The following is a 115,343-nucleotide window of genomic DNA, read 5'->3' as shown; positions in this document are numbered from 1 at the left end:
CCATGAAAGAAACCGCTATTAGGAACGACAGAAAAATCCTAATAGCGAAAGAATATTATCAAAAAAAAAAAAAAACAAAAATAGGGTTATCTTTTTTTTGACAAAACATAACCCTTAAAATCGTTTTAGCGTTTTGCTAAAGTTTGATCATCAAATAAGAAAAGGATAAGCATGGGCATCAAAGAAAAAGAGATCGAGCTTGAAACCTTAAAACGAGAGATCGCGCAAGCGGAAGCGAGTTTGGAACAGGATTTCATTAAGCACATGGTGGATAAGACAAACGAGAAAGTGGAAGACTTGTTTTTTAGCAACAAGCCCGAGTTTTACCGGTTTGTTTTCACGGAGCAAAACAACTACTTAAAAGAGAAACTTACGGACAAAGTGGGCAGAGCGATGGATTTAAGCGATGAAATCCAAAGAGATAAGGACGCTGAAGAAATTGAAAAAGACAAAGAAGCGTTTTTGAAAAAATACCCTGAAGTGGATTTTAACGAGCTTTTAGATTTTTACGATGAAGAGATTCCTAACCGCATTAAAAAGCAGATTGACAAGTTAGAGGGCGTGGCTTTTTTTGAAGCGATCTTAGACTATTTCAACGCTTTAAACGCTAAAGAAGAGCCTAAAAACGAACAAGAAGAAGAGAGAGAATTGCCTAAAGAAGCCTTAGGTAACGGCGTGAGTGGTGTAGGAAACGCCAATAATGAAAACATCATGACAAGATACTAAGGAGCGATCACATGTTAGAAAAACTCAATAACATCAATTTCAACAACATTTCCAATAACTCTAATTTAGGGATAGAAGTCGGTAGAGAAATTCAAAATGCAAGCTGGATTAAGAGCCCGTTTTTTAGCATCACAGGCACAGGCGCGGATCGTGGCGTTAGGCTTTTTAGCGTGGCTAGTCAACAACCATTCCGCCCAAGGATTAAAGCGCAGTTAACCGGAAGCGGTGTGAGCGGGAATACGGATTTTGAAGCGAATTATGATAATTTAGAAATCCTAAGCCAAACGATCTATCCGGAAGCCTTTGGCAATTCCTTAAGATCTAAAATCAAAGCTTACAGTGAATTAGAACGCATTGATTTCATTAAGGAAAGCGTGGATAGCTTGACCACATGGATGAATGAAGAAAGGGATAAAAGGATCGTTGCAGGCTTGACTAACGATTTTACGAATTACCTTTACAGCGAAAAAATGAATGTAGCGACCATTAGAAAAGCGATTTTTCACGCTAGAAACGGCTTAAAAAGCGATAATAGCAAAGCGTTCCCGATTAAACCCATTAGAGCGACCATGCAAAGCGTTGGAAATGTAGTTGTGCAAAACACAAGCTACATTATCCTTTTAGACAGCTACCAAGCTAACCAATTAAAAGCCGATAACGAATTTAAAGAATTACGCAAGCTTTATGCGTTCGCTGGAGAAGATAAAGGCATGCTTTATAGCGGGCTTTTAGGCGTGATTGACAATTGCCCGGTGATTGATGCGGGCGTGTGGAATAAGTTGAATGTTGGTATGCCAAACTCTACCATAAGTGAAAGCGAGTTCAAGCGTTATATTAATAAAGCGAATGTTAATAACATTGTAAGCCCGGGAGAGCTTAATGAGAAAATTAAAAATAAAATCAAAAAAGAAAAAGAAATCTCTATCGGTTGCCTGATCGGCGCTAGCGCGGTGTTATTAGCGGGTTCTAAAGAAACGATGTTCTACATTGATGAAACCGTGGATGCAGGCAGGAAGTCTTTAGTGGGCGTGGATTGTCTTTTAGGCGTATCAAAGGCTAGGTATCAAAGCACGGACGGAGTTACAACGCCTTATGATAACCAGGATTTTGCGGTTATCGGTTTAGTGTCTAACATGGAATAAGAAAGGAAAAAAGAAAATGAAACAAAAAGTCCACAGCGTGAGCTATCTAGCAAAAGCGGAATTTGAATTTAAGAACGGCGTTTATGATTTGGTGGCTCTGCCAACGGGTGCGGAAGTGGTTAAGGTGAGTTTGGAAGTGGTAGGAACTCTTACGAGTGGAAGTGTGAGCGTGGGATTCAAAGATGAAACCGCAAAAAACTATTTTTTGATTTTAGATCCCGTTAAAACCGATAAGAACGTCACGAGTGCTAAAGACTACACGGCTACGAGTAATAAGGTAGTAGTGGCGGAAGTCAAAAGCGCTAGTGGGGACGAGGTTAAAGGCGTTTTGAGAGTGTTATACTTTTTACCTAGCGTGATTGAAGTAAAGTATTAAATAATTTAAGCATTTTTGAAATGTTTAAAAATGTTTTGAAATGTTTAAAAATGTTTTGAAATTTAAGAACGCTTGAAAACTTTAAGAAAGGTTAAAAAATGTTTTTTAAGAACCCTTTAAACGATCCGAACTACTTCAAACCTAAAGACGCTAAAAACACGCAAGATCTAGCACGAGCGAACATGCCCAAAAACTTTGGCTTGTTGAATTATTCTAAAATGAGTTTTAGCGATTTTGTGAATAGTTATAAGCCCGTAGAAACGCCCAAAGCCTCTAAATTTTCTAACTTCATGGAGAGCGTGGGAGGGTATGGAGGTTTAGGGATGCTAGGAGGAGCGATCGGGGGTTTAGGGAGCTTGATCGTGGGGGCGATCAATTTTAGCGAGCAGAACAAAAGCGCTAAAGAAAGCACCAAAATGGCAAGAGAGCAGTTTGAACTAGAAAAACAACGCTATAACGCACGAGAAGCGGAACGCTTACAAAATAGGGGAGCGATTGATGCGATCGCTAAAAATAACGCTGATATAATGACAAGGTTTTGAGCGAAAATAACCCTTAAAACCACGCCTTGATTTTGCTTAAATAATTAAAAAGAACAAGGCTTAAAATGGACTTCACAACCTTACAAAACGATTTTAATAGCGACTATCAAAAGGCTTTAATCGCTAACGCTGAATTTTTAGAAGCTAAGAAATACTACAACGGCAATCAACTCCCGCAAGACGTGCTAAACATTATTTTAGATCGTGGTCAAACGCCGATCGTTGAAAACATGTTTAAAGTGATTGTGAATAAAATTTTAGGTTACAAAATAGAGAGCATTAGTGAAATACGGCTAAGCCCTAAACAAGAAGAAGACAGAGCCTTAAGCGATTTACTGAATTCATTGTTGCAGGTATTCATACAAAGCGAAAATTACGATAAAGCCATGATTGAAAGAGATAAGAACCTTTTGATCGGTGGATTAGGGGTGATCCAATTGTGGGTAATTGAAGACAAAGACAAAAACATAGAGATTGACATTAAAGCCTTAAAACCTGAAAGCTTTGTAATTGATTACTTTTCTACCGATAAGAACGCATTAGATGCGAGGCGTTTTCATAAGATGCTAGAAATCACGGAGCAAGAAGCTTTATTATTGTTTGGTGATAGCATAACCGTGAATTATTCAAGCGTGAATCACGAAAGAATAGCGAGCGTGATTGAAAGTTGGTGTAAGGAATACAATGAAGAAACTAAAAGCTATCAATGGAATAGATACTTATGGAGTCGCAGCGCAGGGATTTACAAAAGCGAGCTAAAGCCTTTTAAGAACGGCGCATGCCCTTTTATTGTATCTAAGCTATACACGGACGAACTGAACAATTACTACGGCTTGTTTAGATATATTAAGCCCATGCAAGATTTCATTAACTACGCCGAAAACCGCATGGGCAATATGATGGGAAGCTTTAAAGCGATGTTTGAAGAGGACGCTGTAGTGGATGTAGCGGAATTTGTAGAAACCATGAGCTTAGACAATGCGATCGCCAAAGTGCGGCCGAACGCTTTGAAAGATCATAAGATCCAATTCATGAACAATCAAGCGGATTTAAGCGCTTTAAGCCAAAAAGCCGAACAAAAACGCCAATTATTAAGGCTTTTAGCAGGGCTAAACGATGAAAGCTTAGGAATGGCAGTGAACAGGCAGAGCGGGGTAGCGATCGCGCAAAGGAAAGAAAGCGGTTTGATGGGCTTACAAACCTTTCTAAAAGCGACGGATGATATGGATCGATTAGTGTTTAGGTTAGCTATTAGCTTTATTTGCGAGTATTTCACTAAAGAACAGGTTTTTAAGATCGTTGATCGGAAGTTAGGAGATCGTTATTTTAAAATCAATTCTAGCGATGAAAACAAAATACGACCGCTTAAATTTGATTTGATTCTAAAATCCCAACTAAAGACGGAAAGCCGAGACGAAAAATGGTATAACTGGAACGAATTGTTAAAGATTTTAGCGCCTATAAGACCGGATCTAGTGCCTAATTTAGTGCCACTGATGCTAAACGACATGGACAGCCCGATAACTAACGATGTTTTAGAAGCGATACAAAACGCTAACGCCTTACAACAAGAAAACGCCAAAGCGAACGCGCCTTATAATCAACAAATCCAAGCCTTACAAATCCAAAAAATACAAGCTGAGATTTTGGAATTACAAGCCAAAGCGCACAAATACACCGAACAAGGAGCGTTATCACAAACCACGAACGAAAGCGAAAAAATTAACCAAGCGGTAGCGATTAGCGAAATGCAACAAGAAAACGCTAACAACGCTAATAACACCGAAACGAATGCGAATAAGCCAAAAAAGAAACTCAAAACGAGCGATAAAACGACATGGCGAAAATACCCGAGCGCGCAGAATTTAGACTATTGAAAGGCTAGAAAATGCTAAATAGGATTTTAGAAATGTTAGGAATAAGCGTTTTAGTTTTAGCGTTAGGTTTTAGCTTTATAGTAGCGGTTTGTTTTTCTGTAGGAGCGTTAATTAATGGATAAGCAAAGAGCTTTAAAAGAATTAGCGTTAAGAGAGTTAGCCAGGCGTGATTTTTACCAATTCTTGCGCTTGAAGTGGGAAAGATACGAAAATAAGCCGTTTTTAGACAACTGGCATATTAATTATCTATGTAAGGTTTTAGAATGCACGCAACCTAACACATGCCAAAGCGATGAATTAATCAGGCGTTTAATTTTGAACATGCCTCCAAGCTATGGAAAAACCGAAATTATAGCGCGATGCTTCATAGCGTGGAGTTTAGGAAAAGATCGGACTAAAAAAATCTTTTACATTTCCTATAGTGATGAATTATGCAGAAAGATCGCTAACCAGGTGAGGGATTTGATGAGCAGTTTTTTTTATCAAAGTATCTTTTTTGATGAGCCTTTAGAATTTTTGCAAAACAACTCAAGGGAGTTTATTTTACGAGAGGGTGGAGGCTTGTTTGTTACCACGCTAAAAAGCGCGCTTACCGGATTTCACGCTAACCAGATACTCATAGATGATCCGATCAAAGTGAGCGACATGGGATCAAAAAAAGAAGTCAATAACGTTAATATGAACTTCAAAGAAAGCGTTATTTCACGCTTGCAAGACACTAACTCTAATATAACGATTTTGATGCAGCGCTTAGGCAGTAATGATTTATGCGGGTTTTTGCAGAGCGAAAGAGAGTTTGACACTGAAACGATCAAACAATGGAAAATCATACAGCTTAAAGCCTTGAACGAAAACAAGGAATTTTACAAGATTAAAGATTTTGAACACACAAGAGAAAAAGACACGCCGTTATTTGAATATAAACACAATAAGCAACAATTAGAAGCCTTAAGGTTGCAAATGGGTAACGATGAATTTAGCGCTCAATACCAACAAGATCCAGTCGTTAGCAGTGGTGGGTATTTTGATCCGCAGTATCTAAAGAAAGTTTTCACGCACGAATTAGGCGAAATGAATACCTTTATTTTTGTAGATAACGCTTTAAGCTTGAGCCAGAACGCCGATAATAGGGCTATTGTCGTCGTTGGCGTGGAAAATTACAAAGAAAGCGTTAGGTATATCGTTTTAGATTGTTTCTATGGGGTATGGAGCGAAGAAGAAACCATTAAGCACATTCTAGCCGCTAAAGAAAAATACAAGGACGCAAAAACCTTTATAGAGAGTGATGGCGGAGGTTTGGTATTGTATCGTTTGCTTTTAGTCGCACTAGCCAGACACAACCAACAAAACAAGGAAAACCATAAGGAATTACTTAACGATGAAATCGTTTGCTACACGCCCAGCCGAAAAATCTCCAAAGTGGATAAAATTAAAGCGATCAGGCCTTTTTATAATACCGGGTTTTTAGTGTTTAGCTATTCTAGCAATAACACCGAACAGATAGAAAAAGAGCTTTTTAGCTTTAACCCGGACAAGCCATTTAAAAAAGACGATTGTATAGATGCACTAGCGAGCGCATTAACGCATGAGAGCGTGAAAGCGCCAATAAAGCGAGAGGTTAAAGAAAGCTATAAAGCCAGATTTAAAGCCAAACCGACATGGAGGATTTAGCAAAATATAACCCTTTAAAATCACGCTTGATTATTGTTAAATAAGAGAAAAAGAAAGTGTTACTATGAAAAATATAAATCTTATTAAACATTTTAAAAATGTTGAAAACATTAAAAAAATGCGTTTAGCGTGTAAAAAGGCTAAAAAAAGAGCGGTAGCGGTTTTAAAGGATAAAGGCTATAGGGATTTTATCGCTAAAGTCAAAAGCAAGAAACAAAGCGATGATGAAGTTTTAGAAAATTTAGAGTTAAGCTATCTTAACGCTGGCATTTGAAGGAAGCGCGCATGTGGAATGAAAGATTTTTAAAAGTGATCCCCGCAGTGGTGTTTTTGTTTTGTTTGTTGGATATTTTTGAAATGGTTTTAATCATTAACGACATGAACAAAACCGCAAAATTAGAAACCGCAATTATGAATAATTTAAAAGTGTTAGAAGACATTACCATTTCACTAAATAGGTATTCAGAATGCATGCAGTTAGAACATTTTAAATTTGAAAAAAATGAAATCAAATAACATGCAGCATTCTTTAGTTTTAGGGTTTGAAATCTCTAAACTCATTCCGTATTTTTTAGTTATGATGATTGGTTTATTTGTGGGGTTTTTGTATGTTTTACGAAGCATAAGGATCGAAAATTTTAAAAACAAAACCGAAAAATTAATTTACATCATTCAAGGCGTGGGATCGAGCATGCTCATTACTTGGATTAGTTTTGAAATCATGGGTTATTTTTTTAATTTGCCTTTGAGTTTGTGTGTAGCGATAAGTGGAGGCGTGGGGTATTTAGGAGCGGAGAGCGTGAGCGCTTTAGCGTTAGATAGTCTTAAAAAAAGGTTGTAACATGGATTTGAAAGGTTTAGAAAACGCTTTAAATAACGGGGATTTTAAAGAGCAGGTTTATTCTAGTTTAGAGGGGGTTTATCAAATTTCAAAGGTTTTGAACCAGTTAGAGATTTTAGATAACTTCAACGAACACGATGTGAAAATCGTAGAAATGGTACAAGTAATTAAAAGCAAGTTAGCAGGCTATGAAAACGCCGAACAGGAATTAAAGGCTAAAATTGACGCTTTAGTGAGCGCAATAGAAGCTAAAAAGCAAGAATTAGAAGCACGCTTGAATTTAGAATTACAAAGCGAAACACAAAGGCTAAACGAAGCAGGAAGCGAATTAAAAAGCAATCTTGTAGCTGAACTCACAGAAGCTAAAAATAATCTAGCGAAAGAATTAGAAAAACTGAAAGATAGCACGCAAAACCTACTAAACACGCCACGACTACAAGGCGTTAATATGAAATTTGTAGGGATTTATGTTTATGGGCGTCAAAGTTTTTTCAAAAACGACAGCGATGAATTTAGGGAATTGTTTGAATTTGCTAGCATCCATTTAAGCGCAAATAAAAGCTATATCGTTCAATTTAGCATGCCTTATGAATTATCCACTAACGGGATTTATAGCGAAAGCATGGGCGAGATGGTTTTGTGTTTGAAAGCGAATGATAAGGCGTATCCGATCATCAATAGCTTTTATCAAAATAAAACCGCTAATTTGACTCCTGGTAATAAAGTCATAGACACTTATAGGGTGAATAGCATTTTTTTAACGCCAAGCGATGAAGCGGGTTACAAAATAGCGGTATTCACCAGGAAGCATAAAGACTTGTGGGTGAATGTGAATTACACGAGCAACATGGACGGTTTTGAAACGAGCTTTTTGAATAGCGCCAGATTTGCTAACCAAACCACGCAAAGCATTCCCACAGAATACAATAACGACTGGGTGTTTTACAAGCATTCTCAAGCGTTAGTTTATGAAATTGTTCAATAAGTTTTTATTTTGAAGCTTTTATTTTTAGCGTGTGTTTGTAGCGTGTGTTTTAATGCATGCGCTAAAAAGATAATCTATCACGAGGTGAAAGTGCCGATTAAATGCGATATTGAAATGCCATCGCGACCAAGCGCGCATTTAGAAGCGTTAGAATATTTACGCGCGTTATTGATTTACACCGAAACGCTAGAAAACGATTTGAAGTTTTGCACAAAACATAACCCTTAAAAATCACGCTTAATTAGTGTTAAATATCAAGAAACGAAAGGAAATTAATGTTTTTAGTCTTACTAGAAAGAAAACACGATTTAAAGCCACTTGTAAGGAAAGACAAGAAAGAAAGCGGCATGTTAGGGAGTTTTAGAGTGTTTGAAAGCACGCACGATCAAGGAGCAAGCGATAAAGCGATCCTAAAACACTATGAAAAAAAAGATGCTCTATTTAGTTGCTTTTCTTTAGAAAACAGCGGAGAGCCAACGGATACGCCGAACTTAGATAAACCGATCGTAGCGAGAGATTACGAACTAGCATGGAGTGATACGAGTTGCACGGTGCCTAAAGAATACCAAAATAAAAAATGCGATAATAAACGCCATGAAGTGTTGCAACTTGTAGATCCCAATAATAAGGATTTCACAAACCGAAAAATTTTAATTCATGTAGGAAACAGCGCGCATGATACTTTAGGGTGTGTTTTGTTAGGGATGCAACACGATGAAGAGATGATTTATAAAAGCAACGAAGCGGTAAAAAAGTTTTTTGATTTAGTCAAAGACAAGGGCGTTAATAACTTTTTATTTAAAATTATTGATAAGACTTAAAAATGGATACAACACGATTTATACGAAATTTTGTTTTATTTAAAGAAGCCTTACAAAAGCAAAATTTCAGTAACAAAGATTTGAACACGACGAGCATGCAAGCAGCCTTACAAAGCGAGCAGTTAGCTTTAAATGAAGAAGCGCAAGGCTTACAAAGCGAGCAAGTGAGAGCTAAAATGCAGATGGATTTTTTAGGTATGCAAGCGAATTTACAAAACGCCAAAGCCGAAACCTTAAACAAACTCATCCAATGCCAAGCGATGCTAAAAAGCCTAAAAGATAACGCTATGATTAACCGAGCGAACGCATTTGTAAGCTTATTGCAAGTGCAGGCCAACGCCGCTAATGGGATCACACCCAATAATTTTGAAACAGCGTTTAAGATTATCGCGGAAATTGGCAGTGAATACGATCAGATCAATTTGAATGGCAATAAGATTACGAGCGTGAAAACAGCAAAAGAACAAACAAACGAACTTAAAACAATATTAAACGGATTGAGTAAGGAATTAGAGAAGTTGAACGAACAAAGCGAAGTTAATTCTATACAGGTTTTTAGCGATAAGTTAGAAGTTTTGAAAGATGCGCCGACGAGGTTATGGGGGTTTAGCACTTTGTCTAACGCAACCGAAGGCTTTTACAATGAAGCTAACGAACTATTAGCGAGCGGTAGCGTGTTTTTGTTTAGGAGCGATAAGGTAGGAAAACACACGATCACCTTTAAAGCGAATAACGCTAAAATAAATTTAGCTAAAAACATCACCATAAGCGTGATCGCTAACAAACTCAAAGAAAGGACGAGCTAATGACTTATTTTGAAAGCATCACAGCGGGCAGAGGCGGGCTTGATAGTTTTAATCAAGCGTTGAATAACCAACGATACGCTAATTTGTTGCTTAATGAAAGCATGGGCAATTTCGCAAACATGATCGCGAACGCAGGAAGCCTTTTTGATAACGCTAAGATAAGAGAGGAAGCGTTGAAGTATCAAAGAATGCGAGATTTAGAAAATAATAAGAAACAAGCCGAAGCGTTTGACTTGCAAAAAAGACAAGCCGAACAAAGCATGGATTTTGCTAAAAGACAGCAAGCCATGAACGAAGAAAAGCACAGGCAAGACAAACGACTAAACGATATCAGAGCGAAAGCCTTAGAACTTGAAAATGAACTAAATCAAAAACAGCAAGACTGGCTAAAGAAAGCCATACCAAGCGCTAAATCGAGCGTAAGCGTGGATAATAATAACGCTATGAAAACACCAACGCCAACCACACCAAGCGCAAAAACCGCATTAAACACGCAAGGAACGCCAAAGCCTAAAACCATCACTAAAGAGGAATTTAAAGCGATTTACTCTAAACCTATGTTTAAATTTTAGCTAATGCCTTACGGTCTGATTTTTAGGGTTTTTAAAGGCGTTATGCCTTATCTTATCATCGTTTTTTTGTTAGGTTTGAGCGCTAATCTAAAAACTAAATTAGCGTTAGCGAACGAAAGGCTAAACACCAATCAAGCGCATCTGATCAAACAGAACGAAGTTATCCAAAAAATGGAATTAGAAAGCCAACAATACAAGACTAACAAGCTTTTAGAAGCAACCAAAATCAAAGACAAATACCACAAAATCATCTTAAAAGACAACACATGCGAAGCCAAGATACAAGGCTATGAATCTTTAATTAACACCTTTAAAAAACATAACCCTTAAAATAATTAACGCTATTTTGTAAAATGTTTGTTAAAGATAGCAAGGAGTGGATAATGAAACTCTACAATAAGATACAAGAACTCATTAACGAAATCGAAACGCTTAAACAAAAAAATAATGAAGTGTTAAACTTAGCAAGGAATGAATTAAGCGAGTTAGTCAATACTAAAGCTAACGAGAATTTAGAAAGCTTAAAAAACGAATTTCAAGGCTACTTAAACGGCAAATTAGTAGAGATGCCTTTAATCGTAAAAAAAAAGTTAAGGAACTTGTGGATAATCAAACGCTAATCGCAGAAGTTAGAAACGAACTTTTAAGCCAATTTGACAAGCAAGCGATTACTAACGCTGTGAAGCAAAAACTAAAAAGCGAGATTAAAAGCGAATTAAATAACCTTTTAAGCGATAGAGAGTTACAAAGCAAACTACAAGAAGCTAAAAAAGAAATTGTGAGCGAAACCACAAACGAAACCACAAACGCATTAACGGGCAAGATTTTAGGGATTTTAAAAAGCCAATTGAACGCTATCACGGAAAGCGTGATTAAGAATTTAGATTTTAGTTTTTTAGCATCACAACCGAAAGCCTTTTATAGCGTGATTAATGAAAATTTAAAAGAAATGTTTTTAAAAGAGCTTGAAAGCGAATTTTTAAAAAAATATATTAAAGAAAGCGTCGATAACTTTTTAAACGAAGCTGAGAAACTTAAAGCGTTAAAAATAGCAGAATTAAAAGCGTTATGCTATTTGCAGGTAACGCTAGAAAGCCAAAAGGTGCAATTAATGCAAAACGCTTTAATGTTGGAAGCCGAAAATTTAAACAATAAGATGAAAATAGAAAATGAGATCGCTTATAATTTGAAGCGTAAAGAACTCATAGCAGAAGGCAAGCTAGACAAAGAAGCGTTTAAAAAAAACATTTTCAAAATAATCTAAAAGAAAGGACAAAAGAATGGCCAACGAAAAAACCGAAAGCGAAATTTTTGAAGAGCAATTAAACAGCCTTTATAAACCGCTAAAGCAAGAAGAAAAAAGCGAAGCAGTAGCAAATAATGAAAATCTAGCTAATAGTCAAGCTTTAGTTAATCATCAAGCTTTAGCTAAAGAAAGCGTTAAGGATTTAGAAGCTGAGCCGTCTTATCTATCTACCGGGATCGCTTATTTGGATAACAAGATCAAAAATAGAAGCATCACGGCTTTTGACTACTACATGGCTAAAAAGTTTTTAGGTTTGGATTTGAATGTGAATTTAAACGGGAATTTGAATATAACAAGCGAAAATCAAACAAGAGTGAAGAATTTAACGAGCGCAACAAGTAAAATTTACGATGGTATTAAGGCTTTAAATTTGGGCGACAGGCTGATAGAAAAAGCGCAAGATAACAGCGGGATTTTTAGCGCGCTTAAAAGGTTTGCTAATGAAAAAACTAACGGATTTTACGGCTTAAATAGCGATGAAGCAGAGACCGTGAACGCCTTAAAAAATTACTCTTACTCTACGGCGAGGCAGATTGGCGGACAGCTCACTAATCAAAAAATCAAAGACGCGCAAGAGATGACGAAGTTTGGTTTTAGAAGCAAAGAAGAGAACACCGCAAGATTAGGAGAAAATCAAGGACGACTGATTCAAATTTTAGAACAAGACATAAATAATTTAGAGAGTTTAGGAGGCAAAGTGCCTGAAAGCGTGATTTTAGAGCTATTGAAGCATAAAAAACGCCTTGAACACATTCAAAAGAATCAAGGCAAAATTAAATTAAAAGAATACCAACAAATCAATCCCTACAGCGAACCTGAATAAGATGATAGAAAATAAAAAAGTAAATAAAGCTTACCCAAACGACTTTAAACTTAAAGTGAAAAGATACTATGAAAGGAGCTTAGAATCTAAACAAAAGATCGCTTCAAAATTCGGCATTAGTAACAGGACCTTATCGTTATGGGTGATGGATGGGGAGTGGGAAAATAAGGTTATTTTAAAAGAGATACGGGCCATGTATGAAACGCATGGGATGAGCATCAACGCATTAAGTAGAAAGTATGGCGTGAGCGTCAATTTAATAAGAAAGTTTAAGATACGGGACAAATGGGAAAAGAAAAAGATCATTAACGAAGCCGCCGCAGTTTTAGAAGACAAGCTGACAACGGACAAAATGGGTTTATTTTTAGACACTAAAAAAGAAGAAGTAAAAGAAGTTTTAAAACAAAGTTTAGAAAACTTAGACCTTGACCCAGTGGTAGTGGAAGCGATAGCTGAAACCAGTAGCGACGAATTGATTTTGAAAGCGATGAACACCGCCTACATTAAAAAACAGATTTTATTTTGTGCCATTGTAGCAAGAGGTGAGCTGATCAAGATGATAAAAAGAGCAGGCGATAAAGTGAAAGACAATGTGAACATTATTGTAGCGGCTGAAAAAGTTTCAAAACTATTCATTGACGCTGGGGTTTCATTGTTTGGAAAAGAGCAAATCCAAGCGATAGAATGCAAGGAGAATAGCGACTATAGGCAAATGAATATATCCGAACTTATAGCACTAGCGAACGCTGATGATAATGTAGATTAGCTTGTGTGTGTAAAACGCTATGTGAATGCACTTATAGCACAAGGTTTTAAGCGTTGCCACCAAATGCCGTAAAATCCCCCCTAGCTTTAGCGGTTGGGTAATTCACCGACCCGCTCTTTTTTTAGAATATAGAGAAAATTTTTAAAACTTTTCACTTTGTATTATAAAGTCTATTTATTTTATTTAAAGCGGCATTAAAAAGAAAATGTTTTTGAGGTTTTATTTTTTTCTTGCGCTTATTTGTTGTTTAATATAGCTAGGATATTTTTATTTTTTGTGAAAAAATTTTAGCAGTAGTGTTCTTTTTTTGCTATCTAATCTAATATTAATTAACCTCATAGTAACGCTATTTGTAGTGATTTAGGGGTGTTTTGTTTTTTTTTAAATCACTTGACAAGTTGTGAAAAAAATAGTTATTATTTGGCAGTTATTTTTAAAATTCGTTGTAACTGTGCCACAAACAAAGATTAAAGCGGACTTGATAGTAACGCTATTTAGGGTTTTGTTAGGAGTTTTTGGTTTTGGTGAAGATATTATTTTTATATATTCTAAGAATAAAAAATTCCTAGGGTCTTTCAGCCCTAAATTTTTCCCTTTATTAGAAAAGCCTTGACATGGAGGCCCGCCAATGATCATGTTGATTTCTAATGTTTGGGCAACGCTATGATATTTTTGCCTTTTATATTTATCGCCATTTTTAGAAACATTTAAGACAATCTTACTGCCAACAATTCTATGAGGCTTTTTGTTTAATTCTGTATTCTCAAACGCGCTTTGTCCTTCTTTTAAATCCTTAATCCATTCTTGCATATGCTTTGGATAAGTTCTAAAACTATGATAAAAATCTGCGCTATCATACTCGCCCCAAGTAAGTGGTTTTAACGAGCCTATCACTTCTTTTAAGGTTTTTTCTTGTTTGAAATCAGGGAAAAATTCTAACGCGCTTGTAAAATCTTTAAACTCTTTACAAACCCCTATCACTAAAGTTCTTGTTCGGCTTGAATTAGCTCCAAAATTTTTAAAATTGATCACCTCATCATAGAGCATATATTCACCACTCAAATTTTGCTCTATCATAGATCCTATTTCTAGTAAATTGTCATTTTTGTCTATACAACCTGTTTTATAAAAACTAGGGACATTTTCTAAAATAAAAAATCTGGGTTTGATTTGCTTGATCAAATCAATGCTCTCAACCACCAAAGAATTCCGTTTGATTTCATCGTTTTTCTTTTTATGATTGGCCACGCTCATGCCTTGACAAGGTGGGGTTGCTACCACTAAATCAACCCTATCATTACCAAATTTTTTAGAATAAAATCCAATTTGTTTTAAAATTTTTTCTTTTGTTTCTGGTTTTTTAATGTCCCCACTAATGTAGCTTTCATCTAGTTTGCATTTGCGATTGATCCTTTGGATATTCAAGCGTTTTTCTAAAATTTCATTGGTAGCAACGCATTCAAACCCCTCTTCTAAAAGCCCATAGCACCCCACTCCTGCCCCAGAAAATAAAGAAATATAGGTTAAGGTTTGATTAAAGAGCATAGGGGGATTTAAGGATTAAACCAAACTCATTTGAAGCGTTTTAATGCCTCAAGCTCTCAATTTCTTTAAGCATGGTTTCAAAGGCCTCTTTAGTGCCTGCTCGCACGCTAGAAAACAAACTAAACACCACAATAGCTACGCTCGCCACAATAAAGCCCGGAACGATTTCATAAATATCCAAAAAGCTTTTGCCAAATTTATCGTATAAAATCACCGTGCTAGCCCCAGAGAGCATGCCAGCAATCGCGCCAATGCGCGTCATTCTTGACCAAAAAAGCGAGAACAAAATCACAGAGCCAAAACTCGCGCCAAAGCCAGCCCATGCGTAACTCACGATGCTGAGGATGCTGGCGTTTCTATCCGTTGAAATGAAAAAAGCGATGCAAGCCACCCCTAAAACCGAAAGCCTAGAAATAACCATCACTAGTTTTTGCGGGGCATCTTTATTAAAAATCGTCGCATAGAAATCTTCAGCAATGGTAGAAGAGCTTACAAGCAATTGTGAACTGGCCGTGCTCATCACCGCCGCTAAAATCGCGCTCAATAAAATGCCTGTGATCCAAGGGTTAAAGAGCAATTGACTCATCACAATGAAAATCTTTTCAGGGTCTTCTAAACTCAAATCAAATTTATGCACATACGCAACGCCTAAAAGCCCCATAACGCATGCCCCAATCAAAGAAATAACCATCCAAGAAATCCCAATAGTGGTCGCTTTAGGCACATCTCTAATGGAGCGGATAGACATGAAACGCACTAAAATATGGGGCTGCCCAAAATAGCCTAACCCCCAAGCAAGGCTTGAAATAATGGCGACTACGCTAGAGCCTTGCAAGAAAGAAAGGTTTTCAGGCTTGATCTCTCTAATGATTTTAATCCCCTCTCCAATCCCTCCAAGATGGATTATCATAACGATCGGCACCACGATTAAAGCGCTCATCATCAAAAGCCCTTGAATCAAATCCGTCCAGCACACCGCCTTATACCCCCCTAAAAAGGTGTAAGAAACAATGATTAGCGTGCCAATGCTTAAAGCGTAGTTGTATTGAATGCCAAAGGTCGCTTCAAAGAGTTTAGCCCCACTCACTAGCCCTGAAGAAATGTAAAAAATAAAAAAGATTAAAATCACAAAAGCTGAAATCAAGCGCAAGATGTGTTTATCATCGCTAAAGCGCGTTTCAAAATAATCTGAAATGGTAATAGAATTAGCGATCACGCTCGTATAAATGCGTAAGCGCTTAGCCACAAAAACCCAGTTAATAAGCGCTCCCAAACTCAAGCCTATGGCGATGTGTGAATTGATAAGCCCCCCACATATAAAGCTCCAGGTAATCCCATTAAAAGCCACCCGCTCATGTCACTCGCTCCCGCGCTCAAAGCGCTAATCACAGGCCCCATAGAACGATCGCCTAAGAAATAATCTTCAGTCGTTTCATTTTGTTTGTAAAAATAAAAACCAATATAGAGCATTAACAGCGAATAAACGACAAACATCGTAACAATAGGGGTGCTTAAAACAACATGTCCCATTTTGATCTCCTTATTTAATACAATATTTATTTTTCAGCACAGCATGAATTGCGACAAGTGGGTTGCCTTAAAACCCTTGAGCCTAAATTCCCGTAACGATGATACGAAATGCTAACCGATCGCTCTAAGTGGTAATACAGCAATTCAAAACGCCCGTTCAAGCAGGGTTTAGCCGTGGCTAAAACCATCCCTAAAGCACTCGCTTGTTCGTGCAATAAATCCAAATCGCTTTTGAGATAACGGACACGATTGAAAGCATGCAATTTTTCGCTGAATTTTTGCAAGCTTTCATAAACAATAGGGGCGTTTGCTCGGAGCGCTTTTAAGCATTCTAAGAAAAATGTTAAATCTTTGTTCGTTCGTTCGTTTTCTATGCTGAGCGTTAAAGGGATCTGAGAAATTAAGCATGCTAAAGCCACGCCCAACATGTCGCTTAAGGTGTCCTTTTCGGTGATGCGATAGCCCACGCTTTTAACTTTAATGTAGGAAAAAAGGTTGTCTTCGCCTCTGATTTTGACATAGTCTTTAGCTTGGCTGAATTCATGCTTGTAATGATAAGCGTAGCTCTTTGCCATAAAAATCGCGCGCTTCAACTCATGCGTGTGTTCGTCATAGCCTTTTTGAGTCAAGCCCTCTAAAGCTTCGCTTAAGGGGTTTTTTAGGGCGTGTTCGTCCTCTTCTTCTTGATGGATATTCACAAATTGCGTGATATAGTTAAAAATGCCTACCTTCCTCCCAAACCCTACAGCGGATTTTTTAACCCCACCAAAAGGTTGGCGCAAAACGATCGCTCCTGTGGTGGGTTTGTTGATATAGATATTACCGGCTTCAATGCGTTCTAAATAATATTCCCACTCCCTTTCGTCCAAAGACTCTAACGCGCTAGTCAGCCCGTAACCGGTAGAATTGGCTATTTCTATCGCTTCGTCTAAATCTTGTGCCTTCATCACGGATAAAATGGGCGTAAAAAGCTCAGTTTGGTGCGTGAAATCGCCTTTTTTAGTGCCGTATTTGATGCTTGGCTTCATCAAATAGGGGTTATCATCAACAAAGCTTACCGGGATTTCGTAATTTTCATAGCTTTTCAATTCATCTATGGCTTTGATGACCTTTTCATTAGGCTTGTCCGCTAGAGTGCCGATTTTGTTTTTGAAATCAAAAGGATCGCCCACGCTAAGGCTTAGAGTTGCATCTATTAGAGTCTTTTTGAAATTCTCATCTTCATAGACTTCTTTTTCTAACACTAGAAGCGAAGTAGCGGAGCATTTTTGCCCTGAATTGCTAAAAGCTGAATGGATAACATTTTTAATCGCTTGATCTCTGTCTGCCATTTTGCTCACAATGGTGGCGTTTTTACCGCCCGTTTCAGCGCTCAAGGCTAGAGTGGGGTTAGCTTCTAGCATTTTATAAGCGGTGTCTTCGCCCCCGGTTAAAATGGCAAACCTAATGCTTTCATCTTTTAAAAGGTGTTCGCTAATATCGCTCCCTTTAGAGGGCAAGTAAATGAGCGCATCTCTAGGCACGCCCGCATCCCAAAAACACTCACAAAGTTTATAACCGGTTACGCTAGACAAACTTGAGGGCTTGTAAATCACCCGATTGCCAGCGGCTAGAGGGGCAGCGATAGTGCCTACAGAAATACCCACAGGGAAATTCCATGGGGCAATAACCACACCCACGCCTTTGGGAGTGAATTTCGTTTTTTCATTTTGCTCTTGTAACACCCTTAAGCTGTAGGGGTAAAACTCTAAAAAGTCAATGGCTTCGCTCACTTCAGCGTCCGTTTCAGCAAAAGTCTTACCCACTTCTAAAGCCGAAATCCCTACTAAATCGCCTCTTCTTTCTCTAAAAAGCTGAGCGGTTTGACTCAATAAAGCATGGATTTCTGTGAAGCTTTTTTGACTGAAATGACTCTTATCGCTTTTAGCCACTTCTAGGGCTTTTAAAATCGCTTCCTTATCCGCTAAATGCACGCTGGCGATTTTTTTATGATGGATTTTATCAAAGACTTCTAAAGGGGTTAGATTAGGATCTTCAAACCTCCCATCTATTTCTGGGTAAAGCTCTAAAATAGGAGCGTTATGCATTTTCTCGCGCACTTTTTTAGCCCACTCTCGGTTGGCTTTTAAAATAAAATCGGTATCGCTTTCGTTTTTAAAGGAGTGGTTTGGGTAGGTGGTATGCCCGGTTTGTTTGGCGTTTCTGTCTTGAGTCCTGTGGGTGGCATTGTCTAAAGTGGCGATTCCTTTAAGGCTGTTTAAAAAGCGTTGCTCTTGGTCTTTCCATTCGCTCGTGCCTACTTTGAGATTGAAGAAAGCTTTCATGAAATTATCGCTTGAGGTGTTTTCATCTAACCTCCTCACCAAGTAAGCGATCGCATTGTTGAAATGCGCTTCATCGCACACCGGCGCATAAAGAATGAGCTTGTGCATTTCTTTTAATTCCTGGCTCGCTTGCAAGCTCATGCCCTCTAGCATTTCAAAGCTAAAATGCTCCAACACAATAGGGTCATTAAGGGTATGGATGCGCGTATAGACATAAGCGATTTCAAAAATATTATGGCTTGCTGCGCCAATATGAATGTATTTATAATTATCGCCCTCTAAAACAAAATCCAGCATTTTATTGTAATTAGAATCGGTGTCTTGCTTACTAGAAAATGTGGGTAACGCCCAGTCTTTCATAGAAGCGATAGTCTCTTCGCTCTCCATGTTCGCTCCCTTAACAAAGCGGATTTTAATGGGCTTCAACCCTTTTAAAACCCTTTCTTTAGAAAAAGCGTGCAGTTTTTTCAAATATTCATAAGAATCAGGGATATAAGCTTGCAACACAATACCGGCGTTCAAATCAAATTTAGCGATAGATTCCATAAACGACTCTACTGTTAGCTCTAAATCCCTAAATTCTTCCATATCCAAGTTGATGAATTTAGGCATGCCTTGCTTTTTTTCTTCTTCTAAAGCTAAAGCGTAAAGAGCGTCTAATCGTTTGACAATCTCTTTTTTAGAGTATTCAAAATCAAGGATATTGATTTGAGAAAAAATCGTCGTGATTTTAATGGAAATGTATTGGATGTAGTTGGATTTTAGGGCTTGGGAGTATTTTTCAAAACGCGCAGACGCTTCTTCTTCGCCTAAAACTTCCTCGCCAATAAAATTCACGTTCAAAATGATTTTTTCATTTTTCCTTTTTAAAATCCTCTCTTTCAATTGGCCCTCTTCTTGATCCAAGACCATCGCTTTTGTGTCGCTTCTGATTTTATTGACAAAGAAAGGCACGCTCATATCAGGGAGCATTTTCCCAAAGCTCAAAAACCCCATTAAAAGCAATTTTTCAAACGAAGAAAAAATCTCACGGCTTTTGTATTTGTCTAAAACATGCTCAATCATTTCAAAGCGGGCTTTATTGTCCAAGCATCTAAAACTCCGATCCATAAGCTCTATGAGCATGACTTTGTTTTCAGGGTTGTTTAAAAGCTTTTGCATTTTAAAGTGGAACGCTTTTTCTTGCTCGCTCAAATGACTACTGATACTATCTTGCAGTTTTTTAGCTAATTCTAATGAATCGTCAATGATTTTTTGCATGAGCTTACCTTTTATTTAAGAATTTGGATTGATTGTAGCATGTTTTAAGCGGGTGGCTTTAAGTCTTGTGGGTTGGTAATGTTTTTTAATTTTAAATTTTGTTCTAGCGGTAATTAATTCTCATTCAAACCTGTTTGAGTTTATCACGCATTTTTACACAATGATAAGAATTTGAGTGATAATTTGTATTGTTTTTAGCTTCATTTACTTTTCGTTTAAAAATAAATTATAACATTCGCATCGTGTAATTTAAAGTTTAGCTTATTCAATTAAACGATTTTAAATTAAACGGATTTACAAAGAATTTTACAAAACAAAGGATATAAAATGAAAACAATTAAAAATGGCATTATGGTTGGCACACTCGGCGCGTTGTTATTGAGCGGTTGCTCTAGCTTTGATGCTCAGCGTTTTGCTTGTCTTCCTAAAGACCATTCTCTAAAAGACGCTTCTACAAAAAAAGAAGCACAATACACGCCTAAGGGCTTTTTTGACCCTTATTCTTCTAATTTAAACCATTGGGATTCTACATTCTAGGGGTTTGTTAGAGAGGGCGAAAAAGGGGGGGGAAATAAAGCTCATTTTAAGTTTTCTCAAATTACAATAACAATCTTTTTAACACTGATATAATATAAAAGGAGATATTCTTATGAGTGGCACTCATATTGTAGAGAATACGAATATTTTAAGAACGACTGCTTCCACCCCCCCCCCCAATAATAATGAAGAGCTTTCAAAATCTGTTAAAGATCTTACAGATCGCGTAAAAAAATTAGAAGATCTTAAATTAGAAGACTTTGAACCCCTTAGAAAAATCTCTCATCTTATAGGCTCTTTCTTTTCACTTGGAAAATCTTCTAACGACACCCAAGAAAACTCAAAAGACACTCAGGGAAGAGAGGAAGCACTTAAAAAAGTCCAAGAAGAAAACATCAAACTAAAAGAAGAAAACACTGAATTAAATAGAGAAAAAGATAAGCTAGCTAGCCAAAACACCGCTCTAACAACAGATAAAGACAATCTAACTAAAGACAAAGAAAATCTAACCAAAGACAAAGCTGAATTACAAAAGCAAGTGAAAGCGTTAGAACAATCTCAGCAAGTTTTACAAAATGAAAAAGCCGAATTGTTAAGAGAAAAAGACAATCTAACTAAAGATAAAACAGAACTGACTGAAAAAAATCAGAGGCTAACCACAGAAAAAACAGAATTAAATAACAAGATTACTGGGTTATCCACAGATAAAGAAAATCTAACTAAAGACAAAACAGATCTGACTAACAAAAACGCCGAATTACAAAAGCGAGTGAAAGAGTTAGAACAATCTCAGCAAGTTTTAAAAAATGAAAAAGCCGATCTGACCAACGAAAACACCAAGTTAAAAAATGAAAAAACAGATCTGACTGAAAAAAATCAAAGGCTAACCACAGAAAAAACAGAATTAAATAACAAGATTACTGGGTTAGCCACAGAAAAGAAAGGCTAGAAAGAGAAAATAAAAATCTAGCCGCAGAAAAAGAAAGACTCAATACAGATCTATCAACAGCAAAAAGCCAAGCCGAACAAACGAGCCAAAAACTAAACGAGCTAGAGCGAAGGCACGCCCCATACCAAAAATTAGAAAAACTCTATGAAGTCTTTTTGGAAGTCAAAGATCGCTTGAATTTTAATTTTGTAGCAACAACTCATAGTGCAATGGATTTGATCGCATCTGTTCTTAGCGATAGCAAATACTATTTAGAAAGCCTTTATAACAAAGCGAGCCAAGAATTAAGCGATAAGAGGAGCGATAAAGGCGAAAAATTAGCTGAATTGTTTGATTTGCTTTTTGAATACATTAAGGATAGTAAATTTGAGCGTTTGAAAGAGCCAAGCACTTATGATCATTCATGCAAAACGCTATACCCAGAGCAAAACACTTCTCAAAAGATGCAAAGAGTGGTCTTAAGAGGCTATAAGCACAATGATAAAGTGTATTACACTATCGTGGATATGGGATCATAAATGGGAAGGCTCATTGAAAAATGGTTTGGCTTCTCTCAAATCAGAGAAGAATTAGAAGCTCGCATCAGTGGGTTAGAAAATGAAAACACCGAGCTAGAAAACAGAAATGACAAGTTATTCGCAGAAAAAGAATACTTAGCTGCAGAAACTAGCGGATTAAAAGACGCTAACAATCAATTACGGCAAAAAAACGACAAGTTATTCATAACAAAAGACAAGCTAACTAAAGCAAACACCGAACTATATAGAGAAAGAAATGATCTAGCTAGAGAAAAAGAAAATCTAAACAATCAGCTTAATGCATCACAAAAGCAAGTGAAAGAGTTAGAACAATCTCAGCAAGTTTTAAAAAATGAAAAAGCCGAGTTATCAAAAGAAAAAGAAAATCTAACTAAAGCAAACACCGATCTGAAAACCGAAAACGACAAGCTCAACCACCAAGTTGTCGCGCTCAATAAAGAGCAGGATAGTCTCGAACAAGAGCGAGCGAAATTACAAGATGAGCATGGGTTTTTAGAAAAACGATGCGCCAATTTAGAGAAAGACAACCAACGCCTAACCGACAAGCTCAAACAATTAGAAAGTGCTCAAAAAAATTTGGAAAACTCTAACGCTCAATTAGCGCAAGCTAAAGAAAAAATAGCCACAGAAAAAACCGAGCTGGAGCGAGAAATCGCGTGCTTAAGGAGTTTAGAGGGTATGGAAGCCAAAAGCGACCTAGACTTACACAACAGGCGTTTAGCGAGCGCAAACCAGGATTTAAAACGCCAAAAAAGAAAATTAGAAGAAGAGAACATCGCCCTCAAAGAGAGAGTTGATGGCTTGAACGAGCAACTCTCAAAACCACAAAAACCACAATAAAGGAAATATCATGGTAAAAAGAAAAAAGTTTAGAACTGCCTCTTGGCCACCCCTTAGTAGAGAAATTGTGCGATCGGTCTTTAAAGGATGGAGTCAAATTCAATGAAAAAAGTGAGCCGAATTTCAAAGATGAAGTGTCAGAAGAAGACAAAATCAAATTCAAACAAGCGCTGCGGGTGCTTCATGCGATTGCCAATAATGAGACTTCTTTAAGGTATCTTTCTGATGAAAATCAAAAATTCCTAGAGGATTTAGCGCAAGCTAAAAAGATCGCTAATGAGCAAATAGAAAAAATCTTAGAGATCGTTTCTATTAGCGATGTGGATGTGGATTTTGAAAAATTTAAAGAGTTAATGCTCAAGGGGGATAACGAAGCGGTAGGCCTTAAGAGCTATAGCCAAAGCCAATTGCTTGATTTAAACGGAGGGCATTGGGATTTAGAGGTGCCTAGCGTGCCTAAAGAAAGCGTAACCTTTAGGTTTGATAATTTGCCCAAAAACCCTGACAATCCTAGCAAAGAAGAGAATTTCTATGCCCGTTCAAGTTTGAAAGATTTAAACAAGCATGGCGTTGTCGCTATTGACTTTGGGACTAAAAGCACGACCGCAAGCTATATGGATAAGACAGGAACATACCGCTTGCTCTCTATTGGCGGGGATGTAGATATAGAGAGTTTGGAAAAGTATGAAAACCCCACGATAGTGGAGTTCAGAAATAAAGAAAAGTTTCTTAAAGATTACAACGCTTTAGATCACCGCCCTTTCACGGAAAAGAACCATATAGAAGTGGCACATGAAGCCCAAAAGAACGCTGCAGGCGTTAAAGGGAATGATTTGTATCGGTTTTTTTCTCAATTGAAGCAATGGGCTGGAGCGGATGAAAAGCAGAATTTTAGGGATCTCATAGAGGATTTTCCTTTAGAAAGCTTTACTAATTGCACGGAGTTTAACCCCATAGAAATCTACGCTTACTGCATCGGACGCTGCATCAACAACATGGAAAATGGCGTGTTTTTGAAATACTTTTTATCCTACCCCATCAAGTATGAAAAGCATCAGGCTGAAAAAATCAGAGAGAGTTTTGAAAGAGGCTTGAAAAAATCTTTACCCCGGCATGTTTTTGGCGATGAAAAAACGGCTAAAACTTTCAAAGTGGAATTAAAAGCGAGCGAGCCTTGCGCGTATGCCATTAGCGCTTTAAAAAGCTATGGGTTTTTTAAATCAGAGAAGTTAGACAAGCCGGTTTATTACGGGGTGTTTGATTTTGGGGGCGGGACGACGGATTTTGACTTTGGCAAATGGGAAAAAAGCGCTAATCCTAAGTTCGCTTACAAAATGACGCATTTTAGCAGTGGAGGGGATAAATATTTAGGCGGTGAAAATTTATTGGAATTGTTGGCTTGGGAAGCGTATGCCAAAAATTTCCAAGAGCTGAAAGAAAAAGACATTGTCATCGCTAAGCCCAACTACGACAGGATCGATACGCAACGCTTTGGATCGTTTATGCAAAACTCTAGAGAAGCGCGCTTGAATTTGCAAACGATCGCTTCTGAATTGCGCCCTTTTTTAGAAAATTTAGACGCCAATAGTATAGAAGCGATAGAAGAAAATGAAAACTTTGAGATAGAGAGTTTTGAAAAGGATTTTAAAGCCATGCTGTTTGATAGGAATGGGGTAGAAACAGAATGCAATCTCCAAGTTGATTGCAAAGAGCTTTTAAACCTCTTAAAAGACAAGATCAATGAAGGCGTTGCCAACTTCTTTGCCGGATTTTCTAAAGTGATGGCTGAAAACATTGATGATCAATGTCGGGCGTTTCATATTTTCTTAGGCGGGAATGCGAGCCGTTCAGCACTGGTCAAACAAGCGTTTGAAAACGCCAAAGAAAAGCAGCTCAAAGATTACCAGCAAAAGACTTCTAAAAATGATTTTAAATTCATCATTTATGAGCCACTAGGCACAGAAAAATCAGACAAACAGATTTTAGAGCTTACAGGAGAAGACGTTTCTAACACGCCCGCTTATTTGAAGCCCACTTGCAAAACCGGGGTGGCTTTTGGGCTTTTAGAAAGCAGGGACAAGCCTAATGGGATTGAAATGCCCTCTATAAGCTCCAACCCTGTGTTTAAATACGATCTAGGCATTGAGATAGAGGGGAAATTCCACGCTAAAATCCATAGGGATTCTTTAAAGCCTAATGAATACCAGATTTTCCAAACTAAAGAGGAATGGGGAGGTTTTGATGAGCTAGAGATACGCTACAGCGACAAAGCCCTAGCCAACACCAACACTCTAAACATTAAAGATACGCAAATGATTTCCATAGCGCTAGAAGAGCATGAAGAAATGGATGTGAAGGTGTGTTGCGTGGATTCCCAAAGCATTAAAGTGGGGCTGTTTAAAGACGACCAATTGATCTATGAAAGCGAGGCAGAAAAATTATGATGACTAAGAACGCGTATGCGTTTGTTGTGATTGAAAAAAGTATTATGGTGTTTAAATGCACCAAAGACAAGGGGATAATCCCTATCACTGAAGGCTTTGCGCCGTTAAAAGAGGGCTTTTTGAGAAGTTTTAAAGAGCGTTGTAATCTGGAATTTTTAGAAAATTTAGACCTTTTGTTTTTGTATGATTACCCGTTTTCAAGCGAGGTTTTTTCCTTGTGTAAAGATTTGAAAAATTCCATTTGGGACAGAAAGCTTGTGGTAGCGTTAGTGGAGGCTTTGGAGGGTTTTAAGGGCTTGAATTTGTCTCTTAAAATAGAAGACAAGCGTTCTAACAGCTTGGGTAATGGCGTTCAAAAATTGCTCACCAACGCTGATTTAGGGAGCACCCATAAACCAATCGTGATAGACAGCATGAAAACATACCACCAAAGCCAACAAGAAAAATACAAAAGAGAAAGAGGCGAAACGCTAGAGATTCGCCCCACAACACCCCCTAGCTATGGGGGTGGGAGCATTAGAATCAGCGGCGATAAAAAGCCTGATTCCAATGAAGAAAATTTTTAAAAGAAAGGACAACCGATGAGCAGAGTGCAAATGGATACCGAAGAGGTCAGAGGATTTGTAGGGCATTTAGAACGCTTTAAAGAGTTGCTAAGAGAGGAAGTGAATAGCTTGAGCGGCCATTTTCATAATTTAGAATCATGGCGAGACGCTAAAAGAGACAAATTTAGCGAGGTGCTAGATAATTTGAAAAGCACTTTCAATGAATTTGATGGAGCCGTGCAAGAGCAAATCGCATGGCTTAAAGAGAGGATTAGGGTTTTAGAGCAAGATTATTAAGGGGTGGTTTATGGCTGAATGGAAAACGGACACAGAAGAAGTCAAAAAGGTTGTTGGAGGATGCAGGGATTTTAAAGAATCCCTGCAAGAAAAAAGGTGTGGTGGTTTTATCAAAGACCTTGATAGTTACGCGCTAAAAATCATAGTGGAGCGCAGAAAAATTGAAATGCAATTGGAAAAAGCCATAGGAGAATTAAAAAAAGCTAGAAAGGAGCGGAGTGGTTTTTGGGGATTTCTTGGAGAGCTTGGGAGAGATTTTGGTAATGCGGTAGGGTCGGTTATCCCTCCTGTTAAATTATGCGCTGAACTTTGTGAAAAGGGCTTAAACCTTATGGAAGACAATATAGAAAGATGGGAACACAATGTGAGGTTATTAGAACGAATGCTTGAAATCTACGCCACTCAAGCCAAAGCGAGCGCGGAGCTTGTGAATCAAGCTTGGGAGGGCGTTAAAAAGAGGTTGCATTTTTATACCGATAAGCACCAGGAATTTATCAGGCGTTTGAAACAAGCGAGCGAAGCGATAGATAACGAATACAACTTTCCAACCCCAGGCGTTTTAATGGAATACGATTTTGAACGGCCTGCTATCTCTTATAACCCTAAAAAAAGCGTTTTTAATGAACGATTGAAAGATTTGAGAGAAGATTTTAGCGCTTCTTTATACGCTGATTGGAAAGACAGGATCAACGCTTTTTCTCATAGGGATCGCGCTAAAGCCTCTAAAGAGCGAGAATTTGAAAAAAATTTAGAGGATTGGATGGGCGCATCTTCTTATGATGAAAACCCTAACGATGAATTGGATCGCATGGCAATCTCTAAAGAACAAGAATTGGAAAAGAGTTTAGAGGATTTGATGCCAAGCGTTTTAGGCGTGCCTTCTTATAACGAAAGCTTGACTCTAGCCAAAAAACATTGCGTTAAAAATTGTAAGAAAGCTTTAGAAGATTTTGCAGAAAAGATCAAAGAATCCCCTAACGATTCAAACGCTATCAATGAAGCCTTTGATAATTTAGAAACAGAGTTGGAGCGCGCTACAGAAAATTTGAGCCAAAAAATCGATCCCATTTTAGAACGCAATGAAAATTATACGCAAAAAGCGTTGGAGTATAGGGAGTTTTTAGAAAGCCGTAAAGAGGGCTTTATTGTAGATGAAAAAAACCCCTATCCGGAAGAAGTCCGCTTTAATGAGTGGCGTTTGGCGGAATTTGATAGCGTTTTTAGCGCCATTGCGCCTTTAGAAGATTTAAATAAAACCGCATGCGCTCATCATGCCCTAAAGGCTTTACAAGCCGCGCTTAAAGACAACGATTTGGGCTTTGATGCGAAAGATTTGGAACAGATCGCAAAAGGATTCATCCCTAGGGGCTATTTATGGCATTTTGACGCGAATGTTTTAGGGAATGTGGCGTTGGTGAGAGAAGAGTTATTGTTGGGCGTGAAACACACGAAAGGATATTCACTATGGACAGAATTTCTACAGAAACAGAATTGAATTGGGAATTTGTAGAGCCGCTCAATGAGAATGCGTTGAACGGGTTAGAAGAGCGGTTGAAAATAGGCTTGAGCGATGAATTTAAGGACTTTATCAAACGATCAAACTATGGTTTTAGCCAATTGCGTTATTTCATGGTGGGCAATGAATCCTACACGTTCAAACATGTTTTGAATTTCAATTTAGAGAGCTTGTTCATTGATTTCATGCAGAGCTTAAAAGAATGGTTAGAGCCTGAAGAAATCGTTTTTGCTAATGACGGGTATGGGGGGTATTATCTTTGGAATACCACCACTGATGTGGTGCTGTTTTTAGACACTGATGATGGCTCAAAAAAAGCGCTATTAAATCTTAAAATGTTTTTAAAAAAACTGGAATCAAGGGGTTAAAATGTTTTCTCATAAAGTTTTTTTGGAGGGTTGCACCAATGAGTTAAGAAGGATTTGCGACTATTTCGTAGAAAACGCCATGCAAGATGATTTGGGGCAGAAACTTAAAAGTGAGGCGCTAGAGGAGATGCTAAAAATCGCGCATGATTTAGAAAATTTAGAGCAAGACACTCAATACCAAAGAAGAAAAATCAACGATCAAATTGAAGAAGCCAAGCGTTTGGAGAAGCAAGTTGATATGCAAGATCGCCACTCACAAAGCGAGATCGATAGGCTTATGCGTGAAGCCAAAGAGCATGAAAGAGAAGCCAAGAGGCGCTATGATGAATATCTTAAGGATAAAGATGATTGATGCGGGTAATTTATTAAAAGAACTGGACGATGCCTTAGATAAGGTTGTTGCTAAAAAAGAGCCAGAGAGCTTTCTCAAGCCGTCAACTTTAAAGATAGAGGACTATCAAAAGAGTATCAGGCAAATTCAAGCGCAATTCACAGACACGCCACAATTCAATGAAACGACCACTTACCCTCAATTTTTAAGCTGTGGTTTGTTGGAAATTAAAGGCAAAAATGGCGCTAACATGGAATTTTTATTGCCTAAAGTTTATCCTTTCCCCCCTAAAAGCTTGTATATAGAGCATGAAAAAGACGGGCAGTTTTTAAGAGAAATGCTCATGCGCTTACTCTCCAGCGTGCCCTTGGTGCAATTAGAAGTGATCTTGGTTGATGCGCTGAGTCTAGGGGGTATTTTCAATCTGGCCAGAAGGCTTTTAGATAAAGACAACGACTTTATTTACCAGAAAAGGATTTTAACCGAAAGCAAGGAAATAGAAGAAGCCCTAAAGCATTTGTATGAATATTTAAAGGTTAATTTGCAAGAAAAATTGGCCGGTTTTAGAGATTTTGCGCATTATAATGAAGAAAAAGAAGACCGCTTGCCTTTAAAAGCGCTTTTTTTAAGCGGGGTGGATGCTTTGAGTAAAGACGCGCTTTATTATTTGGAAAAGATCATGCGTTTTGGCTCTAAAAATGGGGTTTTGAGCTTTGTCAATTTGGAGAGTGAAAAAAAACAATCAATCCGCAGAAGATTTGAAAAATTATGCGGAGTGTTTTAAAGATACGACAAGTTTTGAACGCTTTAAATACCTTAATGTGGAAGTGATCAACGATCAAGGTATTAAATCCCAGCACATGCAAGATTTCGCCGATAAAATCAAAGCGTATTACGAGAAAAAGAAAGTAGTCAAAAGCGAGTTGAAAGCCTTACAAAAAGACGAAAAATTTTGGACTAAAAGCTCTCAGTATGAAGTGGTTGTGCCGGTAGGGTGGGATATTAACCATAAGGAAGTGTGTTTTGAAATCGGTAACGCACAAAACCACACGCTCATTTGCGACCACAGCGGGAGCGGGAAATCCAATTTCTTGCATGTGCTGATCCAAAATCTAGCTTTCTACTACGATCCCGATGAAGTCCAACTCTTTTTGTTAGACTATAAAGAGGGGGTGGAATTTAACGCGTATGTAGCAGATACCCCTTTAGAGCATGCGAGGTTGGTGAGCGTGGCGAGTTCAGTCTCTTATGGCATCACTTTCTTGAAATGGCTTTGTGATGAAATGCAAAAAAGAGCCGAGCTGTTCAAGCAGTTTAAGGTGAAAGATTTAAGCGATTACCGAAAGCATGACGAAATGCCCAGACTGATCGTAGTGATTGATGAATTTCAGGTGCTTTTTAGCGATAACTCCACTAAAGCGGTGGAGGGGCATTTAAACACTCTGCTTAAAAAGGGCCGCAGTTATGGGGTGTATTTAGTTTTAGCCACTCAAACCATGCGCGGCACTGACATTAATCCAAGCTTTAAGGCTCAAATCGCTAACCGCATCGCTTTGCCTATGGATGCAGAAGACAGCAGTAGTGTTTTGGGCGATGATGCGGCTTGTGAGCTTGTCAGGCCAGAAGGCATTTTCAACAACAACGGAGGGCATCAAAAATACCACACCAAAATGAGTATCCCTAAAGCCCCTGATGATTTCAAATCTTTTCTCACAAAAATACACGCTGAATTTAACCAAAGAAATCTCGCGCCCATAGATCGTAAAATCTATAATGGCGAGACACCTTTAAAAATGCCCAACACCCTTAAGGCTAATGAAATGCGTTTGCATCTGGGCAAAAAAGTGGATTATGAGCAAAAGGACTTGATAGTGGAGTTTGAAAGTAACGAATCGCATTTGTTGGTGGTGAGCCAAGATTTAAACGCTCGCATCGCTTTAATGAAACTCTTATTCCAAAACATTAAGAGCGCGAACAAAGAATTGGTTTTTTTGCAATAAAGAAAAACGCTTGATAAGGTCTTTTGACGCGCCAAAAGAATACGGCATTACGCCCATAGAAAACGCTTTAAACGCTTTAGATGCCGCTACTAACCGCCCTAATAGCGTGCTTGTGATAGACAATCTCAACGAAGCGAAAGAATGGCACGACAAAGTAGGGGTGGAAAAGTTAAAATCGTTTTTAGAAAAAGCCATAGACAACGAGCAGTATTGCATCATCTTTGTGCACGACTTCAAACAAATTAAAACTAATTACCATTTTGACAAGTTAAGAGAATTGTTAAACCACCACTTCAAGCAATGCCTGGCCTTTAAGTGCAATGGGGAAAACTTAAACGCTCTCAAAAGCAATTTACCTTCACCAAGCGAACTCAACGCACTCTTCATAGAGCTTTCTAAAGACAGCGTTACTGAGTTCAGGCCTTTCAGCTTATAAGGGGGAGCTAAAAAAAGGGGGGTTAAAAAGACTAAAGGGATTTAATCTTTTTGAAGCACTTTCAAACCTTTTGCGTGGTGGTTTGCGTGATGAAGCGAGCGATTTTTTCTCTTAAATGCAACAAGGGTTCTGAGCCTTTCGCTAAAGCTTTCAGGCATAAATGAGAACTAGCAATCTCGCTCACGGCTCCATCCACTCCTTCGCTCTCTTCAATCAATCCTCGCACGCCAGACAGCTCTATGGGGCAATTGACAAGCACCAGATTCAAATAATGTGTGTAGCCATCAAACATGCACATGTTTGTCATGTCGGTGGTTTTGGGATCTAAAATCGTGTTATCATAATAGATAGGTTTCTCATCTTGTAAAATAGAGATTTTAGTGTGCAAGCGGTTGAATTGGAACAACTCATTACGAGCCACTCGCCCAGCGACAATGATTTCACTATAAAGCAATTGAGAGCTAGAGCGTAAAGAAATCGTGGTATTGCCCTTAAAATGCGCGTTTTCAAAGGGGATTAACGGGAAAGGCGCAAAGTCTAAAAAGGCGTTTTCCCCCACAACGATATGCATGTCTCTGCTGGCAAACCCGTCTTCAGTGTTATGGATTTTTTCAAAGGATTGCGAAGTGATCCTTAGTTTGCAATTTTGACCGATGTTTAATTGCATGTCTTGCGCATCGCCTTTCATTAAGCCAGGGCTTACCGCTAAAAGCATGATTTCAGCTAAATCGTCTTTAGGGTAAAAGGGTGCCATGAGCTTAAAGGGGGGCGTGAAGAAATTGTCTTCAATCACGCACCGCCCATCAGCCCCTATTTTGGTTTTTAGCCTGAGTTTGGATTCTTGAGCGTAAGTGTTCATCAATCTTCCAATAAAGCGTTGCGCTTGATCCAAGCGATCACATCATCTAGGCCTTCTTTAGCGCGGATATTCGTAAAAATAAAGGGCTTTTCGCCGCGCATTTTTTTAGAATCCCTTTCCATGACTTTCAAGTCCGCTCCCACATAGGGGGCTAAGTCAATTTTATTGATGACAAGCAAGTCTGAGCGCGTGATTCCTGGCCCGCCTTTTCTGGGGATTTTATCGCCCTCAGCCACATCAATCACAAAAATCGTAAAATCCGCTAGCTCTGGGTTGAAAGTCGCTGAAAGGTTGTCGCCTCCGCTTTCAATCAAAAGCAGTTCCAAATTAGGGAAACGGCCATGCATTTCTTCTACCGCTTCTAAATTCATGGAAGCGTCTTCTCTAATGGCCGTGTGCGGACAGCCCCCTGTTTCTACGCCAATGATTCTCTCTCGTGGCATCACCGAATTTTTACACATAAACTCTGCGTCTTCTTTAGTGTAAATATCATTAGTGATGACCGCCATGTCATAATCTTTTGACATGTGGCGCGTTAAAGCTTCAATCAAGGCGGTTTTACCGCTTCCTACAGGACCACAAACTCCAATTTTTACCATAAAATTCCTTTCAATTTGAGATTAAAATTCAAGACATATAAAGGCGCGAGTATAAACTCTCATGTTGCATCGCCTTAATGTCGTTTTGAACGCTTGCCGCGCACAGGTGGCTTCCGTCTAGTTCTAGGGTTTTTTCTATGAGCTGGTTAAAAGGGCTTTGCAAGCTCAATAAGATTTTTTGCCCATCGTTTTGAGATAGTGGGACGCTTTTAACGCAGTTGATCACCATGTTAGAAGTTTGCGCATAAAGATAATGCCTTAAAGCCTTTTTCAATTCAATCCCCAAACTCGCCGCAAAAACGCCATAACTAGTGGCATGGGTGGGATCTTTGGTTTGTTGAGCGTAAGCGTTAAAAAATGCGCCCATGTCTAATTCGTTCATGGCTTGTAAGGTTTTAATGAAACGATTGCCTAGCTTTTGATTGGCTAATCGTAATTCCATGGGGCTTGTGGATAGCATAATAACTTCTTCAATCCCTAAGATTTTTTTTAAATCCTGTTGGAGGGTGCTTTCATAGGTTAATTTCAAGCTCAGCATTTCCGTATAAAGGAACTGGCTAGAAAGATTGGCCTTTAGATATTCTAAAGCGCTTTCTTTATTGCTAACCTTTTTTTGCTGGATGTAAGTTTCTAGCCCAAAAGAATGCGTGTAAGAGCCAATAGGGAACACCGCATCATTGACTTGTAAGATCAGAAATTCATTATCCACATGACTATTGGCGTTGTCGTCTGTCTTTGGGGTTTTTGGGGGCATACCCACGCTTTTTTCAGTGCTTTTCACGCTTTTTCCTTTATCCATTTGTTATTTTTCTATTTCTTTTCTATTTTACGACCACTTTAAAATCGCTCGCTAGTGAGACCTTAAAATTAGGCTCACTATGGGGCATGCTCACGGTTAAGCGTTCTTTGGAATTTAGTTTTGAACTTAAAACACGATTTTGAACCCCTAGCTTTTCTAATAACGCTAGCGTGGGCTTTTCAAATGGTGTTTTAAATTCAAATTGAGACTCGCCATAGTATAAAGCCGCATGGCGGTTCCCTATTTCGTAGCATATTTTTGCTACTTCTGCCACGCTCTTAGCTTGGATGTGAATGACTTCAGAATCCAAGATATTAACGGCGATAATTTCCTTCTCTTCTTTAAATAAAATATCCCCTTGAGAGAGACCCAACTTGGGAGCGTCTTTAAGGCGTATGGCTATGTCTTTGCCTTGCCTGGTTTTAAAGCGAGCGATTTTTTTCCTCGTTTCAAACCATTCCAAATCCACATAATCCACGCTGAAATCCAAGGGGTTTAAATCCCTTAGATTGCCCATTAAACGCTCTATGATCATCTCACACCCAGTGTTGGATAAAGAGTAACCAAGCAGGAATCCAAGCGGTTAAAATACCCTCAATGATAGCAAGCCATGGAGTGAATTTCCCTAAAGGGATTTTCAAGATGTTTTCAATGAAAGCGGTAAGCCACAAAACACCCCAAGCCAACCAAATGATCGCCCACCAATCGCCTTCAGTGATACCTAACACTTTGTGGTCATCAAGCATATCGCTATAGTGGGATAAAATCGCAGCAGGAACAGTGTTGATCGCTACGAATAAGCTATACCAAGAATACGGCCTCCAATCCAAACCAAAAGTGTGGTTGATAGCGGCATACAAGTAGGTAAAACCAAACAATAACCCAGTCGCTGGCCCATAGAAACTGGTCAAATGGTGCGATACTTGAACAATATCTTCTGCACCTTCTACAGGGGCTGTAGGGTGGAGTGCGGAGTAAGTGATGACCACCACATTACAAACAATGGAAAGTCCGCCCACAAAAAAGTTCATCACCGCGGTGCTTTTAGGATCGACTTTGGTTAATCCGCAAATCCCATTGCTGATTAAAACAATCCCAACATATAACAATACAAGTCCTAGCATTGCCTTATCCTTCCAAAACAAAATTTTTACAACAAACGCACCTTACGAATAACCTTTGTTGCTTGAGCTAATCATAAAGAAAAATAGTAAATTGACAAAAAATAAAACAAAAAAATAAGCCCCTAACTTTTAATAAATAATAAAAGTCAGAGAGCTTAAAAACTAAGATTTAAGGAGAAACGCTCCTTAAAATCCTAGAAAATTAAAAATCCTAGAAAAAATCCTAGAAAATGCTAAAGAGTTGAGCCAAGCTCACTTTATTAGCTGGTTTAGAAGTGACTTCTTTGCCATCCACGAACACATGGTAAGTTTCAGGATTGACTTCAATGTGAGCGGTAGTGTCATTGAATTGCATGTCTTTTTTGGTGATGTTTCTGCAATTTTTTACCGGCAACACTTGTCTTTCAAGCCCTAATTCTTCTTTAATGCCTTTGTCATAAGCCGCTTGGGACACAAAAGTGATGTTTGCATCGTATTTAGCTTTACCATGGTGAGCGAACATTTCTCTGTAATAAACCGGTTGTGGGGTAGGGATAGAAGCGTTCGCATCACCCATTTGACTTAACGCAATGAATCCGCCTTTGATAATCATGTTGGGTTTCACGCCAAAGAACGCTGGACTCCACAATACCAAGTCAGCCACTTTGCCCACTTCTACAGAACCTACATACTCGCTAATCCCATGAGCGATCGCTGGGTTAATGGTGTATTTAGACAAGTAGCGTTTGATCCTGAAGTTGTCGTTATCGCCTTTTTCTTCTTTCAAGCGGCCAAATTCTTTTTTGTTTTTATCAGCTGTTTGCCAAGTTCTGGTGATAACTTCACCCACACGACCCATCGCTTGAGAGTCAGAACTGGTGATTGAGAAAATCCCCATGTCATGCAAAGTGTCTTCAGCCGCAATGGTTTGAGGGCGAATCCTTGAATCAGCGAACTGAACATCTTCTTTAATGCTTTTATCCAAGTGGTGGCACACCATGAGCATGTCCATGTGTTCGGCTTCTGTGTTCACTGTGAAAGGGATAGTGGGGTTAGTGGAAGCGGGTAGGATGTTGTGTTCACCGGCCACTTTAATAATATCAGGAGCGTGTCCGCCGCCAGCACCCTCAGTGTGGAAAGTGTGCATAGTGCGTCCGGCAATAGCAGCCATAGTGTCTTCCACGCAACCAGCTTCATTCAAAGTGTCTGTGTGGATAGCGACTTGCACATCGTATTTGTCCGCAACATCTAGCGCATGATTGATTGCAGAAGGAGTGGTGCCCCAGTCTTCGTGGATTTTAAAGCCAATCGCACCGGCTTCAATTTGATCCGCTAAGCTCGCATCGTTAGAAGCGTTACCTTTAGCCAAGAAACCTAAATTCATAGAATATTCTTCAGCCGCTCTGAGCATCCATTTTAAGTTTCTTCTACCTGGAGTGATAGTAGTCGCATTAGTGCCATCAGCAGGACCGGTTCCGCCACCAATCATGGTTGTTACACCGCTTGCAAAAGCTGTAGGGATTTGTTGGGGTGAAATGAAGTGTATGTGTGTGTCAATACCACCAGCAGTTACGATTAAGCCTTCACCGGCTAGTGCTTCAGTAGCAGGACCTACGCTAAGATTGTTTTTAACGCCATCTTGCATGTCTTTGTTACCGCCTTTACCAATGCCAGCGATTTTGCCGTCTTTAATACCAATATCCGCTTTATAAATACCGGTGTAATCCACGATCAAAGCGTTAGTGATGATTAAATCCAGTTCTTCTTTGCTGGGGTTGTTAGATTGGCTCATGCCTTCTCTTAAGGTTTTACCGCCACCGAATTTAAGCTCTTCGCCATAAATGGTGTAGTCATGTTCTACTTCAGCGATCAAGTCTGTATCGCCCAATCTCACTTTATCGCCTGTAGTAGGGCCATACATAGAAACATATTCTTTTCTGCTAATCTTTTTCATTTCTTACTCCTTAATTGTTTTTACATAGTTGTCATCGCTTTTAGTGCCATGAAAACCACGCTCTTTAGCTCTGTGTAAAGCAATTTTTTTGCTTTCGTTATCGGCTTGCCTATCAACCAATGCGTTAAATCCAAAGATTCTTCTGTTACCGCCAATGTCAATCAATTCTACGGATTTTTCTTCGCCAGGCTCAAACCTTACCGCTGTCCCGCTCGCAATGTCTAAGCGTTTGCCGAAAGTTTTTTCTCTGTCAAAGTCTAGGCATCTATTCACTTCAAAGAAATGGAAGTGTGAACCGATTTGAACCGGTCTGTCGCCAACATTTTTAACTTTCACGCTAACGGCTTTTTTGCCTTCGTTGATAGTGATGTCTTCATTTTTTAAGAACAACTCACCAGGAACTAATTTACCATTAGCCTCAATAGGGGTATGCACGGTTACGAGTTTGGTCCCATCAGGAAACATCGCTTCAATACCCACTTCATGGATCATGCTTGCCACGCCATCCATCACATCATCCGGTTTTAAAAGAGTGCGTCCTTCTTGCATCAATTCAGCCGCAGTCTTTTTACCAGCTCTCGCTTCTTCCATAATATGGGCACTAATCAAAGCCACTGCTTCCACATAGTTAAGCTTAATGCCTTTTTCTTTGCGTTTCCTAGCCAATTCTCCAGCGTAGTGGAGCATCAACTTGTCTAACTCTTTTGGGGTGAGTTTCATCTCATTCTCCTATTCTTAAAGTGTTTTTCCTTGAAGACATAACGAAATCAAGGTTGGAGTAATTGTAGCAATGTTTTGATTTACTAAGATTAACAGAAGCGTTCATTAACTAATTATTATTTAAAATGAATTAGTGTTATAGTTTTGAAGTGCCATAAAAGCGTTACTTGTAAGTGCATTTAATACCCTTTAGAATCATTTGACAAAGATCAAAAACCCACAAAAAACAAGAATTAATGAGAATTAGGATTGGAGTAATATTGGAGCAATAATGGTGGCCACGACTGGACTTGAACCAGCGGCCACTACCATGTCAAGGTAGTGCTCTACCAACTGAGCTACGCGACCTTTTATTTTAAAAAGGGTAATTATGCCTTAATTTTGTTTTGTTTTTGCTTAAAAAAGAATTGTCTTAACAATAAAACGCCCACGCCCACATCTATCATGACATCAGCGAAATTAAAAATGGCAAAATCAAAGCCATAATGGTAATACACATAATCCACCACGCCCCCATGCACAAACCGGTCTAAAACATTAGAAACCCCAGCGCCAAACACCATGCCAAACTCTATCGCATGGTTTTTAAAAAGCTCCTTTTGGCGCATTAAAAAGATAAAAAGCCCTAAAATCAAAAGGATTTGCAAGTATTTCAAACCCCCTCTAAAAAACTGAGCAAGGAAAACGCCACGCCTTTATTGAACACTAAAACAATATCTATGATCAAACTTTCATAGCGAAACCCCTCTAAAATAGCGTATTTAATCGCTTGATCCGCGCCAAAAATAAGAAAAAAAACCCCTATAAAAACCAACAAGCTTTTTTGGGTGGTTTTTAGCACAAATGCCCTTCAAAAAACTCTTTTAATTCTTGCATTTTGGATTCTAAAAGTTTTTCATCTTTAGCTTCTAAAAGGATTCGTAATTTGTTTTCAGTGCCGCTATAGCGGATCAAATGGCGGATCTCTAGCTTGTCTAATTCTTTTAAAAGAGCGCTATAACCTTTCAGGCTTTCTAAAGGAAGCTTTTTTTGGATATTCAAATTTATTAGGCTTTGGGGGTATAATTCAAAGGGGTTTAGTGCAACAGAGCTTACTTGCTTGCTTTCTAACACTAACGCGCTCACTTGCAAAGCGCACACCAAGCCATCGCCTGTTTTAGCGTAATCGCTAAAAATGATATGCCCGCTTTGCTCGCCTCCAAAATTGGCTTTGTTCAATCGCATGCATTCGCTCACAAACTTATCCCCAATCGCGCAATGCTTCAATTCTAAATCTTGGGATTTTAAGTATTCTTTAAGGGCTAAATTGCTCATGTTTGTGGCGACAATCGCTTGAGAAGAAAGGGCGTTTTTAGATTTTTGATAAACCCCTAACACCCCTAAAAGCTTATCCCCATGCACGATATTCCCTAAATTATCCACCACCACTAGCCTATCCGCATCGCCATCAAAAGCAAAGCCCAAATCCGCGCGGTATTTTTTCACTTCCTGGCTCAATTGGTTGGGGTGTAAAGCCCCGCATTGTTCATTAATGTTACACCCATTAGGCTCATCATTAATCACCAACACATCAGCCCCAAGCTCGCTAAAAACGACCGGAGCCACCTTATAAGCCGCACCATTAGCGGTATCTAGCACGATCCTTAAACTCTGTAAATTCAAATGTTTGGGGAAAGAGTGTTTTAAATGCACGATATAGCGCCCTATGACATCATCTATCCTTTTAGCGCTACCGACGCTCTCGCCCACTTTATAACTAGAATGCAGTAATCCTTCATCATGAAAGATTTCTTCAATCGCTTTTTCTTCTTCTTCTTTAAGCTTATAGCCATAAGAATTGAAAAACTTAATGCCATTGTCTTCAAAAGGGTTGTGGCTTGCGCTTATCATAATGCCCGCATCACAGCGCATGTCTTCGGTTAAAAACGCAATCGCAGGGGTGGGCATAGGCCCTATTTGAATCACATTATAGCCTATGGAAGTTAAAGCGCTCACTAAAGCGTTTTCTACCATATAGCCGCTTTTTCTGGTGTCTTTACCGATTAAAATTTTATTCGTTTGAGAATGTTTTTTAAAATACAATCCGGCAGCAACGCCCAAACGCATCACAAACATGGGGGTGAGTTTCACCCCTGCTTTACCCCTCACGCCATCAGTCCCAAAAATTTTCATCGTTATAAAATACCTTTTAAACTATTTTTAATCAATTTTTAGATAGAATTATGCCAAATTTTACATTACAAAGGGATTAAAACAAGGCTATGGCAAATCATAAGTCCGCAGAAAAGCGAATCAGACAGACCATTAAAAGAACCGAACGCAACAGGTTCTATAAAACTAAAATTAAAAATATCATTAAAGCCGTGCGTGAAGCGGTCGCCATCAATGATGTAACAAAAGCTCAAGAGCGTTTGAAAATCGCTAATAAAGAGTTGCATAAATTTGTCAGCAAAGGGATTTTAAAGAAAAACACCGCTTCTAGGAAAGTCTCAAGGCTTAACGCTTCAGTGAAAAAAATCGCTCTCGCTTAGTTTTGGGGCGTTTTTGACTTCTTTAGCTCAGTAACGGGTTTTTATTATTGGGCTTCTTTTTAAGTTTTGCGTTTTTTAGATTGTTGCATCTTTTATTCACATCTTTTTATAGGTAGTCTTGCATGTCTATTCTAGCTGAAAAGCTTTCTTCCATTCTCAAACGATACGACGAACTCACAGCGTTGCTTTCCAGCACTGAAGTAATTAGCGATATTAAAAAACTCACCGAATTGAGCAAAGAGCAAAGCTCCATTGAAGAAATCTCCATAGCGAGTAAAGAGTATTTGAGCGTTTTAGAGAATATCAAAGAAAATAAAGAGCTTTTAGAAGACAAGGAATTGAGCGAACTGGCTAAAGAAGAGTTAAAAATTTTAGAAATCCAAAAAAGCGATCTAGAAACTGCCATTAAGCAACTCCTTATCCCCAAAGACCCTAACGACGATAAAAACATCTATTTAGAGTTAAGGGCCGGCACAGGGGGCGATGAAGCGGGCATTTTTGTAGGGGATTTGTTTAAGGCGTATTGCCGTTATGCGGATTTGAAAAAATGGAAAGTAGAGATAGTAAGCTCTAGCGAGAACAACATAGGGGGCTATAAAGAAATCATCGCTTTGATTAAGGGTAAGGGCGTGTATTCAAGGCTCAAATTTGAAGCAGGCACGCATCGAGTCCAAAGAGTCCCCGAGACAGAATCTCAAGGGCGCATCCACACTTCGGCTATCACAGTAGCGATCATGCCTGAAGTGGATGATGTAGAAGTTACCCTCAACCCTAGCGATTTAAAGATTGAAGTGTTTCGCGCTGGCGGGCATGGGGGGCAATGCGTCAATACCACAGACTCCGCGGTGCGCATCACGCATCTCCCCACCAATATCAGCGTGAGCATGCAAGATGAAAAATCCCAGCATAAAAACAAGGATAAAGCCCTAAAAATCCTAAAAGCACGCCTTTATGAAAAACAAATTGAAGAGCAACAGCTCGCTAACGCCAAAGACCGAAAGGAGCAAGTGGGTAGTGGGGACAGGAGCGAAAGAATCCGCACCTATAATTACCCGCAAAACCGCTTGAGCGAACACCGAATCAATTTAACTCTGTATAGTTTAGAAGAAATCATGCTTTCAGGGAATTTAGATGAAGTGATTAACCCTTTAATCGCTCATGCTCAAAGCCAGTTTGAATAGGATTTTACCATCAAACGATACGACAAAAGCGATAAAACACTCAAGCATTTTTAATTGATATTATTATAGCCTTATCACGATAGCCACCCATTACGACCAAAAACCCTAAAAGCTCTAAATTTTCGCCCCACAAAAACAGCGCAAGAGCTTCAATAAAATCTAGTTAAATATAATTTTAAATTCTTTATATATATAAATACATTTTTAAAAAATAAAACGATTTATTTAACCCATTCTTAACAAAAAATTCACTTTTTTGTGGTATAACTCCAAAGCTCAATATTTTGTAAGAGCGAATTGTATTCTGTAGAAGCGAATGTATTCAAGGACAACTCTCAAATTTTGATAGCTCCCTATATTTTTGCGCCATAGCATGAATGCAATAAAAGAATGCAATAAAAAAAGAAATTCTTAGGATTTCTTACATTAAGGAGTTTTAAATGAAAAAGGTTTTTTTAGGTATGGCGTTAGCCTTTAGTGTGTCCATGGCAGAAAAAAGCGGCGCGTTTTTAGGAGGGGGGTTTCAATATTCTAATTTAGAAAACCAAAACACCACCCGCACCCCAGGCGCTAACAATAACACCCCGATAGACACTTCAATGTTTGGCAGTAATCAAGTAGCTCCAGCCCAAGAAACGCAAAGCGTTCCCAAACCGGACACTAAAGTCAATCCAAGCGCAAGCTGGATGAAAAAATAAGAAAGAAGTTATGAAAAAGTCATTCAAAAAATTAGGCTTTGTCTCTTTGGCGGCTAGTGGCGTGCTTTTAGGGAGCATGAACGCTACCGATTTACAAACCTACGCAGCATTGCAAAAACCATCGCATGTTTTTGGTAATTATGCTGAAAAGGATAAGGATAGTAAATTAACAAGCGATTCACCAACGCAACAACAAGCCCAAACTCAAGCCCAAAACACCGCTTCTACTGACAACACAACCGCCACAACTGATGAAGCTTATACAACAAGCGCTGACACTACTGTAGCTGGTGCGGCTCAAAAAGTAGAAACCGATAACACAGCCGTTCAAAACGATGAAAAAACTTTAAAAACAGATGTAGCTAAAGTTCAAGCTGATGCTAGCACTAAAGATTTTGATGAAACCACTTTTAAAGCCGATCAAGCAACAGAACAAACCGCTGAAACAACTTTAAAAAATGATGAAAATCAGCTCACTAAAGATCAAAGCACTTTAGAAACAGCGCTAAAAGATCAGACACCATCAACCCCATCAACCCCACCAGCTAAAAAAGATGAAACAAGTGGCAGTGGCGATAAAGACCAACACACGGCTTCAAATGGCACACCAAGTTCAAGCGGCACACCAAGCGCTAGTGGGAGTTCCGTGGCAAGCCAGCTAACCAAAGATACCACTATGGTTAATAATCTTAAGAGCGTGAGCGTGAGTGGCATGAACACCACTTTAAGTGGGGTAGAAACCATGTCTCAACAAACCGCAACGATCAGCACTCTTTTAAGCGGTAATCCTAGTTTAGGCAGTGTGATTCCTAACGCTCAAGGGCTAAACAGCGCATTTAGCGCATTAGAAAGCGCTCAAAACACTTTAAAAGGCTATTTAAATTCTTCTAGTGCGACGATCGGGCAATTGACAAACGGCTCTAATGCGGTTGTGGGCGCGTTAGATAAAGCTATCAATCAAGTGGATATGGCTTTGGCCGATCTTAGTGCAGCTGATACGCAAAAAACGCAAGCCGTTACGCTTGCAGTTGCTAGTGATAGCGCAACGACAACAACAGATACTATCAATTTCTTAAACGCACTAAAAAGCAATCTAATGGCTCAAAAAGACGCTTTCATGAATGTGCATAAAAACATTCAAACCGCTGTCGCTCAAGCCCAAGCAACCTACACGCCAAGCGTGATCAACACCAATAATTACGGGCAAATGTATGGGGTAGATGCGATGGCAGGGTATAAGTGGTTCTTTGGCAAAACCAAACGCTTTGGCTTTAGGTCTTATGGATACTACAGCTATAACCATGCGAATTTAAGCTTTGTGGGGAGCCAGCTTGGAATCATGGAAGGCGCGTCTCAAGTGAATGACTTCACTTATGGCGTGGGCTTTGATGCACTCTATAACTTCTATGAAAGTAAAGAGGGTTATAACACAGCAGGGTTGTTCTTAGGCTTTGGGTTAGGAGGGGATTCGTTTATCGTCCAAGGAGAGAGCCACTTAAAATCTCAAATGCAAATTTGCAACAACACGGCAGGCTGTTCAGCGAGCATGAACACGAGCTATTTCCAAATGCCTGTTGAATTTGGTTTTAGGAGCAATTTTTCTAAACACAGCGGGATTGAAGTGGGCTTTAAATTGCCTTTATTTACCAACCAATTCTATAAAGAAAGGGGCGTAGATGGATCGGTGGATGTGTTCTATAAAAGGAACTTCTCTATCTATTTCAACTACATGATCAACTTCTAATCCTTTTTCTTCTTTATCAATAGAGGGTTTTCTCTCTGTTGGTTTCTTTTTTCTTTTTTTTTTGCGGTGTTTGTTTTGTTGTGTTGGGGGGTTAGGTTTTTGTTTAGAGAGAGGGTTTTTTGAAAACTAAAGAAGCGCTTAAAACAGTACCTTTTGTTTTAAGGTTTTATTTTTTACTTTGGCTTGTTTTTTAAAAGTCATTTTGATTTCTAAAAATAGTCTATAATGCTTCCAACAGATATTTTTTAAGGTTATCAATGAAAGCTATAAAAATACTTTTTATGATGATACTCAGTTTAAACGCTATTAGCGTGAATAGGGCGTTGTTTGACTTAAAAGATTCGCAATTAAAAGGGGAATTAACGCCAAAAATAGTGAATTTTGGGGGTTATAAAAGCAGCACCACAGAGTGGGGAGCTACGGCTTTAAACTATATCAATGCGGCTAATGGCGATGCGAAAAAATTCAGCGCGCTAGTGGAAAAAATGCGTTTTAACTCTGGCATCTTGGGGAATTTAAGAGCACATGCGCATTTAAGGCAAGCCCTAAAATTGCAAAAGAATTTGAAATATTGCCTTAAAATCATCGCTAGGGATTCTTTTTATAGTTACCGCACCGGTATTTATATCCCCTTAGGCATTTCTTTAAAAGATCAAAAAACGGCTCAAAAAATGCTCGCTGATTTGAGCGTGGTAGGGGCGTATCTTAAAAAACAACAAGAGAATGAAAAGGCTCAAAGCCCTTATTATAGGAGCAACAACTATTACAACTCTTACTATAGCCCTTATTATGGCATGTATGGCATGTATGGAATGGGAATGTATGGAATGTATGGCATGGGCATGTATGATTTTTATGACTTTTATGATGGCATGTATGGATTCTACCCTAACATGTTTTTCATGATGCAAGTTCAAGATTACTTGATGTTAGAAAATTATATGTATGCGATCGATCAAGAAGAGATTTTAGACCATGACGATTCTGTTAATCAACTTGATACGCCTACTGATGATGACAGAGATGATAAGGACGATAAATCCTTACAACAGGCTAATCTCATGAGCTTTTATCGTGATCCCAAATTCAGCAAAGGCATTCAAACCAACCGCTTGAATAGTGCTTTAGTCAATTTAGACAACAGCCGCATGCTCAAAGACAATTCGCTTTTCCACACTAAAGCCATGCCCACTAAAAGCGTGGATGCGATAACTTCTCAAGCCAAAGAGCTTAACCATTTAGTGGGGCAAATCAAAGAAATGAAGCAAGACGGGGCGAGTCCTAGTAAGATTGATTCAGTTGTCAATAAAGCTATGGAAGTGAGGGATAAATTAGACAATAATTTAAACCAGCTAGACAATGACTTAAAAGATCAAAAAGGGCTTTCAAGCGAGCAACAAGCTCAAGTGGATAAAGCCCTAGACAGCGTGCAACAATTAAGCCATAGCAGCGATGTGGTGGGGAATTATTTAGACGGGAGTTTGAAAATTGATGGCGATGATAGAGATGATTTGAATGATGCGATGAATAACCCCATGCAACAACCTGCGCAACAAACGCCCACCAACAACATGGGCAACACCCATGCAAATGACAGCAAGGATCAAGGGGGTAACGCGCTCATAAACCCTAACAGCACCACTAACACCGATGACACTCACACCGACGATACTCACACTGATACTAATGCCACAAACGATACCAGCGCCACTGACACCCCCACTGATGATAAAGATGCTGGCGGCATGAACAATACCGGCGATATGAATAATACCGATACCGGCAACACGGACACCGGCAATACTGATACCGGTAACACTGATGATGCGAGCAACATGAACAACGGCAACGATGATATGGGTAACACTAATGACGACATGAGCAACGGCAACGACATGGGCGATGACATGAGCAACGCGAACGACATGAACGATGACATGGGTAATAGCAACGATGACATGGGCGATATGGGGGATATGAACGATGATATGGGTGGCGACATGGGAGACATGGGGGATATGGGCGATATGGGGAATTGAGATTAACTCCAAGAATATCAAAGAGTGATAGCTAAAACTTTAAGGAATGTTTTTATAGTAAAAATGATTCTTTTAAGGTGGTAGGGGTATTTTGCGATGAAAACCCCTTTTAACCCCCAACTAACTCCCCTAAAAACGCTTTTTAAAATCCAATCAAAGCTTTTTATCATCAAACTAGTGCAAAAAACTCCGTCCTTTAGGGTGCAAGATGTAAGCGCTTAGGCTATATTCAAGCTAACAAAATACCTCTAGTCTTTTTAGGGTAAGAAATGCCCATGCAGACCTTAAAGAGTCTTTCGCATTAGCGTTCGTTAGGGCGAAAGCCCCTTGCTTTAGGCGGTTTTATATTTTAGATGCTCAAAATTAAAAGCAGAAATTAAAATTTCTTCTTGCTCACGTCTTCTAAAATATCTTGGGAGATCCTATCAATTTTAGTGCTGACTTGTAAAGAATAATTAGCGATAGTCAAATTATCCTGCACATCTTGTTGCAAGGCGTTAATGGAGTTGTGGATGTTTTCTACGCCCTTGTTTTGCATTTTAATAGACTCAGCGTTATCGGCAATGCTTTGAACTAAAATATTGATATTGGCTTCAATCTCGCTGAGCGATTTTTGCGTCCTTTCAGCGAGCTTCCTCACTTCATCAGCCACCACCGCAAAGCCTCTGCCATGCTCACCGGCCCTTGCGGCTTCAATAGCGGCGTTTAGGGCTAATAAATTCGTTTGATCGGCAATATCTCTAATCATATCCACCACGCTTTTAATGTCTTCACCTTGAGAGATCATCTCTTGGCTTTTAGAATCAATTGTTGTGATAATATTAGTGATTTCTTCTAAGGATTGGGTGGTGTTTTTCAGGCTTCTTTCTTGCTTGTGGGCGGTTTTAGTCAAGTTATCCACGCAAGTTTTTAAATCTTTGGATTCATGATTGAGCGCGTTCGCAAACCCTAAAGAAGCTTTAAGCATGCTAGAAATTTCTTGCCCTAAAGTGTTGAGCGCTTTTTCCATGTTGGCTTTGGGGTTTTGGATGTGGTGGGTGAAATCCAGGTTTTTATAATGCTCTAGGGCGTTATTTAGGGCTTCAATATTGGCGCCAATTTGGTTGCGGAAATACTGGATAATGCTATTAATCGTGTTTCTTAAAGCTTGCAAATCTTTATTTTTAGGCACGCATGCGATTTCTTGCGTGAAATCCCCACTTTCTACAAAATTAGCCACTTCAATGCTGTTTTGAAGGGCTTTATTATCGGCTTGAATGTTTTCTTGGGTTTTAAGGATATTTTCATTAATGGAAGCTTGCATCTGCCCGATTTCATCATAAGCGCTTGGGGGCGTTAGGCTTATGGCATGGTTATTTTTGGGGTTATTGAGCAGGTTGAAAAAATCATTTAGGGTGTTATTGACCCTACTGATGCGTTTGGTTATGAGACTGGAAATGATGATAAAGACTAAAAGGGCTAACACCAGCACGCCTAAAATCAAAGTGGTGATAATAATGAATTTGGTGTTTGTCGCTTCTTTAAAGACTAAAGATTTATTGACATATTTTCCGATTGCCCAACGCCAATGATTGCCGTTATTCCCTTTTTCTTCAAAAAAATCAAAGGGCTGTATGGCTAAAAAGGTTTCTGTATTCCCGCTCAATGAATGGTAGCTCAAAGTGCCCGCTTCGTTTTGATTGTAATACTCCACAGCTTTAGCGACTCGTTTGTCCGGATTGATAGTGCTTAAAATCTTATCTTGAATCTCACGATTAGGGTTGATTAAAATCCTGCCGTCTTTCCCCATTAAAAAGGTGTTGCTCTTTTTCTTGCCTATTACATCGGTATAAAAAGCGTCAATGTTTAAAAAGAGGTTCAGCGCGCCTATCACATTTTGATTTTTACCCGTTAGGGGGAGGGTAATATCCATGCCATAGATTTTATCGCCATTAACCTCTTTATAATAGGGATCTGAACGGGTTATACTTTTGAGCGAATGGATTTGATTAATCATGTTTTCATTGAGCGTGGTGTTAGGGTAGGCGATTTTTGAATCCATGTTCATTGCAGTGATAATTCGTTCATTATTATTCGTATAAATCGCGCTAATCAATAACACATGAGGGTTTGCCAGCAAAAACTCAGAGAGCATGTGCTTTTTTAGGGTGTCGTTGATAGCGTTATTTTCATCGCTTAAGAATTTTTCAAGGGTGTTAGCACCCATAAAAATACGCTTCATAATACCTTGAATTTTAAAACTGACTAACTGAGCCTTTTTTTGCAACAATTCTGTGGCTTGGCTTTGCAACACGCTTTCAACCTTGTAGCTGATAATAACGCCCATAACAGCGCTAATGACAATAACAACCGCACACACCATCATGACAATTTTAGAACCAATTCTTGTAGATTTCATTCCCTTTGCCCTTTTAAAACTATTGATAGAGAACGATTATTATACACTAATTAATTTTGAAATTTTAATAAAACAAGAGAGAAAAAAAGCAGAAAATGAAAGAGAGCCAAAGCTCCCCCAAAGAAGAGCTAAAGAAATAAAAATTATCTTTTGGAGAACTGCGGGCTTCTTCTGGCCTTTCTTTTACCATATTTTTTGCGTTCAACCACCCTTGAATCCCTAGTGAGCAAGCCTTTAGGTTTTAAAATGGCTCTAAAAGCAATATCATGAGCGTTCAAGGCTTTAGAAATGCCATGCCTTAAGGCTTCCGCTTGCGCTGAGTAGCCCCCACCAAAAACCACCGCTTTAATATCCACAGATTGCTCTTGTTTGGTTAAAAGTAAGGGCTGCATGACTTTCATTTTAATGGCTTCATGCCCGCCTAACCATTGATTCAGGCTCTGCTCATTGATACTCAATTCGCCTTTACCCGGAGTGAGCCACACTTTAGCGATAGCGGTTTTTCTTTTACCGGTAGCATAGATTTTTCTCATTTAGCGTCCTTTTTGCTAGTTTGTGCGGTGTGAGGGTGCTTATCATCGCGATAAACTTTGAGTTTTTTAATCATCGCTTTCCCTAATTTCGTTTTAGGGAGCATGCCCCTAACGGCTAAGTGGTAGAGCTTTTCAGGGGTTTTTTCTAGCATTTCTTGGAGAGTCTTGCTCTTAGTGCTACCAAAATAGCCTGAATGGGTAAAATACTCTTTATCCTCTAATTTCATGCCTGAAAATTTAACCTTATTAGCGTTGATAACCACCACAAAATCCCCACAATCCACATTAGGGGTGTAAAAAGGGCGGTGTTTGCCTCTTAAAAGCACAGCGATTTCAGTGATCAAGCGGCCAAAAACTTTGTCTTTAGCGTCTAAAACGACCCAATCACGAACGATGTCATTGACTTTAGCGGTCTTTGTCATGAGAATCCTTTGATAAAATTAAAGCACTCATTATAAGGAAATAAGCTTAAATATTGCTGAATTTAAGGAAAGTTTAAAGTTTGAAAATAGGTTTTTTAAAAAATTTGTTTGATTGCTTTTAATTTTATGGTCAAACTCATTTTTTAAGTAAAACGCATTTTCTTAAAAGAATAGGGGGGTATTTTACAATAACCCTCCCCTACAACCCCCAACTAAAAACCCCCTAACCCCAAAAAGACTGCTTTTAAGGAGGCTATCACTTGCTTTTCGCAAGCTCTTTTAAGGAGGCTATCACTTGCTTTTCGCAAGCTCTTTTATTGTATTTATTTTAAAAAATGCCTTTAAGCTTTTTTTAATTTTGTTACTCATGCTTAATAAGCCAAAGTCTTTATTTTTGCCCTTGATTAAGCCTTTCTTCTATCTTTTTGATTTGTTGGCTCATTTTAGCGCTCGCGTTGATTTGATTGATGAGCATGTAAAGGTTTATTATCATCAAAAGCACCACCACAATCCCTAAAAAAAACACGATTTGAACGGCTTTTTTAGCGATTTCTCGGGCTTCTTGTTCTTTTTGCATGCGTTTTTAATTTTCCAATTCTTCTGGGGATAAATCTTTATAAAAGCGTTCTAATTCAAAGCTCTCGCCCAAATACGCAGCGATTTCTTGGGAATCCACAAGGGCGTTTTGCAAGCAGCTCGTCGCGCCTGGAGAGGGGGTCATGTTGAAAGTGATGCCTTTATGGGTACAAATCTTTTTTTCGCCTAATTCCAGCTTTCGCTTGGTTCTGTCTAAAACTTGCGGGCGCACTTCGCCAAAACCATGAGCGTATTCTAAATCTTCTAGGCTAAGAGAGGGGATGATTTTTTGAGCGTCTTTTAAAAATTTCCTTTTACCGATAATAGGCAATTCAAAAACCATGTTTTTAAACACATAATTACGGATTTCTTTATCGCTCATCAAATCAAACGCGATCTTAAACACATCTTTATTCAAATCCATTTTCAACAATTCCAAGCTAATGCCCTTGAGCCAGCATTTGTTGCGCTCTAATTTAGGCATCGTTAAAGCGGTAGGCCCGATTCGTGTTTTTCCTTTAATGACCGCATCAGGGTCGCCATGCACGGCTGCAAAAGGGAGTTTGGGGTTTTGAACGGTATAAACCTTACCCCTTAATAAATCCGGCACAAAATAAAAGCTGCCCGCCACAGGCAAGCACCCTAAATCCAGGCCATAGCCCATGCTCTGAGCCAAAGGCAAAGCGTAAGAGCCGGCATTGACCAGCACGAATTTAGCATACACTTCTTCAGCGTCTTCTGAAATTACGGCGTAAGTGTCGTTGCGTTTTTCAATCTTTTTCACTTTGAAATTCAAAAACACCTGGTTGTTAGGCTTTAATTTTAGGGCTTCTTCAACGAAGTTTTCACTCAACTTCGCAAAATTCATGGTGCTCCAATCTTTTTGATAACCATGCCCGACAATATTTTCATGCCTGTCTATGCCATTAGCCCCTAAAATCACATTAGGCTCTAATTCTTTAATCTTTTGCTTGTCAAATTCTTCCAACCCCACAAAGATTTCTTTAAAGGATTCGTAGCGTTTTTTCATGAACTCGCATTCTTCATCGCCCACGCCTATAGCCATTTTCTGGGTTTCAAAGATCACTTCATTTTGCAAGCCTTTATTGAGCGCGTATTGTCTGGTCTTATAAGCGCTCAAACGCACTTTTTTAGCTTTTTCGGGAGTGTAATTCGTTTCAATAGAGCCATCATGAATGGTTTGTGAATTAGCCTTAGCGCTAGAGCTGATTTGAGCTAATTTAGAGCATTTTTCCACGATAGCCACGCGTTTTAAAGAGCTGTATTCGCTCAAAGTATAAAAGGTCGCGCACCCTGAAACCCCACCTCCAATAATAACAGCATCAAATTCCATACTCATTGTCTTTCTCCAAATGTTTTAAATTGATAAATCGTAATCATAGTACAAGAAAATCAATTCGCATTCAAAGGGCTTGAAGTTTTATTGACAAAATCTTTCAAATCGCTCATTCCAAGCACCCTATCAATCAATAATTTCTTTTTAGAAAACGCCCCATTGTGTTCTTCAGCTAGCCATAACGAAGTGATCACCACGCCTCCTATTTTATGGCTCAAGGTTTTAAAATGCTTTTGGGTTTGCACCGACCAAATGCTGTGAGCGACTATCGCTTGATGGTTGTGTGCGCCTAAATAGAGCATGATATGCCCTTTTAAATAAATGAGCGTTCCAAAAGGCGTGGCGTTTTTAAGGATATAGTCTTCTTTTTCTTTGGCTTTCATAGAGCTTAAATCCACATAATTGTTCGCGTAACGGCTTTGCGCGTAGGAATTTCTGGGGAGCAAAATGCCAAAATTAGCAAAACTATCCCTAGTGAAAGCCGAGCAATCCCTGTTACCTAATAGCCCCCCCCAGCCGTATTTTTGCCCTAGCATGGTGTCTATAAAATACGCCATGTTCTCGCTGTTAAAAGCCTTAGGGAAAACAAAAAAATCCTTTTCATCTAAGATCACGCTTTGTAAAGCTGCATAACCCTTAGCGTCCCTCAAAAAACCATAGGCTTTCAATTCCTTTTTTTGGGGTTTTTGAGATGCGTTTTGACTTTGGGGGATGAGAGCGAACAATTCGCCCACCCTAGCATTGGTGTAAAAATCCCCATAGTCTGTATAAAGGGGGATTTTATCTTTTATAGGCATGACATAGTTTTTAAGCTTGGTTAAAAGCTCTATGTCTTTATCGTGCATGTAAGCTAAATCGCTAACTTTGATCCAACCATAAACAAAACTGCTCTGAATGTGGGCATAAGTTTTATCTAGATTAAAATGCGTGATTAAAACCGGCGTGCCTTGAAAAATCAAGGAATTTTGATACCTGTCAAAAGGGTAGCCTTTTGGAGAAAGATAATAAGGTTTGTTAGTAGGCACAGCCCTTACATCGCTATCTCGCACCACAACAGCCTTAATCTTAGTGCTCGGGTAACGCTCAATATCCATGCTTTTAATAAGCTTATCATTGAAAGCTTTTGCGTTGGGTTTTAGATCTTCGCCATAACCGGTGGATTTATTCATCTCTTTGAGAATCCAAAACACTTCTTTTTTATTGCTTTTGATTTTCGCATCTAGCCATGGGGAATACCACGCTTTGAGATAGCTCTCTTTTAGGTTTTCTCTTAACGCTTGGGGGTCAATGCTTTGGTTATTATGACTGCTATTTTGAGAGCTTGCAAGATAGCTTGAAGCCTCTTGGGGCAAGGATAAATCTTTGAGCGTGAAATCCTTTTGCATGCAACCCACAAACAAAAACAAGAAAACTACAAGAAAATAACGCATGCTTTAGAGAACCTTAATATCAAATGCGCAAATAGTTTCTTAAAATGCGCCCGTATTGCGGGCTTCTCAATTTTTTGATCGCAGAGCTTTCAATCTGGCGCACCCTTTCTCTAGTAACATTCAATTCCTTGCCGATTTCTTCTAAAGTTCGATCGCTTTCATCGTCTAAAAGCCCAAAACGCATGCGGATCACCGCTTTTTCTCGCTCATTCAACTGATCCAAAACGCTTTCAATTTGCGCTTTCAAATCTTCGCGCATGATGTGATCAATGGAGCTAACGATATTTTTATCTTCCACGAAATCCCCAAATTTGCCGTCATCATCATTGCCGACTGGGGTTTCCAAACTGATAGGCTCTTTAGTAACCTTAATCACATTCTTCACTTTATCTAACGAAAGCCCCACTTCTTCAGCCACCACTTCCAAATCAGGCTCCTTGCCGTTTTCTTGAATGTGTTTGCGCATGACTTTATTGATGCGATTGATGGTGTCAATCATGTGAATGGGGATGCGGATAGTGCGGGCTTGATCGGCTATGGCTCTGCTGATAGCTTGCTTGACCCACCAGGTCGCATAGGTAGAAAACTTGAAGCCCTTTTCATGCTCAAACTTATCCACTGCTTTCATCAAGCCGATATTGCCCTCTTGAATCAAATCCAAGAAGGGTAAGCCTCTGCTCGTGAATCGTTTAGCGATGCTCACCACCAACCTTAAATTGGATTTAGCCATTTTGTTTTTAGCGCGATCGGAAATCAATTTCCCTCTTTTGATTTGCTCTAAAATTTCTTTTAGCTTGTTGGGGGCTAAATCAAAGCCCTCTTCGCTCGCTTCTTTAGTCAAAAAGAGTTTTTTGAGATCCATATACACGCTCACCATGGTCGCTTCTGGCACTTGAGCGACAATATCTTCTTTAGTCATGTTAGTGATATTGGCAAGGATTTTTTTATGGTTAGCGATGAGAGTGTCATTGAATAAGGGCAATTTGTATTCCAAGCGTTTCAACTCTTTTTCAAACCCATCGCCGCTTTTTAAAGTGGTCTCCATCGTTCTGACTAATTCATTAATCAGTTTGCTGGTAGGCTCTAAGTCATAGAGTCTGTCTTTGAGCGTTTGGCGTTTGTAAGCTAGGGTCAATGAACGCACCAATTCGTCTTCTTTTTCATCTATGGGGGCTTCAAGGGCTTTAAGCCATTCTTTTTTAGCCTTGTCTAGGGCTTTAAAGCTTTCTTGAACCTTTTCTACACGCTTCTTGTCTTTTTCAGAAACGACTTTTTTCCTTTCTTCGTTTTCTTCATCTTCTTCGCCGTCGTCATCTTTTTTAGAATCGTTCACGCTATTTTCATCGTCATCATCAAAGCTCCTAAAAAGCTCTTTAACCCTTCTTTCACGATTGATTAAAGCGTCTTTATACGCATAGATAAAATCAATCAAATACGGCACCGAGCAAATCGCATCTAAAATAATGTCTTCACCCAAGCGGATTTGCTTGCTCAATTCAATCTCTTCATCTTTGCTTAAAAGTTTTATATCCCCCATTTCACGCAAATACATGCGCACCGGGCTATCGCTTCTGCTCCACTCTAAAAAATCCTTTTCTTTCAAAAAGTCATAGCCATCTTCTAATTCTTCATCTAAAACTTTTTGCTTTTCTTCAGTTTTTTTAATCTTGTCAATCGCATTGAGTTTTTTAGCGTATTCTGAAGAGCTGACCAATTTCTTTTGGTATTTTTGGCACAACTCTTTGATTTTTTTGACTTGGGCTAGAGTGGGGACTTTCGCACTGATTTGAATGATAGACTCATAAGAAACGCAATCGCTTAAGGAATTAGCGAACAATTCTTCTAACGCTTCATTAAAACTAAGCTTTTTAACAGGAACGGGTTCTTTCGCTTTAGCTTCTTTGACTTTGCTTTCTTTGGTTTTGGCTTCTTTAAGTTTGCTTTCTTTAACTTTATTGCTTTCTTTATTATTCTCTTTAGCTTTGACTTCTTGTGTGGCTTCTGCTTTGGCTTCCTGTTTAGCTCTCTTGGGGGCTTTTTCTTCGTTAGCTTTCTTTTTCATTGGACACTCCATAAAATAAGAACCCATGCTTTCAATCAAAAGCTAGGTCCATAAGATAAGATACACCTATTCCTTTGCTATTTTACTAAAAAATAGCTTAAATTCTAATTATATTATTGGAATTTTTCCCCGCTTTATTAAATATTCATCACAAAATGTAAAAATACTAAAAAGCTTTTTTACATTCCACCACTCCATTCCATAACTCTATAAAAACAAACCCTAAAGCTCATCCACCATGCTTTTTAAAAATTTCGCTGAAGTTTGAGCGCTTTTTTCTAAAAATTCATCAAAGCTCATACCGGCTTCTTCATCAGCGTTATCGCTAATGCTCCTTAACACACAGCATGGCACGCCAAATTTTTGGCACACAAACGCCACGCTCGCCCCCTCCATTTCCACCGCGCTCGCCTTAAACTCGCTAACTAAAAACTCTTTCCTTTCTTTGCTATGCACAAACTGATCGCCTGATGCGATGACGCCTTCTTTGAGCGCGATATGTTGCTCATTAGCGATCTTTTTAGCTAGGGCGTTTAAACTTCCGCTCGTTTCAATAAAAATCGCGCTTTCGGGGATGAACCCTAAAGGGTGATCAAACGCGCTCAAATCCACATCATGCTGGACTAATTTTTGAGCCACTAACAAATCATTGATTTTTAGATCTTTAATTAAGCTTCCAGCCACCCCGCTAAAAAGCACCTTTTGAACGCCAAACGCTAAGATCATGCTCGTCGTGGTTAAAGTGGAATGCACCTTGCCAATCTTGCTATAAGCGACAATGATTTCCTTATCATTATAAACGCCTTTGTGGAAAACATTCCCCCCTAAAGGGATCTCTTCAAAACCCACGCCAAACAATTCTAGTATAGGGGTTATTTCTTCTCTCATCGCCCCCAAAATGCCAATTTTTTGCACCATTTTCTCCCCATCACACGTATTCTTCTAAAAATTCAATGGCTTCATCAAGCCCTTTATTATCCCCCACGCTTATAGTAGGCTTATTGCTCAATCGCTTGTTAAGCCCTTTTAACACACTCCCACAGCCTAATTCAAAAAAGACATCCACTCGGTCATTGTTGGATTTCACGCAGTCTTGATAACGCACCGGCTGAGTGAGTTGCAAGCTCAATAATTCAACGGCTTTTGCTTTGTTATGATACGCTTCATTAGTCGCGTTGGAGATGATTTCAAAATGGAATTTATCTTTCAGGCTTTTTTCTAGCAATTCCTGGAATTTAAAAATCATAGGCTCTAAAAAAGGGCAATGACTCGCCACGCTCATTTCTAAAAAAACCACCCTTTTAGCCCCCATTTCCTTTAAAGTCGGCTCTAGGGCTTTCAAATCGTCTTTAATCCCGGCTAAAACCACTTGCATGCCGCCATTGAAATTCGCGCACCACACGTTTTTGGTTCTTTGACACAAGCTCAAAAGACTCTCTTCAGAAACGCCCAAAACGACCATCATGGAAGCGTCTTTATTCGCGCACGCTTCTTGCATCATTTTGCCTCTTTGGTGCGTGAGTTTAAGGGCTTTTTCAAAATCTAACGCCCCGCTCAAAGACACCGCGCTCACTTCGCCGAGCGAATGCCCTAAAGCGAAAACGGGTTTTAACCCCCCATTTGCTTGCTTGTTGAGTAGTTGGTAAGCGATATAGCTCACTAAATAAATGGCAGGTTGGGTGTAAGCGCTCTCTTTTAAAAGCTCATTTTCTTCAAAAAGCGTTTTTTTCATATCCACTTTAAGCGCGTTAGAAGCCCTTTCAAACAATTCTTTAGCTAGGGTGTGGCTCTCATAGAACGATTTTCCCATTCCTATACATTGCGAGCCTTGCCCTGGAAATAATAGCGCGTATTGCATGGTGTTATCCTTTAAATTTTATTAATCCATAATTTAAGATTGTAACATAAAAGCCCTTAGTTTTGTTTAGAAACCATTAAAGTTTAAGGTTTATTTTAACTTATTTTTACTATAATTCTTCTACTTTTTGAAGGACAGGTGGGTGAGTTGGCTGAAACCACATCCCTGCTAAGGATGCGTAGCCGTCAAGGTTACCGAGGGTTCGAATCCCTCCCTGTCCGCCAGCCTTTTTGCCTTTAAAAACTTTTTGTTTAGAATGTATTAACGAGACACCATAGTTTCTAAGCATTCCTTTTACGACACTCCTTTTACAGATTTTACAAATACAAAATTTAGGTTGGGTGAAGAGAGACACCCAGCCTAAACCCTATCAATCCACTGCGGTATTTTCAAACATTTTGAGTATAATCGTTTCCACTACAACCATAAAAAAGAAAGAACATGACTTATAAAGAATTAGGTAAAAAAGTTTTAGAACAAGCAGGGAAGCCTTTGAGCGTTAAAGAAATTTTTGAGAAAGCTTGTGAAATGGGATTGGATAAAGAACGCAACGACGGAAAAATACTTTCTCATAGTCTTGGAAGTCAGCTTGGTGAACACGATATTCCTAACGACGAGAAGCAATTTTATGTTGCACGCAAAGAAAAAGGAACCCATTACTATTGGCCAAAATCTCGTGAAAGAGAATTTCCACCACAAGAAACCCCAGATTCCAAAGAAGAAGATGATGAACAGAGCGAGTGTTCAGGCACAGCTGAAAAACAAAAAAACCTCTCCTTATGAAGAGAAAGAAAAGAATTTGCACCCACTGCTTGTGAAATTCCTTGATGAAGATCCAAATTTCAGGCTCCTATGCAAAACCATCTACCATGAACCTTGTGAAAAAGGCAAAAGGGGGCAAAACAAATGGAATTATCCTGACATCGTGGGCGTGTATTTTCCCTATAATGAATATAAAAAAGAAACTTTGGAGTTTTTACGCCATACCGGTCAAAAAAGACACAAGCTTTTTTCCTTTGAGCTTAAAATTAGGATTAATTTTTCCAATCTGAAAGAAAGCTATTTCCAAGCGGTGAGCAATTCTACTTGGGCTAATGAAGGGTATTTGGTGGTTTTTGAAGAGATTAAAGATAAGGTTTTGGGCGAATTAAGGCGGCTCAACCAAAGCTTTGGTATAGGGGTTATCAAGCTGGAATCTGAAATTTCAAACTCCAAAATCTTGTTGCCAGCTAAAGAAAGGGAGGTTGATATACCCACACTTAACATGCTTGTAGAACGAAGTTCGAAGGATTTTAAGCCTTTTATGGAAAAAATTAACGAACAAATTGAAAAAGGACTTGATACGGCAGTGGATATGGAGGATTTTTTTGATGAAGTGCTTGATGATGAAGCAATGCAAAAACACATTAAAGATAAAGGCATTAAAGCAGAATAAAAAATGGGAGTGCCTTATCCTTCTTGCCCCATTTTTAAAAGTGCAGACGAGCTTTTCACCCTTTATCAAGGGGATTGCAATGAGGTTTTGCCCCAATTTGAAAATGCTTTTGATTTGATTTTTGCTGATCCGCCTTATTTCCTTTCTAATGACGGCTTAAGCATACAGAGCGGTAAAATTGTGAGCGTCAATAAAGGCGATTGGGATAAAGAAAATGGGATTAACGATATTGATGCATTCAATTACCAATGGATAAACAACGCCAAAAAGGCTTTAAAAAATACAGGAAGCCTTTTAATCAGCGGGACTTACCACAACATCTTTTCTTTGGGGCGCATTTTACAAAAATTGGATTTTAAGATTTTAAACCTCATCACTTGGCAAAAAACCAACCCTCCTCCCAATTTCAGCTGCCGTTATTTGACGCATTCAGCTGAGCAAATCATTTGGGCGAGAAAAAGCCACAAACACAAGCATGTTTTTAACTATGAGGTTTTAAAAAAGATCAATAATGATAAACAAATGCGCGATGTGTGGAGCTTCCCAGCGATCGCGCCTTGGGAAAAAGTTAATGGCAAGCACCCCACTCAAAAACCCCTCGCGCTGTTGGTGCGCTTGCTTTTAATGGCGAGCGATGAAAATTCTCTCATTGGCGATCCTTTTAGCGGGAGCTCCACCACAGGCATTGCGGCCAATCTTTTGAAGAGGGAATTTATCGGCATAGAAAAAGAAAGCGAATTTATCAAAATATCCATGAACAGAAAATTAGAATTAGACGCTCGCTATAAAGAAATCAAATCTAAAATTAAAGATTTAAACCACCAGTAAAGCCCCTTTTTTAAGCCGCTTTAAGCGTTATACTTTTGGGATTTCACCTCAAAATGGGATTCTATCTTCACCCATTCCTTACAAAGGATATTTTCATGCCCAAAAAGCCAGTGTTTAGGGCCAATAATGATTTTTTCTGGATTGTTTATCAAATAAGCCGCCCACCAGCTATAAGTGCTGTTAGCGATAATGCCATGCTGACACGATTGCATGAGCAGCATGTCCCAATACGCCTCTTCTTCTTTATCCCTAGTGGTCATGTCCATAAAAGGGTAGCCCAGATCAAGATTTTGCGTGAATGTTAAGTCTTCGCAAAACACAAAAAGCTCCATGTTTGGCACGCGCTTTGCCATATACTCAAGCGCCTTTTTTTGATAGTCAATACCAAGCTGACAGCCAATCCCTACATAATCCCCTCTTCTTATATGCACAAACACGCTGTTTTTAGCGGCTAAAATCAAAGCAAGTTTGCGGTGGTATTCTTCCTCTTTTTTTTATTAGTTTTATTATTTTCGGGGGGGGTAGGGTGAAGGTTTGCTTGATTAAAGGGGATATAGCGTCAAAATATCGTGGATCTTGGAAATAGCCAAAAAAGTAAGTCAAGCGGCTTGGTTTTAACAATTCAGGCTCGTATTCAAACACGATTTCTTGGCTCACCCTGTCAAACCCCATGCGTTTGAGCACCTCTCTTACTAGCTTGGGGAGGTGTTGCATTTTAGCCATAGCGATTTCTTTTTCGCTCGCATAGGGCAAATCAATAGGGAAAAGTTCTAATTGCATTTTCCTATCGCTCCAATCAAAAGAAGTGATATCTAATAGCACAGGCGTATTAAGGTGTTTTTGCAAACTTTTAGCGAAAGCGTATTGGAACATTTGATTCCCAAGCCCCCCACAAATTTGCACCACCTTAAAAGCCATTCAATCCCTTTGTTTTTCAAATGAAACGCTCATTTTAGCTCATTTTAAAGCCCTTTTTCAATAAAAACCTAAAAAGTGGGGTAACGCTTTCAAATCATTTGAATTTTTTATTTGAAAAAGACGCGTATGAGGGTTCTAGCAAGCGTTCTTGGTATTCTAAAAGAATCCTGTCTTCGCTATTGAGCGAGTAGGCTTCATCGTATTTGCGCTTGATGATGCCCTTTAAAATGGTGTGCTGGACTTGGTATTTATCTTCTTTAAGCATTTCATCCACTAAAGCGTAAAGCTGAATGTCTTGAATGAGTAAATCTGAAATTTTAACGCTCTCTTTATCAAACAATTCTTCATTAGCGCAATATTCATTCACTAAAATAAGCACCCGGTCATACACATCCGATGCGATTTTAGCGTTTAGGGTTTTATAAATGTAATCTTTGATTTTTTTGAGTTGCTCTTCTAAATCTTCACTGGCCTTGCTCGCTAAAGCCAGAATGCTTAAGATTTGAATGAGAGTCATCATTTTATGGCTTAAAGAGCGGGTGCGCCATTTAATGAGAAAACGCATGAAATAAGACATTTTGACAGAAAGGCTACAAGGGAGGGTGTTTTTCTTGGGTTTTGGCATGTTTAGTTTCTTTTAAAAAAGGATTTTGTGGTTTAATTATATAACTTTAAAATTAAATCTAGGAGTATAGAGATGAAAACATTCAAAAAAGGCGTGGTCTTAGACGCTAAAAGCGTGGGGTTAAAAGCGCTAGAAGTTTTAAAAGAAGTGGCGGATTTTGATTTTTATGAGATCACTTCGCCTAATCAGGTGGTTGAGCGCTGCAAAGACGCTGAGATTGTGGTGCTGAATAAAGTCGTTATCACTCAAGAAATTTTAAGCCAATTGCCTAAACTCAAACTCATTTGTATCACCGCTACAGGCATGGATAATGTGGATATAAAAAGCGCAAAAGCTTTAGGCATAGAAGTCAAAAATGTGAGCGCTTATTCTACAGAATCCGTAGCCCAGCACACTTTAGCGTGCGCGTTGTCTTTGCTAGGGAGGATTAATGATTACGATCGTTATTGCAAAAGCGGGGAATATAGTCAAAGCGATATTTTTACGCACATTAGCGATATTAAAATGGGGCTTATTAAAGGGAGTCAATGGGGGGTTATTGGTTTAGGGACTATCGGTAAAAGAGTCGCCAAGCTCGCTCAAGCTTTTGGGGCAAGGGTGGTGTATTATTCCCCTAAAGACAAAAAAGAAGAGTATGAGCGCTTGAGTTTAAAAGATCTGCTCACAACAAGCGATATTATCAGCATTCATGCCCCCCTAAATGAAAGCACGCGCGATTTAATCGCTCTAAAAGAATTGCAAAGCCTAAAAGATGGGGCGATTTTAATCAATGTGGGGCGTGGGGGCATTGTGAATGAAAAGGATCTGGCTGGAATTTTAGAAACCAAAGATTTGTATTACGCAAGCGATGTGTTTGTGAAAGAGCCTTTTGAAAAAGATCATGCGTTTTTGAACCCAAAGATCCAAAATAAATTGCTTTTAACCCCCCATATCGCATGGGCGTATAGCGACAGCTTGAAAACCTTAGTAGAAAAAACCAAAGAAAATATCCAGGATTTTTTAGCTTCTCAAAAATAAACGCAAAAAAGGGGGTTTTTTGTTGGGCTTTTCTCCCCGCTTTTCTCCCCTTTTGCCGTGAAAGTGCTCCTTTCTAAAGAAAGGGGCTTCCTAATTAAGCAATTCCATTGAACGCTAACACGAAAGGCTCTTTAAGGTCTGCATGAATATTTCCTACCCTATAAAAGAGGATTTTAACCTCTTTTAGCTTTGAATATAGCCTAACGGCTATGCACTTTTGCACCCTAAAGGACAGAGTTTTTTGCACTAGTGGGATAAAATCTAAACAATGGAGTAAGTTTAATGGTTTTTAACCAAATTAAGAAAAAACCTTTAGGTGGATTGACCTAAAGGCTTTATTAAAGGGGATAATCACATCTTAGAAATATCAATTTTAAAGGTGTGGATTTCATCTTCTAAAAAGACTTTAACCACCACCACACCCGGGGTTTTAAGGTTTTTGGTATCCACTACCACAAACCCTCCCTTAGCCTTACTTTCAACATTAAGGGTGTTGTTTTTAAGGTAATTGATCGCTAGGATTTTTAAAGCTTGGCGGCTTTCTTGCATGACTTCTTGCTCTTCTACATCATCCATCATCATCATGCCAAAGCCTGGCCCATACATGCCCATTCCCCCATACATCATGCCATTATAAGCTAAAAATCCCCCTTGCCCGTAATAAAACATAGGCGGGGTGATCATATTGACATTATCAATAGGGGTGGTCGGCACGGCAATATTAAAACTTTGTAAAATGCCCTCAAAATCAAAACTGGATTTCATCACCTGTCTTAGGCTTAAGACCGGCAAATTCGTTTGGTTGATAGATACCGAAATGGCTTTACGGCTAAACACCACAGGATTTCCCTCTAAAACTTGCGCCGCTACATACAGCACCAAAGGGGACTCGCTCAGGCCTTTCAATTTGCTTTGAGCGATTTCTAGCTGGACTTTAGATTTGGCTTGCGTGGAAGTCATCACTTGAATCCCATTATTATAGGATGCAACATGTTCAGGCGTGATCTTATAGCTCGCGCAAGCGCTCATCAGTAAGGCTATCGCTACTAAAACGATTCTTTTCATCAAAATCCCTTTCATTCAAAGTTTAATTTTCGTTTAGAATTTCCTTATTATAGTGTAGTTTGACTTAAAATTAAGATTTTATTAAAAACAAGAGCTTAAAAAAGATTTAATGTAGGCTTTCTAACCACAAAAGGATAGAAGATTTGATCTCATTGAGTTTTAAAACTTCTTGGTGCTTGATTCCTCTTTCAAATAAATCATCAAGGCGCTGGCTATCTGGGGTATTGTAGCTGTTTTTAAGCGTTTCTAGGGCGGTTTTGTCGTTATCGTTTTTCTTTTGCTCGTTTAGGGCTAAAAGGGTGGTTCTAGGGAATTTTTCATAAGAGGCGGTGGCAGAAACAAGGGTTTTTTCACTAGTTTTCAAGCTAGCGTTTAAAGCGGTGGCGGTGTGGGGGTCAATCAGGTATTGGTGCTCTGCATAAACTTCTTGGATTGTTTTCAAACAAGCTTCATCTGAGCAGCTCGCGCAAGAAAAATGCTCCTGTAAAAGGGCTAATTCTTTAGGCTTTAATGCGTAAAACTTCTCTTCTTCTAAAGCTTGCATCAATTCTAGCGTGCGTTCAAACCCAAAGAGATCAAAAAGCACTCTTTCCACATTAGAGCTTTTTAAAATATCCATAGCTGGCGAGTAAGTTTGCTTTAAAGAACGATGGGTTAAATCGTAACGCCCTGTTTCTATAAACTCCCTTAAAACATCATTGCTGTTGGTTACAACCTTGATTTTAGCAATATTCAAGCCCATTTTTTTGGCATAAAACGCTCCTAAAGCATTCCCAAAATTACCGCTAGGTATGGCTAGGGTGATTTTTTCTTTAGAATTGATCGCGCCTTTTTTATACAATTCTAAAAAGCCCCAAATATGATAGACGATTTGAAAAGCGATGCGCCCAAAATTCACGGAATTAGCCACGCTTAATTTCAATTGGCGCACTTTTAAAGCGTCGTTAAAATCATCGTCTTTTAAAAGGTTTTTGAGCGCGTTTTGCGCATCATCAAAATCCCCACTGATCCCAAAGACCTTTAAATTGCTAGCGCTTTGGGTAACCATTTGGAGTTTTTGGACCAAACTTGTGCCGTCTTTGGGGTATAAACACACCACAAAAACATTAGGCATGTCTGCCAAACTTTCTAAAGTCGCAGGGCCGGTATCGCCACTGGTAGAAACGAGCATTAAATACTTTTCATTTTTTCCTACCGCTAGATTAGAAAACAAGCTCGCTAAAGGCTGTAACGCCATGTCTTTAAACGCCAAACTAGGCCCATGGTAGAGTTCTTGGACAAAAAGCCTTTCATTGAGCGCAAAAATAGGGGCTGGATTTTTAGGGTTATCAAAATTTTCATAGCGTTTTAAAGCGCTTGTTAATAAACCCTTAGGAATCTCTAATCCCAACCGCTCAAACACGCATTCTACCAGCTCGTTATAGCTCAGATTCAAACAATCCTGCCATTCTAATGTTTCAAAATGCTCTAAAGTGTAAAGACCGCCTTTTGGGGCGTTGGGGTTTAATATTGCTTCAATAAAATCAATCTTTTTTTCTTTCAAAGAACGCGTGGGGACAAAAGGCATGGTGATTCCTTTTTATATTTTAATTATTTTAATTTCAAGTCGTAGCATACCCTAAAAGAGCGAATGCAACCTTAAAATGGTTTTTGATGAGAATGATTGATCGTCTTTTTAATCCAATTTAATTTTTGATTTATGCTTATAATACTATAATGCGGTTTAAAATTTTGCCGCAAATGGGCAAAAAATTTCATCATAGTAAGGTTGTGTTTTGTCTAAAGGTTTGAGTATCGGTAATAAAATCATATTGTGCGTGGCGTTGATTGTGATCGTGTGCGTGAGCATTTTAGGGGTGTCCTTAAACAGCAGGGTGAAAGAGATTCTAAAAGAAAGCGCTCTGCATTCTATGCAAGATAGTTTGCATTTCAAGGTTAAGGAAGTGCAAGGGGTTTTGGAAAACACTTATACGAGCATGGGCATTGTCAAAGAAATGCTCCCTAAAGACACCAAAAGAGAAATCAAAATCCACTTGTTAAAAAACTTCATTTTAGCCAATTCGCATGTCGCTGGGGTGAGCCTGTTTTTTAAAGACAGAGAAGATTTAAGATTAACGCTTTTAAGGGATAACGATACGATTAAGCTAGTGGAAAATCCGTCATTGGGGAATAACCCTTTAGTGCAAAAAACGATGAAAAATAAAGAAATTTCTAAAAGCTTGCCTTATTATAGGAAAATGCCTAATGGGGCGGAAGTTTATGGGGTTGATGTTCTTTTACCTTTATTGAATGAAAACACTCAAGAGGCTGTAGGGGCTTTGATGATTTTCCTTTCTATTGACAGCTTCAGCAATGAAATCACTAAAAACAGGAGCGATTTGTTTTTAATTGGTGTTAAGGGTAAAGTGCTTTTGAGCGCGAATAAGAGTTTGCAAGACAAATCCATCGCAGAAATTTATAAGAGCGTGCCTAAAGCCACCAACGAAGTGCTAACTATTTTAGAAAACGGCTCTAAAGCGACTTTAGAATACCTAGATCCCTTTAGCCATAAGGAAAATTTTTTAGCCGTTGAAACCTTTAAAATGCTAAGCAAAACAGAAAGTAAAGACAATCTTAATTGGATGATCGCTTTAATCATTGAAAAAGACAAGGTCTATGAGCAAGTAGGCTCGGTGCGTTTTGTAGTGATCGTAGCGAGCGCTATCATGGTGTTAGCCTTGATTATAGCGATCACTCTCTTAATGCGAGCGATTGTGAGCAATCGTTTGGAAGCCGTTTCTAGCACCTTATCTCATTTCTTCAAATTATTGAACAATCAAGCCAATTCCAGCGGTATTAAATTGGTTGAAGCGAAATCTAATGACGAATTAGGCCGCATGCAAACAGCGATCAATAAAAATATCTTGCAAACCCAAAAAATCATGCAAGAAGACAGGCAAGCCGTCCAAGACACCATTAAAGTGGTTTCAGATGTGAAAGCAGGGAATTTTGCGGTGCGTATCACGGCTGAACCCGCAAGCCCTGATTTGAAAGAATTGAGAGATGCACTAAATGGGATCATGGATTATTTGCAAGAAAGCGTAGGGACTCACATGCCAAGCATTTTCAAAATCTTTGAAAGCTATTCTGGTTTGGATTTTAGAGGCCGGATCCAAAACGCTTCGGGTAGGGTGGAATTGGTTACTAACGCTTTAGGGCAAGAAATCCAAAAAATGCTAGAAACTTCGTCTAACTTTGCCAAAGATTTAGCGAACGATAGCGCGAATTTAAAAGAATGCGTGCAAAATTTAGAAAAGGCTTCCAACTCCCAACACAAAAGCTTGATGGAAACTTCTAAAACGATAGAAAATATCACCACTTCCATTCAAGGCGTGAGCTCTCAAAGTGAAGCCATGATTGAACAAGGGCAAGACATTAAAAGCATTGTAGAAATCATTAGAGATATTGCCGATCAAACCAATCTTTTAGCCCTAAACGCTGCTATTGAAGCCGCAAGGGCCGGCGAGCATGGCAGAGGCTTTGCGGTGGTGGCTGATGAAGTGAGAAAGCTCGCTGAAAGGACGCAAAAATCGCTCAGCGAAATTGAAGCCAATATCAATATTTTAGTGCAAAGCATTTCAGACACGAGCGAGAGCATTAAAAACCAGGTTAAAGAAGTGGAAGAAATCAACGCTTCTATTGAAGCCTTAAGATCAGTTACTGAGGGCAATCTAAAAATCGCTAGCGATTCTTTAGAAATCAGTCAAGAAATTGACAAGGTCTCTAACGATATTTTAGAAGATGTGAATAAAAAGCAGTTTTAATGCTCATTCATATTTGCTGTTCGGTGGATAACCTCTATTTTTTAAAAAAGGCTAAAGAGGCTTTTGTGGGTGAAAAAATAATAGGGTTTTTTTATAACCCCAATATCCACCCTTATAGCGAATACTTGTTGCGTTTAGAAGACGTGAAACGCACTTGCGAGATGCTAGAAATTGAATTGCTTGAGGGCGATTATGAATTAGAAAAATTTTTAGACAAAGCTAAGGGTAAGGAATTGTTAGGGGAAAAAAGCGAACGCTGTTTTGAGTGCTTTGATTTACGCTTAGAAGCGAGCGCATTAAAAGCCTTTGAATTAGGGGAAGAAAAATTCACCACCACCTTACTCACAAGCCCTAAAAAAGACCCTAACCAGCTCATCGCTAAGGGACAACACATCGCGCAAAGGCACAATTTGGAATTTGTTGTGTTTAGAAACGATAATTTTGAACATTTTAAAAGCGAGTTGGGTTTAAACTTGCAAGCTTTGGCGAGAGAAAACGAGCTTTATCGGCAAAATTATTGCGGTTGCCAATTCGCTTTAAAAATCCAAAAAGAATCCCAAAATAGAAGCCCCTTTGAGCTTTACTCGCCTTTAAAACGCCAGATTTTACCCGCAAGCGTTGAAGAAAGGACGCAAGTTTTTAGAGCGTTAGAAGCGGCTAAAAAGAATGGCAATAAGCCTTTCTTAGCCCAAAAAACGATCGCAACTTACCGCTTATTGAATGGGGGCGTGTGGCTTTCTAAAAATTCAAACCCCTTGAATTGCTGTATTCTGGCGCGCTCTAAAAGTAAGGCTAGAGTTAGGATTAACGATTTAAGGTGGGTTTTTTCCCAGCGTTTAAACGCGCTAGTAGGTTATAGCCAAAGAGATGAAACCTTGTTTTTAACTTTAGAAGGCCTTAACACTCTTATGGCAAAAAACTACGAAAATTTAAAAGAGTTAAACCTTAACCCTTTAAATTATGAAGAAGAGTTGTCTTTAAGGGCGTTAGTGAGCGGGAGCGAGAGCATAAACCCTATTATCGTGCTAGAAGAACGCATAGAAAAAACCCTTTTTGTGGAAATTAAAAGCATTTTTCAAGAAGAAAAGGTGTTTTATTTGCTCTAAGCCAAATTAAAATACAGCGTTGTGCGTGGGTGGGGTTATAGTAAAACATACAAGTAATTTAAAATCAATTTAAGATAATTAGGCATAATAGTCGCAAAAAGTTTAAGGCTGTATTTGAAAACTCTATTTAGTGTTTATCTCTTTTTATCGTTGAATCCACTCTTTTTAGAAGCTAAAGAAATCACTTGGTCTCAATTCTTAGAAAATTTTAAAAACAAGAATGAAGACGACAAACCTAAACTCCTAACCCTTGATAAAAACAATGAAAAACAGAAAATCCTAGACAAAAACCAGCAAATCTTAAAAAGGGCTTTAGAAAAAAGCCTTAAGTTTTTCTTTATTTTTGGATACAACTATTCGCAAGCCGCTTATTCAACCACTAATCAAAACTTGACTCTTATGGCTAATAGCATAGGGTTTAATACCGCTACGGGCTTGGAGCATTTTTTAAGAAACCACCCTAAAGTCGGTTTTAGAATCTTTAGCGTCTATAACTATTCCCATTCCGTTTCGCTCTCCCAGCCTCAAATCCTAATGGTGCAAAATTACGGGGGCGCGTTAGATTTTTCTTGGATTTTTGTGGATAAAAAAACCTATCGTTTTAGGAGTTATTTAGGAATCGCTTTAGAGCAAGGGGTGTTATTGGTGGATACGATTAAAACCGGTGCGATCACGACCATCATTCCCAGAACCAAAAAAACCTTTTTTCAAGCCCCCTTCCGCTTTGGTTTTATCGTGGATTTTATCGGCTATTTGTCTTTGCAGTTTGGGATTGAAATGCCCTTAGTGAGGAATGTTTTTTACACCTACAATAACCATCAAGAAAGATTCAAACCACGATTTAACGCTAATCTTTCTTTAATCGTTTCGTTTTAGACTCCCCTTTCCCCCTTTTGAACAAGCCCATCACTTTCCTTGGGTATTTTAAAAGCATGGAAAAAACATTCGCTTGAATGCCGTTTTCTTTACATGCTCTTATGTTTTCTTTATTCCTTAATAAAAGGCTTTTAAACCCATTCGCGCTAACCCCCCCGGTGCGCATCACCACTAACACTTCTTTCAAATAAGAAAAGCTTATTTTTTGCACCACAAACAAGCGGATAATCATCTCAAAATCCGCTGAAATCTTATAATCGGTTTTGTATAGCCCATAGCGTTCATGAATGGCTTTTTTGACAAAAAGCGTGGGGTGGGCTGGCACCACGCCATAAAGCAAGGTTTTAGGGTTAAACTCCCCGCTTTCATAATAACGGACCACTTTTTCTAAACAATCCGGTTTGACAAAAACCAGATCCGCATACACGCTATCGCAATGCTTTTTTTCAAACTCATGCACCACTTTTTCTATCACAAACTCATCAGCATAAAAATCATCGCTATTCAATAAAGCGATAATATCCCCACTAGAGCGCCTTATGCCCTTATTCATGGCGTCATAAATGCCCTTATCCTTTTCGCTCACCACGCAAGCGACTTGATCCTTGTATTTTTGAATGATTCCTAAAGTGCTATCCGCGCTAGCCCCGTCTATAATGATGTATTCAATGTTTTTATAAGTTTGATGAAGCACGGAAAGAATGGTGTCTTCAATGGTTTTTTCGCTATTAAAACACGCCGTGATCACAGAAACTTTTAACAATCCAACCCTTTTATAATAAACTCCCCCTGATCAAGTTTTAAACAAATTCACTTGTTTGTCTAAATTCATGGTCGTTCCATTCACATGCGTAGCGATATTTAAAATATCTGAAGAATCCGCTAAAGTTTTAGAAGCCACTTTTTCCACTCCTACAAAATCGCTTACCATAGCTTCAATTTGGCGTCCGGATTTGGCGTAATCGTCCATGCTTTGATTGCTGTCTGACACGACTGAGCTTAGATTAGAACTCATTTTTTCGTAAGTTTCTTGCACGCTTTTACTCATGTCGCTCAAGCGTTCCATTTTTTGCGAATTGAGATTCATTTGCGAACTCACGGCGTTGATTTCTTGGACAATCACCATGATAGTGGAATTGATTTCGGCTAAAGACTTTTGAGTGCGCCCGGCTAAATTCCTAACTTCATCAGCCACCACCGCAAAGCCTCTGCCATGCTCGCCGGCCCTTGCGGCTTCAATAGCGGCATTTAGGGCTAACAGATTCGTTTGATCGGCAATATCATTGATAATATCCAAAATGGATTTGACACCATCAGCGTTACGGCTTAGTTGCTCCACTTGGCTAGAGAGTTCCTCTTCAGTGTGCGCGCTCTCTATGATTTGAGAAAATAAATCCCCGATCGCATCCTTGCTCTCTTTGACAAGCCCTTGCGTTTCAATCAAACGCTTCCTTAACCCTTGAGACTGCTCTATGGAAGCATTCATCATGCTCGCTATACCAGTGGCTTTATTTTTCACGGAATTTAGGGTGATTGATGAATTTTTCATGCTCTTTTGGGTTTCTTGCGCGATTTGGACTAATTTATCCATTGAAGTTTTATTGAGGGTGGAAATCCCTTTAATCTCTTCCATAATCAAGCGGGCGTTTTCCACAAACAAATTGATCCCACGGCCCACTTGCGAGATTTCATCGTTGCGATCACCCACTTCAATTCTGGCTCTCAAATCCTTATCCCCATGGCTAAAAGCGTTGATTTTAAGGACCAGTTCATCAATGCGTTTCACGATCCTTAATTTAGCGTATATGAGCGTCAAAACCACTAACGCTATCGTCGCTGTCAGTATCCAAAGGAATAATTTCGTGGTGTTTTCATTAAAAACCTTATTTACGCCTTCTTTGATCGCTTGATTTTCGGTGTTAATGTCAGTGTAATAAGAAGTCGCTGCGATCACCATTTGAGAAATCTCATCATAATGCGAGTAGGCGAATTTTTTCTCCGGCACGCCTCCATCGTATTTAGGCATTTTATAATAAGTGTAGCCTCCCCCTTTTTTAGCCGCCTCCAAATACCCCCTAACATAATACACCCCATCAACGCTCTGAGCGTCAAGCCCTGATTGGCCTACGGTTTTAGGATTGACCGGATCAAACAATACCACCCCATTTTTATCCACCACCACCATATAAATCATGCCCTTATCGTTGTTGATGCGTTTGAAATAATTCAACGCCATTTTTCTTGCAGTGGCATTGTCAAAATTTTTATAATACTCATGAATGCCCTGTTCAAGAAGCTTAGTCATGTAAGCGAGCGTTTTTTCACGCTTTTTGTATTGCCCGGTTTCTAAATGCTCCATGAGTTGCGCTAACACATCTTTTTGCATGACCTTTACAAAACCAATAAAAAGCCTCCCCTAAAGAAATAAGAGCGGCTAACACGACCAGCATGATACGAGTCCCCAACGAAGCAAACATTGAAGAAAACATCATTTATCTCCTATCAATCATTTTTAAGTCAAACCCTAATTTGAGAGTTCAGCTTCCAAATGCACCCCCCCCCCGAAAAATGAGTGGCGCAAAGTAAAATTAAAACCCGGTGGTTTGAAAACCGCTGAAAAAGTGAAAAGCCAACAATCTAGGATTATAGAACATTCCTTTTTAAGTTAGGCTTAAAGAATAAAATAATAAAAATAAAAAATCTTATTCAACTTCACTTTCCTTAATGGATTTGACGTTCAAAGTCCTCCCGTCTTTTGAAGTGGGGATTTTGATGCTCCCCTCTTTTAATTTTTCTGCCAATTTTTTTAGCAACGGGTTTTTGAAATCGTAGTGGATGATTTCCCAGTTATGTTCTAGTTCAGGGGTTACTTTTGCGTTTTTTTCTTCAGTGATGTATTTAATAATCAAATCCCGTATTTGCCCGTTATCTTGCAACGCGTCGTAAGAATCATAATACTTATCAGCGTTTGTAACCAGCTTTAAAGTCGTGGATAATGTCCCGAATCGGTAATTGTTGATCGCTAATTTGTATGTTGCTTTAAGGTTAATGGGTTTGTTGTTGATTGTCGGATTAATAATCCTTTGCCCGGCGGGTTTGGTAACATCAACTTGGTATTTCACGCCAGAAAACATGTCAAAGTTATAGCCACGAACATTTTCATTAAAACTGATCGTCAAATCGCCCGGTTGCAACTGGTTGTAAAATCGGTACGACCATTCCATGTATTTCAACAGGTTTTCACCCGTTATTTTCACTCCAATGAGCGTATTAACGAACTTGTAAATATAAGCGACATCTTTTCTTTTGAAAGGCCCTTTTTTCAAATTCGCCCCAAAATTGAACAAGGCTGCCGCTGAAACATCGGCTTTTGCGTAATATTTTTGCACTTTGTTGATCAATTCTATCACCGGGGTTTCTTGCAATGCGGCGGTGGGCATCGTGGTGATTTTTTCTTCTCCTGTGATAAAATCAGGCCTGTCAATGAAGGTTTTTGTCACTTCGCCGACCACTTCATTAGCGTATTCTTTTGATTTTTTATCCACATATTCGTATTTTTTCGCTAATTCTTCATCCTCTGGCACATCTTTTGTGGGTAAATTTTCAGTCGTTACGGTTTTTTTCTTCGTTTGAGTGTCAAATACCACCACGCCCTTTGCCAGATAAGCCCCATACGCTCCAGGCTCAATGGTATGCACCTTTCCTATTTTAGTGTTATAAACCGCATGCTCATGCCCTGCAAAAATGATGTCAAATTGCGGGAATTTTTTCGCCAAATCCGGTATCCCATCGCCACCTTTCTCATCTTCTCGCCCCAAATGAAAAGTGCCAATCAAAATATCATACTTCCCTTTCAGCTCTTTCAAAGTCTTTTTTAACGCTTCTTCAGCGTCCAAAAACTTCAAGCCTGCAAAATGTTCAGGCGTAGCGGCCTCCCAAGTTGGGATGTGCGGCACCACATACCCCACAACCGCCACCCTCACGCCATCAATTTTTTTAATCATATAAGGCTTCACAAACGGCTTATTGTCCGCAGTTTTGATAATATTCGCATTCACGACACCGCCGTTAAACCCCTTAATGTTTTTCTCTAAAAAATCTTTGCTGAAATTAAACTCGTGATTGCCAAGCACACGAACATCAAATTTCAAATCGTTTTCGGCTCTAACTAGCGGGTGAGTAGACTCATCATTAAACAACTCCGTGCTATTGCCTTGCAACAAATCTCCGCTGTCAATCAAAACCACATTTTTATTCTCAGCCCTTTGCTTTTTGATTAAAGCCGCAATCCTTGTCAAGCCGTTATTGGGTTTTTGTTCGCCAACCGCATAATCATACGAAAAAAGCCGCCCATGAATGTCTGAAGTTTCCAAAAACACTATTTTGACTTCTTTTGCAGATATTGAAAGTGTTAGCGTTAAAAATACGGCTAAAATTAATTTTTTCATTGAAATCCTTCCATAAAAGAGATTCATAACGATAATTTTTACATAAAATTAACGCTGATGCGATGGTTTTTAATTGGCATTTAACGCTTATGGGAAAAATGGGTAAAATAATGGGTAAGGGGGTAGGGGAGTAAAATCATTCCCCAAACCAATCAAACCCCCACTTCAGACCATTCAGCGCGTTTGTCTAAAAAAGCGTGTGCTAAATTCTGCGCGCCCTCTAAAGTGTGGTTAGCCGCCCAACCGCATTGCTTTTCATTGCTGGCAGGCACTTCTGTAGCCTTTAGCACATCTTGCATCGTCTTTTCTAAAACCTCTAAAATCTCTGTGTAATTGTCATGGTTTAACACCGTGAGATAAAACCCTGTTTGGCAACCCATAGGCGACCAATCCACGACATAACTAGCATGGTTGCGGATAATTTCAGCGACTAAATGCTCTAAAGAGTGTAAGCTAGGCATGTCCATGTGATCCTTATTGGGCTGCTTGAAACGCACATCGTATTTGACAATCACATCCCCATTAACGCCCTTTTTGCGATCAGCGACACGCACATAAGGGGCTTTGACTTTGGTGTGATCCAAATTAAAACTCTCTACATTCATTTTCATGTTTTTAACTCCTTTAGTTTATAGATTATAGTAAAAACTTTAGCTTATTTTAGCGAACGCTTGCTCTAAATCTTCTAACAGATCCTGTTCATGCTCAATCCCCACAGACAAACGCACCAAGCCATCTCTGATTCCGGCAACTTCTCGTTGCGTTTTAGGGATACACGCATGGGTCATAAATGCCGGAATCCCCACCAAACTTTCCACCCCGCCCAAACTCTCGCCCAAAATGAATAATTTAAGGCTTTCTACAAAAGCAGCCGCCTCGCTGTCATTTTTGAGAGTGAAAGAGAGCATCCCGCTAAAGCCACGCATTTGGGCTTTGGCTAGCTCGTGGTTAGGGTGGGTGGGAAGGCCTGGGTAATAAACCCTTTCTACTTTAGGGTGTTTTTCTAAAAACTCAGCCACGCAAAGGGCGTTTTTTTGATGGGCCTCCATGCGCAATCCCAGCGTTTTAATCCCTCTTTGCAACAGCCAGCTGTCTTGAGGGCCTAAAACCCCACCGATAGCGTTTTGGAAAAAAGCGATCTCTTGGGCTAGCGCTTCATTATTGGTGGTTACAAGCCCGGCGACTACATCGCTATGCCCACCTAAGTATTTTGTGCCGCTATGCACCACAATGTCCGCTCCCAAAAGAAGCGGGTTTTGGCAATAGGGGGTGGCAAAGGTGTTATCCACGATAGTGAGCAAACCATGATCTTTAGCGACACTAGCGCATTGCGCTAAATCCGTGATTTTAAGCAAGGGGTTACTAGGGGTTTCTAAATAAAGGGCTTTGGTGTTGGGCTTGATAGCCTTTTTGATTTGGGATAGATCGCTAGTGTCGATAATGGTGCAAGAAAGCCCGTTTTTGACAAGCACTTTATTAAACAAGCGGAAAGTCCCCCCATAAACATCATCGCCCAATAACACATGATCGCCTGATTGCAAGAGGGAAAAAACGGCATGGATTCCAGCTAGTCCAGAAGCAAAAGCAAAACCTTTAACCCCCCCTTCTAAATCGGCGATGAGTTCTTCTAAAGCAAAGCGCGTGGGGTTGCCTGAGCGAGAGTATTCATAGCCCTTGTGGCGGCCTATGGCGTCTTGGCGGTAGGTGGAAGTTTGATAAATAGGCACGCTCACTGCCCCCGTTGTGGCGTCCTCGCTAATGCCCCCATGGATTAATTTGGTTTGCATGCGCATGATTTTTCCTTTTTTATTGAATTTTTATAAATAAATACCTTTAGAAAGATAACGATCGGCAACATCCGGGAAAATGGTTAAAACCTGGCTGCCTTCGGGGAGGCGTTGCGCTTCTTTTAGTGCTGCTACAAAAGCTGCCCCGCTAGAGCTCCCCACTAATAAGCCGTTTTTCTTGGCTAACTTCCTGGTGTAGCTAAAACCCTCTTCATCTGAGATCGTTTCAAAGCCATCAATATCCAAGTTTGCAAAAAAAGGAGGGATGAACTCCACGCCAATGCCCTCAATCTCATGAGGCCCAGGCTCGCCCCCATTCAAAATAGAACCCTCCGGCTCCACCCCAATCAAGCGGATATTAGGGATGCGTTCTTTCAAATACCTAGCCGTGCCAGCAAAAGTGCCTCCACTCCCTATCCCAGCTACAAAGCTCGTAAAATTTGTGCCTAATTCTTGGACAATCTCAGGAGCTAGGGTGTGGTAGTAAGCGGCGGGATTATCAGGGTTTTCAAATTGCAAGGGCAAATAGCTATCAGGGATACTTTCGGCTAACTCTTTACTTTTTTTAATGGCGCCAGAAATCCCCTCGCTAGTAGGCGTGTTGATTACTAAAGCCCCCAAAGCTCTCATGATTTGTTGTTTTTCTGTGCTGAATTTTTCCGGGACAACAAAGATGGTTTTGAGATGGTGCTTGATTGCCACTAAGGCTAGAGCGATGCCGGTATTGCCTGCGGTAGGCTCAATGATGGTTGTTTTAGAAGTGATTTTGCCAGTTTTAAACCCTTCTTCTATAAGGTATTGGCCTAAGCGATCTTTAACGCTCCCTCCTGGGTTTAGATGCTCCAGTTTGGCGTAAATAGCGGACTTTAATGGAATGGGGTAATCCTTGTTAGTGAATTTAAAAACGGGAGTGCGGCCTATGGCGTCTTGCATTGTGGTAAGGATCATTATTCCTCCTAATAATAAAAATAACAATAACTCAATTTTAGCGATTATGCCTAAACTCATTAAATGGAGTAAGTTTAGGGTAAAATGTTGGCTTATTAAGATCGATCAGGAGCTGTCAATGGAAACGATAGAATGGAATGAGGAGCAAAGAAAAGCGTTTTTAGGACTTATTAAGAGAATTTGCAGCGTTAATAAACGCTAAAGCACAAGAGGAAAAACAAACAAGCAAAATTCCAAAAATACCAAAGTATGGTTCATGCCAAAACGGGCTGAACAAGTTTTTAGTGCCATGGGGTTATGCGTGCAAAATCAGTCTTGGCTCTGGGAATTTATCCCATGGGCCATCCATCGCCTTTTGCCGTCAGGATATTTTAGGGGAAGGGTTTGTCAATGGTGAAAAACCAACCCCAAAAAAAGGTTTTTACCTCTGGTTTGCTTACTATTGGAGCAACGATGCAGAAAAGTTTCATCTTTGTGTAGGTCGATCCATAGAGGAGGATGGGGAAAAAGAGTGTCAAAAATGCCCAGCGTATGATAAAATCATTGATCCTAACGGAGTCCCATACTACCAAGAGAGCTATGACGATTTAGAATCCGATTTTGAAAACATTACCGACTATTTTTTACACCTTGTTAATGAATTTAATCAAATCCCCACTGCGTATTTTGAATTAGAGCCATCTAGTGCAAGCCATTAAGAAATAACTTTATAAAACAACCCCATACCAAAAAAGAACTCTCTCATAAGGGATTTTCCTAAAATCCCACCAACGCTTTTTAAAATAAGTCTTGAAAAGCTATCGCTTGATTACAATCAAGCTTTGATATTTGGATTAAAAAAAAACGCTTTGAGTGTTTTTTAGACTTTGCAATCGGTATCCCATTGATGAAAATGAGGAAAGCAAGCGGGTTTTGATTAAAACCGCCCGCTTGAAAGAAGTTTTTCAATGCGCCTAAATCCTACTCCACTTCCGCATCAATCACATCATCGTCTTTTTTCTTGGGTTGCTCGGCGTTGTTTTTATTCGCCATGGCTTCGCCTAGTTTTTGAGCCGCTTGCGCTAACGCTTTGGTTTTGTCTTCAAGCTCCGCTTTAGTAGCGTTATCGTTTTTGATGCAATCTTTAAGGGCGTTAATGGCGTTTTGGATCTCGTTAGCGTCGTTTTCATTCAAATTCGCCTTATGCTCATCAAGGCTCTTTTGGGTTTGGTGCGCCAAACTATCGGCATGGTTTCTCGCTTCAATCACTTCTTTTTTCCTAGCGTCTTCTTCTTTGTGCAATTCAGCGTCTTTAACCATTTTTTCAATTTCGCTATCAGACAACCCGCTAGAGCCAGAAATTTTAATCTCTTGGCTTTTGCCGGTATTTTTGTCTTGCGCTGACACGGTTAAAATCCCATTAGCGTCAATATCAAAGGTTACTTCAATTTGCGGCACGCCTCTTGGAGCTGGCGCGATGCCTTGCAAATCAAATTTACCCAACGATTTATTATCCCTTGCCAATTCCCTTTCGCCTTGTAAAACCATGATAGACACGGCGGGCTGGTTGTCTTCAGCGGTTGAGAACACTTGAGATTTTTTCGCAGGAATAGTCGTGCCTCTATCAATCACTTTAGTCATCACGCCCCCTAAAGTTTCAATCCCAAGGCTTAAAGGCGTAACGTCTAATAAAAGCACATCTTTCACATCGCCTTTTAACACGCCCCCTTGAATGCTCGCTCCCACCGCTACGACCTCATCAGGATTCACGCTTTTATTCAACTCTTTGTGGATAAACGCTTTCACCCTTTCTTGGACTTTAGGGATACGAGTAGAGCCGCCCACCATCACCACTTCTGAAATCTCATTTTTGGTTAGCCCTGCGTCTTTGATCACGCTTTCAATCTTAGAAATCGTTTCTTCCATGAGATCTTCTGTCAAGCTTTCAAATTTAGCCCTAGTGAGTTTTTTAACCAAGTGTTTAGGCCCGGTAGCGTCCGCTGTGATAAAGGGCAAATTGATTTCAGTCTCCATCGCAGAGCTCAGTTCTTTTTTAGCGTTTTCAGCCGCTTCTTTCAGGCGTTGCAACGCCATCACATCGTTTTTAATTTCAATGCCCGTTTCGCTTTTAAACTCACTCGCTAAGAAATCAATCACACGATTGTCAAAATCATCGCCCCCTAAAAACGCATCGCCCCCTGTGGCTAAAACTTCCACGACATTATCGCCTGTTTCTAACACGGTAACGTCAAAAGTCCCCCCACCCAAATCATAAACCATGATTTTTTCGCTCTCTTTTTTATCCAAGCCATAAGCTAACGCCGCACTAGTAGGCTCATTGATAATCCTTAAAACATTAAGCCCTGCAATCGTGCCAGCTTCTTTAGTCGCTTTTCGTTGGCTGTCGTTAAAATAAGCCGGAACCGTGATCACCGCTTCCGTAACGCTCTCGCCTAAATAACTTTCAGCGTCTTCTTTGAGCTTCATTAAAATTTTGGCTGAAATCTCTTGAGGGGTATAAACTTTACCCGAAATCTCAATCGCGCAAGCCCCATTCCTATCCACAATTTTATAAGGCAAGCGCTTTTCAGCTTCTTTAGCCTTATCTTCATTAAACATCAAGCCCATGATTCTTTTAATAGAATAAATGGTTTTTTCTGGGTTAGTAACCGCTTGTCTTTTGGCACTCTCGCCCACTAAAATCTCGCCCTTATCCGTAAAAGCCACAATAGAAGGAGTGGTGTTTTTACCCTCTTTATTCGCAATAATCTTTGCTTCATTGCCTTCATACACCGCCATTGCGGAGTTGGTTGTCCCTAAATCAATTCCAATAACTTTTCCCATGCGTTATCCTTTCTTATTAAAATAAATGTTTCAATCGTTTTTAGCAATGCTCACCATTGCCGGCCTCAAAACCCTACCCTTATACTTGTAACCCTGTTGCAAAACTTGCACGATTTTCCCGTTTTCTTTTTCTTCGCTTTTGACTTGCATGATCGCATTGTGGAAATTAGGATCAAATTCTTCTAAGCATTCAATCCCCTCAATGCCATGCCTTGCCAAAACTTCATGCAACTTTTCCATCGTGAGCTCCAAGCCCTTAGTTAAAGCGCTCTCTTTATCCACTTCTACAGCACTCTTGTAAGCCCCAAGAAGCGCATCAATCACCGGCAATAGATCCAATGCGATTTTTTCATACGCATACTCTAACGCCATGCTCTTGTCTCTTTCTAAGCGCTTTTTCACGTTTTCAAAATCCGCATGCACTCTCAAGTATTTTTCGTGCATTTCTTTATATTTAAGCTCAAAATCTTCCTTGATCTCGCATTCTTTTTCGCTCGCTTCTTGTTTTTCTCCACCTTGTTGTTCTTTGCAAGCGCAAGCCTTTTGATAAGACTCTGGCTCTTTTTGGCTTAAATAATCGTGTTCTTGGTTGTGTTCATCTTTCATTATTCCTCCTCAGAAATCGTTTGAAAAAACCCTTCATAATCGCATTCCAATTTCCCCACGCAAAGCAGTTGCATCCGCTCGTTTTGAAATTCTATAGGGCGTGTTACTAGCATGCAATCAGGTTCTATAAAATGCAACCCCTTTTTGAAACGCTCCAAAACCTTACCCCCTAAAATGTCAAAAAATAAAGGGCTGTTTAAAAGCGTTTTTAACCCCATCAGATTAAAGCGTGTGATTTGTGTGTTGGAATACTCCAAACGCTCTAATTGTCTGGCCAAACTCAACGCATTGACAGAAGCAGCGATTGAGCGCACTTCTTTAACGCTTTTGCCCACAAGCTCTAATAAAAATTTCTCCATTTTAACGCTGTAACCCAGCGCGCAAGAAAACGCCAAAAAATCCAAAATCAAAAAGCGTTTTTCGCACTCAATGACTCTTTCTAAACGCTCCAAACTGGGTTTTTTTAACAGCGTAAAAAGCCCAAAATTTTCACTCGCGCTTTTTAAGCGTTTTTCATTCACCTTTAAAACTTCAAAGTGCAACGACTTGTGCCAATAGTTTTCAAACGCCTTAAAAGTAGGCAATCTAGCGCCGCTAGAATGGGCTTGATGGAGCATGCCTTCTTTAGAAAGGATTTGAAAATAATTCCTGATCGTCGCACAAGATATTTTCAAGTTTGCCAACTCTTTCAAGCGTTTAGAGCTAATGGGTTCTAAAATCTGCAGATAGGTTTTAACAAACGCATCTAACAAACTCTCTTTTTTATTCAAATCAGAACCTACTTTAATTCTTCTTAACATCATTATTTGAAAAATCTCGTCAATCACCATTCTTGATGAAAGAACCCTCGCATTATAGCGCAAAAAGTTAATAATCTATCACTTGTTTTGAAAAAGTGATAAAAATTAACCGATTTTTCTTTAAAGTTTAGTCTGTATCACTAAATATATTTACTAGCATTAAATTAGGATTTTTTATAGAGTTGATTTAATTTAGATCTGATCTCATTTAAATAGGGAAATCCTTTTTGTTTTATAATGAAACTCATTCTCTTAAGGGGATAGGGGGGTATTTTGAAATAACTCTCCCCCTACAACCCCCCTTAAAATCCCCCTAACCCCCAAGACCGCTTTTTTAGTAAAGTTATCGCTTGCTTGACGCAAGCTCTTTACTATTTTATTATCTATCTTTTATTAAAAAAACTTGTTATCATGCTAAACATGAACACACACACAAGAGGCATTGACAGCAATCTGATTTATTCGCTCCAAAGCATTTCATTATCCATGTTTAGAAAGGGTTTTTTTGGGCTTTATCAAGGCTCCATTTCGGCGCGCATTGGCGCAAATCAATTTGTGATCAATAAAAGAAACGCTGTTTTTGATCAATTGAATGAAAACACCTTACTGGTTTTGCATGACAAGATAGATTACCGCTGGAAAGAAGCGAGCCTGGATTCGCCCATTCATGCGAGCGTGTATAGGGAGTTTTTGGACGCTAAATTCATCGCTTACGCGCGCCCTCCTTATAGTTTGGCGTATTCCTTGCGCCACAACCGATTGCTCCCTAGGGATTATTTAGGGTATCGTTCTTTGGGCGAAGAAATTTCCATTTTTAACCCCAAAGACTATGACAGCTGGCAAGAAAGAGCGGATACAGAAATTTTACGCCAACTGCAAGAGAGTAAAAAATATTTTGTTTTCATTAAGGGGTGTGGGATTTTTGCCTACCACAGAGAGCTTTCTAAACTCATGGAAGTTTTTGATTTGATTGAAAACTCATGCAAGGTTTTACGATTGGGCGATTTAATGGATTATTGCTATAATGATGATCCACGATTGAGCGTGTAAAAAGCTAAAAAGGATAAAACATGACCATCAACACCCATTACACCCCTAATTTCACACAGCTCCAAACCTTGAACAATATCAATAATGACGCAACCATAAAGGACAGGAATCAAGCAGAGCAGGATTTACAACAAAGCAGTATTCAAGATGGTTTCAGCCAAGATAATACGCCAAACGCCCCTGATTTTGACCGGTTACAAGCTTTAAACGCTATCAATAACGACGGCGAGATTAAAGACAGATCCCAAGTTGAAAAAAGCCTTATTGATGGCGGAAATACCCCTGAAATTTATTCCAGCCTAGACACATACGCTTAAAAAGGGGTGTTTTACCATTCCTTCAAAGCCATTTTGATCGCTTCTATCACGCAATCCATCCCACCCGCTAAACTAAAAAGCCAGTATTTGTGCGCGTAAATGTATTCTAATTGCTTAGCCCTTAATCCGTATTCATTACTCGTTTTTTTACACACGATTTCAGCGATATGCAATTCCTGGTGGAAGATGTAAGATTGTATCGCATCCATAAAATACGAATTGAATCGCTTGTCATCAAAAAGCTCTTTAATGTTGTCAATTTCAGCGCTCAAATTTTCTAATTCTTTAAAATCCAGCTCTTCTAATTTGTTTTTTTCATGAAGCTTTTCCACTTCTTCTAAAAATGGTGCCACCTTTAGAAACGCTTCTTCAACTTGCGTTTTTTTCTCATTGGCGTATTTGATGATCTCTTCGCATTTTTGCTTGGCGATCTTTAAATTTTTAGCCTGTTCTGATTGGGTGGGATAAATAAGATTGATAGGAGGCTTTGGCTTGGATTTGTCTATTTTTTCGCACACTTCTTTAAAAGGCATTTCTTTAGTCCCTTTAATCCTAGCCCCTCCTTCAGTAGCGTTAATGACTTCTAGTTTATAGGGCGTGTTAAAAATATCTTTTTCAAAAAATTCTAAGAAAAGTTTCCACACTAAAGTGGTTTCTACTTCCCCATTACCCCCGTATTTTTCTATAAAAATCTTGTCTTTATCTTTTTTAGGCTTGATCTCCCTATCGCCATAAATCGCCCCACTAGCATGGCTGTTACCGCTTTGTGAAAAGCTCAAATCTTGCCCGATAAACACGCACCTTTTGAAACGAGAATGCACCACTAATTCATACGCCATGTTCGCTGCGCTCATGCCTATGCCCACATAACCATACTGGTGCAAACCAAAAAGGTTGGTGTAACCAAAGGGGCGGAAACTGAATTGCTTAACCCCCTTTTTAATCGCTTGAATCAATCGTTTATGCACAATGGAAGTCAAAGCAAAAATAACGCCTTCTTGAAAATCTAAGGGGGTTTCTTCGTAAAATTTCGCCGTCAAATCCACCCTTTCTAAAGACAGCACAATATCAGGCTTGATACCGGCTTTAGCCAAAATAGGGAAAGAAGCGTCTATGCAAAAAAGCGTCGCATAAGGGGCGATTTCTTTTAAAAGGGGGAGTTGCTTATTTAAACTAGGCCCGGTTGAAACAATGATAGCGGTATCTCTGTTTTTTAAAGCGTTCACAAAATCCACTAAACTAGGGCTTTTGATGACTTCAGGCAAATTAGCGGCATGCTGTTTGATGCCTATGAGTGCGTCTTTAGCGTCATTGCCCACGCTAATAGCGCCATGCTCTAAAGCGCGCGTGAAATGCTGGTTGATTTCTATCATTTGATGGGAGTATCGTTCATAATAAGCGTTAAAAAGTTTTAAATCATACATTCTTGCGTATAAACGAGATTTTTTATCCATATCAAACAATGAAGCGATCATGTTGTAATTGCAAAAACTTGCATGCAATAAAATCAAACGATTTTCTAAAATCTCAGTGGAAAAATCCAAGAGATTCAGCACAATGAAAATAACCTCTATTTCAGGCTCAATGACCACCAAGCGTTTTAAATTTCCATTACCTAAAAGCAAGCGATAAAACACCCCATTACCCAAGCCAAAATAATACAAATAAGGATAAAGCATGTAAATTTCGCTATTTTTGTATAGCTCTAAGCTTGAATCTAGCGGGCTTTTTTCAAATAAGGGCGTGTTTGTTTCTTTATCTAAGAGGTTGAAATTCGCGCTATCATTCCCTAAAAACACTTCGTATTTTTTGTTTTCTTTAATGGCTTTGAGCTTTGCGAATAAGAGAGGGTCTTTTTTGAAAAGAGCTTGCAAGTTTTTTTGATAAATATCCATCATTTTAACTTATAAAAATAACTGATAAAAAAGGCTAACGCCCCTTTGAATCAAGGGCTGTTATTGTAAAAGCCTTAAGACATTCTGTTGCACCGCATTCGCTTGCGCCATAGCAAAACTCCCGCTTTGCGCCAAAATATTGTATTTAGAAAAGTTCGCGCTCTCTTCAGCAAAATCCACATCTCTGATTTGAGATTCAGCCGCTTTAACATTCACTTGGGTTACAGAAATATTATTAATGGTGGTAACCAATTCCATTTGCACCGAACCCATATCCGAGCGGATCTTGTCTAATTGCGTGCGCGCAGAATCCGCCATATCCATCACAATCATCGCCCCTTTAAGGCTTGTTACCCCAGCCCCTATACCTTGAGAATTGGTCTCCGCTTGCGCGCCATTAGCGTTCGCCCCGGCTGCTGAAGCCACATTCGCATCAAAAATGCCCCTAACCGCTCTCAAATTCACGGTGTATTCTGCCACCCCTTGAGCGGAATGAAAGCCCACATGGCTAAAATTCACACCGCTCACAATGATGTCTCTAGCGTCGGTCCTAGTCAAGGTTAAGCGCCCAATCACCGCATGCTGTGTTCCAGAAATCCCTGCAAAATTCCCTCCCCCAAAAACCTGACCGCTCGCGCTCGCTGCATGCACAGAAATCGCGCGCCCGTCAATGGAGTGCAAATTAATGCGCCCTTGAATGTCCAAGCTCGCTTCCACGCCGGTGCGATCTTTGACGGAGTTAATGGCGTTAGTCAACCTCCCATCAGCGTCGTTTTTATGCACATCATTCACGGTTCCAATTTCTACGCCATTAATGGTAAGCTCCCTCACGGTTCCTGATTGTACTGGTGTACCGCCGGTGGCCATGACGTTATAAGAAGCCCTAACGCCTAGAGTGTTAGAAAAGCGGTTGATGATTTCGCTTAACGCCCCAATCCCTGTGCCAGCGCTCGTAGAAATGCGCACGGTTTCAATCTTATAATCGTTCACGCCATTGACTTGTTTGAAATTCAATCCCACTTCAGTCAAGTTTTGCGCCGCCGCGCTAGCGAGCATGCCTGCACCGCTAAAAGAAGAGGTTTCCATGCGCACATGCCCAATTTTATCCGAACTCGTTGAGCCAATAGACGCTTTAACCGTGGTGTTAGAATACGCGCCAATTTGAAATTCTTTGTTAGAAAAACTTCCTGAAAGCATTTGTTGGCCGTTAAAACTTGTGGTGTTAGCGATATTGTCTAGTTCTTCTAACAACCTTTGAATATCGCTCTGGAGCGCTCTTCGGCTTTCTAAAGTTTGCCCGTCTTGAGCGGCTTGAACGGCTTTGGTTTTAATGGTGTCTAAGATTTTGATTTGCTCATCCATCGCTTTATCTGCGGTTTGAACCATACCAATAGCGTCATTAGCGTTGCGGATCGCTTGACCCAAATTCGCGCTTTGACTCCTTAAGCTATCAGCGATCGCCATCCCACTAGAATCATCAGCGGCTTTATTGATCCTAAGCCCTGAGCTTAACTTTTCAAGCGAGCTTGAAAGGTCTCTGTTGTTTTGAACCCCTACCGCATGAGAAGTTAAAGCGGCGATATTGGTATTTATCCTAAAACTCATGTTTGCATCCTTTGCATAGATATTTGCTTTTAGTCAAGCAAAGGGTGTTCCAACTCTTTGATTTTTAGCGCCGTTATAGAATTTTATGGTTTAATGAATCGTTTAGTCAAAATTCTATGCTACAATCATTCATTAATAGGTATAAACATTTTATTAAAGGCGTTCAATGAAGCACCTTATTATCGTAGAATCCCCCGCAAAAGCCAAAACCATTAAAAATTTTTTGGATAAAAATTATGAAGTCATTGCCTCTAAAGGGCATGTCAGGGATTTATCCAAATTCGCTTTAGGCATTAAGATTGATGAAACCGGCTTCACTCCTAATTATGTCGTGGATAAAGACCATAAAGAGCTTGTCAAACAAATCATAGAGCTTTCTAAAAAAGCATCTATTACTTATATCGCTACCGATGAAGACCGAGAAGGGGAAGCGATAGGTTATCATGTGGCATGCTTGATTGGAGGGAAATTGGAGAGCTATCCTAGGATTGTTTTTCATGAGATCACGCAAAATGCGATTTTAAACGCTCTAAAAACCCCACGAAAAATTGACATGTCAAAAGTCAATGCCCAACAAGCCAGGCGCTTTTTAGATCGAATCGTAGGCTTTAAATTAAGCTCGTTGATTTCATCAAAAATCACTAAAGGTTTGAGCGCTGGGCGGGTGCAAAGCACGGCTTTAAAGCTTGTGATTGATAGAGAAAGGGAAATCAAAGCCTTTAAGCCTTTAACTTACTTCACGCTAGACGCTTACTTTGAGCCGGATTTAGAAGCACAACTCATTAGCTATAAGGGCAACAAACTCAAAGCCCAAGAACTCATTGATGAAAAAAAAGCTCAAGAGATTAAAGACGAACTGGAAAAAGAAAGCTATATTATTTCTAGTATCGTTAAAAAATCTAAAAAATCCCCCACGCCGCCCCCTTTCATGACTTCCACTTTACAGCAAAGCGCTTCCAGTCTCTTAGGCTTTTCGCCCACAAAAACCATGAGCATCGCTCAAAAATTATATGAAGGCGTAGCCACCCCGCAAGGCGTTATGGGGGTGATCACTTACATGAGGACCGATAGCTTGAATATCGCTAAAGAGGCTTTAGAAGAAGCGAGGAATAAGATTTTAAAAGACTATGGCAAAGACTACTTACCCCCTAAAGCCAAAGTCTATTCTAGCAAGAATAAAAACGCCCAAGAAGCCCATGAAGCGATCAGGCCCACTTCTATTATTTTAGAGCCAAATGTTTTAAAAGACTACCTTAAGCCTGAAGAATTAAAGCTCTATACTTTAATTTACAAACGCTTTTTAGCTTCTCAAATGCAAGACGCTCTTTTTGAAAGCCAAAGCGTGGTTGTGGCTTGCGAAAAAGGCGAGTTTAAAGCTAGTGGGAGAAAACTCCTTTTTGATGGCTATTATAAAATTTTAGGCAATGACGATAAGGACAAATTGCTCCCCAATTTGAAAGAAAATGACCCCATTAAATTAGAAAAATTAGAGAGCAACGCCCATGTTACAGAGCCTCCAGCGCACTATTCAGAAGCGAGTTTGATTAAAGTTTTAGAAAGTTTAGGCATAGGCAGACCCAGCACCTACGCCCCAACGATTTCCCTTTTGCAAAATAGAGACTACATCAAGGTAGAAAAAAAGCAGATCAGCGCTTTAGAGAGCGCGTTTAAAGTGATGGAAATTTTAGAAAAGCATTTTGAAGAAATCGTGGATTCCAAATTCAGCGCTTCTTTAGAAGAAGAACTTGACAATATCGCTCAAAATAAAGCCGACTATCAGCAAGTCTTAAAGGACTTTTACTACCCTTTTATGGATAAAATTGAAGCCGGGAAAAAGAATATCATCTCTCAAAAAGTGCATGAGAAAACCGGTCAATCATGCCCTAAATGCGGTGGGGAATTAGTCAAAAAGAATAGCCGTTATGGGGAGTTTATCGCTTGCAACAATTATCCTAAATGCAAATATATCAAACAAACTGAAAACGCTAATAATGAAGCCGAACAAGAATTGTGCGAAAAATGCGGAGGGGAAATGGTGCAAAAATTCAGCAGAAACGGGGCGTTTTTGGCTTGCAACAACTACCCTGAATGCAAAAACACCAAATCGTTAAAAAACACCCCTAACGCCAAAGAAACAATAGAAGGCGTGAAATGCCCAGAATGCGGAGGGGATATTGCCTTAAAAAGGAGTAAGAAAGGCTCGTTTTATGGCTGTAACAATTACCCTAAATGCAATTTTTTATCCAACCATAAGCCCATCAACAAGCGTTGCGAGAAATGCCATTATTTGATGAGTGAAAGAATGTATCGCAAAAAAAAGGTGCATGAGTGCATCCAATGCAAAGAGCGCGTGTTTTTAGAGGAAAATAATGGCTAAAGAAAATCCGCCTGTCGTTTTTGGGCCTGTTTTATCCAGGCGTTTTGGGAAGTCTTTGGGCGTGGATTTATCGCCCTCTAAAAAACAATGCAATTACAATTGCATTTATTGCGAGTTGGGTAAAGCCAAGCCCATTGAACGCATGGAAGAAGTGATCAAAGTAGAAACCTTGATTAACGCCATTCAAAACGCCCTAAACAACCTTGCTACCCCCATTGATGTTTTAACCATTACCGCTAATGGCGAACCCACGCTATACCCTCATTTATTAGAGCTTATCCAAAGCATCAAGCCTTTTTTAAAGGGTATTAAAACTTTGATTTTAAGCAACGGCTCACTCTTTTATGAGCCAAAAGTCCAACAAGCCTTAAAGGAATTTGACATCGTTAAATTTTCTTTAGACGCTATTGATTTGAAAGCTTTTGAAAGAGTGGATAAGCCCTATTCTAAAGACATTAACAAGATTTTAGAGGGGATTTTGCGCTTTTCTCAAATCTATCAAGGGCAATTGGTGGCTGAAGTGCTGTTGATTAAGGGCGTGAATGATAGCTCGAACAACTTAAAACTCATCGCTGCCTTTTTAAAACAAATCAATATAGCCAGAGTGGATTTAAGCACCATAGACAGACCCTCAAGCTTTAAAGCCCCAAAATTGAGCGAAGATGAATTATTAAAATGCTCTTTGTTTTTTGAAGGGCTTTGCGTGAGTTTGCCTAAACGATCCATTACTCAAGCTAAAAAATTGATTTCTTGCGATGCGGACGAATTGCTCGCTTTAATTTCCAGGCGCCCTTTAAGTGCAGAAGAAGCCCCCCTAATGCTAGATTCTAACGCTTTTAAGCATTTAGAAACTTTATTAAACCATAAGCAAATTACGATTAAAAAAGTCGGCTCTTTGGAGTTTTATTGCACGTTTTAACCTCCATTTGTAAGTTTTACCTTATTTTAGGGATAGTTTAGGCTTCTAAATAAGGATCTCTTTTATTACCAAATGACGCTACCATAAAAAATCAAAAGCCGACAGATAGCTAAAAACTTGGTGTAATGTTTTAATCGCTACACCCTTTTACTATAACCATAACCCGCTTTTTCTGCTTTCTTCTCGGTATTAGCAACTATTTTTATTTCTTTATTAATATCAGCAAATATTTTTTGAACGAACAAAAGGCTTTGAGAGGTTGAAAGGTGGGCTTGTGGGTCTGGTTTTAAATCCCTCATTTCAAGCATTTTAGCTTGAGTTTTAGAGCGTATTTTTAAATTTTCTTTTCGCCATTCTTAATCTGCATAATTTTCCCCATTTTAAATTTGAGATTTATTTTTCATTCTTTTGTGCGTTATTACCGCTATTTTTGACAGCCTACTTATTTTTTAATGGGCGCAATATGGATAGTCATGGCAAGGCAGTTTGGGCTGAAATGAAAGATATTATTAAATGCGAATATAGGATTTTTAATATTTTTAAAGGCTTGTTCTTGATTTTGTTTTTACCTCTAATGCTTGTTGTCTCCAGCTTTACGCTATTGCCTATTTTTATAGGGTGTATATTTTATGAAGTTTATCAACTTGCCAAGAAAAGACCTAAGATTTTCTTTACGATCTTATCTTTTTTAGTAGTGATTTGTGTCTTAACCTTTATATTTAGGGGATTTTTAAGTGTAAAACTAACGCTATTTATGAAATATCTAAAAGGATTATTTTAAATGAGAGAAAAATTCAAAACATTAAGAGATAAATTTAAGGATAAAACCAGCAATTTATTCCATAAGCTTAATAGCATTCAAAAAGATTATTACACTAAAACTCTCCCTAAGGCTTGCAAAGATGTCTTTACGCTAGGTTCTTCTAAAAGTTACCCTATGACCTTAAATTTTAACAAAGGTTTTTGTGTGGGGCTGTATAAAGGTTTAAATTCGCTTAAGCCTACTTATTATGATGCTCCGCTTTCTACTTTAATCATCGCTCCTCCTGGAAGTGGTAAAACCGCAGCTGTGGCTGTGCCTAATCTTTTAAATGCGCCTAGCTCTTGTGTGGTGTTAGATATTAAAGGGGAGTTATTTGATTTGACGGCTGGTTACAGACAACAAGTTTTAAAAAATAAAATTTTTGTGTTTGATCCCTTAGGAAATGATAACACGCTTAAATTCAATCCGTTTGACAAACGCATTGCAGAAAAATTAGATTTTAACCGAAAGCGAAGGCTTGTAGATGAAGTGGGTAATACTATTTTTGCTGAAGATGGGGCAAATAAAGACCCTCATTGGACACAGCAAGCTAAAAATTTATTTGTCTTTTACGCTCTTTATGATTTGTGCGTGCATAACACTAGCACCTTTTTTGAAATTGCAAGCGCTCCTATAAAAAATTATGTCCCCTTAATCAATCCACAAAGCCGATTTTATACTGAATTATATGAATGTCAAAGTAGCGATAATGGTTTTGTTAAAGAAAATGGGCGTTATATGGCTAAAGTAGAAAATGGCGTTAAAAAAATGAAACCTAATGTTAATGTGGAATTGCTATGGTATAAACAAGTAGCCGAACAAGTCTATACTGACCCAGAAAATCCTAAAAATTATGATGGATCTGTGAATCATTTAGAAAAAGACGATCAAGGCAATATTATAATGAAAGAGGGTATGTTAGATCCTATTATTAGAAACGAAGCGAACAAATGGGCTAAGGCGAATGATAAAGAGTTTGCGAGCATTAAATCAGTTTATAGCCGTTTTATGCAAGTCTTTACAAGCTATCAAGTTAAAAGCGCTACAGACAGCATGAGTTTTGAATACGAGGATTTAAGGGCTGACAATATTTCACTCTATATTAAAATCGCTCAAACAGATATTGACACGCTCGCACCGCTTATCCGTATCCTTTTGGAAAGTATTGCTAAAAATCTTTTATTGAAAGAGGGTAAGAAATTTGAAGAAAGGGTTTATCTGTTTTTAGATGAATTTGTGCGTTTTGGTAAATTGCCTTTTTTGTTAGAAATGCCCGCATTGAGCAGGAGCTATGGTGTGGTTTTAATTTTTATCACGCAATCCAACGCTCTTATTGAAAAATATTATGGCAGAGAAGATGCAAGAATTGTTAATAGCACCGTGGCTTACAAAATAATTTTCAAAATGGATGATTTAGAATACGCTAAACAAGTGAGCGAAGAAATCGGTAAGATGACTAGAAAAACACGAAGCCACTCTACAGAAAAAGGACAACTCATTACCGGAGGGACTTCTAGTATAGGTAAAGAAGCGTGGGACTTATTGAGCGTGCAAGACATTATGAATATTGATAAAGATGAAGTGATCGTTTTAGTAAGCGGCCATAAGGCCAAACCCTTAAAATTAAAAGCGAATTATTATTTCAAAAACAAAGAATTACTCTCTCGTATTAATTGGGAAGTCAAGCCCAATGAAGAAGTGTTTTGATGAATTAAAAAAGTTTGCATGAGTGTTTTTTAATTGCTTTTTAAAAATCGCTTTCTACAACTCCTTATCCTTGTTGCTAAAAAAAGAATACACCAATTTCTAACACGGATTTGCGTTAGATGATCAGTAAGATTTAAGATAAAGATTAACATTTTTGTAGTGTGGTTTAGCGTAGCTTATTTTTAGAAATTAGCATGTTTATTTTAAAGTTAGCGCAACTTGAATTAAAAATTAGCACGGATTGTTGTTGTGGATAAATTTTCTTGTATATTGTTTGATCACTTTTTAAATAGCTCACTATGAGTGTCTAGACGCAATAAAACAAGTTCGTTTTCTTGTTTTTTGATTTCATAAATCAATAACAAGTTTGGCTTGACATGGCATTCTCTCAGCCCTTTAAGATTGCCGCTCAAAGCATGGTCGCAATATTTTTGTTGGAGTGGTTTTTGTTCTTTTAGGCAATCAACAACGCTTGTAACATCGCTTTCTGTAATACGCCCAGACAAGATATGCTTATTAAAGTCTTTAAGAAAATCTTTCTTAGTTCTGACTTTAAGCATTATGCCTTTCTCTTTCTTGTTTTGCTATTTGCAAAAAATCATTGAAGCCTCCAAACGAAACATCGTATTCTGGGTCATCTTTTGAGGCGATCGTATTTAACAAACTTGGTGTGGGTTCTTTTTCTTGAGAATGTTTTTGGGCTAAAACCTGTCTGATCATTCGTTCTTGCAATTCACACTCTTGGATTTTTTTTATCGCTTTATTTTTATCCCTTTCTGCCTTAAGCAATTGTTTTTCAATAGAGTTTAAGAAATTGTGCAGTTGCTTTTCACTGTATTGCGAGTAATCTGTAATAATATTTGACATATTGAACTCCTTTTTAATAAAAGATAGTTAGCGCAACTTGTTTTCATTTTAGCGCAACTTGCAATATATTGAAAGTTTTAAAATAAGTTTTTTTTGATTAAGTTTGATTTAAGAATATCTTAAAAGTGCGTGTTTTAGCCACCTGCAAGGTCAAATTGACTTCAATTTTTACGGAATTGAAGTGTTATCCTGCACTTTAAAAAGGGGGGGATAATAATGTTAGAATAAGGGCTAAGAAAGTTAAAACAAGCGAAAGTTTTTGGGAGAATAAAATTATAATAAAATGGCGTTAGAAAAAAGTTATAGTAAAGACTTTGAAAGCGATGAGCTTTTTGATTATGAGATCATCAAGCCCAAAAAGACGCTTAAGATACAATACACTTATGCTAAACGCTACTATAAAGAAGTAGAAAAGTTTGCTAAAAATTTAACCCAACTCACACAAGAAAAATTCATGCGTTTAAGAGAGCCACAAAAACAAGTGGTCATCAAAAACATAGGCAACATGACATGCTTGCATTCAAAAAGGGCGATGGATTATATCGCTAAACATGGCGAGCTAGTGAGAGATGAATTTTTTAGTAGAGTTAATTATAATGATATAGCAGAGCAATGGAATGAGCAATTTGAAAGAATATTAGAAAAGAATAGCCGTATTAAAAATTACGCTTTACATCTAGTGTTTAGCATTGATGAAAATTGTAATGAAAAAATTTTAAAAGCTTTGGAATTAAGCGTGTATCAAACACTCACTAACACGCTAGGTTATGATTACCCTTTTATAATGAAACTCCATGCGTACCAAAACAATCCGCATGTGCATGTGATTATCAACAAAACTAACAAAATTACCAATAAGCAACTACGCTTTCATTCTAAAGACAGCTGTAAAGAGTTTTACCACACACTGAGAGAAACATTTAAAGATTATTTATTTGCTAACTCAAAAGGCGAATTGCAATATTCTAACACGCCCAATATTCATAAGGCGATTAAAAGTATAGAAACAGAGCTAGATGCACTAGAAAAACAGGCTAGAAACAATAAGAGTTTTAGGCATGAAAACTATTTTTATAAAGTTTTGGGCAGCGCGACTTCTCAAATAGAAAGCTTGAAAAAAAGAGAAAATGCCCTATCTGATCATTTAGATAGTCTAAAAAATCTATTAGAAAAAACACATTGGGAAAAAGAAAAATTCACGCCCCCTACAAATGAAAAAGAACTTAATAGGCAACTTAAAGAAATGAAATGGTTCAATAAAGAAACTCCAACTTCTAAAAACACTTATAAGAAAATTCAAAAATTAGCTGTTTATAAAAGCCCTTTAATAAAAGATTATCTTGTATACCACCAAAAAACTTTTTGCCACACAAAAAAAGATTATAGATTTAGAAAAAGATTATAAAGATTTAAGAGCCTTAAAGGAAGAATTTAGCAAAGATTTAGAAACTGATTTATCCCATTCAAAAAACGCTTTGAGCTTTACACTAAATTAAAAAGCATGAGCAAAGTTTTCACAAGTAAGAGTATTGTTAAAAATTTAGAAAAAATTGCTTTAGATTTTAAAAGCGATAGACATAGTATTTCACAAAGAGCTTTTGAATTTTTTAGGTATATGAATTATCAAAATTTAAGCTTGACTGATAAAAGTAATATGTTTTTAGTGGCTAAGTTTTTTAAAGATAGCGCTTTACTTGTTAATATTGCTCGGCTTGAAATAAAAAAGATAGATGATAATGTTAGAAATTCTAGCCCACAAAATAATCTATTAGACAAACAAGCTTGGCTCAGTCTTTTAGAACATTTAAAAAGACTTGAAGAGGAAAACTATTGTTTCGCTAAGAAACGAAAAGAATTCTTAGAAACTAGAGCGATGGAGCTATCAAAAGATTTAAAATTTTTAACACAGGCTAATGAAAATGATTTGCCCATTTATGAAAGAGGGCAAAGGGATAAAATCATTAAACGCTGTGAAAAATCGCTTAATTTTTTGCAGAAAGAATTACAATGCTTTAAAACCTTATTAAAAAGCGCAAGTATAGCTTTAGAAAACTTGCAAAATAACCATCAAATCACAGCCGTTACACAAGACACGCAAGAAAACACAAACGCACTCAAAAATACCACTCAAAATTTTAACAAAACCACTAATGAACCCACAAACCCTAACAATAACTATGAAATGGATTTTTAAAACCATCCATAAAATTAAATAACTTTACTTAGCGTATTTTTTAGCCAATTCTTCTAAAGTGAAGCCTTTGTTATCGTCCCTCAATTGCTCTTTTTGGCATTGTGAAATATTTTGCTCCACTTCTTCTTTAGTATTAGAAGTGTCTAAAAGACAAGTTTTTAAGTCTTTTTGGTAATCTTGTATGAATTTGTCAAAGCGTTCTTTGTTGTTATAGATTTTGGCTTGCGATTGGGTGCAACTCTCTTTAAGGCTGATAAATTCTTCTTTTTTATGTTCGTTACGCTCCATGCAAATATCTGCAGCAAAAGCGATTAAGACATCTTTATTCTTTCTCAATAACCCCGCAGATTGAATAGCCAACTTGTTTGCATCAATAAAAGGGCTTTGCTTTTCTAATTTAGGGTTCATATTTAAAGCGATTTCTTTCAAGCTCTTATTGTCTAATTGCGTTCTTTGGCAATGGGTGGATTTTTTATAAGGGCTTATAAAAACGCCATTCATCAGAGCGGCTTTTTCTAATTGTGGATCAACTTTTTTAATGCAAAAAGAAATAGCTGATTGAACGCTCAATTCTTTAGAGCTAGAATAAGGGTCGTGAAATTTTTCATGCACTTCTTTTTGGCATAGTCTTTCCTTGTTAGCTAAATGGGGCGAATTTTTAACGCATTCTTTGGTGAAGTAAGGGATAATGTATGGTTTATATTGTGCGTATTCTTTTTCAAACGCTTCTAATTGCGCGAGATTGATTAGCCTTTTTTGTTGGTATTGTTGTTTTTCATAAGCGTTAGTTTTGTCTTTGCATTGTTCTTATAGCTCTGGGTTATGGAAATCAGAGCAGCTAAAACGGCGCTCTTGTTTTTGGATGATGGGCGTTAAAAGAGTGTTTAAATAGGCATCGTTTCTTTTAAAGCACTTATCTTTTAAGCCTTCATTAGTGAAATCACCGCATTGATACCGATCAATCTTTTTAGTGATGATTGGTTCAATAAGCTCTTCTTGAGCCTTTAAGCATTGCTCTATCCCATTGTATTTTTTAGGGAAAGACCACATTTCTTTTTGGCAATCGTATTTTGGGTTATTTTTAGCTTTAGTCAAATGGTCGTTTAAGATTTGCTTATCTAAAAACGCGCACCCGCTCACGCCTAATCCCATTAAACATGCTAAAGCTCTCAACTTTAAAAGTCTTGTTTCTTCCATTTAAACTCCTTGATATGAAAATTGATATGAAAACACCATAAAATCACAACTTGCTCGCCTTATCTAAAAGCATTTGCTTCATTTCTTTTTTCTTGTGTTCTAAATAAAAAACAATAGCGTCTTGAACAAACACGCTTTTATTTTCCCTGAACGCTCCAAATTCATTCAAATACTCTTCTACGCTATGCATCACTTTCTCTGAAATATAGAGCGTGTGGGCTTTTTTCCTGTCTTCTTTTTCATGTTGGTTTGTTTCATGCTTGTTGGCATTCTCAAAGCGATTTTCTAAATCGCTCAGCCTGTCTTTTTTAGTGTTTTTAAATTCCATATTTAGCCTTTAAAGTAGATTGTTTTTAATATCATAACACAATTAAGCGTTATTTAGAATTAAATTATAAATTCTATCATTTTCATTTTTTGCCCCCTAAATACCCGATCAATTCATCATAGAATTGAGACCATTCGTTTTTAGCCTTATTGTCATTGTATTCCATCACACCCATACCTTCACTCACTGAACGCTTATAAGCTATCCTTTCGCTTAATAGATTATCCATTAAAAACACGCTTTCATTAGCGTTATTTTGGTTGATGAAATCAATGAGGGCTTTTTTCTCTTTAAGGGTGGGGATAGTAGGGATACGGTTCATTGCAATACAAGCTTTCAAATTTTCATTCAACGCTTGGATGTCTCTAATCCTTTCTAGCATGTCTAATAACACCGCTGTGTCTAGTTGGCTTGGCGTGGTGGGTATTAGCACCCAATCGCTCAATAACATAGCTCTTTGACTTTCTTTGGAATGTTCGCCTTTAGTGTCAATAAGGATGTATTCGTATTTATCCATCATCTGTTTTAAGGTATCTGTGATATTGCCTGTGCGGTTAAAGAGCGTGAAATTGGGCAAACTCGTTTCGCTTCTAATGTTGTTAAACACTTCCAAACTTTTTTGGCTATCAGTGTCTAATGCGGCAATGTCTTTCTTGTCTAGCAATAATTGGACGCACAAATTCAAACACAAAATGGATTTACCGCTCCCTCCTTTTTCGTTAGCTATGGTGATTATCATCGCTTATTCCTTTATCATTTTGTTAAACATATTTTAAAGATAAATAGCTTAAAAGTATATAAAATAGAAAAACTTAATACTATGTTATTGTAAATAGTTATATTATCTGTTAGTTCTTTTTAAAATGGTTAGTAGAATTTTATTAGTGGTGGTTTTTAGGGTGTTTTTAAAAAGGGAAAAGTTTAGAGAAAAAGAATATATAAAAGGCGTTACGCTAAATCCAATAACATTGTTTAAAACATGTTATTGAAAACATTAGTGAAACTCACATCTCGTAATCATCATTAGCCGCTTTTTTCATTGGGCTATACGCTTCTTGGTTGGCTTGCTCTTTTACCTCTTCCCTCTCATTCTCTAAACTCGCTCTTTTTTCAGCGTTCATTTTCTCTAAGACTTCTTTAGATTTAGGGTTGAACGCAGGCTTATAATCTCTGTCTTTGCTCATTTTAGCCAAATCATCTATTAGAGTTTTATGATCCCATTTTAAAGCTTGCAAGTATTCTAATCGTGGGTAAGGAAGTTTTTGCTCCACTAATCTGGTGTATTTAGCGATATTTTCTTGAGTGGTTTCAATGGAGTTTTCTAATTCCTTGATTTTTTCAGGGAGTTTAGTGATAGCGTTATCCAGTCTCTTTAAAAACCCATCAAACTTGATCTCAGCGCAGAAATTATAAGAGCTAAACATGTTGGCTGTATCGTTTTTATAAACCATATTGCTAGGGCTATAGGCAATATTGGGATTGTCTTTAGGGCTTAAACTAAACTCCACTTGATACTTAGTTTTATAAGCATTCACCACAAAGCCCTTGTATTCTAAAAGCTTATAATCTTCTTCATTCAAAAACAAGGTGTTCAAATTGCTTGCAAATTGCTTTTTAATAGCATCCAGTTTTTCTTTGTTTTGTTCGGCTATTTGCTTGTTTTGTTCTTTGAGTTTCTTGTGCGTTAATTCTTCACTCATAGAGGCGTTTTCTTTTAAAGGCTCTACTTCTTTAACTTTGATAAGCTCATAATCCTTACTTTCTTCATTTTTCAAATCATAGAGCTTGATCTCTGTATGAGTGGGGATTATTACGGATCTTTGAAGCGTTTCTAAATCTTTCAATTCTTGTTTGAGATAATCCCATTGAGAAGCGTTGTTTTTTAAGCTTTCTTCATTGAAGTAATGTTCTTTATTGAAAGCTTTGTATTTTGCTTCTTCGTTTTTGATTTCAGCCCTCAATTTGACTTCTTCAATAATCAAGGGATTGCCTGTCGCTTCTGCTTTCATCTCGCTCGCATTAGAGCTACCCATATTAAAGTCTTCTAATTCATTCAAGCCTAATTTGTGCGCGTTTCTAAATTGCTCTATGCCTTTAGATTTAGTTTCTATGATTTGCCACATACGGCTATCATAAGTCTTTTCAGTGGCGTAACGATAGATTTTCATTCTAAAGTTTTCAGGATCATTTTGGTGCAAAATATTGCCTTGCCTTATCCCACGCCCTTCCATTTGCAACAATTCATCAGGCCTCCATGGGCAATCTAATTCATGCATAGCGACTAATCTTTCTTGCACGTTAGTGCCTACGCCCATTTTAGCAGGACTGCCCAATAAAACCCTAACTTCGCCACGATTGAGCTTTTTGAACAAATCCTGCTTTTGCTCTTCGGTTTTAGCGTCATGGATGAAAGCGATTTCATTTTGTGGGATACCCATTTGGACCAAATGCCTTAAAACATCGCTATAAACATCAAACTTACAGCCTTTAGCTAGTTCTTCATCTAAATTGACGCTTTTAGCCTCTTTCTCTTTGAGTTCGTTCTCTAATTCTTTCTTGCTAGGAGCGATAAGATTGCCCTTTTCATCATAACTAGACAAGCTCTCTAAAAGTTCTTGAGTTTCATCTAGGGGATTTTTATTTTCTATTCCATGAGCGTTATCTAACACTTCTAAACTGACTTTTTGGCTATGGGTTTTGGGCGTGGATAGCCCTATGAAACCAAGTTGTGTGCCTTTAGTGGCATGAGTTTCTAAATAATTCTCATAGATATTTTTTGCCATAGCATAGCTTTTAGAAAATTCTTTTTCCACTTTAGCGTTTGGATCAATCAAGCGGTAATCCAAAGCCACTTTTCTAGCGTCTGTGGTGCAAGAAAGGATATTATCTTGCCCTTTTTTATTTTTCTTGCCCTCGCATTTTTGCATCCTATCAATGATAGATCCTTCATTATATTTTCCATTTTCTAAAGCCACTCCAATGAATTGAGCCACTTCTTCGCTTCTTTTCACCACCACATTGATAGGTTTATCCCCATACACTTTAGGCACAAAGTGGGGGTTATGCTTTAAAATATCATCATTACAGACAATATCTGCAAAGGCTCTATACATGGTGCTTAAGCCTTGCACATCGCTAAATTTAGAAAAGCGATTAACCATTTTATAACTTTGAGCGGAAGTGTCTAATTCAAAATCATTCACCACTTCCCCATAAGTCTTAGCCCAATCATCAAAGAATTCTAACCCTCTTTCTTTGAGCGCATCAGGGGTTAAATAGCGTTGCAAGTGATACATTTCACTCAAAGAATTAGCTATAGGCGTGCCGGTTAAAAACATGATTTTCTTATCGTTTTGGTGCAAATAGCGGGTTTTGAGATACAGATCTCTAGCGCGATTAGAGCCTTGTTGGTTACCAAGCCCTGCAATTTTTTCCATAGAAGTTTCAAAGGCTAGATTCTTGAATAAATGGGCTTCATCCACGATCAAATTATCAATCCCCATTTGACTAATATCAATATGAGAGCCTTGTTTTTCTAAAATCGCATCGTATTGAGCGCGGATTTTATCTAACTTGTTTTTGAAGGCTCTTTCATTGGGTTTTTTAGTTTCTCTAGGGTTATTTTTATGAGCTAATTCTTGCCTTTCAAAGTTTTTTTCAGCATTCACTAGCTCTTCTTCTTTCAATCCTTCTATGATTTCTCTAGGGTTAGACAACAATTCCAAATGGGTGTGCGCGATAATCACAGCATCATAATTGTTGTTAGCGATTTGGTTATGTGAAACCACCCCTTGCTAAAGCAAGGAGCTTCCTAACTAAAGCATTCTAATGGACACTAACACGAAAGGCTTTGTTCTTTAAAGTCTGCATGGATATTTCCTACCCCAAAAAGACTTAACCCTTTGCTTAAAATATTGTTCGCAGCGTTGATGTCTCTGTGTTCTCTATACCCGCATTCTAAACACCAATATTGCCTATGATTTAATTTAAGCTTGTGGTTGATATTCCCACAACAATGGCAAGTTTTACTCGTATATTGTGGGGGAACTTTCACTAACAATTTGCCATTATGCTGTTGTTTGTAATCTAAAAAAGAAATGATTTGATAGAATGAAGCGTTTAAAATAGATTGATTAAGCCCACTCTTTTGTTTAACATTTTTGAGTTTAGCTCTTTTAGTCATGTTTTTTACTTGCAAATCTTCAACTACTATCCATTCAAATTGCTTTGAAAGTTCGCTTGTGATTTTATGGTATCTGTCTGTTTTTTGATGACTAGACTTGTCAAAGGCTTGGTTTAATTTCTTTTGGGTTTTGTAAAAATTACCTCCTAATTGGGTTTTGTTTTGTTTAGACTTTAACACCATACGGCTTTGTTTTCTTTGCAATCTTTTAAATTTTTTAGAGTATTTTTTTAAAGAATACAATTTGGAATAAGTAGGGATGAGTCGTTTAGTATCCAACTCTTCATCTATTTCTATCCCTAGTAATTCTTTCATGTCTATTGGGTATTGCTTAAAGTCCGTTAGTTTTTTGTGATTATTCACCCCACAAGAACAAGCTATATCAAGGATATTCAAATCTAGCCCCACACCATTTTTAGGGTTTTTGATGGGAGTAATGTCTTGTTCGTATTCCACGCTAAAGCTAACAAAATATTTTCTATGGTTGCAAGAGATACTAATTTGTTTCACTTTAAAATTAGGGGGGAAGTCTCTATGCATGCGCATGAGTAAAGGCATTTTCATCAGAGTGAATGTCTTGAAGCGCTCCTCATCGCTATCCTTAATAGAGAAACCTTGATTGTTCCACGAAAAAGATTGTTTGGCGGATTTAGAGTTTTTGAATTGAGGAAAGCCCCTGTTTTTAACTTTAAAAGCATCTTTTAAAGCCCTTTCAACATTCATGCGTGATTGTTGGGCTATCACACTACTAAAGCTTAACCCCCTAGCGTTCAAGTGGTGTTTAATCGCATGATCTAACTCGCTTGATTTTTTCCACTTTCTTTCTTTGGGAGGTGAATCTTTGTTGGTTTCATATTGCTCTTGCAGTAAATTCAAGCCAATATTATAAGCTTGATTATAGACAAAAAAGCAGTGTTGCAATTTATCCTGTTGTTCTTTAGTGGGATACAAGCGGAATTTAAAACCCTTATTGACTTTCATAGAAGTATTTTAACCTCTTTTAGTTAAAATAAGTCTATGAAAAAAATTGATGATATGAGACACGGAAGGCATTGTGTTTTTTTAATACACGCGCATTTGGTATTTGTTACTAAATACCGGCGTAAAGCGTTCAACAAGGAAGTGATAGATTTTTTAGGATCGGTGTTTGCCAAAGTGTGTAAGGACTTTGAGAGCGAGTTGGTAGAATTTGATGGGGAGAGCGATCATGTGCATTTGCTTATCAACTACCCACCCAAAGTGAGCGTGAGTAAGTTAGTCAATTCTTTAAAGGGCGTTAGCAGTCGTTTGACTAGAAAACACCATTTCAAAAGCGTTGAAGCTAGTTTGTGGGGGAAGCATTTGTGGTCGCCTAGTTATTTCGCTGGGAGTTGTGGGGGTGCGCCTTTAGAGATGATTAAGCAATACATACAAGAACAAGAAACACCGCATTAACTAGCTAACTTTGATTTTTATAGAATGCGCTAAAAAGCGAATGGATCCAAGTGAAACGATATTCAAATAGCCTAACGGCTAAGCACTTACATCTCCGCCCTAAAGGACGGAGTTTTTCGTGCTAGTGGGATAAAACTTGGCGGTACTTTTTAATTTGCTTATGACTTCAAGCATGAACTTTTCATAACTAGCTTCACCTCTCATAATTAAATCCAAACATTCTTCAAATTGTTTGGTAGTGCTTCCTAATTTGCTCTTATCCTTGCTTGTAAGAGCGATGAAATCCACTTCTCTATCTTTTTTGAAAAATGAAATCACTTCTAATCCTTGACTAGTAGGGGTGATAGCGTTAGTTTTTGTATCAATGCTAATATATTTACGCTTCAAAAGAAGATCTAAGAAGCTCGCATAAGTGCTAGGACGACCAATCCCCTCGCTTTCTAATAAAGGAATAAAGGCGCTTTCTTTATAAGGTTTAGGACTGGGTTTTTCTATTTTTTTAATAAAAACTTCTTTTAACGGGACACTATCATTTTCTTTTAATGAAAAGTTTTCTATTTCACTTTCTTGTTCTTCCTTGTTAAGTTCTTCTTTGCCTTGAATGAGTTCTTCAATCTCTAAAAAACCCTTTTCTTTTAAAAGTTTGAAAGAGAGCTTAAAACTCTCGCTTTTAATTTTAAAGATACAATCATATTGATTGTATAAGGCGTTTCTACTTTGAGAACAAATTGTATTGGCATAAATAAGTTGATACAACTTCAGCGCTAATTCTTCGCTTATTTTAGCGTCACTGCACACTTTTTCTAAGTCTTTTAAAGCATGCAGATGTGTAATTCTTATGGCTTCATGCGCTTCAGTTTGTGAGTTTTTGCCAGCCTTATACTCCCTGTATTGATAAACACTCGGATAAATAGGTTTAAAAAACACTTTATGTTCTTTGAGATACTCAGGACTTAAAAATTCACTATCAGTTCTGTGATAAGTGATGAGACCAGCTTCAAAAAGTTTTTGAGCAAGTTGTGCGATTTCTTTAGTGGGTATTTTTAAGGATTTGCTCGCTTGGGATAAAAGTTTAGAGGTGGTGAAAGGTTTTTTGGGTTCTTTATTGGATAGACTTTCTTTTACTGAAACTAGAACACTCATAGAGCCTAATCCATCCTTTAGATCTTTTAAAAATTGAGATGCTTCGTTTTTGTCTTTAAATTTAAAATCCACTAGTTCGTTTTTTTCATTCGCTCTTACATGCTTAATAATCACTTCTTTTTCATTGCACACAATATTAGCTTGGATTTGATATTCTACTTTTTCTTCAGCATCTAACTTATCAAAATCCCTTATTTCTTGATCTCTTTGGCAGATTAAAGCTAGAGCTGGAGTTTGTACTCTACCAGCGCTCAATTCACTAAGATTTAAACTTTTTCTTAAATAGCTTGTTAGAGCAAATCCAACAACTTGATCGCTTGCAATCCTGCCTAAGAATGATTGGTATAAATTAGTGTTAGAACGAGAAAATAACACCGCATTTTTTAAGCCGTTTTCAATACCGCTTGGTGTGATCTCATGAAATTCTGCACGATAAATTTCACTAGCTACATTTTTAATTTTTTCATAAAATTGATAGCCAATACCATAGCCCTCTCTATCAGGGTCAGTAGCGATATAGACTTTTTTGTCCCTACAAGCATTGATTAAAAAATTTATTTTCTTAGCCTTGTCTTCTTTGATTTCAAACTTACAAGCAAAATTATTTTCAATATCTACGCCTATAAGGTTAGTGAAATGCCCTATAGTTGCATAAACTTCCGCACCTGTTAGTTGTTTAATCTTCTCAACCTTATTAGGGCTTTCAATGATAATCACGCTATCTTTCATTCCTACTCCTTTGTCAAGTAAATTTCTTTATAATCCTTTGGATTATCTTTTTTAAGCGTTTCCAGTTCAAAAACGCTAGACGCGCTAGAGTTATACGCTCTTAAAAATTTTTTACTGGTGCTGTTTAGCTTTTCTAAATTGATTTCTAAAAATACGCTAGATTGAGTGAGAAGGTTTTTCACTAATACTTGCCTAGAGTTTAACGGCGTTTTGTTTAAAAAGGATTTTTCAATAGGACTTAATAAAATGCCATAGCTCTCTAATTTCTCAAAATTGTTTGTAGGATAGAGTATGACTTGAGCGGCGTTTTCTATAATGGACTTTGCTCCCTCTACGCCATCAAGTTGGTTAATGTCTTGAAAAGCTAAGGTTAAAACCCCATTGAGTTTTCTAGCTTGAGCGAGTGTGTCTTTGATTTTAGCTAACATGATGGGATTTTCAATAACAGATTTTGCTTCATCAATGAATATATAAAAAGGCTTGTTTTCTAATTTAGCTCTATTCATGACTTTGTAGAATAGGTATAGCACTGCCAAGTTGAAATCTTTTTTACTACTAGAAAGAGCATCCATATCAATAACAGAAAGCTTTTTAGCAAAGTCTAAACAATCAGTAGAATGCTTGTATAAGTCTTTTGAACTCTCTTTTTCTAAAATGTCTTTGCTATCTAAATAGTCTCTTTCTAGCGTGTCTTTAAAATCTCTTAGCTTAAAAATAGCACCCCCTTGTTTTGTGATATTGTTATAGCAAACTCTGATTGTTTTGGATAAAGCGCTTAAAGTCTTTTTTCTTTTTCATCTTTAGTATCTTCATCAATATTGAGCATGAATGCCAACCAACTCACTAAAAAGGTGCAATTAGCGCTTGTATCTTTTAAAGAAAACGGATTAATGTAGAAATCATTGCTATCGTTGTATTGACCATCTAAAAAATCAGTCATCACACGCATGCCATTATTTCTGTCTAAAGCCAAAATACTTAAATCTTCATATTTAAAACAATTGGTGATTAAAAATTCAATTAAAGTGGTTTTACCAGCCCCTGTGCCACCAAAGATGATGGTATGCCCTGATACCATATCATTTTTTCTTTTTGCCTCATAGGCATGGAAATTGAATAAATAAGGCGATTTGTCTTGGTTTCTAAAAATAGTTAAATGGCGATCGCCCCATGAATTTCTAGAAAAACCACAATTTTGTTTTTCTAATACGATTAAAGAAGCAATATTTTGACTAGACAACAAACGCTTTCTAAAATTCAAGCGATTACGATTGGGGAAAAAGCTAAAAAACATAGGCAACATGCCAATACTCTCTTGTGTGCTTACAATGCCTTTTTGTTTAAGCAAGTTGGTAATTTCTATACAAGCACTATCTAAATCGGTTTTAGTTTTGGCATGAACTAAAATGTTTAAAGAAATCTCCTGCATCAAAACTCTGTCTGTTTTAATAAGGTCATTCAATTCATCAATTTCAACTCTAATGCTCTTATTCGCTCTTTTTCTTTTAGTTTCAATCCTTTTTTCAGCCTTTGCTTTAGGAATATTGTCAATGTTTAAAATCACATCAAATTCTAAAGATAAATGCAACACTGAAGAAAGAGCAGTGCTGACAATTTTGTCTATATCATAAGTCTTAATGCTGATGAAACGCTTGAAAATCTCTTTACCATTATGAATGTGAGTGAAAAAATCTTTTTTAAAATGCACATCAGAATTGATCATTCCATCATGCAAACGACCTCTAGCAAAAGTGTATTCACTAGGAACACCATTGATATATTCCGCATAAAAATTAAGCAAACTATTGGCATCTATTTTTTCTACAAACAAGCCAGAAAGCATGTTTTTAACATTATTGATAATGCTGTCTAATATTTTAGATTTATCTAATAGATTAAAATTATCAAAGCCTATGAAATAGTTTTCTTGATATTTAACTTCATCTTGTTTATTATTTTCTTGAATATTTTCTAATTCATTGGTAGTGATTTTTTTCTTAAATCGTTCCAAATAACCTTTAATGCTATCATTCTTAGTTTCAAAAATTAAGTAATAGAAATTTTGATAAACATTCTCAACTCCCTGCTCCCATAAATTGATAACCTCTAATGCAAAAGGATTGCTTATCTCCTCTTGAGTATATTCATGGTGCATGAAAATCTTACGCCTTTTAGCTACGATTTTAAAATGCACTCCATCTACAATCTCATTAAGAGCTAAAATGCGTTCATTAAATTTTTGCCCTATTTCTTTGTCATCTAAAGACAAATAAGAAATTCCCTCTAATTTAAGAGCGCCTACAAGGTTTGATTTTTCACTTAAAAGATAATGTTCATTGTAAATGCCAACAATGTTAGTTTCTTCTTTCATGCTATAACGCTTAGGAACTAGCGAGCATAAAGAATTAAAAATTTTCTCAAGCATAATAATTTCTAGCTCCTGTTCTTAATGTGAAAAGTGCATGCAAAATGGCTGTTATATCTTCATCAAAAAATTCTAAAATGTAGAATATAAACACACAACTAGCCATTAAACCCATAGCATAAAGTGGTTGGAATGAAAGTAACCATGCCGACATTAAGAAACTAACAATCCAACTATCCAAGTTTAATCCCAAAAAAGTTTCTCTTTTGCTGATTTCTCTAATGTTGATACTTTCAACACAAACAATATGCAATGCCATCTAAAATAACCATTGACTTAAAGTTTTAGCATTAGAAATAGCAGCGGTTATAATGATAATCCCAACGCATTTCCAACCAATTTCTCCAAGCCTGTCCCAATTTTTATAGGCGTAAATGCAAGTCCCAACAATGATTAGACCACCGATAGCTTTGATAAAGTCATTGCTTATGAAATCCAATATTTGAGTGAATTTTTGTTTGTAATCTGGTGCCGCCAATAAAAAACTAGGCATTAATATTGCCAAACTCATCATTCTACGAATTTGCTTAAACATTCTTATTCCTTTATGTTTTGTTTTCATCTTTCATGTCCTTTGTTTTGAGATTGATTGTTGGTGTAATAGGCAGAATTAGCTACATATTTAGATCCAAATCCATGATCTTGTTGGTAACCATGAAACACTCCTTGTAGTAGTTTAGGTTTTGGCATTAGATCTTGTAGTTTTTGTAATTGGTTAGCCAAGATGCTTTTTTGTGATGGTGTGGTAATAGGGTTTTGCATTTTTTCTTTGGCATCAAATAAAAAATCTTGTAAAATCCTATTGCTAATTTGCTTCAATCCTAATGCTTTAGCGATTTTCAAATCATCGTTCGCATCTTTGCTGATAGGCGTATAGATGTTTGGAATTTCTTTAGTGTGAGCGTAAAAAATTTTTTCCAAAATAGCGTTGAATTTTCGCCCCTGTTCATCATTATCCATTGCTAAAATAACATTAAGATTTAAATTAGGAATTTTTGGTTCTTTTAGGCGTAAGGCTAGAGCGGGCTTAAAAACGGGTCTAGGGATAAGATTATTTTTATCTCTTATGGGCGAGAAAATGGGATCATTAGGGACTTTTTTAGGGTCATTATCGTGTTTAGCTAACTCTTTAGCACGCCATTTTTCATATCTTTTTTGAAAATTTATATAATTTTCATAGTCCTCTAATTGCTTGTTGTAGCGATCAATTTCTTTGTGGTATTCATTGTATTCCTTACACTTATAAGTGTTGATGGTATTAAGAAATTTATCTACAAATTTTTGCATTCTTTCTTCTGTGAAATTACCAATAGTAGAAATAATAGCTGTTTGATTGGGATCAAACCCTTGCATTTCTAACACGCTTAAGCCATCAAAAACGCTTTCAGCTACAATGATATTTTGAATATTTTTAATATTTTGTGGGGATAAAACTTCAAAACCCTTGATAGAACCTGTCTGCATTAAGTGTTTAGTGGGATTAGTAGCGCCTTGCATAGTGAAAGGTTTGGATAATCGCTTGTTATACCCACCTTGTATTAAGTTTCCATTATCATTGATCAAATAGCAAGGCACGCATAAATTTGCATGTTCATCTTCTTTGAGTAAATGATTGTAAGGTTTTAGTAAAGTTTTATCCAAAGAGCGACTATCCAGCAAGATGTGAAACAAATCTGAGCTTTCTATATCGTAGTAACGGAGCTTTTCAAATTGTTTCACTACTTTTTGACGCTCTATTTCCTGTTCTTTGGTAATGATTGTATAAGGCTTGGAATTGTTATATTTGTGGTTTGGCTTATCGCTAATTTCTAAATCATCTCTGTTTTTGATCAAATCATTAAAATCTAGCCCACGATTTTTACAGAAAGCGATAATCGTGCCTTTATCTTCATCATTATGAGCGTTAAAATAATGATAACTCCCATCAGGCTTTCTTGAAACAATAAGTGTGCCTTTAATGGTATCGTATTCATTATAAAGAGCCGGGTTATTTTTGCTTGATTTCTCTACTTTGTGTTTATAACCATTAGAGAGTAAAATCTCATCTAATGGTAAGAATTGTAAATTAGCGATATAAGCCATAGTTTTTCACCCAAATCTACTCTTTTTAATCTCTTTGGCTAATCTCATTTCATAATGTTTGGCTCTCGCATCATACAAAACACGATCCATTGCTTGAGTGAGAAATTTCATGACTTCAATCGCAGTCTCTACTTCGTTGATTTCAAATAATAATTTCATAGCGATTTCAATTTCCCTATGCACTAATTTAGGTAGATCTTTCACCAAAAGATTTTTGTATTTTTTGTTTGTAGGGTCAAAGCCTTTAGGGATCACATATTTTTGTGAAATTTCTAAATCTTTTTTGAGTGGGAATTGCATTTTTTGTCCTTTGTTTTCTTTATGATGCTAGAATTTTCTTATCTATAGATAGTTCTTCTAATGCTCTATAGATATTCTTTTTTACAATTGCTTGTTGGTAAGAGCATTTGATGTTCGGAATTTTTTTACCAACAAGTTGATCATAAGTCAATCTATAAGAAAGACAAGGATTATTAACCGACACAAACTCCAAAAAATATTGTTAAAGTTTTGCATTTGAAAATGCTTAGGAATTTTCAAAAAGAATACACCGTGCTTGTTTGCGAGATTGAATGCTCTATCTTTTAATTTCTTGAAGAGTTTTTTCAAATACCCACAAATTCCTAAAAAGAAGCTATTAGGTAAATTGCTCTCCCCATTCAAACCTAAATGTTCGTAGTTTTCTATTTTAGTGAAGTCATGCATAGACAAAAAAATATAACCTTTTTTGTTCTTAAAAGCAGTTAGAAATCCTATTCTCTCTAAAATTTGGAGATTATGTCTTAAGGTTCTATCGCACCATTGCAAGCGAGTTAAGGCATAATGGCGGTTTAACGCGATTTTAGAACTTCTAGAATCTATAACGATTTCACTTAAAAGTTCCATGAGTTTCTTACAACCTGTGCCACCAAAGAAAGTTGTATTGCTAGGAAAGTTTAATATCTTTTTAAAGAGTCTACATTCAACATAACCAAATTTATCAAATTTGAAAGGAATAAACCTATCTTTTGAATGCTTGGAATAACAGACATTGTTCGCATGCATTTCTTTTAAGATATTCGCATCTAAAACTTTTCTTTTAAAAACTCTTTCTTGCATGGTCCTAATTCCTAGATATTGATTTCTTAGAGATTAGAAAATAATTGCATTTTCTAAAGAACGTAATTTATAAAAAATCAATAATAAGGAGCCTATTTATATAAAAAGAATAAAAAGATATATATAATATAGTAATTGCAATTATATAATTATCTCTCTCCCCTATTAATAATTAAATTGTAAAGAAAAAATTTTCCGATTTATAAAAAAACAAATTTTTAAAAATTTATGGTAGAATGCAGAAATAGTTTTTAAAAAGTTAGCATTAGAAAATTAAGAAGCTTAGAGCTAGCTAAATAATTACATTCTTCTGTAACATTAAAATCTCTAGGGTCTAGTTCTAAATAAGCGATAGAACTTGGTCTATAGAAATTCACTTGTTTAGCGATAGCTTTTTGCGAATAGGGCAGAGATTCTAATTCTTTTTGCAAATAAGCTATAAGCTCTTGTGCTTTTGATCCTCTTTGAGAGCGGGGTTGTTTAGAGTTTGGAAGGTGTTTTGGCTGGATAGGGGTTTGGTTTGTTTTTGTAGGTTTAGGGGTTTTGCATTCAGCTTCTACTTCTATAGCAATGCCACCCTTAATTCCTACTTTTTTAATAAAGAATTGACTATGATTTTCTTGGCAATTTTGTTCTGCTTTTTCAACCAAATCTTTTTGTGTATTATTTGTCTTTTGTTTTTCTTGTTCTGTCTTTTGTTGTTCTTGTTCTACTTTTATTTGATTATTAGCGAGTTCTATCCCACTCTTGTTTGTTTTCTGTCTTTCTTGTTCTAACTCTATCCCACTCTTATTTGCTTTCTGTTTTTCTTGTTCTGTTTTCTGTTGTTCTTGTTCTGTCTTTTGCTTTTCTTGTTCTATTTGTTTATCAATATCACCAACACTACAAGCGGCTAATAATAAACTTGTCGCTATTGTTAATCCTGAATATTTCCACCAATTGATTTGATTTTCTTTTTCAGCTTGTTTGGATTTATCTTGGACTTTATCGTCCAATTCTTTCGCTTTCTTGCACGCAACATGGGTCAATACTACTAATGCCGCCTTGCTTTTCTTGGGGTGTTTTTTACAAGTTCTCTAACTTTCTTTACGATTTTTGTAAAAAACCCACCAATTGATCTGATCGTATTTGTAATGGCACTCGCTTGTTTAGAATGAGTCTCTTTATTTGCCTTTGTGTTAGTTATCTCTGCGTTTTTGCCAACTTTATTTGTTTTTCCTGTTTTTACTGATTTTATTACCAACCTTTTTTCAAAAAACACTCTTACCCATCAAAATTAAATCATGGAAACTAATACGAAAAAATCCACTCAAGTTAGAACAATTCATTCATTATCAATGCGCAGTTAAGCCATGGTCTTTCAATTCTTTTTCTAACTTGGCTACAGCGTTCCAAGTGGGGATCACGCTATCAGGGTTTAAAGAAATGGAAGTGATTCCCTCTTTGACTAAAAACTCTGTCACTTCAGGGTAATCGCTCGGAGCTTGCCCACAAATCCCGCAATATTTGTTGTGCCTTTTACAAGCTTCAATCGCTTTTTTAAACATTTTTAGCATCGCTTCATTCCTTTCATCAAAGACATGGCTGACTAATTCGCTGTCTCTATCCACGCCTAAAGTGAGCTGGGTTAAATCGTTTGATCCAATAGAAAAGCCATCAAACAAGCTTAAGAAATCATCAGCCAAAATGACATTCACCGGCAATTCACACATGATATAAATTTCAAGCCCGTTTTTACCGGATTCTAAATTGTTTTTTCTTAAGATTTCTAGGACTTTTTTACCCTCTTCAATGGTGCGCAAAAAAGGGATCATCACTTTCATGTTCGTTAAGCCCATTTCTTCCCTTACTAGCGCTAAGGCTTCACACTCCCATGAAAACGCTTCATTATAGCTTTCTGAATAATACCGACTAGCCCCCTATAACCAAGCATGGGGTTTTCTTCATTAGGCTCATAGCTAGAGCCGCCAAGCATGCGCATGTATTCATTGGATTTGAAATCGCTAGTCCTTACAATCACAGGTTTAGGGTAAAACGCCGCGCTGATCATGCCAATGCCTTCAGCGATTTTTTTCACAAAAAAATCTTTAGGGTTAGCATAGCCTGCCATGAGGTTTTCAATTTCATTTTTTTCTTTCACGCTTTTTTTGTGGTGCAAATCCACTAAAGCTAAGGGGTGGGCTTTGATTTGGTTTAAAATAATCATTTCCATTCTGGCTAACCCTACGCCGTGATTAGGGAGCTGAGAAAAGCTGAAGGCTTTTTCAGGGTTTCCAATATTGATATAAATTTTTGTTTGAGTTTCTTGCATGTTAGAAAGCTCCACCCTTTCAATTTCATGCTCATAAATGCCCGCATACACATAGCCCTCTTCGCCCTCAGCGCAAGAAACCGTGATTTCCATGCCGGTATAAAGGCTATCAGTCGCCCCGCTCACCCCAACAATGGCCGGCACGCCAATTTCTCTAGCCACAATAGCGGCATGGCAAGTGCGCCCCCCACGATTGGTGATAACCGCGCTCGCTTTTTTCATGCAAGGCTCCCAGTCTGGGTCGGTGTTATCGGTAACTAAAATTTCACCCTCTTTAAAAGAATTCATGTGTTCCAAATCATTGATGATGCGCACTTTCCCTGATCCGATTTTACTCCCAATCGCTCTGCCTTGCAAGATAACCTCTTTCTTTTCGTTAGGGTTTTTGAATTTGAATTTTTCAAAGACTTGATTTTCTTCTTTACTTTTTTGGCTTTGAACGGTTTCTGGGCGCGCTTGAACGATAAAAATTTCCCCGCTATCGCCATCTTTGGCCCATTCTATATCCATGGGGCGGTATTGTTTGGCTTCTTTAGAGTAATGTTTTTCAATTTCAATGGCGTATTTGGCTAAAATCAGCACGTCTTCATCGCTCAATGAAAAGGATTGCCATTCTTTTTTGGTGGTTTTAATGTTTCTGGTGGGGTGTTCGCTACCCCTTGGGGCATAGACCATTTTTTGCGTTTTATTGCCGAGTTGGCGTTTGATAATGGGGCGTTTGTTTTGCTCTAAAGTGGGCTTAAACACATAAAATTCATCAGGGTTTATTGTGCCGCCCACCACATTTTCGCCCAACCCCCACGCTGAAGTGATAAACACCGCATCCTTAAAACCGGTTTCGGTGTCAATAGAAAACATCACGCCCGCGCTGCCTTTATCCGCTCGCACCATTTTTTGCACCCCCACACTCAAGGCGACTTTTAAATGATCAAACCCACGACTCGCTCTATAACTAATCGCTCTATCGGTAAAAAGCGACGCCAAACAGGATTTGATATAGTGGATCAATTCGGTTTTACCCTTAATGTTTAAATAAGTGTCTTGCTGCCCGGCAAAAGAAGCGTCCGGCAAATCTTCTGCAGTAGCGGAACTCCTTACCGCCACATCGGCTTCTTTCATGTCGTATTGTCGGCTTAAAATTTCATAAGCTTGAAAAATCTCATCTCTCAAATCGCTAGGAAAAGGCGTGCCAAAAATAAGCTCTCTGATTTGTTTGGAGCGGATTTTTAACACATCAATTTCGGTGGCATCAACATTTTCTAAAAGCTCTATGATTTTTTGTTTAGCCCCCCTTGCTCCAAAAGATACCAATACGCTTCGCTCGTGATCGCAAAGCCATCAGGCACTTTAATGCCAATTGGCACTAGTTCTTGAAACATTTCACCAATGCTAGCGTTCTTACCCCCAACCAGATTCACATTCTTATTGTTCAACTCTTTGAAAAACTTGATATATCGCACAAAACTCCCTTAAAATGATCATTAAGTCTCTTAAAACATAAAATATAATAATGATAGCATGATAGAGCTTTAGTTTTAGCTAGTTTGTATTCTAAGCTTTTTAATAAGGGGCGTATTCTTTTTGGTTTATGATTTTATTGTATAATGGGCGGTTAGTTAGGTATTTTTGAATAGAAAGGGTGGTTTTGTATAGGCGGTTGTTATTGAATTTGCTTTGTATGGTATTTTTACAAGCGTGTTTAAAGCCTATGAGCGACCCTAAAGCTGAGAAAGTGGATTCGCAAGTGCAATGCGGGTTTGGATCAAAAGATTGCTGAATTTTAAGGTTTAAAGAAAGGAAACATAAGTTTTAAAGAATGAGTGCGGAACTGATTGCTGTTTATAAAGACGAGCAAATAATAGATTTAGAGAGCGCGAAAGTCTTAGGGCTGAGCGATGGGATTAAAGCGTTAAAAGGGAGCGAGCCGATATTTTTTGATGATTCGCCTTTGGCTTTAGAGGTGATCAGGCATTCATGCGCGCATTTGCTTGCGCAAAGCTTGAAAGCCCTTTATCCGGACGCGAAATTTTTTGTAGGTCCTGTGGTAGAAGAGGGGTTTTATTACGATTTTAAGACCGCTTCAAAAATCAGCGAAGAGGATTTGCCTAAAATTGAAGCGAAAATGAAAGAATTTGCGAAGTTAAAGCTCGCTATCACTAAAGAGACTTTAACCAGAGAGCAAGCTTTGGAGCGTTTTAAAGGCGATGAATTAAAGCATGCGGTGATGAGTAAAATCAGTGGCGATATATTTGGCGTGTACCAACAGGGCGAGTTTGAAGATTTGTGTAAGGGGCCTCACCTCCCAAACACCCGTTTTTTAAACCATTTCAAGCTCACTAAATTGGCCGGGGCTTATTTGGGTGGCGATGAAAACAATGAAATGCTCATTAGAATCTATGGCATCGCTTTTGCCACCAAAGAGGGCTTAAAAGACTATCTTTTCCAAATAGAAGAAGCGAAAAAACGAGATCACAGAAAGCTAGGCGTGGAGCTAGGGCTTTTTAGTTTTGATGATGAGATAGGGGCGGGCTTACCTTTATGGCTGCCTAAAGGGGCAAGACTCAGAAAACGCATTGAAGATTTATTGAGCAAGGCGTTACTTTTAAGAGGCTATGAGCCGGTTAAAGGCCCTGAGATTTTAAAGAGCGATGTGTGGAAAATCAGCGGGCATTATGACAACTATAAAGAAAACATGTATTTCACCACGATTGATGAGCAAGAATACGGCATAAAGCCTATGAACTGCGTGGGGCATATTAAAGTCTATCAAAGCGCTTTGCACAGCTATAGAGATTTGCCTTTAAGGTTTTATGAATACGGCGTGGTGCATCGGCATGAAAAAAGCGGCGTGTTGCATGGGCTTTTAAGGGTTAGGGAATTTACCCAAGATGATGCACATATTTTTTGCTCTTTTGAACAGATCCAAAGCGAAGTGAGCGCAATTTTAGATTTCACGCATAAAATCATGAAAGCATTTGACTTTAGCTATGAAATGGAATTATCCACTAGACCGGCTAAATCCATAGGCGATGATAAAGTTTGGGAAAAGGCCACTAACGCTTTAAAAGAAGCCCTAAAAGAGCACCGCATTGATTATAAGGTTGATGAAGGAGGAGGGGCTTTCTATGGGCCTAAGATTGACATTAAAATCACTGACGCTTTAAAGCGTAAATGGCAGTGCGGCACGATTCAAGTGGATATGAATTTGCCTGAACGCTTCAAGCTCGCTTTCACTAATGAACACAATCACGCTGAACAGCCGGTGATGATCCACAGAGCGATTTTAGGCTCGTTTGAAAGGTTTATTGCGATTTTGAGCGAACATTTTGGGGGGAATTTCCCTTTCTTTGTCGCGCCCACTCAAATCGCTCTCATTCCTATTAATGAAGAGCATCATGTTTTTGCTTTGAAATTAAAAGAGGAATTAAAAAAGCGCGATATTTTTGTAGAAGCGTTGGATAAAAACGACAGCTTGAATAAAAAGGTGCGATTAGCCGAAAAGCAAAAAATCCCTATGATTTTAGTGTTAGGGAATGAAGAGGTGGAGAGCGAAATTTTATCCATTAGAGACAGAGAAAAACAAGCTCAATATAAAATGCCCTTAAAGGAGTTTTTAAACATGGTTGAATCTAGGATGCAAGAGGTTAGTTTTTGAGTAGAAACGAAGTGTTGTTAAACGGAGACATTAATTTTAAAGAAGTGCGTTGCGTGGGTGATAATGGCGAAGTGTATGGGATTATTTCCTCTAAAGAAGCGTTCAATATCGCTCAAAATTTAGGTTTGGATTTGGTTTTGATTTCAGCGAGCACGAAACCTCCTGTGTGTAAGGTGATGGATTATAATAAATTCCGCTACCAAAATGAAAAGAAAATCAAGGAAGCCAAAAAAAAGCAAAAGCAAATTGAAATCAAAGAGATCAAGCTTTCCACTCAAATCGCGCAAAACGATATTAACTACAAAGTCAAGCATGCGAGAGAATTTATTGAAGCCAATAAGCATGTCAAATTCAAAGTGGTTTTAAAGGGTAGGGAGAGCCAAAACTCAAAAGCCGGGCTTGATGTGCTTTTGAGGGTCCAAACGATGATGCAAGATTTAGCCAACCCTGAAAAAGAGCCAAAAACCGAGGGGCGTTTTGTTTCGTGGATGTTTGTGCCTAAGACTAAAGAAGCCCCCAAAAACGAAAAGAAAACCAAAGAAAATAACCCGCCTTTTAATCGTATTAACCTTATGAAAGGAGAAAATCATGCCAAAAATGAAGACTAATCGCGGCGCGTCTAAGCGTTTCAAAGTTAAAAAGAACTTGATTAAGCGTGGCAGCGCTTTTAAAAGCCATATTTTGACTAAAAAAAGCCCTAAGCGTAAAGCCAATTTAAACGCGCCAAAACATGTGCATCACACTAATGTGCATTCTGTCATGTCGTTGCTTTGCAGGGCTTAGGAATGCTCATTAGGAAGTGGAGTTAATCCCCTTATTTAAGGGAAAGTCGTTTGAAAAACGCACCTAAAAATATTTTAAAAAGAAAGGTAAAGAAATGAGAGTTAAAACAGGCGTTGTGCGCAGAAGACGCCATAAAAAAGTCTTAAAACTCGCTAGAGGGTTTTATAGTGGCAGAAGAAAGCATTTTAGAAAGGCTAAAGAACAGCTTGAAAGAAGCATGTATTACGCCTTTAGGGATCGCAAACAAAAGAAAAGAGAGTTCAGGAGTTTGTGGGTGGTAAGGATCAATGCGGCTTGCAGAATGCACAATACAAGTTATTCGCGCTTCATGCATGCCCTAAAAGTGGCTAACATTGAGTTAGACCGCAAGGTTTTAGCAGACATGGCGATGAACGACATGCAAGCCTTTAAGAGCGTGTTAGAGAGCGTGAAAGAGCATCTTTAATCTCTATTGGCTGTTAGGTTTTGGTTTTAGCCTAAAAAAGGTGAGAGGATTTAGGAATTTTTACTAAAAAGTTCCTAAAATTGATTTTTGTTTCAATTTATTCTCATTCAATCGCTATATTTAATCAAAAAGAAAGCAATTTTATAGTAGAATGTAGCATTTAGAACTCAAGTAGAGAAAATGTAGAAGGAAGGAATACATGAAGAAATCTGTTATAGTAGGTGCTATCTCTCTAGCAATGACAAGCTTGTTGTCAGCAGAGACCCCTAAGCAAGAAAAAGCTATTAAGACTAGCCCTACCAAAAAAGGTGAAAGAAATGCTGCTTTTATAGGGATTGATTACCAATTAGGTATGCTCAGCACTACCGCTCAAAATTGTTCCCATGGGAATTGTAATGGTAATCAAAGTGGGGCTTATGGCTCTAATACGCCTAACATGCCCACAGCGTCAAACCCCACAGGAGGGCTTACCCATGGCGCTCTAGGGACTCGTGGGTATAAGGGCTTAAGCAACCAACAATACGCTATCAATGGTTTTGGGTTTGTTGTAGGGTATAAGCATTTTTTTAAGAAAGCCCCGCAATTTGGAATGCGTTATTACGGATTCTTTGATTTTGCAAGCTCTTATTATAAGTATTACACTTATAATGATTATGGCATGAGAGACGCTCGCAAGGGTTCTCAAAGTTTCATGTTTGGCTATGGGGCTGGCACAGATGTGTTGTTTAACCCGGCTATTTTCAATCGTGAGAACTTGCATTTTGGGTTTTTCTTGGGCGTTGCGATTGGTGGCACCTCTTGGGGTCCAACAAACTATTATTTTAAGGACTTAGCTGAAGAGTATAGAGGGAGTTTCCACCCATCAAATTTCCAGGTCTTAGTGAATGGCGGAATCCGCTTAGGCACTAAACACCAAGGTTTTGAAATTGGCTTGAAAATCCAAACCATTCGCAACAATTATTATACCGCTAGTGCGGATAATGTTCCTGAAGGGGTTACTTATAAATTCACCTTTCACCGCCCCTATGCCTTTTATTGGCGTTACATTGTAAGCTTTTAAGGTGTTTTAGGGTTAATCTTATGGGGGCATAGAAAAGGGCTTTTGCTCTTTATGGCCTTTTATGATTTTCTTTT

At 38.3% G+C, this 115,343-nt stretch carries 92 protein-coding genes, 2 tRNA genes and 21 pseudogenes; 59 read left to right on the top strand and 56 right to left on the bottom strand.

The annotated features are described in order from the left end of the window. Window positions 1-171: 171 nt before the first annotated feature. From D2C78_00900 to D2C78_00815, 18 genes and pseudogenes are all read left to right on the top strand, one after another. Entirely contained in the window at window positions 172-726 is a 555-nt protein-coding gene (locus tag D2C78_00900) for a Coiled-coil domain-containing protein (GenBank protein ID QEF34670.1), read from the top strand. 11 nt (window positions 727-737) lie between these two features. Next, window positions 738-1,868: a DUF4043 family protein gene (locus D2C78_00895; protein QEF34669.1), complete on the top strand. Its 1,131-nt coding sequence runs from the start codon at window positions 738-740 to the stop codon at window positions 1,866-1,868. A 16-nt stretch (window positions 1,869-1,884) separates the two neighbouring features. Further along, complete coding sequence (locus tag D2C78_00890; protein ID QEF34668.1) at window positions 1,885-2,244, top strand: hypothetical protein; 360 nt, start codon at window positions 1,885-1,887, stop codon at window positions 2,242-2,244. A gap of 98 nt (window positions 2,245-2,342) precedes the next feature. Continuing rightward, window positions 2,343-2,786 (top strand): hypothetical protein, encoded by a 444-nt coding sequence (locus D2C78_00885; protein ID QEF34667.1) that lies wholly within the window; start codon window positions 2,343-2,345, stop codon window positions 2,784-2,786. 65 nt (window positions 2,787-2,851) lie between these two features. Then, the gene (locus D2C78_00880; protein QEF34666.1) at window positions 2,852-4,663 is read left to right on the top strand and encodes a portal protein; all 1,812 of its coding nucleotides are present in this window, start codon (window positions 2,852-2,854) and stop codon (window positions 4,661-4,663) included. Between the two features lie 114 nt (window positions 4,664-4,777). Further along, window positions 4,778-6,334: a hypothetical protein gene (locus D2C78_00875; GenBank protein ID QEF34665.1), complete on the top strand. Its 1,557-nt coding sequence runs from the start codon at window positions 4,778-4,780 to the stop codon at window positions 6,332-6,334. 64 nt (window positions 6,335-6,398) lie between these two features. Then, window positions 6,399-6,608, top strand: coding sequence for a hypothetical protein (locus tag D2C78_00870; protein ID QEF34664.1), 210 nt, complete (start codon window positions 6,399-6,401; stop codon window positions 6,606-6,608). An 11-nt stretch (window positions 6,609-6,619) separates the two neighbouring features. After that, window positions 6,620-6,850, top strand: coding sequence for a hypothetical protein (locus D2C78_00865; protein ID QEF34663.1), 231 nt, complete (start codon window positions 6,620-6,622; stop codon window positions 6,848-6,850). 1 nt (window position 6,851) lies between these two features. Next, on the top strand, window positions 6,852-7,175 hold the full coding sequence (locus D2C78_00860; protein QEF35792.1) for a holin: 324 nt from the start codon (window positions 6,852-6,854) through the stop codon (window positions 7,173-7,175). 1 nt (window position 7,176) lies between these two features. Beyond that, window positions 7,177-8,160: a hypothetical protein gene (locus D2C78_00855; GenBank protein ID QEF34662.1), complete on the top strand. Its 984-nt coding sequence runs from the start codon at window positions 7,177-7,179 to the stop codon at window positions 8,158-8,160. A 9-nt stretch (window positions 8,161-8,169) separates the two neighbouring features. After that, complete coding sequence (locus D2C78_00850) at window positions 8,170-8,388, top strand: hypothetical protein (protein ID QEF34661.1); 219 nt, start codon at window positions 8,170-8,172, stop codon at window positions 8,386-8,388. Between the two features lie 47 nt (window positions 8,389-8,435). Further along, window positions 8,436-8,981, top strand: a complete 546-nt coding sequence (locus D2C78_00845) for a hypothetical protein (protein ID QEF34660.1) — start codon at window positions 8,436-8,438, stop codon at window positions 8,979-8,981. 2 nt (window positions 8,982-8,983) lie between these two features. Continuing rightward, entirely contained in the window at window positions 8,984-9,787 is an 804-nt protein-coding gene (locus D2C78_00840; GenBank protein ID QEF34659.1) for a hypothetical protein, read from the top strand. Continuing rightward, on the top strand, window positions 9,787-10,359 hold the full coding sequence (locus D2C78_00835) for a hypothetical protein (protein ID QEF34658.1): 573 nt from the start codon (window positions 9,787-9,789) through the stop codon (window positions 10,357-10,359). Before D2C78_00840 ends, D2C78_00835 begins: the two co-directional genes overlap by 1 nt. A 3-nt stretch (window positions 10,360-10,362) precedes the next feature. Beyond that, complete coding sequence (locus D2C78_00830) at window positions 10,363-10,689, top strand: hypothetical protein (protein ID QEF34657.1); 327 nt, start codon at window positions 10,363-10,365, stop codon at window positions 10,687-10,689. Window positions 10,690-10,742: 53 nt separating this feature from the next. Continuing rightward, a pseudogene (locus D2C78_00825) lies at window positions 10,743-11,623 on the top strand (hypothetical protein). A gap of 16 nt (window positions 11,624-11,639) precedes the next feature. Continuing rightward, a complete protein-coding gene (locus tag D2C78_00820; GenBank protein QEF34656.1) occupies window positions 11,640-12,488 on the top strand; it encodes a Coiled-coil domain-containing protein in 849 nt (282 codons plus the stop codon). A gap of 1 nt (window position 12,489) precedes the next feature. Then, entirely contained in the window at window positions 12,490-13,254 is a 765-nt protein-coding gene (locus D2C78_00815) for a terminase (protein QEF34655.1), read from the top strand. 654 nt (window positions 13,255-13,908) lie between these two features. Here D2C78_00815 and D2C78_00810 read toward each other — a convergent pair. From D2C78_00810 to D2C78_00800, 3 genes and pseudogenes are all read right to left on the bottom strand, one after another. Beyond that, window positions 13,909-14,799, bottom strand: a pseudogene (locus D2C78_00810) (DNA cytosine methyltransferase). Window positions 14,800-14,839: 40 nt separating this feature from the next. Then, a pseudogene (gene putP, locus D2C78_00805) lies at window positions 14,840-16,329 on the bottom strand (sodium/proline symporter PutP). Between the two features lie 26 nt (window positions 16,330-16,355). After that, window positions 16,356-19,913 (bottom strand): aldehyde dehydrogenase family protein, encoded by a 3,558-nt coding sequence (locus D2C78_00800; GenBank protein ID QEF34654.1) that lies wholly within the window; start codon window positions 19,911-19,913, stop codon window positions 16,356-16,358. 327 nt (window positions 19,914-20,240) lie between these two features. Between D2C78_00800 and D2C78_00795 the strand changes: the two genes are divergently transcribed. The 12 genes and pseudogenes from D2C78_00795 to D2C78_00740 all read left to right on the top strand — a co-directional run bounded on the left by D2C78_00795 (window position 20,241) and on the right by D2C78_00740 (window position 30,715). Then, complete coding sequence (locus tag D2C78_00795) at window positions 20,241-20,450, top strand: hypothetical protein (protein ID QEF34653.1); 210 nt, start codon at window positions 20,241-20,243, stop codon at window positions 20,448-20,450. 112 nt (window positions 20,451-20,562) lie between these two features. Beyond that, a pseudogene (locus tag D2C78_00790) lies at window positions 20,563-20,946 on the top strand (hypothetical protein). A gap of 273 nt (window positions 20,947-21,219) precedes the next feature. Beyond that, a pseudogene (locus D2C78_00785) lies at window positions 21,220-21,917 on the top strand (M protein). Further along, complete coding sequence (locus tag D2C78_00780) at window positions 21,918-22,778, top strand: hypothetical protein (protein QEF34652.1); 861 nt, start codon at window positions 21,918-21,920, stop codon at window positions 22,776-22,778. Window positions 22,779-22,813: 35 nt separating this feature from the next. Continuing rightward, window positions 22,814-25,222, top strand: a complete 2,409-nt coding sequence (locus tag D2C78_00775; GenBank protein ID QEF34651.1) for a hypothetical protein — start codon at window positions 22,814-22,816, stop codon at window positions 25,220-25,222. Next, window positions 25,219-25,788: a hypothetical protein gene (locus D2C78_00770; GenBank protein QEF34650.1), complete on the top strand. Its 570-nt coding sequence runs from the start codon at window positions 25,219-25,221 to the stop codon at window positions 25,786-25,788. Before D2C78_00775 ends, D2C78_00770 begins: the two co-directional genes overlap by 4 nt. A 15-nt stretch (window positions 25,789-25,803) precedes the next feature. After that, window positions 25,804-26,064 (top strand): type VII secretion protein, encoded by a 261-nt coding sequence (locus D2C78_00765; protein ID QEF34649.1) that lies wholly within the window; start codon window positions 25,804-25,806, stop codon window positions 26,062-26,064. Window positions 26,065-26,074: 10 nt separating this feature from the next. Then, window positions 26,075-27,559 carry a 5-amino-6-(5-phosphoribosylamino)uracil reductase gene (locus D2C78_00760; protein ID QEF34648.1) on the top strand — a complete coding sequence of 495 codons (1,485 nt, stop codon included), beginning with the start codon at window positions 26,075-26,077 and terminating at the stop codon, window positions 27,557-27,559. Continuing rightward, window positions 27,529-27,948, top strand: a complete 420-nt coding sequence (locus D2C78_00755) for an SMI1/KNR4 family protein (protein ID QEF34647.1) — start codon at window positions 27,529-27,531, stop codon at window positions 27,946-27,948. Before D2C78_00760 ends, D2C78_00755 begins: the two co-directional genes overlap by 31 nt. Before the next feature lies 1 nt (window position 27,949). After that, window positions 27,950-28,300: a hypothetical protein gene (locus D2C78_00750; GenBank protein QEF34646.1), complete on the top strand. Its 351-nt coding sequence runs from the start codon at window positions 27,950-27,952 to the stop codon at window positions 28,298-28,300. After that, window positions 28,245-29,196 (top strand): annotated as a pseudogene (locus D2C78_00745) (ATP-binding protein). Before D2C78_00750 ends, D2C78_00745 begins: the two are co-directional and overlap by 56 nt. A 6-nt stretch (window positions 29,197-29,202) precedes the next feature. Continuing rightward, window positions 29,203-30,715, top strand: a pseudogene (locus D2C78_00740) (DNA translocase FtsK). A gap of 61 nt (window positions 30,716-30,776) precedes the next feature. On the opposite strand, the gene D2C78_00735 reads toward D2C78_00740, so the two are convergent. The 10 genes and pseudogenes from D2C78_00735 to D2C78_00690 all read right to left on the bottom strand — a co-directional run bounded on the left by D2C78_00735 (window position 30,777) and on the right by D2C78_00690 (window position 38,921). Continuing rightward, entirely contained in the window at window positions 30,777-31,574 is a 798-nt protein-coding gene (locus D2C78_00735; GenBank protein ID QEF34645.1) for an urease accessory protein UreD, read from the bottom strand. Further along, window positions 31,574-32,173, bottom strand: a complete 600-nt coding sequence (ureG, locus tag D2C78_00730; protein ID QEF34644.1) for an urease accessory protein UreG — start codon at window positions 32,171-32,173, stop codon at window positions 31,574-31,576. Before ureG ends, D2C78_00735 begins: the two co-directional genes overlap by 1 nt. Before the next feature lie 28 nt (window positions 32,174-32,201). Further along, window positions 32,202-32,972 carry an urease accessory protein UreF gene (locus D2C78_00725; protein QEF34643.1) on the bottom strand — a complete coding sequence of 257 codons (771 nt, stop codon included), beginning with the start codon at window positions 32,970-32,972 and terminating at the stop codon, window positions 32,202-32,204. A gap of 22 nt (window positions 32,973-32,994) precedes the next feature. Next, window positions 32,995-33,507 carry an urease accessory protein UreE gene (gene ureE, locus D2C78_00720; GenBank protein QEF34642.1) on the bottom strand — a complete coding sequence of 171 codons (513 nt, stop codon included), beginning with the start codon at window positions 33,505-33,507 and terminating at the stop codon, window positions 32,995-32,997. A 1-nt stretch (window position 33,508) separates the two neighbouring features. Beyond that, window positions 33,509-34,096 carry an acid-activated urea channel gene (locus tag D2C78_00715; protein ID QEF34641.1) on the bottom strand — a complete coding sequence of 196 codons (588 nt, stop codon included), beginning with the start codon at window positions 34,094-34,096 and terminating at the stop codon, window positions 33,509-33,511. A 223-nt stretch (window positions 34,097-34,319) separates the two neighbouring features. Beyond that, window positions 34,320-36,029, bottom strand: coding sequence for an urease subunit beta (locus D2C78_00710; GenBank protein QEF34640.1), 1,710 nt, complete (start codon window positions 36,027-36,029; stop codon window positions 34,320-34,322). A gap of 3 nt (window positions 36,030-36,032) precedes the next feature. After that, window positions 36,033-36,749, bottom strand: a complete 717-nt coding sequence (locus tag D2C78_00705; protein QEF34639.1) for an urease subunit alpha — start codon at window positions 36,747-36,749, stop codon at window positions 36,033-36,035. 272 nt (window positions 36,750-37,021) lie between these two features. After that, window positions 37,022-37,097, bottom strand: a tRNA-Val gene (locus tag D2C78_00700). 20 nt (window positions 37,098-37,117) lie between these two features. Next, window positions 37,118-37,590, bottom strand: a pseudogene (locus D2C78_00695) (lipoprotein signal peptidase). Next, window positions 37,584-38,921 (bottom strand): phosphoglucosamine mutase, encoded by a 1,338-nt coding sequence (locus D2C78_00690; GenBank protein QEF34638.1) that lies wholly within the window; start codon window positions 38,919-38,921, stop codon window positions 37,584-37,586. Before D2C78_00690 ends, D2C78_00695 begins: the two are co-directional and overlap by 7 nt. A gap of 89 nt (window positions 38,922-39,010) precedes the next feature. Between D2C78_00690 and D2C78_00685 the strand changes: the two genes are divergently transcribed. Together D2C78_00685 and prfA are read left to right on the top strand one after the other, a co-directional pair. Further along, window positions 39,011-39,280, top strand: coding sequence for a 30S ribosomal protein S20 (locus D2C78_00685; GenBank protein ID QEF34637.1), 270 nt, complete (start codon window positions 39,011-39,013; stop codon window positions 39,278-39,280). A gap of 122 nt (window positions 39,281-39,402) precedes the next feature. Further along, window positions 39,403-40,461, top strand: a complete 1,059-nt coding sequence (gene prfA / locus D2C78_00680) for a peptide chain release factor 1 (GenBank protein QEF34636.1) — start codon at window positions 39,403-39,405, stop codon at window positions 40,459-40,461. A gap of 184 nt (window positions 40,462-40,645) precedes the next feature. On the opposite strand, the pseudogene D2C78_00675 reads toward prfA, so the two are convergent. Continuing rightward, window positions 40,646-40,831, bottom strand: a pseudogene (locus D2C78_00675) (hypothetical protein). A 70-nt stretch (window positions 40,832-40,901) separates the two neighbouring features. Between D2C78_00675 and D2C78_00670 the strand changes: the two are divergent. From D2C78_00670 to D2C78_00660, 3 genes are all read left to right on the top strand, one after another. Continuing rightward, on the top strand, window positions 40,902-41,159 hold the full coding sequence (locus D2C78_00670; GenBank protein ID QEF34635.1) for a hypothetical protein: 258 nt from the start codon (window positions 40,902-40,904) through the stop codon (window positions 41,157-41,159). A 10-nt stretch (window positions 41,160-41,169) separates the two neighbouring features. After that, on the top strand, window positions 41,170-42,903 hold the full coding sequence (locus tag D2C78_00665) for an outer membrane beta-barrel protein (GenBank protein QEF34634.1): 1,734 nt from the start codon (window positions 41,170-41,172) through the stop codon (window positions 42,901-42,903). A 257-nt stretch (window positions 42,904-43,160) separates the two neighbouring features. Further along, a complete protein-coding gene (locus D2C78_00660) occupies window positions 43,161-44,942 on the top strand; it encodes a dentin sialophosphopreproprotein (GenBank protein QEF34633.1) in 1,782 nt (593 codons plus the stop codon). Window positions 44,943-45,318: 376 nt separating this feature from the next. Here D2C78_00660 and D2C78_00655 read toward each other — a convergent pair whose 3' ends face one another. The 3 genes from D2C78_00655 to rplM all read right to left on the bottom strand — a co-directional run bounded on the left by D2C78_00655 (window position 45,319) and on the right by rplM (window position 48,295). Beyond that, window positions 45,319-47,340, bottom strand: a complete 2,022-nt coding sequence (locus tag D2C78_00655) for a methyl-accepting chemotaxis protein (GenBank protein ID QEF34632.1) — start codon at window positions 47,338-47,340, stop codon at window positions 45,319-45,321. A gap of 143 nt (window positions 47,341-47,483) precedes the next feature. Next, on the bottom strand, window positions 47,484-47,873 hold the full coding sequence (locus D2C78_00650) for a 30S ribosomal protein S9 (protein ID QEF34631.1): 390 nt from the start codon (window positions 47,871-47,873) through the stop codon (window positions 47,484-47,486). After that, complete coding sequence (gene rplM, locus D2C78_00645) at window positions 47,870-48,295, bottom strand: 50S ribosomal protein L13 (GenBank protein QEF34630.1); 426 nt, start codon at window positions 48,293-48,295, stop codon at window positions 47,870-47,872. Before rplM ends, D2C78_00650 begins: the two co-directional genes overlap by 4 nt. A 170-nt stretch (window positions 48,296-48,465) precedes the next feature. Between rplM and D2C78_00640 the strand changes: the two are divergent. Further along, a pseudogene (locus D2C78_00640) lies at window positions 48,466-48,670 on the top strand (hypothetical protein). A 13-nt stretch (window positions 48,671-48,683) separates the two neighbouring features. Here D2C78_00640 and D2C78_00635 read toward each other — a convergent pair. From D2C78_00635 to fabD, 6 genes are all read right to left on the bottom strand, one after another. Then, window positions 48,684-48,872, bottom strand: coding sequence for a hypothetical protein (locus tag D2C78_00635; protein ID QEF34629.1), 189 nt, complete (start codon window positions 48,870-48,872; stop codon window positions 48,684-48,686). Window positions 48,873-48,878: 6 nt separating this feature from the next. Next, a complete protein-coding gene (locus tag D2C78_00630) occupies window positions 48,879-50,231 on the bottom strand; it encodes an FAD-dependent oxidoreductase (GenBank protein ID QEF34628.1) in 1,353 nt (450 codons plus the stop codon). Between the two features lie 53 nt (window positions 50,232-50,284). Next, window positions 50,285-51,658: a hypothetical protein gene (locus D2C78_00625; GenBank protein ID QEF34627.1), complete on the bottom strand. Its 1,374-nt coding sequence runs from the start codon at window positions 51,656-51,658 to the stop codon at window positions 50,285-50,287. Window positions 51,659-51,677: 19 nt separating this feature from the next. Then, a complete protein-coding gene (gene rpoD / locus D2C78_00620) occupies window positions 51,678-53,720 on the bottom strand; it encodes an RNA polymerase sigma factor RpoD (protein QEF34626.1) in 2,043 nt (680 codons plus the stop codon). 222 nt (window positions 53,721-53,942) lie between these two features. Then, window positions 53,943-54,638, bottom strand: coding sequence for a 5'-methylthioadenosine/adenosylhomocysteine nucleosidase (locus D2C78_00615; GenBank protein QEF34625.1), 696 nt, complete (start codon window positions 54,636-54,638; stop codon window positions 53,943-53,945). Between the two features lie 10 nt (window positions 54,639-54,648). Further along, complete coding sequence (fabD, locus tag D2C78_00610; GenBank protein QEF34624.1) at window positions 54,649-55,578, bottom strand: [acyl-carrier-protein] S-malonyltransferase; 930 nt, start codon at window positions 55,576-55,578, stop codon at window positions 54,649-54,651. Between the two features lie 132 nt (window positions 55,579-55,710). On the opposite strand from fabD, the gene D2C78_00605 reads away from it, so the two are divergent. The 3 genes and pseudogenes from D2C78_00605 (at window position 55,711) to D2C78_00595 (ending at window position 57,841) form a co-directional block, all read left to right on the top strand. After that, window positions 55,711-55,802: transfer RNA gene (locus tag D2C78_00605), tRNA-Ser, on the top strand. A gap of 217 nt (window positions 55,803-56,019) precedes the next feature. Continuing rightward, a pseudogene (locus tag D2C78_00600) lies at window positions 56,020-57,013 on the top strand (hypothetical protein). A 3-nt stretch (window positions 57,014-57,016) separates the two neighbouring features. Next, window positions 57,017-57,841, top strand: a complete 825-nt coding sequence (locus tag D2C78_00595) for a site-specific DNA-methyltransferase (GenBank protein QEF34623.1) — start codon at window positions 57,017-57,019, stop codon at window positions 57,839-57,841. A gap of 20 nt (window positions 57,842-57,861) precedes the next feature. On the opposite strand, the gene D2C78_00590 is transcribed toward D2C78_00595, so the two are convergent. The 3 genes from D2C78_00590 to D2C78_00580 form a co-directional block, all read right to left on the bottom strand. Continuing rightward, complete coding sequence (locus D2C78_00590) at window positions 57,862-58,302, bottom strand: alpha-1,2-fucosyltransferase (GenBank protein ID QEF34622.1); 441 nt, start codon at window positions 58,300-58,302, stop codon at window positions 57,862-57,864. After that, entirely contained in the window at window positions 58,286-58,759 is a 474-nt protein-coding gene (locus D2C78_00585; GenBank protein QEF34621.1) for an alpha-1,2-fucosyltransferase, read from the bottom strand. The genes D2C78_00590 and D2C78_00585 overlap by 17 nt, the downstream gene beginning before the upstream one ends. Window positions 58,760-58,853: 94 nt before the next feature. Further along, complete coding sequence (locus D2C78_00580) at window positions 58,854-59,384, bottom strand: hypothetical protein (protein QEF34620.1); 531 nt, start codon at window positions 59,382-59,384, stop codon at window positions 58,854-58,856. A 72-nt stretch (window positions 59,385-59,456) separates the two neighbouring features. Here D2C78_00580 and D2C78_00575 point away from each other — a divergent pair, with 72 nt between their 5' ends. Next, a complete protein-coding gene (locus D2C78_00575; protein QEF34619.1) occupies window positions 59,457-60,401 on the top strand; it encodes a D-2-hydroxyacid dehydrogenase in 945 nt (314 codons plus the stop codon). 351 nt (window positions 60,402-60,752) lie between these two features. Here D2C78_00575 and D2C78_00570 read toward each other — a convergent pair whose 3' ends face one another. Continuing rightward, entirely contained in the window at window positions 60,753-61,466 is a 714-nt protein-coding gene (locus tag D2C78_00570) for a hypothetical protein (protein QEF35791.1), read from the bottom strand. A 106-nt stretch (window positions 61,467-61,572) separates the two neighbouring features. Then, window positions 61,573-63,033, bottom strand: a complete 1,461-nt coding sequence (locus D2C78_00565; protein QEF34618.1) for a threonine synthase — start codon at window positions 63,031-63,033, stop codon at window positions 61,573-61,575. Window positions 63,034-63,241: 208 nt separating this feature from the next. Between D2C78_00565 and D2C78_00560 the strand changes: the two genes are divergently transcribed. The 3 genes from D2C78_00560 to D2C78_00550 all read left to right on the top strand — a co-directional run bounded on the left by D2C78_00560 (window position 63,242) and on the right by D2C78_00550 (window position 67,251). Then, window positions 63,242-65,269 carry a methyl-accepting chemotaxis protein gene (locus D2C78_00560; protein QEF34617.1) on the top strand — a complete coding sequence of 676 codons (2,028 nt, stop codon included), beginning with the start codon at window positions 63,242-63,244 and terminating at the stop codon, window positions 65,267-65,269. Further along, window positions 65,269-66,375, top strand: coding sequence for a hypothetical protein (locus D2C78_00555; protein ID QEF34616.1), 1,107 nt, complete (start codon window positions 65,269-65,271; stop codon window positions 66,373-66,375). The genes D2C78_00560 and D2C78_00555 overlap by 1 nt, the downstream gene beginning before the upstream one ends. 114 nt (window positions 66,376-66,489) lie before the next feature. Next, complete coding sequence (locus tag D2C78_00550) at window positions 66,490-67,251, top strand: outer membrane beta-barrel protein (GenBank protein QEF34615.1); 762 nt, start codon at window positions 66,490-66,492, stop codon at window positions 67,249-67,251. Here the strand turns inward: D2C78_00550 and D2C78_00545 are convergent. Together D2C78_00545 and D2C78_00540 are read right to left on the bottom strand one after the other, a co-directional pair. Then, a complete protein-coding gene (locus D2C78_00545; protein ID QEF34614.1) occupies window positions 67,223-68,014 on the bottom strand; it encodes a glycosyltransferase in 792 nt (263 codons plus the stop codon). The genes D2C78_00550 and D2C78_00545 overlap by 29 nt on opposite strands. Before the next feature lie 30 nt (window positions 68,015-68,044). Next, entirely contained in the window at window positions 68,045-69,637 is a 1,593-nt protein-coding gene (locus D2C78_00540) for a HAMP domain-containing protein (protein ID QEF35790.1), read from the bottom strand. A 90-nt stretch (window positions 69,638-69,727) separates the two neighbouring features. Between D2C78_00540 and D2C78_00535 the strand changes: the two are divergent. Beyond that, window positions 69,728-69,920, top strand: a pseudogene (locus D2C78_00535) (hypothetical protein). 33 nt (window positions 69,921-69,953) lie between these two features. Here D2C78_00535 and D2C78_00530 read toward each other — a convergent pair. From D2C78_00530 to D2C78_00515, 4 genes are all read right to left on the bottom strand, one after another. Continuing rightward, window positions 69,954-71,699 (bottom strand): bifunctional metallophosphatase/5'-nucleotidase, encoded by a 1,746-nt coding sequence (locus D2C78_00530; GenBank protein ID QEF34613.1) that lies wholly within the window; start codon window positions 71,697-71,699, stop codon window positions 69,954-69,956. A 152-nt stretch (window positions 71,700-71,851) separates the two neighbouring features. Next, entirely contained in the window at window positions 71,852-72,304 is a 453-nt protein-coding gene (locus D2C78_00525; GenBank protein ID QEF35789.1) for an S-ribosylhomocysteine lyase, read from the bottom strand. A 45-nt stretch (window positions 72,305-72,349) separates the two neighbouring features. Further along, window positions 72,350-73,492, bottom strand: coding sequence for a cystathionine gamma-synthase (locus tag D2C78_00520; GenBank protein ID QEF34612.1), 1,143 nt, complete (start codon window positions 73,490-73,492; stop codon window positions 72,350-72,352). 24 nt (window positions 73,493-73,516) lie between these two features. Next, window positions 73,517-74,437, bottom strand: coding sequence for a cysteine synthase family protein (locus tag D2C78_00515; GenBank protein QEF35788.1), 921 nt, complete (start codon window positions 74,435-74,437; stop codon window positions 73,517-73,519). A 115-nt stretch (window positions 74,438-74,552) separates the two neighbouring features. On the opposite strand from D2C78_00515, the pseudogene D2C78_00510 reads away from it, so the two are divergent. Continuing rightward, a pseudogene (locus D2C78_00510) lies at window positions 74,553-75,132 on the top strand (hypothetical protein). Window positions 75,133-75,394: 262 nt separating this feature from the next. Here the strand turns inward: D2C78_00510 and dnaK are convergent. Genes dnaK through D2C78_00495 form a run of 3 tightly spaced genes read right to left on the bottom strand, consistent with a single transcriptional unit; the run spans window position 75,395 to window position 78,693 of the window. Beyond that, a complete protein-coding gene (gene dnaK, locus D2C78_00505; protein ID QEF34611.1) occupies window positions 75,395-77,257 on the bottom strand; it encodes a molecular chaperone DnaK in 1,863 nt (620 codons plus the stop codon). A 30-nt stretch (window positions 77,258-77,287) separates the two neighbouring features. Next, entirely contained in the window at window positions 77,288-77,863 is a 576-nt protein-coding gene (grpE, locus tag D2C78_00500; GenBank protein ID QEF34610.1) for a nucleotide exchange factor GrpE, read from the bottom strand. Beyond that, a complete protein-coding gene (locus D2C78_00495) occupies window positions 77,863-78,693 on the bottom strand; it encodes an HrcA family transcriptional regulator (protein ID QEF34609.1) in 831 nt (276 codons plus the stop codon). Before D2C78_00495 ends, grpE begins: the two co-directional genes overlap by 1 nt. A gap of 324 nt (window positions 78,694-79,017) precedes the next feature. On the opposite strand from D2C78_00495, the gene D2C78_00490 reads away from it, so the two are divergent. Continuing rightward, entirely contained in the window at window positions 79,018-79,713 is a 696-nt protein-coding gene (locus D2C78_00490) for a hypothetical protein (GenBank protein ID QEF34608.1), read from the top strand. 20 nt (window positions 79,714-79,733) lie between these two features. After that, window positions 79,734-80,030, top strand: coding sequence for a hypothetical protein (locus D2C78_00485; protein QEF34607.1), 297 nt, complete (start codon window positions 79,734-79,736; stop codon window positions 80,028-80,030). 11 nt (window positions 80,031-80,041) lie between these two features. On the opposite strand, the gene D2C78_00480 is transcribed toward D2C78_00485, so the two are convergent. Together D2C78_00480 and D2C78_00475 are read right to left on the bottom strand one after the other, a co-directional pair. After that, entirely contained in the window at window positions 80,042-81,928 is a 1,887-nt protein-coding gene (locus tag D2C78_00480) for a DUF115 domain-containing protein (GenBank protein ID QEF34606.1), read from the bottom strand. A gap of 57 nt (window positions 81,929-81,985) precedes the next feature. Then, complete coding sequence (locus D2C78_00475; protein ID QEF34605.1) at window positions 81,986-83,530, bottom strand: flagellin B; 1,545 nt, start codon at window positions 83,528-83,530, stop codon at window positions 81,986-81,988. A gap of 166 nt (window positions 83,531-83,696) precedes the next feature. Here D2C78_00475 and D2C78_00470 point away from each other — a divergent pair, with 166 nt between their 5' ends. Together D2C78_00470 and D2C78_00465 are read left to right on the top strand one after the other, a co-directional pair. Further along, window positions 83,697-85,907 (top strand): type I DNA topoisomerase, encoded by a 2,211-nt coding sequence (locus D2C78_00470; protein QEF34604.1) that lies wholly within the window; start codon window positions 83,697-83,699, stop codon window positions 85,905-85,907. Continuing rightward, window positions 85,900-86,826: a radical SAM protein gene (locus tag D2C78_00465; protein ID QEF34603.1), complete on the top strand. Its 927-nt coding sequence runs from the start codon at window positions 85,900-85,902 to the stop codon at window positions 86,824-86,826. Before D2C78_00470 ends, D2C78_00465 begins: the two co-directional genes overlap by 8 nt. Before the next feature lie 137 nt (window positions 86,827-86,963). Here D2C78_00465 and D2C78_00460 read toward each other — a convergent pair. Then, window positions 86,964-87,182 (bottom strand): annotated as a pseudogene (locus D2C78_00460) (DUF874 family protein). Window positions 87,183-87,289: 107 nt separating this feature from the next. Here D2C78_00460 and D2C78_00455 point away from each other — a divergent pair. Next, entirely contained in the window at window positions 87,290-87,607 is a 318-nt protein-coding gene (locus D2C78_00455; protein QEF34602.1) for a hypothetical protein, read from the top strand. A 255-nt stretch (window positions 87,608-87,862) separates the two neighbouring features. Further along, a complete protein-coding gene (locus tag D2C78_00450) occupies window positions 87,863-89,335 on the top strand; it encodes a type IV secretory system conjugative DNA transfer family protein (protein ID QEF35787.1) in 1,473 nt (490 codons plus the stop codon). A gap of 278 nt (window positions 89,336-89,613) precedes the next feature. Here D2C78_00450 and D2C78_00445 read toward each other — a convergent pair whose 3' ends face one another. Together D2C78_00445 and D2C78_00440 are read right to left on the bottom strand one after the other, a co-directional pair. After that, window positions 89,614-89,895 carry a type II toxin-antitoxin system mRNA interferase toxin, RelE/StbE family gene (locus D2C78_00445; protein QEF34601.1) on the bottom strand — a complete coding sequence of 94 codons (282 nt, stop codon included), beginning with the start codon at window positions 89,893-89,895 and terminating at the stop codon, window positions 89,614-89,616. Continuing rightward, on the bottom strand, window positions 89,888-90,202 hold the full coding sequence (locus tag D2C78_00440; GenBank protein QEF34600.1) for a hypothetical protein: 315 nt from the start codon (window positions 90,200-90,202) through the stop codon (window positions 89,888-89,890). Before D2C78_00440 ends, D2C78_00445 begins: the two co-directional genes overlap by 8 nt. Window positions 90,203-90,485: 283 nt before the next feature. Between D2C78_00440 and D2C78_00435 the strand changes: the two are divergent. Next, a pseudogene (locus D2C78_00435) lies at window positions 90,486-92,396 on the top strand (relaxase). Window positions 92,397-92,420: 24 nt separating this feature from the next. Here the strand turns inward: D2C78_00435 and D2C78_00430 are convergent. From D2C78_00430 to D2C78_00410, 5 genes and pseudogenes are all read right to left on the bottom strand, one after another. Then, window positions 92,421-93,593 (bottom strand): annotated as a pseudogene (locus D2C78_00430) (hypothetical protein). Between the two features lie 43 nt (window positions 93,594-93,636). Continuing rightward, window positions 93,637-93,921 (bottom strand): hypothetical protein, encoded by a 285-nt coding sequence (locus D2C78_00425; protein QEF34599.1) that lies wholly within the window; start codon window positions 93,919-93,921, stop codon window positions 93,637-93,639. A gap of 82 nt (window positions 93,922-94,003) precedes the next feature. Continuing rightward, complete coding sequence (locus D2C78_00420) at window positions 94,004-94,660, bottom strand: ParA family protein (protein QEF34598.1); 657 nt, start codon at window positions 94,658-94,660, stop codon at window positions 94,004-94,006. 265 nt (window positions 94,661-94,925) lie between these two features. Further along, window positions 94,926-97,700, bottom strand: a pseudogene (locus D2C78_00415) (helicase). Between the two features lie 56 nt (window positions 97,701-97,756). Beyond that, window positions 97,757-99,085 carry a transposase gene (locus D2C78_00410; protein QEF34597.1) on the bottom strand — a complete coding sequence of 443 codons (1,329 nt, stop codon included), beginning with the start codon at window positions 99,083-99,085 and terminating at the stop codon, window positions 97,757-97,759. 36 nt (window positions 99,086-99,121) lie between these two features. Here D2C78_00410 and tnpA point away from each other — a divergent pair, with 36 nt between their 5' ends. Then, the gene (gene tnpA, locus D2C78_00405) at window positions 99,122-99,538 is read left to right on the top strand and encodes an IS200/IS605 family transposase (protein ID QEF34596.1); all 417 of its coding nucleotides are present in this window, start codon (window positions 99,122-99,124) and stop codon (window positions 99,536-99,538) included. Between the two features lie 99 nt (window positions 99,539-99,637). Here the strand turns inward: tnpA and D2C78_00400 are convergent, their stop codons facing one another. The 9 genes and pseudogenes from D2C78_00400 to ppsA form a co-directional block, all read right to left on the bottom strand. Continuing rightward, window positions 99,638-101,410 carry a type IA DNA topoisomerase gene (locus tag D2C78_00400; protein QEF34595.1) on the bottom strand — a complete coding sequence of 591 codons (1,773 nt, stop codon included), beginning with the start codon at window positions 101,408-101,410 and terminating at the stop codon, window positions 99,638-99,640. A gap of 2 nt (window positions 101,411-101,412) precedes the next feature. After that, window positions 101,413-103,835, bottom strand: a pseudogene (locus D2C78_00395) (VirB4 family type IV secretion/conjugal transfer ATPase). After that, entirely contained in the window at window positions 103,828-104,094 is a 267-nt protein-coding gene (locus D2C78_00390; GenBank protein QEF34594.1) for a virB3 type IV secretion protein, read from the bottom strand. The pseudogene D2C78_00395 and the gene D2C78_00390 overlap by 8 nt, the downstream one beginning before the upstream one ends. Further along, window positions 104,095-104,397 (bottom strand): virB2 type IV secretion protein, encoded by a 303-nt coding sequence (locus tag D2C78_00385; protein ID QEF34593.1) that lies wholly within the window; start codon window positions 104,395-104,397, stop codon window positions 104,095-104,097. It abuts the gene before it with no gap. After that, window positions 104,394-105,917, bottom strand: coding sequence for a hypothetical protein (locus tag D2C78_00380; protein ID QEF34592.1), 1,524 nt, complete (start codon window positions 105,915-105,917; stop codon window positions 104,394-104,396). Before D2C78_00380 ends, D2C78_00385 begins: the two co-directional genes overlap by 4 nt. Before the next feature lie 6 nt (window positions 105,918-105,923). Further along, entirely contained in the window at window positions 105,924-106,217 is a 294-nt protein-coding gene (locus D2C78_00375) for a hypothetical protein (GenBank protein QEF34591.1), read from the bottom strand. A 19-nt stretch (window positions 106,218-106,236) separates the two neighbouring features. Next, a pseudogene (locus D2C78_00370) lies at window positions 106,237-107,015 on the bottom strand (hypothetical protein). A gap of 251 nt (window positions 107,016-107,266) precedes the next feature. Continuing rightward, window positions 107,267-108,252: pseudogene (locus tag D2C78_00365) on the bottom strand (DUF874 family protein). 97 nt (window positions 108,253-108,349) lie between these two features. Continuing rightward, window positions 108,350-110,786: pseudogene (gene ppsA, locus D2C78_00360) on the bottom strand (pyruvate, water dikinase). 185 nt (window positions 110,787-110,971) lie between these two features. Here ppsA and D2C78_00355 point away from each other — a divergent pair. The 6 genes from D2C78_00355 to D2C78_00330 all read left to right on the top strand — a co-directional run bounded on the left by D2C78_00355 (window position 110,972) and on the right by D2C78_00330 (window position 115,269). Continuing rightward, a complete protein-coding gene (locus tag D2C78_00355) occupies window positions 110,972-111,103 on the top strand; it encodes a hypothetical protein (protein QEF34590.1) in 132 nt (43 codons plus the stop codon). A 39-nt stretch (window positions 111,104-111,142) separates the two neighbouring features. Then, a complete protein-coding gene (locus D2C78_00350; GenBank protein QEF34589.1) occupies window positions 111,143-112,981 on the top strand; it encodes a threonine--tRNA ligase in 1,839 nt (612 codons plus the stop codon). After that, window positions 112,978-113,589 carry a translation initiation factor IF-3 gene (gene infC / locus D2C78_00345; protein ID QEF34588.1) on the top strand — a complete coding sequence of 204 codons (612 nt, stop codon included), beginning with the start codon at window positions 112,978-112,980 and terminating at the stop codon, window positions 113,587-113,589. Before D2C78_00350 ends, infC begins: the two co-directional genes overlap by 4 nt. Then, window positions 113,570-113,764, top strand: coding sequence for a 50S ribosomal protein L35 (gene rpmI / locus D2C78_00340; protein QEF34587.1), 195 nt, complete (start codon window positions 113,570-113,572; stop codon window positions 113,762-113,764). Before infC ends, rpmI begins: the two co-directional genes overlap by 20 nt. 94 nt (window positions 113,765-113,858) lie before the next feature. Further along, a complete protein-coding gene (gene rplT / locus D2C78_00335; protein QEF34586.1) occupies window positions 113,859-114,209 on the top strand; it encodes a 50S ribosomal protein L20 in 351 nt (116 codons plus the stop codon). Window positions 114,210-114,408: 199 nt separating this feature from the next. Further along, a complete protein-coding gene (locus D2C78_00330) occupies window positions 114,409-115,269 on the top strand; it encodes an outer membrane protein (protein QEF34585.1) in 861 nt (286 codons plus the stop codon). The last annotated feature ends 74 nt before the right edge of the window (window positions 115,270-115,343 follow it).

The organism is Helicobacter pylori, from assembly GCA_008032935.1.
GTDB lineage: Bacteria > Campylobacterota > Campylobacteria > Campylobacterales > Helicobacteraceae > Helicobacter > Helicobacter pylori_CX.
The sequence above is the reverse complement of the archived record's forward strand: the minus strand, read 5'-3'. Positions and strand labels throughout refer to the sequence as shown.

What these genes read in the sequence shown, in the direction of transcription:
- D2C78_00540 (QEF35790.1), bottom strand. Translation starts at nt 69,637, where the DNA reads ATGCAAAAAGATGTGTTAGCGCAACTCATGGAGCATTTAGAAACCGGG.
- grpE (QEF34610.1), bottom strand. Translation starts at nt 77,863, where the DNA reads ATGAAAGATGAACACAACCAAGAACACGATTATTTAAGCCAAAAAGAG.
- D2C78_00670 (QEF34635.1), top strand. Translation starts at nt 40,902, where the DNA reads ATGAAAAAGGTTTTTTTAGGTATGGCGTTAGCCTTTAGTGTGTCCATG.
- D2C78_00755 (QEF34647.1), top strand. Translation starts at nt 27,529, where the DNA reads ATGGACAGAATTTCTACAGAAACAGAATTGAATTGGGAATTTGTAGAG.
- D2C78_00565 (QEF34618.1), bottom strand. Translation starts at nt 63,033, where the DNA reads ATGCCTTTTGTCCCCACGCGTTCTTTGAAAGAAAAAAAGATTGATTTT.
- D2C78_00865 (QEF34663.1), top strand. Translation starts at nt 6,620, where the DNA reads ATGTGGAATGAAAGATTTTTAAAAGTGATCCCCGCAGTGGTGTTTTTG.
- D2C78_00750 (QEF34646.1), top strand. Translation starts at nt 27,950, where the DNA reads ATGTTTTCTCATAAAGTTTTTTTGGAGGGTTGCACCAATGAGTTAAGA.
- D2C78_00375 (QEF34591.1), bottom strand. Translation starts at nt 106,217, where the DNA reads ATGCAATTCCCACTCAAAAAAGATTTAGAAATTTCACAAAAATATGTG.
- D2C78_00575 (QEF34619.1), top strand. Translation starts at nt 59,457, where the DNA reads ATGAAAACATTCAAAAAAGGCGTGGTCTTAGACGCTAAAAGCGTGGGG.
- D2C78_00860 (QEF35792.1), top strand. Translation starts at nt 6,852, where the DNA reads ATGCAGCATTCTTTAGTTTTAGGGTTTGAAATCTCTAAACTCATTCCG.
- D2C78_00895 (QEF34669.1), top strand. Translation starts at nt 738, where the DNA reads ATGTTAGAAAAACTCAATAACATCAATTTCAACAACATTTCCAATAAC.
- D2C78_00425 (QEF34599.1), bottom strand. Translation starts at nt 93,921, where the DNA reads ATGGAATTTAAAAACACTAAAAAAGACAGGCTGAGCGATTTAGAAAAT.
- D2C78_00845 (QEF34660.1), top strand. Translation starts at nt 8,436, where the DNA reads ATGTTTTTAGTCTTACTAGAAAGAAAACACGATTTAAAGCCACTTGTA.
- D2C78_00795 (QEF34653.1), top strand. Translation starts at nt 20,241, where the DNA reads ATGAAAACAATTAAAAATGGCATTATGGTTGGCACACTCGGCGCGTTG.
- D2C78_00385 (QEF34593.1), bottom strand. Translation starts at nt 104,397, where the DNA reads ATGAAAACAAAACATAAAGGAATAAGAATGTTTAAGCAAATTCGTAGA.
- D2C78_00400 (QEF34595.1), bottom strand. Translation starts at nt 101,410, where the DNA reads ATGAAAGATAGCGTGATTATCATTGAAAGCCCTAATAAGGTTGAGAAG.
- D2C78_00800 (QEF34654.1), bottom strand. Translation starts at nt 19,913, where the DNA reads ATGCAAAAAATCATTGACGATTCATTAGAATTAGCTAAAAAACTGCAA.
- D2C78_00625 (QEF34627.1), bottom strand. Translation starts at nt 51,658, where the DNA reads ATGCGTTATTTTCTTGTAGTTTTCTTGTTTTTGTTTGTGGGTTGCATG.
- D2C78_00410 (QEF34597.1), bottom strand. Translation starts at nt 99,085, where the DNA reads ATGAAAGTCAATAAGGGTTTTAAATTCCGCTTGTATCCCACTAAAGAA.
- fabD (QEF34624.1), bottom strand. Translation starts at nt 55,578, where the DNA reads ATGCAATACGCGCTATTATTTCCAGGGCAAGGCTCGCAATGTATAGGA.
- D2C78_00890 (QEF34668.1), top strand. Translation starts at nt 1,885, where the DNA reads ATGAAACAAAAAGTCCACAGCGTGAGCTATCTAGCAAAAGCGGAATTT.
- D2C78_00445 (QEF34601.1), bottom strand. Translation starts at nt 89,895, where the DNA reads ATGCTTAAAGTCAGAACTAAGAAAGATTTTCTTAAAGACTTTAATAAG.
- tnpA (QEF34596.1), top strand. Translation starts at nt 99,122, where the DNA reads ATGAAAAAAATTGATGATATGAGACACGGAAGGCATTGTGTTTTTTTA.
- D2C78_00780 (QEF34652.1), top strand. Translation starts at nt 21,918, where the DNA reads ATGGGAAGGCTCATTGAAAAATGGTTTGGCTTCTCTCAAATCAGAGAA.
- D2C78_00455 (QEF34602.1), top strand. Translation starts at nt 87,290, where the DNA reads ATGGATAGTCATGGCAAGGCAGTTTGGGCTGAAATGAAAGATATTATT.
- D2C78_00685 (QEF34637.1), top strand. Translation starts at nt 39,011, where the DNA reads ATGGCAAATCATAAGTCCGCAGAAAAGCGAATCAGACAGACCATTAAA.
- D2C78_00630 (QEF34628.1), bottom strand. Translation starts at nt 50,231, where the DNA reads ATGAGTATGGAATTTGATGCTGTTATTATTGGAGGTGGGGTTTCAGGG.
- D2C78_00900 (QEF34670.1), top strand. Translation starts at nt 172, where the DNA reads ATGGGCATCAAAGAAAAAGAGATCGAGCTTGAAACCTTAAAACGAGAG.
- D2C78_00835 (QEF34658.1), top strand. Translation starts at nt 9,787, where the DNA reads ATGACTTATTTTGAAAGCATCACAGCGGGCAGAGGCGGGCTTGATAGT.
- D2C78_00570 (QEF35791.1), bottom strand. Translation starts at nt 61,466, where the DNA reads ATGAAAAGAATCGTTTTAGTAGCGATAGCCTTACTGATGAGCGCTTGC.
- D2C78_00870 (QEF34664.1), top strand. Translation starts at nt 6,399, where the DNA reads ATGAAAAATATAAATCTTATTAAACATTTTAAAAATGTTGAAAACATT.
- D2C78_00760 (QEF34648.1), top strand. Translation starts at nt 26,075, where the DNA reads ATGGCTGAATGGAAAACGGACACAGAAGAAGTCAAAAAGGTTGTTGGA.
- D2C78_00390 (QEF34594.1), bottom strand. Translation starts at nt 104,094, where the DNA reads ATGGCATTGCATATTGTTTGTGTTGAAAGTATCAACATTAGAGAAATC.
- D2C78_00480 (QEF34606.1), bottom strand. Translation starts at nt 81,928, where the DNA reads ATGATGGATATTTATCAAAAAAACTTGCAAGCTCTTTTCAAAAAAGAC.
- D2C78_00660 (QEF34633.1), top strand. Translation starts at nt 43,161, where the DNA reads ATGAAAGCTATAAAAATACTTTTTATGATGATACTCAGTTTAAACGCT.
- D2C78_00580 (QEF34620.1), bottom strand. Translation starts at nt 59,384, where the DNA reads ATGCCAAAACCCAAGAAAAACACCCTCCCTTGTAGCCTTTCTGTCAAA.
- D2C78_00465 (QEF34603.1), top strand. Translation starts at nt 85,900, where the DNA reads ATGGCTAAAGAAAATCCGCCTGTCGTTTTTGGGCCTGTTTTATCCAGG.
- dnaK (QEF34611.1), bottom strand. Translation starts at nt 77,257, where the DNA reads ATGGGAAAAGTTATTGGAATTGATTTAGGGACAACCAACTCCGCAATG.
- D2C78_00880 (QEF34666.1), top strand. Translation starts at nt 2,852, where the DNA reads ATGGACTTCACAACCTTACAAAACGATTTTAATAGCGACTATCAAAAG.
- D2C78_00635 (QEF34629.1), bottom strand. Translation starts at nt 48,872, where the DNA reads ATGCAAAAAGAACAAGAAGCCCGAGAAATCGCTAAAAAAGCCGTTCAA.
- D2C78_00815 (QEF34655.1), top strand. Translation starts at nt 12,490, where the DNA reads ATGATAGAAAATAAAAAAGTAAATAAAGCTTACCCAAACGACTTTAAA.
- rpmI (QEF34587.1), top strand. Translation starts at nt 113,570, where the DNA reads ATGCCAAAAATGAAGACTAATCGCGGCGCGTCTAAGCGTTTCAAAGTT.
- rplM (QEF34630.1), bottom strand. Translation starts at nt 48,295, where the DNA reads ATGACAAAGACCGCTAAAGTCAATGACATCGTTCGTGATTGGGTCGTT.
- D2C78_00555 (QEF34616.1), top strand. Translation starts at nt 65,269, where the DNA reads ATGCTCATTCATATTTGCTGTTCGGTGGATAACCTCTATTTTTTAAAA.
- D2C78_00330 (QEF34585.1), top strand. Translation starts at nt 114,409, where the DNA reads ATGAAGAAATCTGTTATAGTAGGTGCTATCTCTCTAGCAATGACAAGC.
- rplT (QEF34586.1), top strand. Translation starts at nt 113,859, where the DNA reads ATGAGAGTTAAAACAGGCGTTGTGCGCAGAAGACGCCATAAAAAAGTC.
- D2C78_00855 (QEF34662.1), top strand. Translation starts at nt 7,177, where the DNA reads ATGGATTTGAAAGGTTTAGAAAACGCTTTAAATAACGGGGATTTTAAA.
- prfA (QEF34636.1), top strand. Translation starts at nt 39,403, where the DNA reads ATGTCTATTCTAGCTGAAAAGCTTTCTTCCATTCTCAAACGATACGAC.
- D2C78_00735 (QEF34645.1), bottom strand. Translation starts at nt 31,574, where the DNA reads ATGAACACTTACGCTCAAGAATCCAAACTCAGGCTAAAAACCAAAATA.
- D2C78_00765 (QEF34649.1), top strand. Translation starts at nt 25,804, where the DNA reads ATGAGCAGAGTGCAAATGGATACCGAAGAGGTCAGAGGATTTGTAGGG.
- D2C78_00485 (QEF34607.1), top strand. Translation starts at nt 79,734, where the DNA reads ATGACCATCAACACCCATTACACCCCTAATTTCACACAGCTCCAAACC.
- D2C78_00830 (QEF34657.1), top strand. Translation starts at nt 10,363, where the DNA reads ATGCCTTACGGTCTGATTTTTAGGGTTTTTAAAGGCGTTATGCCTTAT.
- D2C78_00770 (QEF34650.1), top strand. Translation starts at nt 25,219, where the DNA reads ATGATGACTAAGAACGCGTATGCGTTTGTTGTGATTGAAAAAAGTATT.
- D2C78_00585 (QEF34621.1), bottom strand. Translation starts at nt 58,759, where the DNA reads ATGGCTTTTAAGGTGGTGCAAATTTGTGGGGGGCTTGGGAATCAAATG.
- D2C78_00530 (QEF34613.1), bottom strand. Translation starts at nt 71,699, where the DNA reads ATGAAAAAATTAATTTTAGCCGTATTTTTAACGCTAACACTTTCAATA.
- ureG (QEF34644.1), bottom strand. Translation starts at nt 32,173, where the DNA reads ATGGTAAAAATTGGAGTTTGTGGTCCTGTAGGAAGCGGTAAAACCGCC.
- D2C78_00655 (QEF34632.1), bottom strand. Translation starts at nt 47,340, where the DNA reads ATGAAATCTACAAGAATTGGTTCTAAAATTGTCATGATGGTGTGTGCG.
- D2C78_00350 (QEF34589.1), top strand. Translation starts at nt 111,143, where the DNA reads ATGAGTGCGGAACTGATTGCTGTTTATAAAGACGAGCAAATAATAGAT.
- D2C78_00470 (QEF34604.1), top strand. Translation starts at nt 83,697, where the DNA reads ATGAAGCACCTTATTATCGTAGAATCCCCCGCAAAAGCCAAAACCATT.
- D2C78_00690 (QEF34638.1), bottom strand. Translation starts at nt 38,921, where the DNA reads ATGAAAATTTTTGGGACTGATGGCGTGAGGGGTAAAGCAGGGGTGAAA.
- D2C78_00725 (QEF34643.1), bottom strand. Translation starts at nt 32,972, where the DNA reads ATGGATAAAGGAAAAAGCGTGAAAAGCACTGAAAAAAGCGTGGGTATG.
- D2C78_00615 (QEF34625.1), bottom strand. Translation starts at nt 54,638, where the DNA reads ATGGTGCAAAAAATTGGCATTTTGGGGGCGATGAGAGAAGAAATAACC.
- D2C78_00525 (QEF35789.1), bottom strand. Translation starts at nt 72,304, where the DNA reads ATGAATGTAGAGAGTTTTAATTTGGATCACACCAAAGTCAAAGCCCCT.
- ureE (QEF34642.1), bottom strand. Translation starts at nt 33,507, where the DNA reads ATGATCATAGAGCGTTTAATGGGCAATCTAAGGGATTTAAACCCCTTG.
- D2C78_00495 (QEF34609.1), bottom strand. Translation starts at nt 78,693, where the DNA reads ATGGTGATTGACGAGATTTTTCAAATAATGATGTTAAGAAGAATTAAA.
- D2C78_00710 (QEF34640.1), bottom strand. Translation starts at nt 36,029, where the DNA reads ATGAAAAAGATTAGCAGAAAAGAATATGTTTCTATGTATGGCCCTACT.
- D2C78_00820 (QEF34656.1), top strand. Translation starts at nt 11,640, where the DNA reads ATGGCCAACGAAAAAACCGAAAGCGAAATTTTTGAAGAGCAATTAAAC.
- D2C78_00475 (QEF34605.1), bottom strand. Translation starts at nt 83,530, where the DNA reads ATGAGTTTTAGGATAAATACCAATATCGCCGCTTTAACTTCTCATGCG.
- D2C78_00595 (QEF34623.1), top strand. Translation starts at nt 57,017, where the DNA reads ATGGGAGTGCCTTATCCTTCTTGCCCCATTTTTAAAAGTGCAGACGAG.
- rpoD (QEF34626.1), bottom strand. Translation starts at nt 53,720, where the DNA reads ATGAAAAAGAAAGCTAACGAAGAAAAAGCCCCCAAGAGAGCTAAACAG.
- D2C78_00705 (QEF34639.1), bottom strand. Translation starts at nt 36,749, where the DNA reads ATGAAACTCACCCCAAAAGAGTTAGACAAGTTGATGCTCCACTACGCT.
- D2C78_00715 (QEF34641.1), bottom strand. Translation starts at nt 34,096, where the DNA reads ATGCTAGGACTTGTATTGTTATATGTTGGGATTGTTTTAATCAGCAAT.
- D2C78_00885 (QEF34667.1), top strand. Translation starts at nt 2,343, where the DNA reads ATGTTTTTTAAGAACCCTTTAAACGATCCGAACTACTTCAAACCTAAA.
- D2C78_00665 (QEF34634.1), top strand. Translation starts at nt 41,170, where the DNA reads ATGAAAAAGTCATTCAAAAAATTAGGCTTTGTCTCTTTGGCGGCTAGT.
- D2C78_00420 (QEF34598.1), bottom strand. Translation starts at nt 94,660, where the DNA reads ATGATAATCACCATAGCTAACGAAAAAGGAGGGAGCGGTAAATCCATT.
- D2C78_00875 (QEF34665.1), top strand. Translation starts at nt 4,778, where the DNA reads ATGGATAAGCAAAGAGCTTTAAAAGAATTAGCGTTAAGAGAGTTAGCC.
- D2C78_00840 (QEF34659.1), top strand. Translation starts at nt 8,984, where the DNA reads ATGGATACAACACGATTTATACGAAATTTTGTTTTATTTAAAGAAGCC.
- D2C78_00440 (QEF34600.1), bottom strand. Translation starts at nt 90,202, where the DNA reads ATGTCAAATATTATTACAGATTACTCGCAATACAGTGAAAAGCAACTG.
- D2C78_00380 (QEF34592.1), bottom strand. Translation starts at nt 105,917, where the DNA reads ATGGCTTATATCGCTAATTTACAATTCTTACCATTAGATGAGATTTTA.
- D2C78_00520 (QEF34612.1), bottom strand. Translation starts at nt 73,492, where the DNA reads ATGCGCATGCAAACCAAATTAATCCATGGGGGCATTAGCGAGGACGCC.
- D2C78_00650 (QEF34631.1), bottom strand. Translation starts at nt 47,873, where the DNA reads ATGAGAAAAATCTATGCTACCGGTAAAAGAAAAACCGCTATCGCTAAA.